This window comes from Micromonospora sp. ATCC 39149, from assembly GCF_000158815.1.
Taxonomy (GTDB): Bacteria; Actinomycetota; Actinomycetes; order Mycobacteriales; family Micromonosporaceae; genus Micromonospora.
In genome coordinates, this window is record NZ_GG657738.1 from 2,161,938 (window position 1) to 2,277,280 (window position 115,343).

Annotated in this window: 90 protein-coding genes, 1 tRNA gene and 3 pseudogenes (2 of these 94 cut by a window edge); 31 read left to right on the forward strand and 63 right to left on the reverse strand. The window is 71.7% G+C overall.

From position 1 onward, the window contains the following. A pseudogene (locus tag MCAG_RS08975) lies at positions 1-1,996 on the reverse strand (nitrate- and nitrite sensing domain-containing protein) (it extends 406 nt beyond the left edge of the window). A gap of 301 nt (positions 1,997-2,297) precedes the next feature. Here MCAG_RS08975 and MCAG_RS08980 point away from each other — a divergent pair. The 4 genes from MCAG_RS08980 (at position 2,298) to MCAG_RS08995 (ending at position 4,560) form a co-directional block, all read left to right on the forward strand. Then, entirely contained in the window at positions 2,298-2,984 is a 687-nt protein-coding gene (locus tag MCAG_RS08980; protein WP_232290117.1) for a hypothetical protein, read from the forward strand. 9 nt (positions 2,985-2,993) lie between these two features. After that, a complete protein-coding gene (locus MCAG_RS29615) occupies positions 2,994-3,809 on the forward strand; it encodes a hypothetical protein (protein ID WP_007072650.1) in 816 nt (271 codons plus the stop codon). Next, the gene (locus tag MCAG_RS34610; protein WP_007072651.1) at positions 3,718-3,993 is read left to right on the forward strand and encodes a hypothetical protein; all 276 of its coding nucleotides are present in this window, start codon (positions 3,718-3,720) and stop codon (positions 3,991-3,993) included. The genes MCAG_RS29615 and MCAG_RS34610 overlap by 92 nt, the downstream gene beginning before the upstream one ends. A gap of 198 nt (positions 3,994-4,191) precedes the next feature. Beyond that, on the forward strand, positions 4,192-4,560 hold the full coding sequence (locus MCAG_RS08995; RefSeq protein ID WP_007072652.1) for a hypothetical protein: 369 nt from the start codon (positions 4,192-4,194) through the stop codon (positions 4,558-4,560). Between the two features lie 160 nt (positions 4,561-4,720). On the opposite strand, the gene MCAG_RS09000 is transcribed toward MCAG_RS08995, so the two are convergent. After that, the gene (locus MCAG_RS09000) at positions 4,721-6,511 is read right to left on the reverse strand and encodes a glycoside hydrolase family 6 protein (protein WP_036372895.1); all 1,791 of its coding nucleotides are present in this window, start codon (positions 6,509-6,511) and stop codon (positions 4,721-4,723) included. A 589-nt stretch (positions 6,512-7,100) separates the two neighbouring features. Here MCAG_RS09000 and MCAG_RS09005 point away from each other — a divergent pair. Then, entirely contained in the window at positions 7,101-8,138 is a 1,038-nt protein-coding gene (locus tag MCAG_RS09005; protein WP_036376727.1) for a hypothetical protein, read from the forward strand. 1 nt (position 8,139) lies between these two features. Next, positions 8,140-8,847 carry a class F sortase gene (locus tag MCAG_RS09010; RefSeq protein WP_036372896.1) on the forward strand — a complete coding sequence of 236 codons (708 nt, stop codon included), beginning with the start codon at positions 8,140-8,142 and terminating at the stop codon, positions 8,845-8,847. A 102-nt stretch (positions 8,848-8,949) separates the two neighbouring features. Here MCAG_RS09010 and MCAG_RS09015 read toward each other — a convergent pair whose 3' ends face one another. Beyond that, the gene (locus MCAG_RS09015) at positions 8,950-14,007 is read right to left on the reverse strand and encodes an NAD-glutamate dehydrogenase (protein ID WP_036372898.1); all 5,058 of its coding nucleotides are present in this window, start codon (positions 14,005-14,007) and stop codon (positions 8,950-8,952) included. Positions 14,008-14,288: 281 nt separating this feature from the next. Between MCAG_RS09015 and MCAG_RS09020 the strand changes: the two genes are divergently transcribed. Then, positions 14,289-16,244, forward strand: coding sequence for a penicillin-binding transpeptidase domain-containing protein (locus MCAG_RS09020; RefSeq protein ID WP_036372900.1), 1,956 nt, complete (start codon positions 14,289-14,291; stop codon positions 16,242-16,244). 456 nt (positions 16,245-16,700) lie between these two features. On the opposite strand, the pseudogene MCAG_RS09025 reads toward MCAG_RS09020, so the two are convergent. From MCAG_RS09025 to MCAG_RS09045, 5 genes and pseudogenes are all read right to left on the reverse strand, one after another. Continuing rightward, a pseudogene (locus MCAG_RS09025) lies at positions 16,701-17,673 on the reverse strand (arginase family protein); the annotation flags it as partial. 64 nt (positions 17,674-17,737) lie between these two features. Then, positions 17,738-18,652 carry a tetratricopeptide repeat protein gene (locus MCAG_RS09030; RefSeq protein WP_007072659.1) on the reverse strand — a complete coding sequence of 305 codons (915 nt, stop codon included), beginning with the start codon at positions 18,650-18,652 and terminating at the stop codon, positions 17,738-17,740. A gap of 194 nt (positions 18,653-18,846) precedes the next feature. Further along, entirely contained in the window at positions 18,847-20,535 is a 1,689-nt protein-coding gene (locus tag MCAG_RS09035) for a methylmalonyl-CoA mutase (RefSeq protein WP_007072660.1), read from the reverse strand. A gap of 96 nt (positions 20,536-20,631) precedes the next feature. Next, on the reverse strand, positions 20,632-21,036 hold the full coding sequence (locus MCAG_RS09040) for an Asp23/Gls24 family envelope stress response protein (protein WP_036372902.1): 405 nt from the start codon (positions 21,034-21,036) through the stop codon (positions 20,632-20,634). Positions 21,037-21,088: 52 nt separating this feature from the next. Then, complete coding sequence (locus tag MCAG_RS09045; protein WP_036376732.1) at positions 21,089-21,505, reverse strand: VOC family protein; 417 nt, start codon at positions 21,503-21,505, stop codon at positions 21,089-21,091. Positions 21,506-21,608: 103 nt separating this feature from the next. On the opposite strand from MCAG_RS09045, the gene MCAG_RS09050 reads away from it, so the two are divergent. Further along, positions 21,609-22,190: a TetR/AcrR family transcriptional regulator gene (locus MCAG_RS09050; RefSeq protein ID WP_036372904.1), complete on the forward strand. Its 582-nt coding sequence runs from the start codon at positions 21,609-21,611 to the stop codon at positions 22,188-22,190. A gap of 128 nt (positions 22,191-22,318) precedes the next feature. On the opposite strand, the gene meaB is transcribed toward MCAG_RS09050, so the two are convergent. After that, positions 22,319-23,257 carry a methylmalonyl Co-A mutase-associated GTPase MeaB gene (gene meaB / locus MCAG_RS09055; protein ID WP_232290365.1) on the reverse strand — a complete coding sequence of 313 codons (939 nt, stop codon included), beginning with the start codon at positions 23,255-23,257 and terminating at the stop codon, positions 22,319-22,321. Between the two features lie 183 nt (positions 23,258-23,440). After that, a complete protein-coding gene (locus MCAG_RS09060) occupies positions 23,441-24,637 on the reverse strand; it encodes an acetyl-CoA C-acetyltransferase (RefSeq protein ID WP_007072665.1) in 1,197 nt (398 codons plus the stop codon). A gap of 80 nt (positions 24,638-24,717) precedes the next feature. On the opposite strand from MCAG_RS09060, the gene mce reads away from it, so the two are divergent. The 4 genes from mce (at position 24,718) to MCAG_RS09080 (ending at position 30,571) form a co-directional block, all read left to right on the forward strand. Then, positions 24,718-25,182 carry a methylmalonyl-CoA epimerase gene (mce, locus tag MCAG_RS09065; RefSeq protein WP_036376734.1) on the forward strand — a complete coding sequence of 155 codons (465 nt, stop codon included), beginning with the start codon at positions 24,718-24,720 and terminating at the stop codon, positions 25,180-25,182. A 488-nt stretch (positions 25,183-25,670) separates the two neighbouring features. Beyond that, positions 25,671-26,930, forward strand: a complete 1,260-nt coding sequence (locus MCAG_RS09070) for a hypothetical protein (RefSeq protein ID WP_007072667.1) — start codon at positions 25,671-25,673, stop codon at positions 26,928-26,930. 178 nt (positions 26,931-27,108) lie between these two features. Further along, a complete protein-coding gene (locus tag MCAG_RS09075) occupies positions 27,109-29,187 on the forward strand; it encodes a hypothetical protein (RefSeq protein ID WP_036372907.1) in 2,079 nt (692 codons plus the stop codon). A gap of 145 nt (positions 29,188-29,332) precedes the next feature. Then, entirely contained in the window at positions 29,333-30,571 is a 1,239-nt protein-coding gene (locus MCAG_RS09080; protein WP_007072669.1) for an AI-2E family transporter, read from the forward strand. Between the two features lie 18 nt (positions 30,572-30,589). Here MCAG_RS09080 and MCAG_RS09085 read toward each other — a convergent pair whose 3' ends face one another. The 5 genes from MCAG_RS09085 to MCAG_RS09105 all read right to left on the reverse strand — a co-directional run bounded on the left by MCAG_RS09085 (position 30,590) and on the right by MCAG_RS09105 (position 35,382). Then, positions 30,590-31,399 carry an alpha/beta hydrolase gene (locus tag MCAG_RS09085; RefSeq protein WP_007072670.1) on the reverse strand — a complete coding sequence of 270 codons (810 nt, stop codon included), beginning with the start codon at positions 31,397-31,399 and terminating at the stop codon, positions 30,590-30,592. A 66-nt stretch (positions 31,400-31,465) separates the two neighbouring features. Next, a complete protein-coding gene (locus MCAG_RS09090; protein WP_232290118.1) occupies positions 31,466-31,792 on the reverse strand; it encodes a hypothetical protein in 327 nt (108 codons plus the stop codon). 77 nt (positions 31,793-31,869) lie between these two features. Continuing rightward, positions 31,870-33,714, reverse strand: a complete 1,845-nt coding sequence (locus MCAG_RS09095) for a 3-hydroxyacyl-CoA dehydrogenase family protein (RefSeq protein WP_036372911.1) — start codon at positions 33,712-33,714, stop codon at positions 31,870-31,872. Positions 33,715-33,840: 126 nt separating this feature from the next. After that, positions 33,841-34,908 carry an alpha/beta fold hydrolase gene (locus tag MCAG_RS09100; RefSeq protein WP_007072673.1) on the reverse strand — a complete coding sequence of 356 codons (1,068 nt, stop codon included), beginning with the start codon at positions 34,906-34,908 and terminating at the stop codon, positions 33,841-33,843. A gap of 57 nt (positions 34,909-34,965) precedes the next feature. Next, the gene (locus MCAG_RS09105; RefSeq protein ID WP_007072674.1) at positions 34,966-35,382 is read right to left on the reverse strand and encodes an FHA domain-containing protein; all 417 of its coding nucleotides are present in this window, start codon (positions 35,380-35,382) and stop codon (positions 34,966-34,968) included. 224 nt (positions 35,383-35,606) lie between these two features. Between MCAG_RS09105 and MCAG_RS09110 the strand changes: the two genes are divergently transcribed. Continuing rightward, a complete protein-coding gene (locus MCAG_RS09110; protein ID WP_007072675.1) occupies positions 35,607-37,109 on the forward strand; it encodes an aldehyde dehydrogenase family protein in 1,503 nt (500 codons plus the stop codon). 22 nt (positions 37,110-37,131) lie between these two features. Here the strand turns inward: MCAG_RS09110 and nucS are convergent, their stop codons facing one another. Next, positions 37,132-37,791 (reverse strand): endonuclease NucS, encoded by a 660-nt coding sequence (gene nucS / locus MCAG_RS09115; RefSeq protein WP_007072676.1) that lies wholly within the window; start codon positions 37,789-37,791, stop codon positions 37,132-37,134. Positions 37,792-37,862: 71 nt separating this feature from the next. On the opposite strand from nucS, the gene MCAG_RS09120 reads away from it, so the two are divergent. After that, the gene (locus MCAG_RS09120; RefSeq protein ID WP_007072677.1) at positions 37,863-38,480 is read left to right on the forward strand and encodes a DUF4126 domain-containing protein; all 618 of its coding nucleotides are present in this window, start codon (positions 37,863-37,865) and stop codon (positions 38,478-38,480) included. Between the two features lie 71 nt (positions 38,481-38,551). On the opposite strand, the gene MCAG_RS09125 is transcribed toward MCAG_RS09120, so the two are convergent. Continuing rightward, positions 38,552-39,148 (reverse strand): hypothetical protein, encoded by a 597-nt coding sequence (locus MCAG_RS09125; RefSeq protein WP_007072678.1) that lies wholly within the window; start codon positions 39,146-39,148, stop codon positions 38,552-38,554. A 529-nt stretch (positions 39,149-39,677) separates the two neighbouring features. Here MCAG_RS09125 and MCAG_RS32355 point away from each other — a divergent pair. Together MCAG_RS32355 and MCAG_RS09135 are read left to right on the forward strand one after the other, a co-directional pair. Next, on the forward strand, positions 39,678-40,655 hold the full coding sequence (locus tag MCAG_RS32355; protein WP_232290119.1) for a polysaccharide deacetylase family protein: 978 nt from the start codon (positions 39,678-39,680) through the stop codon (positions 40,653-40,655). An 80-nt stretch (positions 40,656-40,735) separates the two neighbouring features. Further along, positions 40,736-41,032 carry a DUF1540 domain-containing protein gene (locus MCAG_RS09135; RefSeq protein WP_036372915.1) on the forward strand — a complete coding sequence of 99 codons (297 nt, stop codon included), beginning with the start codon at positions 40,736-40,738 and terminating at the stop codon, positions 41,030-41,032. A gap of 73 nt (positions 41,033-41,105) precedes the next feature. Here MCAG_RS09135 and MCAG_RS09140 read toward each other — a convergent pair whose 3' ends face one another. Next, the gene (locus tag MCAG_RS09140) at positions 41,106-43,109 is read right to left on the reverse strand and encodes a protein meaA (RefSeq protein ID WP_007072681.1); all 2,004 of its coding nucleotides are present in this window, start codon (positions 43,107-43,109) and stop codon (positions 41,106-41,108) included. A 151-nt stretch (positions 43,110-43,260) separates the two neighbouring features. Between MCAG_RS09140 and MCAG_RS09145 the strand changes: the two genes are divergently transcribed. From MCAG_RS09145 to MCAG_RS09155, 3 genes are all read left to right on the forward strand, one after another. After that, positions 43,261-44,166, forward strand: a complete 906-nt coding sequence (locus tag MCAG_RS09145; RefSeq protein WP_007072682.1) for an ABC transporter ATP-binding protein — start codon at positions 43,261-43,263, stop codon at positions 44,164-44,166. Next, on the forward strand, positions 44,163-45,011 hold the full coding sequence (locus MCAG_RS09150; protein ID WP_007072683.1) for an ABC transporter permease: 849 nt from the start codon (positions 44,163-44,165) through the stop codon (positions 45,009-45,011). The genes MCAG_RS09145 and MCAG_RS09150 overlap by 4 nt, the downstream gene beginning before the upstream one ends. A gap of 139 nt (positions 45,012-45,150) precedes the next feature. Beyond that, on the forward strand, positions 45,151-45,954 hold the full coding sequence (locus MCAG_RS09155; RefSeq protein WP_036372918.1) for an alpha/beta hydrolase family protein: 804 nt from the start codon (positions 45,151-45,153) through the stop codon (positions 45,952-45,954). A 99-nt stretch (positions 45,955-46,053) separates the two neighbouring features. Here the strand turns inward: MCAG_RS09155 and MCAG_RS09160 are convergent, their stop codons facing one another. Both MCAG_RS09160 and murA read right to left on the reverse strand, forming a co-directional pair. Next, a complete protein-coding gene (locus tag MCAG_RS09160) occupies positions 46,054-46,902 on the reverse strand; it encodes a 3-hydroxyacyl-CoA dehydrogenase family protein (protein WP_007072685.1) in 849 nt (282 codons plus the stop codon). A gap of 182 nt (positions 46,903-47,084) precedes the next feature. Then, entirely contained in the window at positions 47,085-48,521 is a 1,437-nt protein-coding gene (gene murA, locus MCAG_RS09165; protein WP_007072687.1) for a UDP-N-acetylglucosamine 1-carboxyvinyltransferase, read from the reverse strand. Between murA and MCAG_RS09170 the strand changes: the two genes are divergently transcribed. After that, the gene (locus tag MCAG_RS09170) at positions 48,520-49,092 is read left to right on the forward strand and encodes a cob(I)yrinic acid a,c-diamide adenosyltransferase (protein ID WP_007072686.1); all 573 of its coding nucleotides are present in this window, start codon (positions 48,520-48,522) and stop codon (positions 49,090-49,092) included. The genes murA and MCAG_RS09170 overlap by 2 nt on opposite strands. 453 nt (positions 49,093-49,545) lie before the next feature. On the opposite strand, the gene MCAG_RS09180 is transcribed toward MCAG_RS09170, so the two are convergent. From MCAG_RS09180 to glyA, 13 genes are all read right to left on the reverse strand, one after another. Further along, positions 49,546-50,001 carry a DUF2550 domain-containing protein gene (locus MCAG_RS09180; RefSeq protein WP_007072688.1) on the reverse strand — a complete coding sequence of 152 codons (456 nt, stop codon included), beginning with the start codon at positions 49,999-50,001 and terminating at the stop codon, positions 49,546-49,548. A gap of 12 nt (positions 50,002-50,013) precedes the next feature. Beyond that, positions 50,014-50,298 carry a F0F1 ATP synthase subunit epsilon gene (locus MCAG_RS09185; protein WP_007072689.1) on the reverse strand — a complete coding sequence of 95 codons (285 nt, stop codon included), beginning with the start codon at positions 50,296-50,298 and terminating at the stop codon, positions 50,014-50,016. Positions 50,299-50,400: 102 nt separating this feature from the next. Beyond that, positions 50,401-51,546, reverse strand: coding sequence for an LCP family protein (locus MCAG_RS09190; protein WP_036372921.1), 1,146 nt, complete (start codon positions 51,544-51,546; stop codon positions 50,401-50,403). Between the two features lie 213 nt (positions 51,547-51,759). Continuing rightward, positions 51,760-53,214 (reverse strand): F0F1 ATP synthase subunit beta, encoded by a 1,455-nt coding sequence (gene atpD / locus MCAG_RS09195; protein ID WP_036372923.1) that lies wholly within the window; start codon positions 53,212-53,214, stop codon positions 51,760-51,762. Continuing rightward, positions 53,214-54,143, reverse strand: a complete 930-nt coding sequence (locus MCAG_RS09200) for a F0F1 ATP synthase subunit gamma (RefSeq protein ID WP_007072692.1) — start codon at positions 54,141-54,143, stop codon at positions 53,214-53,216. Before MCAG_RS09200 ends, atpD begins: the two co-directional genes overlap by 1 nt. Positions 54,144-54,152: 9 nt before the next feature. Further along, a complete protein-coding gene (atpA, locus tag MCAG_RS09205; RefSeq protein ID WP_007072693.1) occupies positions 54,153-55,793 on the reverse strand; it encodes a F0F1 ATP synthase subunit alpha in 1,641 nt (546 codons plus the stop codon). Between the two features lie 102 nt (positions 55,794-55,895). Continuing rightward, entirely contained in the window at positions 55,896-56,717 is an 822-nt protein-coding gene (locus MCAG_RS09210) for a F0F1 ATP synthase subunit delta (protein WP_036372925.1), read from the reverse strand. Next, positions 56,717-57,256 carry a F0F1 ATP synthase subunit B gene (locus tag MCAG_RS09215; RefSeq protein ID WP_036372928.1) on the reverse strand — a complete coding sequence of 180 codons (540 nt, stop codon included), beginning with the start codon at positions 57,254-57,256 and terminating at the stop codon, positions 56,717-56,719. Before MCAG_RS09215 ends, MCAG_RS09210 begins: the two co-directional genes overlap by 1 nt. A 28-nt stretch (positions 57,257-57,284) precedes the next feature. Further along, positions 57,285-57,518, reverse strand: a complete 234-nt coding sequence (locus tag MCAG_RS09220; RefSeq protein ID WP_007072696.1) for an ATP synthase F0 subunit C — start codon at positions 57,516-57,518, stop codon at positions 57,285-57,287. 67 nt (positions 57,519-57,585) lie between these two features. Then, complete coding sequence (gene atpB, locus MCAG_RS09225; RefSeq protein ID WP_007072697.1) at positions 57,586-58,383, reverse strand: F0F1 ATP synthase subunit A; 798 nt, start codon at positions 58,381-58,383, stop codon at positions 57,586-57,588. Positions 58,384-58,394: 11 nt separating this feature from the next. Then, a complete protein-coding gene (locus MCAG_RS09230) occupies positions 58,395-58,631 on the reverse strand; it encodes an AtpZ/AtpI family protein (protein ID WP_007072698.1) in 237 nt (78 codons plus the stop codon). 182 nt (positions 58,632-58,813) lie between these two features. Continuing rightward, positions 58,814-59,245: a hypothetical protein gene (locus tag MCAG_RS09235; protein ID WP_007072699.1), complete on the reverse strand. Its 432-nt coding sequence runs from the start codon at positions 59,243-59,245 to the stop codon at positions 58,814-58,816. Beyond that, positions 59,238-60,527: a serine hydroxymethyltransferase gene (gene glyA, locus MCAG_RS09240; RefSeq protein ID WP_007072700.1), complete on the reverse strand. Its 1,290-nt coding sequence runs from the start codon at positions 60,525-60,527 to the stop codon at positions 59,238-59,240. Before glyA ends, MCAG_RS09235 begins: the two co-directional genes overlap by 8 nt. A gap of 35 nt (positions 60,528-60,562) precedes the next feature. Between glyA and MCAG_RS36185 the strand changes: the two are divergent. Next, positions 60,563-60,661 (forward strand): annotated as a pseudogene (locus MCAG_RS36185) (NmrA family transcriptional regulator); the annotation flags it as partial. A 54-nt stretch (positions 60,662-60,715) separates the two neighbouring features. Here MCAG_RS36185 and MCAG_RS09245 read toward each other — a convergent pair. The 4 genes from MCAG_RS09245 to prmC all read right to left on the reverse strand — a co-directional run bounded on the left by MCAG_RS09245 (position 60,716) and on the right by prmC (position 65,427). Next, positions 60,716-62,836, reverse strand: a complete 2,121-nt coding sequence (locus MCAG_RS09245) for a transglycosylase domain-containing protein (protein WP_007072701.1) — start codon at positions 62,834-62,836, stop codon at positions 60,716-60,718. A 291-nt stretch (positions 62,837-63,127) separates the two neighbouring features. Further along, positions 63,128-63,739 carry a low molecular weight phosphotyrosine protein phosphatase gene (locus tag MCAG_RS09250; protein ID WP_007072702.1) on the reverse strand — a complete coding sequence of 204 codons (612 nt, stop codon included), beginning with the start codon at positions 63,737-63,739 and terminating at the stop codon, positions 63,128-63,130. Next, positions 63,740-64,384: an L-threonylcarbamoyladenylate synthase gene (locus MCAG_RS09255; RefSeq protein ID WP_036376741.1), complete on the reverse strand. Its 645-nt coding sequence runs from the start codon at positions 64,382-64,384 to the stop codon at positions 63,740-63,742. It abuts the gene before it with no gap. After that, complete coding sequence (gene prmC / locus MCAG_RS09260; RefSeq protein ID WP_085986108.1) at positions 64,384-65,427, reverse strand: peptide chain release factor N(5)-glutamine methyltransferase; 1,044 nt, start codon at positions 65,425-65,427, stop codon at positions 64,384-64,386. The genes MCAG_RS09255 and prmC overlap by 1 nt, the downstream gene beginning before the upstream one ends. Positions 65,428-65,501: 74 nt before the next feature. Between prmC and MCAG_RS09265 the strand changes: the two genes are divergently transcribed. Then, positions 65,502-67,052, forward strand: a complete 1,551-nt coding sequence (locus tag MCAG_RS09265) for a diguanylate cyclase (protein ID WP_007072705.1) — start codon at positions 65,502-65,504, stop codon at positions 67,050-67,052. A 93-nt stretch (positions 67,053-67,145) separates the two neighbouring features. Here MCAG_RS09265 and prfA read toward each other — a convergent pair whose 3' ends face one another. The 11 genes from prfA to argS form a co-directional block, all read right to left on the reverse strand. Beyond that, complete coding sequence (gene prfA / locus MCAG_RS09270) at positions 67,146-68,234, reverse strand: peptide chain release factor 1 (protein WP_007072706.1); 1,089 nt, start codon at positions 68,232-68,234, stop codon at positions 67,146-67,148. Between the two features lie 113 nt (positions 68,235-68,347). Beyond that, entirely contained in the window at positions 68,348-68,572 is a 225-nt protein-coding gene (rpmE, locus tag MCAG_RS09275; RefSeq protein ID WP_007072707.1) for a 50S ribosomal protein L31, read from the reverse strand. A 346-nt stretch (positions 68,573-68,918) separates the two neighbouring features. Then, complete coding sequence (gene rho, locus MCAG_RS09280; protein ID WP_007072708.1) at positions 68,919-70,991, reverse strand: transcription termination factor Rho; 2,073 nt, start codon at positions 70,989-70,991, stop codon at positions 68,919-68,921. Positions 70,992-71,285: 294 nt separating this feature from the next. Then, positions 71,286-72,239 carry a homoserine kinase gene (thrB, locus tag MCAG_RS09285; RefSeq protein WP_369751310.1) on the reverse strand — a complete coding sequence of 318 codons (954 nt, stop codon included), beginning with the start codon at positions 72,237-72,239 and terminating at the stop codon, positions 71,286-71,288. A gap of 103 nt (positions 72,240-72,342) precedes the next feature. After that, entirely contained in the window at positions 72,343-73,584 is a 1,242-nt protein-coding gene (locus tag MCAG_RS09290; protein ID WP_007072710.1) for an MFS transporter, read from the reverse strand. Positions 73,585-73,649: 65 nt separating this feature from the next. Continuing rightward, positions 73,650-73,802: a polysaccharide deacetylase family protein gene (locus MCAG_RS30580; RefSeq protein WP_007072711.1), complete on the reverse strand. Its 153-nt coding sequence runs from the start codon at positions 73,800-73,802 to the stop codon at positions 73,650-73,652. A 157-nt stretch (positions 73,803-73,959) separates the two neighbouring features. Then, entirely contained in the window at positions 73,960-77,211 is a 3,252-nt protein-coding gene (locus MCAG_RS09295; protein WP_007072712.1) for an efflux RND transporter permease subunit, read from the reverse strand. Between the two features lie 149 nt (positions 77,212-77,360). Next, on the reverse strand, positions 77,361-78,410 hold the full coding sequence (gene thrC, locus MCAG_RS09300) for a threonine synthase (RefSeq protein WP_007072713.1): 1,050 nt from the start codon (positions 78,408-78,410) through the stop codon (positions 77,361-77,363). 175 nt (positions 78,411-78,585) lie between these two features. Continuing rightward, positions 78,586-79,893 carry a homoserine dehydrogenase gene (locus tag MCAG_RS09305; RefSeq protein ID WP_198141726.1) on the reverse strand — a complete coding sequence of 436 codons (1,308 nt, stop codon included), beginning with the start codon at positions 79,891-79,893 and terminating at the stop codon, positions 78,586-78,588. Positions 79,894-79,901: 8 nt separating this feature from the next. Continuing rightward, entirely contained in the window at positions 79,902-81,287 is a 1,386-nt protein-coding gene (lysA, locus tag MCAG_RS09310) for a diaminopimelate decarboxylase (protein WP_036372931.1), read from the reverse strand. Positions 81,288-81,383: 96 nt separating this feature from the next. Further along, the gene (argS, locus tag MCAG_RS09315) at positions 81,384-83,048 is read right to left on the reverse strand and encodes an arginine--tRNA ligase (RefSeq protein ID WP_007072716.1); all 1,665 of its coding nucleotides are present in this window, start codon (positions 83,046-83,048) and stop codon (positions 81,384-81,386) included. A 100-nt stretch (positions 83,049-83,148) separates the two neighbouring features. Between argS and MCAG_RS09320 the strand changes: the two genes are divergently transcribed. The 5 genes from MCAG_RS09320 (at position 83,149) to MCAG_RS09340 (ending at position 89,513) form a co-directional block, all read left to right on the forward strand. Further along, positions 83,149-83,961: a DUF3105 domain-containing protein gene (locus MCAG_RS09320; RefSeq protein WP_007072717.1), complete on the forward strand. Its 813-nt coding sequence runs from the start codon at positions 83,149-83,151 to the stop codon at positions 83,959-83,961. Positions 83,962-83,989: 28 nt separating this feature from the next. Next, positions 83,990-84,667 carry a DUF305 domain-containing protein gene (locus MCAG_RS09325; protein ID WP_007072718.1) on the forward strand — a complete coding sequence of 226 codons (678 nt, stop codon included), beginning with the start codon at positions 83,990-83,992 and terminating at the stop codon, positions 84,665-84,667. 192 nt (positions 84,668-84,859) lie between these two features. Next, on the forward strand, positions 84,860-85,552 hold the full coding sequence (locus tag MCAG_RS09330) for a winged helix-turn-helix domain-containing protein (RefSeq protein ID WP_007072719.1): 693 nt from the start codon (positions 84,860-84,862) through the stop codon (positions 85,550-85,552). 64 nt (positions 85,553-85,616) lie between these two features. Beyond that, positions 85,617-85,688 (forward strand) — tRNA-Arg (locus MCAG_RS09335). A gap of 900 nt (positions 85,689-86,588) precedes the next feature. After that, positions 86,589-89,513 (forward strand): LamG-like jellyroll fold domain-containing protein, encoded by a 2,925-nt coding sequence (locus MCAG_RS09340; RefSeq protein WP_083802419.1) that lies wholly within the window; start codon positions 86,589-86,591, stop codon positions 89,511-89,513. Between the two features lie 382 nt (positions 89,514-89,895). On the opposite strand, the gene MCAG_RS09345 is transcribed toward MCAG_RS09340, so the two are convergent. After that, positions 89,896-91,320, reverse strand: coding sequence for a condensation domain-containing protein (locus MCAG_RS09345; protein WP_083802232.1), 1,425 nt, complete (start codon positions 91,318-91,320; stop codon positions 89,896-89,898). 179 nt (positions 91,321-91,499) lie between these two features. Here MCAG_RS09345 and MCAG_RS09350 point away from each other — a divergent pair, with 179 nt between their 5' ends. Then, positions 91,500-92,240 (forward strand): hypothetical protein, encoded by a 741-nt coding sequence (locus MCAG_RS09350; RefSeq protein WP_007072722.1) that lies wholly within the window; start codon positions 91,500-91,502, stop codon positions 92,238-92,240. Here the strand turns inward: MCAG_RS09350 and MCAG_RS09355 are convergent. From MCAG_RS09355 to MCAG_RS09415, 13 genes are read right to left on the reverse strand one after another with little or no spacing between them, the layout of a single operon-like run. Continuing rightward, the gene (locus MCAG_RS09355; protein WP_007072723.1) at positions 92,230-93,690 is read right to left on the reverse strand and encodes an AMP-binding protein; all 1,461 of its coding nucleotides are present in this window, start codon (positions 93,688-93,690) and stop codon (positions 92,230-92,232) included. The genes MCAG_RS09350 and MCAG_RS09355 overlap by 11 nt on opposite strands. Further along, positions 93,668-94,936, reverse strand: coding sequence for an orn/DAP/Arg decarboxylase 2 (locus tag MCAG_RS09360; RefSeq protein ID WP_007072724.1), 1,269 nt, complete (start codon positions 94,934-94,936; stop codon positions 93,668-93,670). The genes MCAG_RS09355 and MCAG_RS09360 overlap by 23 nt, the downstream gene beginning before the upstream one ends. Continuing rightward, positions 94,929-95,846 carry a transglutaminase domain-containing protein gene (locus tag MCAG_RS09365; protein WP_157547966.1) on the reverse strand — a complete coding sequence of 306 codons (918 nt, stop codon included), beginning with the start codon at positions 95,844-95,846 and terminating at the stop codon, positions 94,929-94,931. Before MCAG_RS09365 ends, MCAG_RS09360 begins: the two co-directional genes overlap by 8 nt. 11 nt (positions 95,847-95,857) lie before the next feature. Beyond that, positions 95,858-96,112 carry an acyl carrier protein gene (locus MCAG_RS09370; RefSeq protein ID WP_198141527.1) on the reverse strand — a complete coding sequence of 85 codons (255 nt, stop codon included), beginning with the start codon at positions 96,110-96,112 and terminating at the stop codon, positions 95,858-95,860. Beyond that, positions 96,109-96,651: a 2'-5' RNA ligase family protein gene (locus MCAG_RS09375; RefSeq protein WP_007072726.1), complete on the reverse strand. Its 543-nt coding sequence runs from the start codon at positions 96,649-96,651 to the stop codon at positions 96,109-96,111. Before MCAG_RS09375 ends, MCAG_RS09370 begins: the two co-directional genes overlap by 4 nt. Further along, on the reverse strand, positions 96,630-100,235 hold the full coding sequence (locus MCAG_RS09380; RefSeq protein WP_050778167.1) for an ABC transporter ATP-binding protein: 3,606 nt from the start codon (positions 100,233-100,235) through the stop codon (positions 96,630-96,632). Before MCAG_RS09380 ends, MCAG_RS09375 begins: the two co-directional genes overlap by 22 nt. Beyond that, positions 100,235-100,465, reverse strand: coding sequence for a phosphopantetheine-binding protein (locus MCAG_RS09385; protein ID WP_036372940.1), 231 nt, complete (start codon positions 100,463-100,465; stop codon positions 100,235-100,237). Before MCAG_RS09385 ends, MCAG_RS09380 begins: the two co-directional genes overlap by 1 nt. Beyond that, positions 100,465-101,331, reverse strand: a complete 867-nt coding sequence (locus tag MCAG_RS09390; protein ID WP_036376752.1) for a phytanoyl-CoA dioxygenase family protein — start codon at positions 101,329-101,331, stop codon at positions 100,465-100,467. Before MCAG_RS09390 ends, MCAG_RS09385 begins: the two co-directional genes overlap by 1 nt. Next, entirely contained in the window at positions 101,328-102,851 is a 1,524-nt protein-coding gene (locus MCAG_RS09395; protein ID WP_007072729.1) for a condensation domain-containing protein, read from the reverse strand. Before MCAG_RS09395 ends, MCAG_RS09390 begins: the two co-directional genes overlap by 4 nt. Then, complete coding sequence (locus MCAG_RS09400) at positions 102,848-106,183, reverse strand: amino acid adenylation domain-containing protein (RefSeq protein ID WP_007072730.1); 3,336 nt, start codon at positions 106,181-106,183, stop codon at positions 102,848-102,850. Before MCAG_RS09400 ends, MCAG_RS09395 begins: the two co-directional genes overlap by 4 nt. 49 nt (positions 106,184-106,232) lie before the next feature. Then, positions 106,233-107,087: a phytanoyl-CoA dioxygenase family protein gene (locus tag MCAG_RS09405; protein WP_007072731.1), complete on the reverse strand. Its 855-nt coding sequence runs from the start codon at positions 107,085-107,087 to the stop codon at positions 106,233-106,235. Positions 107,088-107,114: 27 nt separating this feature from the next. Beyond that, entirely contained in the window at positions 107,115-108,860 is a 1,746-nt protein-coding gene (locus tag MCAG_RS09410) for a thiamine pyrophosphate-binding protein (RefSeq protein WP_050777919.1), read from the reverse strand. Between the two features lie 10 nt (positions 108,861-108,870). After that, positions 108,871-109,917 (reverse strand): LLM class flavin-dependent oxidoreductase, encoded by a 1,047-nt coding sequence (locus MCAG_RS09415; protein ID WP_198141529.1) that lies wholly within the window; start codon positions 109,915-109,917, stop codon positions 108,871-108,873. A gap of 252 nt (positions 109,918-110,169) precedes the next feature. On the opposite strand from MCAG_RS09415, the gene MCAG_RS09420 reads away from it, so the two are divergent. Next, positions 110,170-111,726 (forward strand): acyl-CoA ligase (AMP-forming), exosortase A system-associated, encoded by a 1,557-nt coding sequence (locus MCAG_RS09420; RefSeq protein WP_007072734.1) that lies wholly within the window; start codon positions 110,170-110,172, stop codon positions 111,724-111,726. Between the two features lie 14 nt (positions 111,727-111,740). Here the strand turns inward: MCAG_RS09420 and MCAG_RS31740 are convergent, their stop codons facing one another. Then, positions 111,741-113,210, reverse strand: a complete 1,470-nt coding sequence (locus MCAG_RS31740; protein WP_232290368.1) for a GMC oxidoreductase — start codon at positions 113,208-113,210, stop codon at positions 111,741-111,743. 43 nt (positions 113,211-113,253) lie between these two features. Between MCAG_RS31740 and MCAG_RS09430 the strand changes: the two genes are divergently transcribed. Both MCAG_RS09430 and MCAG_RS09435 read left to right on the forward strand, forming a co-directional pair. Then, positions 113,254-114,891 carry a condensation domain-containing protein gene (locus tag MCAG_RS09430; protein ID WP_036372949.1) on the forward strand — a complete coding sequence of 546 codons (1,638 nt, stop codon included), beginning with the start codon at positions 113,254-113,256 and terminating at the stop codon, positions 114,889-114,891. A gap of 9 nt (positions 114,892-114,900) precedes the next feature. Continuing rightward, positions 114,901-115,343 carry the beginning of an amino acid adenylation domain-containing protein gene (locus tag MCAG_RS09435; protein ID WP_007072736.1) on the forward strand. The gene runs 1,057 nt beyond the window's last position, so only the first 443 of its 1,500 coding nucleotides appear in the window; its start codon is at positions 114,901-114,903; its stop codon lies beyond the right edge, outside the window.

Here is a 115,343-nt window from a genome sequence, read left to right on the forward strand (position 1 = left end):
CGGGTGATCCGGGCCGACCGGGGTCGGGGCAACGCGTTGAGCCGGGTCACCTTCGCCATCCGCCGGGGGTCGGCCGGGTCCGACGCCCCCCGGACGTCGGCCGGACCGGGCGGCTCGCTGGTCACCAGGTCGTGCGGGATCAGCACCACGGCGGTGACCCCACGGTGGGCGGCCGGCCGTAGCTGCACCCGGATCCCGTGCCGGGCGGCGAGCCGGGCGACCACGAACAGCCCGAGTCGGGCACTGTCGGGCCGGGTCGAACTCCGGCGGCGTCGCCAGCCTGCGGTTGGCCTCCTCCAGCGCCGGGGGCAGCCATACCCAGCCCTTGATCGATGATCTCCATGGCGTACCCGTTGGGCAGGCTCTGCCCCCGCACCGCGACCCGCGTGTTGGGCGGGGAGAACGCGGTGGCGTTCTCGATCAGCTCGGCGAGCAGGTGGATGACGTCGCCCACGGCCCGGCCGACGGTGGCGGCGGGCTGCACGTCGGCGATGTCGACCCGGTCGTACGACTCCACCTCGGAGATGGCGCCCCGGACCAGGTCGACCATCGCGACCGGATTGCGCCAGCCCCGACCCGGCGCGGCCCCGGCGAGGATCACCAGGTCCTCGGCGTGCCGACGCAGTCGCGTGGCCAGGTGGTCCACCCGGAACAGCTCGGCCAGCTCGTCCGGGTCCTCGACGCGGCGTTCCATCCGGTCCAGCAGGGCGAGCTGCCGGTGCACCAGGCCCTGGCTGCGCCGGGCGATGTTCAGGAAGACCTCGTTGAGCCCACGGCGCAGGGTGACCTCGTCCACGGCGGAGCGGACGGCCGTCCGGCCCACCTCGGTGAAGGCACGCCCCACCTGACCGATCTCGTCCTGGCCGTACTCCAGCGGCGGGGCCTCCCCGGCTATGTCGATGTCCTCGCCACGGCGCAGCCGGGTGACCACGTCCGGCAACCGGTGCCCAGCCATGTCGAGGGCGGCGTCGCGCACGGCGGTGAGCCGCCGCGCCAGCGACCGGCCGACCCGCAGCGACACCAGCAGCGACGCCACGATGGCGGCGAGCCCGAGCACGCCGGCCACGCCGAGCCGGGCAAGGATGCCGACCGCCACCGGCACCGTCCGGTCGGCGATCGCGTCGGCCTGGGCCAACTCGAAGTCGCGCAGTCCCCGCTGGACCGCCTCCTGGCTGGCCTGCCAGGCCCGGGCGTCCACCTTCGGCGCCCGGACGGGATCGGCCCGCACCAGCTCGTCCTGGAGGGCACGCAGCCGGACGAACGCCTCGCTCTCGGCCAGCCGCTGGTAGGCCGTCCGGTCCGCCGCCGGCAGGTCGGCCGCCGCCGTGTCGGCCAGGAACCGCTGGTTGCCGATGGTCTGGACGAGCTGGGTGTGCTCGCCCTCGGCGAAACGCCCGGTGACCAGCACCCCGGCGAGCAGCGCGTCGGCCTGCCCGAGCAGTTCCCGGGACCGGCCGAGGGCGGTCAACGCCAGCGCCTGCCGGTTGAGGTCGTTGTCGGGCAGCGCGGCCATGGCGGCGAACGCCTGGAAGGCAGCGCCCACCATGCCGCTGTAGAGCCCGATCGCGCCCGTCCGGTCGACCTGGCGGCGGTCGATGAACCCCCGGCCGGCGGGCAGCGTGTCCAGCGCGCCGAGCAGCCGGTCGAGCCGGGCGTCGAGCAGATCGCCGGCGGCGTCGCGCAACCGTTCGCCGGAGACGCTGCGGCGCAGCTCGGCGATCGCGGAGTCGGTCCGCCGCCGCTGCTCCGTCAATTCCGGCAGCTCGCCGGTGCCGGCGAGCTGCACCACGGTCAGCCGGCGTTCCCGCTGCAACTCGGCGACGACCGTCTCCCCCGGCCGGCCGAAGTCGTAGAGCAGGGTGCCTGCGGAGAGCAGGTCCAGCGCCGGGCCGAAGGCGAGCGTGGTCGCGAAGATCCACAGCGCCAGCAGCGCGCTCACCGGCGCTACGACCAGGGCCGTCAACTTCGAGCGGATCGGCCAGTCGCGGGTGTTCATCAGACCTCGCCCGGAACGTGTGGCAGCGGGTGGCACCGGTGCCAGCCGGGCATCGCCGCCACGGCACCGGGGCACCGGCACGGGCGCCTTGGGCAGGATACGTAATCGTCGGCGGATGCGGTACCGGCCTCTCGCCCGGCGCGCTCGCCCCGGCACGCTCCGCTGTATCGGAGTCACGGCACATCCGGGGTCGAACCCCCCATCTGTCGCCCCGGCACCCAGCAGTCGCGCAGGAAAGTCCCCCGGATCGGGATTGGCGATCAGCGACCAGAGGGAATACCGGAGGGACGAAGGAGGAGCCATGTCGCCCACGCAGATAATCGTCATAGTTCTCGTCGTACTCGTGGTGGTCGCGGCCCTGGCCGTCGTCGGCCGGCAGGTCGCCCGCCGCCGCGCGCTGCGGTCCCGGTTCGGGCCCGAGTACGACCGGGTGGTCGCCGAGCGGGACAGCCGCGCGGACGCCGAGCGGGAGCTGCGGGACCGGGAACGCCGGCACGCGGAGCTGACGCTCACGCCCCTCACCCCGGACTCCCGGGCCCGGTACGCGGCGGCGTGGGAGGAACTCCAGGTCCGCTTCGTCGACTCCCCCGCCGAGACGGTGAGCGACGCGGACGAGTTGGTCGGCCGGCTCGTCGCAGAGCGCGGATACCCCACCGGGGACTTCTCCGACCAGATCGCCCACCTGTCCGTCGAGCACGCCCAGACGCTCTCGCACTACCGGGACGCCCACGAGATCCGGCTGCGCCACGAGCGCGGCGAGGCCGGCACCGAGGAGCTGCGCCAGGCGGTCGTCCACTACCGGGCGCTCTTCACCGACCTGCTCGGTGAGGACCCGGTGGGCAGCCGCGTTCCGGAGCAACGCCACCCGGAGCCCCACGTGGAGCAGCGTCACCCGGAGCCCCACCTGGAGCAGCGCCATCCCGACGGCGCGCCCCGGGAGCCGGAGGCGACGCCGGTCGACCGTCCGCACGACGTCACGAGCCGTTGAGGAGAGCAGATGCGCCAGGATCAGCAGCAGGTGAGCAGCGACCGCCCCGAGGCCGTCCGGTCCGCGCCGGTGCCGGTGCCGCCCCCGGAGGACGGGCCGACCGGCGACGCGGCGGCGCGCCGGGGCCGGGACACCGGGGGCCGCGCCGAGGTGCCCGAGGATGTGCTGGACGACCGGGGCACCTTCGACGACCCGACCATGGCCGACGAGCACAGCGGCCCCGACGCAAGGCGCCGGGAAGCCGACTCCGACGGCGTGCCCGAGTTCCACGAGCCGGCCCCACTGCCGACCGCGTTCGGGGCCACCACGGTCGGCGGCGCGGTCGCGGCGTCGGCGATGGCGAGCGGCCGGCCGGAGGACGAGCGCGATCCGCGCGGCGAGGACACCGTCCGGCCGGGCGACGGCGCGCCCGGCCGGACCGACGCGTTCGACGACGAGCGGGCCGACCCGACCGCTGCGGACCGGCTGCACGACCGGGCCCGGTGGGCGGCCGGCGACGAGCACACCGAGGTCCGCCACGCGGACGGCACCGGTTCCGACCGGGCCGACGGGCGGGGCGGGGCGGACCGCACCCAGCAGGACGCGGTGCTCGCCGGCGCCGCCGGGGTACGGGCCGACCCCGAGCCGAGCATGATCGACCCCCGACGCCACCACCCCGGACGCCCGCCACGCCGCACCCGACGCCCTGAATGCCGGCGCGGTCACGGCGGCGGCCCGGCCCACCACCGGCGCGGTGCCCGAGGACGCCGCCACCCTCTTCGAGCCGGGCATCGCCCAGGGCTTCCGGGACCGCTGGCGCGACGTCCAGCTGCGCTTCGTCGATGACCCCAGGGCCGCGGCCGGCCAGGCCGAGTCGCTGGTCGAGGAGGCGATCGAAGCGCTCGCCACCGCGCTCGCCGAGCAGAAGAACAAGCTGGGCGACTGGCAGCAGACCGGCGACGACACCGAACAGCTCCGAATCGCGGTACGCGGGTACCGCGACTTCCTGGACCGGGTGCTCGGCCGCTGACCATCCTTCCGACGCCTCTCCTCCGCGCGCCCCGGCCAGCCACGGGCGGGGCGCGCGCCGTCCGCAGGGGGACAACCTCATGGAAGCTCGGCATGTCCGGGGCCCTGTGGGGTACGTCGGGGGGATCAGCCGGCGGGGGCGACCTGGTCGGCCAGCACCACGCAGGCAGGACCTGGGCACACACAGGAGGGCAGCAGGATGACCGAGCGCGACCCGAACGCCTGGCGGCCGTTGGAGGAGAGTCCCGAGGTGGCGGCGGCGGTGGACGACGAGAGCACGGTGCCGCAGCTACGTACCGGTGGCGGGGCCGACCGGGACAACCCGTCCTTCGCCGGGCCGGGGGAGGCCGTGGAGGGAGTCGGGTCGACCGAGGACCTGCTCGGCGACCCGTACGGCGGGGGCACGGGCGCTGGCGGGGACAACATCCGCACCGGCGCGGAGCAGCCGTGGGACCCGGAGGACCTGGTGCTCGCCCGGGGCCAGGACCCGACGCCCGAGAACATCGAGCGGGCCCGCCGGGACCTGGCCGAGCAGGGGCGGGCGGCGGTGGAGAGGACCGTGCCCTGAGCCGCCCCGACCGGAGCAATCCCGGCACGCCGGCGGCCCGCTGACCGGCCCCGGACAGGCGGGGGCCCCTGGCCCGACCGGTGAACGGTCGGACCAGGGGCCGGGGAACCTGCCTTCGCGGTGCCTCACTCCCGCGTCGGCCGGTAGGCCTTCCGCCTGGTCAGGAGAGCGGCGGGTAGGCGTTCTGCATGAGCTGGGCGAACTGGGCCGGGAACCAGGCGCCCGAGATCGGGGCGTCCGGCAGGGCACCGCTCATGTTGTTGCCGTTGCGGGCGTTGCCACCGTAGGTCGGGTCGCACATCCGGTCGAAGCCCTTGCCCTCGTTGTTCGGGATCTCCTTGCTGGAGCCGTCCGACTCACCCGGGGGCTTCACCCAGACGTAGGCGTCGATGCCCGGCTCCGGGGCGGCCTTGGGACGCTCGCCGAGGCCCGCACCGGTCTGGTTGCACCAGTTGCCGGTGTGCAGCCGCCGGTCGACCCGGCCGCCGTTGACGTAGGTTTCCACGTTGGTCATCGGGCCGGGGCCGGTGGGCCGGGCGGAGCCGCCCCAGCCGTTGCGGGAGGTGTCGATCAGCATGCCGATGTTGCTGCTGAAGCCCTTGGAGATCAGCTCGTTGCGATACGCCTGGGCGAAGGAGAGCTCGTCGACGTAGTAGTTCCAGTCGACCCACTTGGACTGGCGGACGGTCTGGCCGTTCACCGTGTCGGTGACCTTGAAGTACGGCTCCTTGAGAGCCGAGTAGTTCGCGGTGTTCACGATGAAGCCGTGCACGTTGGCCGGGGTGCTGCCGGAGGCGCCGGCGGCCTCGCGCAGGATCGTCGCGCTCGGGCTGAAGTTGCTGTCCCAGCCCAGCCAGCCGTGGTGGCCGGCGTCGATGTAGTTGTAGACGTTGCCGATCGCGCCGAGCTTCGCCAGGGCGTAGCCCACGCCGTTGACGTACCCGCCGTTGGCCTTCATCGTGTCGCAGGTCGCGGTGCCGCCCGGCTTGTCCGAGGTGTTGGTCACCAGGTTCGGCAGCGAGTCGAGCTCGACGATGTTGATGATCCGCAGGCTGGCGTACTTCGGGTCGCCCTGGATCGCGGCGATCGGGTCGATGTACTCCGCCTTGTAGCGGGGCAGCTCGTCCGGGGCCAGCTCGCCGTTGGAGGCGAGGGCGGAGCAGTCGCGGCCGGGCAGGTTGTAGATGACGAACTGGATGTAGTTCGCGCCCTGGGCCAGCGCGGCGTTCAGGTGGTCACGCACGCCCATCGCCCCGTTGGAGCTGCTGTCCGGCGTGCCGTTGATCGCGGCGATCCGGTCGATCCAGACGGCGGTGGGGGTGTTCGACACCCGGTTGCCGCCCGCGACGGACTCGGCCTTGGCCTTCCACTCCGGGTTCACGTACCCCTTGGCGTTCCGGTACGGGTTGTCCACCTTCACGAGCAGCGACGAGCACGTGGTGAGCGGGGAGGTCGTCAGCGGAGGGGTGGTGGGCGGGGGGGTCGTCGGCGGGGGGGTGGTGGTCGGCGGCGTCGTGGGGGTGCCGCCGTTGCAGACCACGCCGTTCAGGGTGAACGAGGCGGGCTTCGGGTTGCTGCCGCTCCACGAGCCGTTGAAGCCGATGGTCACGCTGCCGCCGCTGGAGATCGAGCCGTTGTAGGACTCGTTCGCGGCGATCACGTTCTGCCCGCTCTGGCTCCACTTCGCCGACCAGCCCTGCACGACCCTCTGGCTGCTGTTCGGGAAGGTGAAGCCGAGGTTCCAGGACGACACGGCGTCCCCGATGTTCCTGATGGTGACGCTGCCGGTGAATCCGCCGGCCCAGTCGTTGGTGGTGTACGTGACGCTGCACTGGGTCGCGGCCTGGGCCGCGGTGACCGGGATGGTCACCAGACCACCGGCGACCAGGGCACCCGCACCGGTCAGCGCGAGTGCCCGGCGGCGGCCGGACAGTCTCTTCCTCATACTCATGCCACTGATCTCCTTGGGCGAGACCGGACTCGCGGCCCGGCGGTACGGCGCGCGACAGTCGGTGAGACGTCGACGGCGCCACGAGGGATTTCGGGGGTGCCCGACCCGGACGGGCAGTGTGGTGGTGGTGCGCGACCGGCACGTGAAGCGGCCGGTTCGGCGGCGGACGTCGTCCGGTGATACCGGTGCCCTCGACATCTACCTGTGCGGCGTGGCTCCCCGTACCGCGTGATGGAATTCTTGCATGGGAGCGCTTCCATGGCAATGGTTCGATACGACGCGTAGCGACGAACCGGGCGAGCGCCCTGGGTGAGCCCTCCGAGCGCTCCCGGCACGGACCGGGACGCCGCACACGAGCGCCCCTCCTCCCTCGAAAGGGTGCGGGACCCCCCGGCTGGTCGGCAACCCCGCCCGCCACCCGTTTCACGCGACAGAAGGCGTCAAACGCCCTTAAGCCATCTTCCGCGCGACCTGCCTGCAAACTGTAAAACACGAATCTTTCCCCTGATAGCTCGCGAACAGGGCTAACGTCGTGGGTAGCTCGGCTGACGTCGGGCTCAGGACGAAAAGGGATGGAGTGACGCAGGTCATGGCAAACAAGATGCTCGGGAAGGTCGTTGCGGGTGCCGCACTCGGCGGCGCGTCCCTGCTGGTGTTCACGCCGGGGATCGCGTTCGCGGACGGCCACCACGACGGCGAGGCCCACGACGGCAAGGTCTATGCCAAGCCGCACGTCGTCAAGCCCGGCGAGAAGGTTCAGCTCCTCGAGGTCTGCCCGGAGCCCCAGGAACATGCCTACGTCTGGTCCAAGGTGACCGGCAAGGTCGAGCTGCACCCGGCCGACGAGCAGGGCGAGCACGGCAACCAGGGCACGGAAGAGGGCTCCCAGGCCGAGAAGAAGGCCGGCGAGGAGAAGGCCGCCGAGGAGCACGGCAAGGCCAAGGAGGACGAGACGGCCAAGCCGAAGGAGGGCGAGAAGGCCGAGGGCGGCAAGGGCGGCGGCAACGCGGACGGCTCGTACGGCGAGGGGAGCGGCTACGAGTACGACCAGGGGGCCGAGAACGACTACGACCAGAACGGGTACGACAGCAACGGGTACGACAGCAACGGGTACGACAAGAACGACTACGACAAGAACGGCTACGACAGCAACGGGCACGACAAGAACGGCTACGACAGCAACGGGCACGACAAGAACGACTACGACAGCAACGGGCACGACAAGAACGGGTACGGCAACAACGGGTACGGCAACAACGGGTACGACAAGAACGGGTACGACAAGAAGTACGAGAAGCACCGGTCGGGCGAGGACTCCGGCTCACGCGCGGAGGAGGGGACCGGCTACCGCCAGGAGAAGTCCTGGGAGCACAAGAAGGACTTCGTCTACTACGGCGAGGCACACGTCGCCGAGGACGCCGCCCCAGGCCGCTACGAGCTGAAGGGCTCCTGCGGCGAGGGCGAGCTGGTCGTGCTCCCGCGCGGCCACGTCGAGGGTGGTGACGGCGGCGCGGCCGGCGGCACCGACCGCGGGTTGGCCACCACCGGGGCCGGCATGCTGGGCGCCGCGGCGCTCGGCGGCATCGTGCTGATGCGGCGGCGGCGGGCCAATGGGTCCCTCGCCTGACGTGACGGCGACACCAGCCGGCGGCCGCCACGGGAAACCGTGGCGCGCCGCCGGCGCGGCCGTCGTCGTCCTGCTCGCCATGGCGGGCGCCGGGATGGTGGGCGCCTCGATGCACACCGCTGCCACGCCCCACCCGCCCCAGCCGCTGCACCAGGGCGGCCGCGCTGGGGCTGGCGGGACGGTCGGCGGTCAGGGGGTTCTCGACGCCGACACGAAGGCGGCGGACGGGGGGCGGACGGCGACCGGCCTGGCCCGGGCCGCCCCGACCATCATCTCGATCCCCCGCATCAAGGTCGACGCCCCGATCATGACGCTGGGCACCAACCCGGACGGCACCGTCCAGGTCCCCCCGCTGGAGCAGGCCATGAACGCCGGTTGGTACTCGCCGGGCCCGAGCCCCGGCGAGATCGGCAACGCCGTCCTCGTCGGGCACGTCGACTCGGCGAAGATCGGCGGCCCGGCCGTCTTCTACTCCCTCGGCGCCCTCCAGCCCGGCGACACCATCGAGGTGGCCCGCGCCGACGGCGGGCGGGTCACCTTCACCGTGGACGACGTCCGGTCGTACCCGAAGACGGCCTTCCCCACCGAGCTGGTGTACGGCCCCAACGACCGGGCCGGCCTGCGGGTCGTCACGTGCGGCGGGCAGTTCGACCAGGCGGCGGGCAGCTACGTGGACAACGTCATCGTTTTCGCCACGATGACCGGCTGACCCGGGCGGGGACCGGTCGGACCCCGACCCCGCAGCGGTCCGCCCTCGGCGGCGCGTCGCGGGCCGGTCGGACATCCGACCGGCCCGCGACGCGTACCCGTGTCAGGCCGCCGACGTCCGCACCAGCGTGCGGATCTGGCGTAGCAGCACCGACAGCGCCGCGAGGTCCGCCCGCGACTCGTCGAACTCCCCCATCGCCCGCTGCGCCCGATGGATCGACGTCGCGTTGGACTGCTCCCACTGGCCCACCCGCTCCAGCGGCGGCAGCGAGTCCGGCGTGGAGCCGAGCACCTCCGCGGTGAGCGCGGCCAGCGCGGCGTACAGGTCGTAGCGCAGCGCCATCCGGGCCAGGGTCTGCCAGCGGTCCGCCCGGGGCAGCAGGGAGATCTTCGACAGCAGCGAGTCGACCCGGAACCGGTCGGAGAGCACGAAGTAGACCGAGGCCACCTCGCCGACGTCCCGCCCGCTGGTCGCCGCCGTCTCCACCACGTCCAGCAGCCCGAAGCTGTACATCAGCCGGGTCGCCTGCTCGGCCAGCCCGCGCGGCAGCCCACGCGAGGTCATCGCGTCGATGTGGGCGGCGATGGCCTCCCGCTCGCTGCCGTAGAAGAGGTTCTCCAGGCCGGGTAGCAGCCGGGCCACCCCGTCGCGCAGCCGGGCGATCTCCGCCGGCACGTCGATCGGCGAACGCCGGTTGGTCACCAACCAGCGCACCGCCCGGTCCAGCAGCCGCCGGGTGTCCAGGTAGACCGCCGTCTGCAACTCCGGGTCGACCCGGTTGTCCAGGGCCTCGACCGCGTCCCACAGCTCGCGCAGCCCGAACACCTCGCGGACCACCACGTACGCCCGGATCACGTCCGCCGCCGACGCCGCCGTCTCCTCCACGACCCGGAAGACGAACGTGATGCCGCCCCGGTTGATCGCCTCGTTCACCAGCACCGTGGTGACGATGTCGCGCCGCAGCCGGTGCTGACCCATCCGGTCGGCGAACCGCTTTCGCATCGGCGTCGGGAAGTAGTTGACCAGGACGTCGGTCGTCCACTCCTCGTCCGCGAGCCCCTCGGTCAGGATCTCCCGCTCCAGCACGATCTTCACGTACGCGAGCAGCACCGCGAACTCCGGCGCGGTCAGCCCGGTCTCGGTGCGGGCCGCCAGCTCCTCGTCCGGCGGCAACGCCTCCAGCGCCCGGTTCAGCGCGCCCGAGCGCTCCAGCTCGTTGATCATCCGCCGGTGCACCGGGAGCAGCGAGACGGCCTGGGCCTGTGAGTTGTTGATCGCGCGGGCCTGGTCGTAGTTGTCGCGCAGCACCAGCTCGGCGACCTCGTCCGTCATCCCGGCCAGCAGGTCGTCCCGCTCCGGCACGGTCAGGTCCCCGTCGGCGACCGCCGTGTTGAGCAGGATCTTGATGTTCACCTCGTGGTCGGAGCAGTCCACCCCGGCCGCGTTGTCGATGAAGTCGGTGTAGATCCGCCCGCCCGCCCGGGCGTACTCGATCCGGCCGAGCTGGGTGCAGCCCAGGTTGCCGCCCTCGCCCACCACCCGGCAGCGCAGGTTCCGGCCGTCGACCCGGATCGCGTCGTTGGACTTGTCGCCCACCTCCGCGTTGGTCTGGCTGGCCGCCTTCACGTACGTGCCGATGCCGCCGTTGAAGAACAGGTCCACCGGGGCGGTCAGGATCGCCTTCATCAGCTCCTGCGGCGAGAGCTGGGTGACCTCGTCGTCCAAGCCGAGCGCGGCGCGGACCTGCGGCGACACCGGCACCGACTTCGCGGTGCGCGGGTACACCCCGCCGCCGTCGGAGATCAGCTCGGCGGCGTAGTCCTCCCAGGACGACCGGGGCAGGTCGAACAGCCGTTTCCGCTCGGCGTACGAGGTGGCGGCGTCCGGGTCCGGGTCGAGAAAGATGTGCCGGTGGTCGAACGCGGCCACCAACCGGATGTGCTCGCTCAGCAGCATAGCGTTGCCGAACACGTCGCCGGACATGTCGCCGACCCCGACCACGGTGAAGTCCTGAGTCTGGGTGTCGTGCCCCAGCTCCCGGAAGTGCCGCTTCACCGACTCCCATGCGCCCCGGGCGGTGATGCCCATCTTCTTGTGGTCGTACCCGGCCGAGCCACCCGAGGCGAACGCGTCGCCGAGCCAGAACTGGTGCCCCGCCGAGATCTCGTTGGCGATGTCGGAGAACGTGGCCGTGCCCTTGTCCGCCGCCACCACCAGGTACGGGTCGTCCGGATCGTGGCGGACCACGTCCTGCGGCGGCACGATCTCACCGGCGACGATGTTGTCGGTGACGTCGAGCATCGCGCCCACGAACTCCTGGTAGCAGGCGACCGCCTCGTCCCGGTCCCCCGGCTTCTGCTTCAGCACGAAGCCGCCCTTCGCGCCCACCGGCACGATCACGGCGTTCTTCACCATCTGCGCCTTGACCAGGCCGAGCACCTCGGTCCGGAAGTCCTCCCGCCGGTCGGACCAGCGCAGCCCGCCCCGGGCCACCGGCCCGTACCGCAGGTGCACGCCCTCGAACCGGGGCGAGTAGACGAAGATCTCGAACCTCGGCCGCGGGGCCGGCAGGTCCGGGATGGCCTGCGGGTCCAGCTTGAACGCCACGTACGGCTTCGGCCGGCCACCGACCGGCTTGGCGTAGAAGCTGGTCCGCAGGGTGGCCTGGATCAGCGTCAGGTAGGACCGCAGGATGCGGTCCTGGTCGAGGCTGGCCACGTCGTCCAGCGCCGCCTTGATCGCTGTCACCAGCTCACCGCCGCGCTCGTGGCGCTGCTCGACCGTCGCCCCGCCGGGGGCGAACCGCGCCTCGAAGAGCTCCACCAGCAGCGCGGCGATCCTCGGGTACGCGATGAAGGTCTGCTCCATGTAGTCCTGGGAGAAGACCGCGCCGGTCTGCCGCAGGTACTTCGCGTACGCCCGCAGCACCACCACCTGCCGCCAGGTCAGCCCGCCGCGCAGCACCAGCTCGTTGAAGCCGTCCACCTCGGCCTCGCCCCGCCACGCCGCCGCGAAGGCGTTCTCCACGTGCGGGCGCACCTCGGCAAGCTCCTGGTGCCCCTCCGGCAGCCGCAGCCCGAAGTCGTACAGCCAGATCCGCCCGTCGACCCGTTCCACCTCGTACGGGTGCTCGTCGACGACCTTCACGCCGAGCGAGTGCAGCACCGGCAGCACGGCGGAGAGCATCATCGGCTCGCCGTACCGGTAGACCTTGAACCGGACGTCCATCGTCTCGTCGACGTCGGCGTCCCGGCCAATGCCGCCCACGCGCGGGGCGAGCTGCTTGCGGAACAGGTGCATCTCCAGTTGGCCGGGCTCCTCCAGCAGCTCCAGCTTCGCCAGGTCCTTCATCGCCTCGTACGGCGTGTGCCCGTCCTTGTAGCCCTCCGGGAACGCGTCGGCGTACCGGCTGAACAGGTGCTTGGCCTGCTCGTCGCCGAGCTTGCGCTCCAGCACGAGGCGGTAGTCGTCGTCCCACAGCCGGGTCGCGTCGGCCAGCTCCTCGGCGAGCAGGTCCGCGTCGATGTCCCCCGGCGGGCGGGTCGGGTCGGTGCGGACGATGAAGTGCACCCGGGCCAGCATCGACTCGGTGACCCGGGTGGTGTAGTCCACCCCGACGCCGTTCAGCTCGCGCAGCAGGATGTCCTGCATGCGCAGCCGGTTCTGCGTGGTGAACCGGTCCCGGGGCAGGTAGATCAGGCAGGAGATGAACCTCCCGTACGCGTCGCGGCGCAGGAAGACCCGTAGCTGCCGGCGGCCCGCCATGCGCAGCACGCCGATCACCGCGTGGTACAGGTCCTCGGTCTTGATCTGGAACAGCTCGTCGCGCGGGTACGTCTCCAGAATCTGCAACAGGTCCTTGCCGGAGTGGCTGCGCTGGCTCAGGCCGGAGCGGTCGAGCACCTCGGCCACCTTGCGGCGGACCACCGGCAGCCTTCGGACGCTCGTCCGGTACGCCGCCGTGGAGAACAGACCGAGGAAGCGCCGCTCGCCGACCACCTGACCGGCGTCGTCGAAGATCTTGAAGCCGATGTAGTCCAGGTAGGCCGACCGGTGCACGGTGGCCCGGGAGTTCGCCTTCGTGATGATCAGCAGGCGCTTCTCCAGCACCTTCTCGTGCGCCTCGGGCGTCATCGACGACAGCGCCCGCGCCTCCGGGGAGTCCGATCGCAGGATGCCCAGGCCCGTGCCGAGCACCGCCTCCAGCGCCGGCCCGTCCCCGCCGGGGGCGTCGACCAGCCGGTACTCCCGGTAGCCGAGGAAGGTGAAGTGGTCGTGGGCCAGCCAGCGCAGCAGCTCCACCGAGTCCGTGATGTCCTTCTCCGGCACCGGCGGACGGCTGTCCGAGGTCCGGGCGGCGGCCAGTTCGTCGGCCAGGGCCAGGGCCCGCTGGCGCATCTTCGGCCAGTCCTCGACGGCCTCCCGCACGTCGGTGAGCACCCGCTGCAACTCGCGGCGCAGCTTCTCCCGCTCGCCGGCGTCGCGGACCGGGTCGATCTCGATCCGCATCCAGCTCTCGACCAGGTCCCCGACGATCGAGTCGTCGGGCTCCACGTCGGCGGCGACCTCGACCAGGCGGCCGAGCGGCTCGCGGCGGACCACCAGCAGCGGGTGGACCAGCAGGTGCATGTCGAGGTGGTGGGCGTTGAGCAGGGCGGTCACCGAGTCGACCAGGAAGGGCATGTCGTCGGTGACGATCTCGATCACCGTGTGGTGCTGGTCGGCGTCCGGCTCGTGGATGCGCAGCTTCAGCTCGCCCGGCACCCGCTGCTCGGCGAGTTCGCGGTGGGCTCGGGCGGCGTCCAGCATCTCCTCGGGGGTGAACCCGATCAGCTCCTCGTCCGGCGCGAACCGCCAGAAGCGGCTGACCAGTGTCGCCGCGTCATGGTCGTCACCGGCGAGCGCGACGGCCTGGGCGACCAGGCGTTCGGCGTTCGGGACCGGCTCGTCGAGTTCGGCATCCTCGACGTCGTCGGCCAGCGCCTCCGCGGGCAGCCCGAGGTCGTAGAGGGTGTCGATGCTCGAACCGGTCATCCCGGTCACGCCTGTGTCGAGTCGGCCGAAGCCGTCCCCGTCGGTTGCCGAATCGAAACTGTCGTCCCGGCCGGTGTCAACCTGCCGGGGGTCGGGTCCCGGTTTGATCGCCGGACGCCGGTCCATCGGTGCCACTCCCCTCGACCCACCGCGTTGTGGGTCACTCTGCCGCCCAGCCTAGGCCCTGCCGATCGGTGCGTCCGATCGGACCTGTGCCCGGATGTACGGTTCGGGACGCTGGGTATTTCGCCCGCTGCAGATCCTGGTAGGCCGGCTGGGGAGTACCCGGCGCAGAAATTTCCTCACATCCCCGGGCACGTCTTCGCGCACGTGGCAGGCAGGGACGGTGCGCCGAGGGCGGCCGTACTACCGTGGCGGGCAGTCGGAGATCCGGAGGGACCGCCCGCATGCATCTGACACACCCGATCCACCGCGCCCGACGGCCGCTCGCCGCGCTCGCGGCCACCGTGCTGGCCGCCGCCGCGCTGGTCGGCTGCTCGTCCGATGACGGCCCGGAATCGACCGTCGACGCCTTTCTGTCCGGTTGGGGCAAGCGCGACCTCCAGGCCGTCGGTTTCGTCACCCCGGCCGGGCTGAAGGTTCCCGCCGCCGACGTGACGCGTCAGATCCGCGAACTCTCCGGCGAACTGGCCGACACCCCGCCGACGCTACGCCGCACCGGCGACCCGAAGGTCGACGCGAACATCGCGACCGCCGGGGTCCGGATAGCGTGGGCCCTGCCCGGCGGCATCCGCTGGGAGTACGACCGCCAGCTACGGCTCACCACGGGCGACGACGGGCGGTGGCGGGTGATCTGGGAGCCGCAGGTGGTGCACGAGCAGCTCACCGATGGCGACCGGCTCGCGTTGCGCCGCGACGCCGCGCCCCGCGCCGGGGTGCTCGACGGCGCGGGCAAGCCGATCGTGACGCCCCGCCCCGTGGTCCGCGTCGGGCTGCAACCGAGCGAGGTCACCGACGTCAAGGCGGTGTCTCGGCAGCTCGACGCCGCGTTCCGGGCGATCCGGCCGGCCATCACCCCACCGGTCGACCTCTCCGACCTGCCCAAACGCCTCGCCGACGCCGACCCCGGCGCGTTCGTCGAGGTGGTGACGCTGCGCGACGAGGCGTACCGGCAGATCCGTTCCCGCGTCTACGACCTGCCCGGCACCAAGTTCCGGGCCGAGAAGCTCGACCTGGCCCCGACGCGCGAGTTCGCCCGGGCGCTGCTCGGCTCGGTCGACCAGGCCCAGGCCGACGACCTGGCCGCCCACCCCGACCGGTACCGCCGGGGCGACCTCGTCGGCCACGGCGGCCTCCAGGGCCGGTACGACGAGCGGCTGCGCGGCGCACCCGGGCTCACCGTGATAAGCGAGCGACCGGGGCCGGACGGCACCCTCGTGCCGACCGGCACGGAACTGTTCCGGCAGGAGCCGAAGCCCGGCCAGGCGGTGCGGACCACCCTCGACGTGGCCACCCAGAACGCCGCCGACGCCGCGCTGCGCGGCGAGAAGCGCCGCTCCGCCCTGGTGGCGGTGCGGGTCAGCGACGGCGCGGTGCTGGCCGCCGCGAACGGCCCGGGTGCCGCCGGCGAGAACCTCGCGTTCACCGCCCAGGTGCCGCCCGGTTCGACGTTCAAGATGGTCAGTGCCCTCGGCCTGCTGGACCGGGGCGCGGTCACCCTGGCCGGCCCGGTCGCCTGCCCGAAGACGTTCACCGTGGACGGCAGGTCATTCAAGAACTCCGACAACTTCGCCCTCGGCACCGTCCCGTTCCGCACCGACTTCGCGAAGTCCTGCAACACGGCGTTCGCCGCGCTAGCCCCGAAGCTCGGCCCCGACGGCCTCGCCCAGACCGGCCGGGCGCTCGGCCTGGAGGCCGAGTGGGACCTCGGCGTGGACGCGTTCACCGGCAAGGTTTCCGCCAACGGCTCCCCCGCCGAGCAGGCCGCCGCCGCGTTCGGGCAGGGCACCACCGTGGTCAGCCCGCTGGCCATGGCCGCCGCCACCGCCGCCGTCGCCCGGGGCCGCTGGGAGCAGCCGAAGCTCGTCGCCGACCCGGCCCCGGCCAAGGCCGCGCCCGCCGGGCCGCAGCTCAAGCCGGAGTCGGTCGAGCCGCTGCGCACGATGATGCGCGAGGTGGTCACCGCCGGCACCGCCACCGCCCTCGCCGACGCCCCCGGCGGCCCCGTACACGGCAAGACCGGCACCGCCGAGTACGACGACAACCCCGCGCACACCCACGCATGGTTCGTCGGTTGGCAGGGCGACGTGGCGTTCGCGGTCTTCGTGGAGCAGGGCGGGTCGAGCGGGGCGAGCGCGGTCCCGATCAGCGAGCGCTTCCTGCGCGCTCTGGCCGCCAGCTGACCGCCGCCGGAATGGGATCGCACCGGGCTGCCATGTCGACGACATGGGGGCATCCCGCCGCTCGGATACCGCCATGTCCCCGACACGGCGGCGGCCAGCGGGGCCCGTCGGTCAGGCGATGCCGGCCGCGGGCCGTGGCGGGCCGCCGTCCTCGGGGGCCGGCGGGGCGTCGCCCGGGGCCGCCCCGGTGACCCTGCGCAACAGGCCCGGCCCGGCCGAAGCGGGCGGGCCCGACGGGCTCCAGCACCGGCGCGCCCCCGGCGGGGCCCGGCGGGGAGCCCCCGACGAGGTCGGAACCCTCCACCGGTCCAGCCGGTCCTCCCACCCCGTCCAGGGGCCCGTCCATGGTTTCGCCCACCCCAGCGGGGTCCTTCGGTGCCGCAGCCGCGACCAGGGGATCAGCCGCGACCTTGCTCGGGGCGGCGGATCGGGCGGGCATGCGGCGGGGCTCCGGTGCGGCCGGAAGCAGGCGAGGCTCCGAGGGGGCCGGGAGCAGGCGGGGCGGCACCGCGCTCGGGGCGGTCACCGGGGCCAGCCCGGCCACCACCGTGTTCACGATCTCGGCGGCGTACGCGCCGTCGGAGTCGTAGTCGGGGTCGAAGACGGTCAACTCCACGCCGAGGCAGTGCGGGGTGTCGACCAGGCCGGCGAGCAGGATCTCCAGCTCGGCGAAGGCGATGCCGCCCGGGTCCGGGGCGTCGACCGCCGGCATCACCGCCGGGTCGAGCACGTCCACGTCGACGTGCACCCAGTATCCGGCGCAGTCAGCCAGCTCCTCGTGGGCCCACTGGGCGGTGCGGGCCGCGCCCTCGGCGCGCAGCGCCGGCACCGGCCGGGTGGTGATCCCGGCGGCCTGGAGGTCGAGGCGGTACTCGTCCTGGGCCCGGATGCCGAGGACCACCACGTCGATGTCGCGGAAGTAGGGCCGCCGCCCCTCGATCGCGGCCAGGTCTGCCTGCCCCCGGCCGGTGACGAGGGCCAGGTCCTCCCCCGCCGCCGCGCCGACGTACGAGGCGTTGCCGGGGTGCCGGAAGTCGGAGTGGCCGTCGACGAACACCAGCCCGATCCGCCCGCCGACCGCCTCGCCGAGCCGGTGCATGGCCAGCGCCGAGCCGAGCAGGATCGAACAGTCCCCGCCGAGGACGAGCGGAAACTCCCCCCGGTCGATGATCGCCCCGATCCGGTCGGCCAGCGCCGCCGAGTACGCGGCGATCTCCGAGGCGTGGCAGACGCCGTCGCCGGGGCGCCAGTCGCCCGGGTCGTACCGGGGCGGGGTGAGGCAACCGGCGTCGCGCGCCCGCAATCGGGCGAGCAGGCCCTGGTCGCGCAGCGCTCCCGGCGCCTTGGCGCAGCCGGGGACCGCGGTGGGGGTGGGCGGGCGCAGCCCGAGGTTGGACGGCGCGTCGAGGACGGCGATCCGGCGCATCATTGGCTCCCGTCCTCGTGGTCGGGCGGGCCGGCGAACGCCGGCCCGCGCTGGCGTACGGCGGAACTCAGAACAGGGCGCTGGCCAGGGCCCGGCGGGCGGAGGCGACGGCGGGGTCGTCCTGACCGGCGACGGTGAACAGGCCGACCAGGTGCTGGCGTACCTTCTCCCGGTCCTCGCCGGCGGTGCGGCGGACCAGTCCGACCAGCCGGGCGTACGCCTGCTCGGCCATGCCGCTGAGCACCTCGATGTCGGCGGCGAGCAGCTGGGCCTCGACGTCGTCGGGGTTGGCCTCGGCGGCGGCGAGCGCCGCGCCCGGCTCGGCGCCGGCAACCCGGCGGGCCAGCCCGACCTGGGCCAGGCCGGCCTCGGCCGCGGCGTCCGCCGGCGACTCGGCCAGGATCTTCTTGTACGCCTGCTCGGCGGCATCCAGGTCGCCGCTCATCAGGGCGTCGTCGGCCGCGTCGAGGCGCGGGTCCTCCGGCTCGGCGACGCTGACCCCGCCGGCCTTGAGCACCGCGCCGATCCACTGTCGCAGCTGCGCCTCGGGGACCACCCCGGAGAACGCGTCGACGGGCCGGCCGCCGACCACGGCGTAGACGGTGGGGATCCCCTGCACCTGGAACATCTGAGCGATCCGGGGATTGTCCTGGACGTCGATGCGGGCGAGTGTCCACGCGCCACCGCCCTCGGCGGCCAGCCGCTCCAGGACCGGGGCGAACTGGTCGCTCTCCGGGTACCCGGCCGCGCCGAAGAAGACCACCACGGGCATGGCGGTGGACCGTTCGAGCACCTCGGCCTGGAGATTCGCCTCTGTCACGTCGACCACCGAGCTGCCGCCGGCAACGGCCGGCAGACTGGAGGACGGGCCGGCCTGGGCCGGTGTGTTGGTTCGGGCGGAGGCCGGTGCGGTGCCGCGCAGTGCGCTGAGGTCGACCGCGCCGCGGGTGAAGATCGACGAGGTGATCCGTGGGTCGCTCATGGTTGTCTAGTCTCGCACGTGTCCCGCCGAACTCAGATTAACCGCGACGGCGACAGTTGCGACTCTCACCCCTGCTCAACCCCGCTCCCACCCCACCCCGCCCGACACCCTCACCGCCACCCCTGCGCGCCCTGACCCCGGCCCCGCGCAGGGGTGCGGGCGGAAGGCGGGGCGGGGGTGAGGGTGGGGTGGGGCTAGAAGCGGGCGGGTTCGCGGTAGGTGCCCCATTCGGCGCGGAGGGCGTCGCAGATCTCGCCGAGGGTGGCCTCGGCGCGGACGGCGTCGAGCATGGCCGGGATCATGTTCTCCCCGGTGCGGCTGACCTCGACCATCCGGGCCACCCCCGCCCGAACCGCCGGCTCGTCGCGGGCCGCCTTGCGCTCGGCGAGCACCCGGCGCTGCTCCACCTCCACCTCGTGCGAGATGCGCAGGATCTCCAGGTTCTTGGCGATCGTGCCGGTGTGGCAGTTGACGCCGACGATCCTCTTGTCGCCCTTCTCGAGGGCCTGCTGGTAGACGAAGGCGGACTCGGCGATGTGGCCGGTGAACCAGCCGTCCTCGATGCCGCGCAGGAGGCCGGAGGTCATCGGTCCGATCTGGTGTGGACCGTCGCCGCCGAGCTGCCGGATCCGGGCGAAGATCTCCTCCGCCTCGGCCTCGATCTTGTCGGTGAGCGCCTCGACGTACCAGGAGCCGCCGAGCGGGTCGGCCACGTTCACCACGCCGGTCTCCTCCATCAACACCTGCTGGGTACGCAGGGCGATCTCGGCAGACTCGTCGGTGGGCAGCGCGAGGGTCTCGTCGAGGGCGTTGGTGTGCAGCGAGTTGGTCCCGCCGAGCACTGCGGCGAGCGCCTCGACGGCGGTGCGTACGACGTTGTTGACCGGCTGCTGGGCGGTCAGCGACACCCCTGCGGTCTGGGTGTGGAACCGTAGCCAGAGAGCCTTCTGGCTGGTGGCGCCGTAGACGTCGCGCAGCCACCGGGCCCAGATCCGGCGGGCGGCCCGGAACTTGGCGATCTCCTCGAAGAAGTCCACGTGGGAGTCGAAGAAGAAGCTCAACCCCGGGGCGAAGACGTTGACGTCCAGCCCACGCGACAGCCCCAGCTCGACGTAGCCGAACCCGTCGGCGAGGGTGTACGCCAGCTCCTGCGCGGCCGTCGCGCCGGCCTCCCTGATGTGGTACCCGGAGACGGACAGCGGCTTGTACCGGGGGATCTCGCGCGCGCAGTACTCCATCAGGTCGCCGATCAGGCGCAGGTGCGGCTCGGGGTCGAAGAGCCACTCCTTCTGCGCGATGTACTCCTTGAAGATGTCCGTCTGGAGGGTCCCGTCCAGGGTGGACGGGTCGGCACCCTGCCGCTCGGCGGCGACGAGGTACATGCAGAAGACCGGCACGGCCGGGCCGGAGATGGTCATCGAGGTGGTGACGCCGGCCAGGTCGATGCCGTCGAAGAGGACCTCCATGTCGGCGGCGCTGTCTACCGCGACGCCGCAGTGCCCGACCTCACCGAGCGACTGCGGGTCGTCGGAGTCCCGTCCCATGAGGGTGGGCATGTCGAAGGCGACGGAGAGGCCGCCGCCGCCGGCACCGAGGATCATCTTGTAGCGCTCGTTGGTCTGCCGGGCGTTGCCGAAGCCGGCGAACTGCCGGATGGTCCAGGTCCGCCCCCGGTAGCCGGTGGGGTGGAGGCCCCTGGTGTACGGGTACTCGCCCGGCCAGCCGATCCGCTCGAAGCCGGGGTACGCCATCCCCTCCGGGGGGCCGTACACCGGATCCACGGTCATCCCGGACAGGGTGGTGAAGTCCGCGTCCCGCTTGCGCGCGGCGTCGTAGCGGGCCTGCCAGCGGGCCCGTCCGGCAGCGATCTCGTCGGCGTCCATCCGCGGCGCTCCTCCTCGAGTCCTCGGCTGAGGATCCGAGTGTAGAACGCCGCCCTGAACGATCGCTAAGGAAGTTCGTACCCGCCGGTAACGAACTCAGGCCGGGGGCACCTCCATCGCCACGTCGTCCACCCGGATGTTGATCTCGTCGGCCCGCAGCCCGTACGCCTCGACCGCCGCCGAGACCGCCGCCCGCACGGCCTCGGTCACCTGCGGCACCGACTGCCCCGCCGAGATCACCAGCACCAGGTTGACCACGGCCGCGCCGTTGGTGACATGCGCCGAGCAGCCCCTTCGCGCGTCACCGACCTGGTCCAGACCGACCTTGTCGAGCACCGCGTTGAAGAACCGGGCCACGTCCCCGCCGAGCTCCACCACGCCGGGCACCGACCGGGCGGCGGCCACCGCGATCTTCTCCACCACCTCGTCGGAGACGTGCGTCGTCCCGCCCGCAACCGCGTCCGGCGTCACCCGCAGTTCCCGCGTCGCCTCGTCGCTCATGCTTTCTCCCACCACGTCACCCGCCCCACGGGCGTGAGGCGGTGCGAGCGTACTAGCGCTCGATGTACCGCTCGACATACTCCCCCGTCGGTTCGATCGGCGTGATGACGTCGACCAACACCCCGTTGGGGTCCGCCACGATGAAGTGCCGCTGCCCGAAGTCCTCACTACGCAGGTCCAGCTCGACCCGCAGCCCGCCCTCGACGACGAGCCGCCGCCACTGGGCATCCACATCGGGCACCTCGACGTTGAGCAGCAGCCCGTCCACCGGCTTGCGGTACCCGTTCGGGATCGTCGGATGAGTGTGGTCCAGAAGCCCGAGTTCGCACGGCACCGGCCCCGGGCGACGCAGGCTCACATACCAGTCCGCCTCGAAGGTGGTCTCAAAGCCGAACCAGTCGGCGTAGAACGCGTGTGACTCCTTCAGTCGGGTCGTGCAAATCACCGGATAGAAGCTGGTCAAGAGCATGGTCACTCCGTTCACATACCGTCGGTATGTGAACTACGATATTGGCGTACCATCGGTATGTCAATGTTGGCGCGGCGGGGCCGCAGGCGATGGGCAGGGACACATGCGTAGAGCGGAGCAGCGGGAGCAGACCCGGCACACGCTGGTGCGCGAGAGCCGGCGACTCTTCGCGACGCACGGGTACGGGGCGGTCGGCCTCGCCCAGATCGTCGCCGCCGCCGGCGTGACGAAAGGCGCGCTGTACCACCACTTCGCCGGCAAGGCCGACGTCTTCCGGGCGGTTCTGGAGCTGGTACAGCAGGAGGTCGCCGCGCAGGTCGTCGCGGCCGCCGAGGCGCAGCACGACCCCTGGGCGCGGCTGACGGCCGGCTGCCGGGCGTTCCTCACCGCGAGCACCGCCCCGCAGGTTCAGCGGATCATGCTGGTCGACGGGCCGGCGGTACTGGGCTGGGCCGACTGGCGCGCCCTCGACGAGGCGGCCTCGGCGCACCACCTCGCCGAGGCGCTCACCGACCTGATCGCCGCCGGGACGATCGCGGCGCAGCCGGTCACGCCGCTGGCCCACCTGCTCTCCGGCGCGATGAACGAGGCCGCGCTCTGGCTCGCCACGACGACCAGTCCGCACGCGCTGGAGCAGACCTGCACCGCACTCACCCGCCTGCTGGAAGGGCTCCGCATCCGCTGACCAACGCGGATCGGAGAGCGGACGTCGGGCGCACTCCGCGGACCGACAACGTGGCCAGGGCAGCGCCACCCTGTCGGCCCGCTCAGCCCGACGGTGTCCACACCGACGCGGCGCTTACCGCGCTGGACTCATCCGGTGCCGATCTGTGCCAGCAGCTTGTCGGCGGCGGCGTACGGGTCGAGCGCCCCCTCGGCCACCTTCGCGGCGAGCGCCGGCAGCTCCGTACCGTCGCGCAGCGAACCGATCCGGGCCCGCAGCACGCCCAGCGCGATCGCCTCGATCTCGGCGGCGGCCCGCGCCTGCCGGCGGCGGCGCAGCTCGTCGTGCTTCTCCAGCCAGTCGCGGTGCTTGTCGATCGCGGCGGCGATGTCGTCGATTCCCTCGCCACGCGCGGCGACCGACCGGACCACCTGCGGTCGCCACTCGCCCGGTCCGCGCTCACCGAGGGCGATCATGCCCTGGATGTCGCGGACGGTGGCGTCGGCGCCGTCCCGGTCGGCCTTGTTCACCACGAAGACGTCGGCGATCTCCAGGATCCCCGCCTTGACCGCCTGGATCGCGTCGCCCATGCCGGGGGCGAGCAGCACCAGCGTGGTGTCAGCCAGCGAGGCGACCTCCACCTCGGCCTGCCCCACACCGACGGTCTCCACCAGCACCACGTCGCAGCCGGCACCCTCCAGCACCCGCACCGCCTGCGGGGTCGCCGCCGACAGGCCGCCGAGGTGACCCCGGCTGGACATCGACCGGATGTAGACCCCCGGGTCGGTGGCGTGGTCCTGCATCCGGACCCGGTCACCGAGGATCGCCCCGCCGGTGAACGGGCTGGACGGGTCGACGGCCAGCACCCCGACCCGGTGCCCGCGTGAGCGCAGCGCCCGGACCAGCTCGTTGGTGGTGGTCGACTTGCCCACCCCGGGAGACCCGGTCAGCCCGACCACCTGGGCCTGACCCGCGTACGGGGCCAGCGCCGCCGCCACCCGGGGCAGCACCTCGTCGCCGGACTCGACCAGGGTGATCAGTCGGGCCACGGCGCGCGGGTCACCGGCGCGGGCCCGCTCCACGAGCATCGGCACGTCCCGGCTCCGGCGGACCGACGGCACGCCGGCGGCCGTGGCCCGCTCGACCGCTCCGCTCACGGTGCCACCTTCGTTCGCGACTGCGGGGCTCGCACACCCCGCTCACTCCTCACGCTCACGGTGCCATCTTCGTTCGCGACTGCGGGGCTCGCACACCCCGCTCACTCCTCACGCTCACGGCTGCTCGCCGGGGTTGGGGACGCGGATGATCAGGGCGTCGCCTTGGCCGCCGCCGCCGCAGAGCGCCGCCGCGCCGATGCCGCCGCCGCGCCGCTTGAGCTCCAGGGCGAGGGTGAGCACCAGCCGGGCCCCGGACATGCCGATCGGGTGCCCAAGTGCGATAGCGCCGCCGTTGACGTTCACCTTCTCGGCGCCGACCCCCAGGTCCCGCATGGACTGGATGCCCACCGCGGCGAACGCCTCGTTGATCTCGATGAGGTCGAGGTCCTCCACGCCCAGTCCGTCCTTGCGCAGGGCGTGGCTGATCGCGTTGGAGGGCTGCGAGTGCAGGGAATTGTCCGGGCCCGCCACGTTGCCGTGCGCGCCGATCTCGGCCAGCCAGGTCAGCCCCAGCTCCTTGGCCTTGGCCTTGGCCATCACGACGACGGCCGCGGCCCCGTCGGAGATCGGCGAGGCGCTGCCAGCGGTGATCGTGCCGTCGGAGGCGAACGCCGGGCGCAGCCGGCCCAGCGACTCGACGGTGGTGTCCGGGCGGATGCCCTCGTCCTCGCTGATCACCACCGGGTCGCCCTTGCGCTGCGGGATGGTCACCGGGACGATCTCGTCGGCGAAGTGGCCGTTCTTCTGCGCGGCGGCGGCCCGCTGGTGGCTGGCGGCGGCGAAGGCGTCCTGCTCGGTGCGGGTGATGCCGTGCCGCGCGCCGTGCCGCTCGGTGGACTCGCCCATCGAGCAACAGTCCCAGGCGTCCGTCAGCCCGTCGAGGGCCATGTGGTCGGAGATCGTGACGTCGCCGTACTTGTAGCCGACGCGCTGACCGCGCAGCAGGTGCGGGGCGTTGGTCATCGACTCCATGCCGCCGGCCACCACGATGTCGAACTCGCCGGCCCGGATCAGCTGGTCGGCCAGGGCGATCGCGTCCAGGCCGGAGAGGCAGACCTTGTTGATCGTCAGTGCCGGCACGGACATCGGGATGCCGGCCTCGACCGCGGCCTGCCGGGCCGGGATCTGCCCGGTGCCGGCCTGCAGGACCTGGCCCATGATGACGTACTGCACCTGATCGGGGGCCACCCCGGCGCGCTCCAGCGCGGCCTTGATCGCGACGCCGCCGAGCTTCGTGGCGGGCAGATCCTTGAGGTTGCCGAGCAAACGCCCCATCGGGGTCCGCGCGCCGCTGACGATCACCGAAGCCATGTGCCTGCCTCCGAGGGGGATGCCGAGCCGTAAAACTTAACGATTGTTCGGTTGCACGGGTGTTCGGTCAGACTAACGCCATGGCTGAGAACTCCCCCGCCGAGCCCGCTGCCGACTTCGTCACAGACATCGGCCTGCGCCGCATCGACCACGTCGGGATCGCCGTCGCCGACCTCGACGCCGCGATCGACTTCTACCAGCGCACGTTCGGGATGCGCTGTGTGCACACCGAGACCAACACCGAGCAGGGCGTCCGCGAGGCGATGCTGGCGGTCGGGCCGACCGTCGAGGGCGGCTGCGTGCAGTTGCTGGCCCCGCTGACCCCGGAGTCGACCATCGCCAAGTTCCTGGACCGCAACGGGCCCGGCGTGCAGCAGGTGGCGTACACGGTGGTCGACATCGACGCGGCGTGCGCGGCGCTGCGCGAGCGCGGACTACGGCTGCTCTACGAGACCCCCCGCCGGGGCACCGCGGACTCCCGGATCAACTTCGTCCACCCGAAGGACGCCGGCGGCGTCCTCGTCGAGCTGGTGCAGCCGAAGTGAGGAAAGGGCCCCTGTTGACGCATTCGGTAGAGCAGGGGCCCCTGCCAACCATCGGCCCGGGAGCGGCCCCGCCTTGCGTTCCTGGCACTCCGACGCCATCAACCGGTTTCCGTGACCACTGAGCGCCGCTAAGGCCGGCGGCGAGCCGTCCGGGGGATGCCCCACCGGGCATTGCGGCGGTGCGCATTGCCTTTCGACGCCGGCCGCCGGCCCCCTTTCGCGTGATACCGGTACGGGTCGACAGGGAAACCGGTACGGGTCGACAAACTGCCGCGGGGCGCGCCCGTGACCCCTTTTCCCGCTCGCCCGCCACCCGCCTCCCACGCGTCCGGCCACCCGTCGGGCGGACCGCCCGACCCACCCGGGAGCTGCCAAGATCGCCCGTCGATCCGGCCCGGCCGGCGGCGACCTGTTGACCATGTAAACCGGACACGAAAGCGTCGCACCGCTCTTGCGAAGCACCCCGGGGGGTCTGCGAGTATGTCCCAATGCCCCAGCAGCAGTCCTCCCCTCTTGCGTTCTTCGATAACGCGAACTCGCAGCCAGATTTCACCGTTGGCCTGCGCGGATACAACGTCGGGCAGGTCGATGACTTCATCGGTCGGCTGACCGCCGCGCTGACCCAGTCCGAGCAGGCCCGCGCCGAGGCCGAGCAGCGGATGAACGACGCCCAGCGTCGGCTCCGCCAGGCCGAGCAGCGCCAGAGCGCGCTGGAACAGAAGCTCGCCGAGACCAACAAGCAGCTCGAGGAGAACAGCCGGCCGACCCTCTCCGGCCTGGGCACCCGCGTCGAGCAGATTCTGCGGCTGGCCGAGGAGCAGGCCAACGACCACCGCAACGAGGCCAAGCGCGACTCCGAGGGCATCCTCTCCGCGGCGCGCCTGGAGGCGCGCGAGATCACCGACAAGGCCCGCGCCGAGGCCGCCGCGATGAAGGCCACCGCCGAGCGCGAGGCCGGCAGCGTCCGCACCGCCGCCGAGCGGGAGGCCGCCGAGGTGCGTGTGCAGGCCCGCCGGGAGGCGGACACCCTGCGCGCCGACGCCGAGCGGGAGACCAAGCAGCTGCGCACGGTCACCGCGCACGAGGTCGCCGAGCTGAAGTCGACGGTCGAGCGCGAGGTCGCCACCCTGCGCGCCACCGCCGAGCGGGAGATCACCCAGCAGCGGGCGAAGGCGGCGCGGGAGGCCGAGGAGAAGCGCGCCGAGGCGACCAAGCTGCTCACCGACGCCCGCGACAAGCGCGACAAGGACCTCCAGGCCCTGGAGCTCCAGCTCGCCGAGCGGCGCGAGAAGGCCGAGCGCGAGGAGTCCGAGCGGCACGCCGCCCAGGTCGCCCAGACCCAGAAGCTGGTCGGCGAGGCCGAGCAGCGCGCCCGGGCCGCCCAGGAGCGGGCCAAGGAGATCGAGCAGCGCGCCGAGGCCCGCCGCGTCGAGTCCGAGCGCACCGCCAACGACACGGTCGAGAAGGCCAAGGCGCTGTCCGAGAAGACCCTCAACGAGGCCAAGGCCGAGGCGAAGCGGCTGCTCACCGAGGCCCGCACCGAGGCCGACCTGACCACGCAGGCCGCCCGCCGCGAGGTCGAGGACCTCACCCGGCAGAAGGACGCCGTCACCTCGCAGCTCGGCCAGATGCTCTCCGGCCTCGCCGGCATCGTCCCGGGCGTGCCGTCGGCTCCGGCGCAGGCCACGCCGGAGCCCGCCAAGGCGGACAGCAAGAACGAGCGGGTGACCGCGGAGTCCGCCGGCTGACCGACCGCACGGCCGGGGGCATGGACACGGCGCGGGGTGACACCGGGTGACCGGTGCGGCCCCGCGCCGTCTGCGTTTTCGACGCCCGGGCACGGGTGCCGGCGGCGGCAGTGAAGTAGCTCCCATCCGGGGCGTCCGTATCGCCCCAGCCGAGCCGGATGCGTGTGAGGATGGGGGCATGTCGCACGGCGAGGAACTGTTCGCTCTCGGTGGGGATGTGACTACGGAGCCCAGCTTCGAGTCCGCCCTGCGGGGGTACGAGAAACGACAGGTCGACCGGTACGTCGCTCGCGCGGAGCACGAGATCGCGACACTGGCGGCCGAGCGTGAACAGGCGTACACACAGATCCACAAGCTCGCCGGGCAGGTCGAGGTGCTGCAACGCGACCTCGCCCAGGTCCGCAAGCAGGTCGGCGTGGTGGACCGGGCCTCGTTCCGGCACCTCGGCCCCCGGGTCGAGCAGATCCTCACCCTCGCCGAGGAACAGGCCGACGACATCCTGATCGCCGCGAACGAGGAGATCGAGGCGCGGCGGGCCGCTGCGGAGCACATCGTCGCCGAGGCCAAGGAGCAGGCCGCCCAGGCGCTCAAGGACTTCGAGATCGCCCTCGCCGCCCGTCGGGCCGAGGAGGAGCGGCACAGCGCCGCCCGGCGCGCCGAGGCGGACGCCACGCTCAAGGCGGCCAAGGACGAGTCCGCGCAGCTCCGCACAGCCGCCAGGGACGAGTCCGCGCGGCTGCGCAAGGCCGCCCAGGAGGCCCTGGAGAAGGCACAGCAGGAGGCCACCCAGCTCCGGGACGCCGCGAAGGAGATCCACACCCGGGCCCAGCAGGAGGCGACCAAGCTGCGCGAGGCGGCCAAGGAGGCCCTCGCCAAGGCGCAGCAGGAGGCCACCCAGCTCCGCGAGGCGGCCAAGGAGGTGCATGCCAAGGCGCAGCAGGAGGCGAAGCGGCTCACCGACAACGCCACCGAGGCCGGCCGCGCCACCCACGCCAAGGCGTTGCAGGAGGCCAAGCGGATCACCGACGACGCCGAGGGCGCGGCGAAGGCCACCCGCGACCGAGCCCGGCAGGAGGCCGAGCGGCTCACCGCCCAGGCCACCGAGGCCAGCAAGCGCCAGCGGGCCGACACCGAGGCGTACGTGCAGCGGATGCGCACCGAGACCGAGGCGTACGTGCAGCAGGCCCGTGCCCAGACGCAGCAGGAGCTGGGCGCCTGGCGGGCCGGCGTGGAGCAGGAGGTCAACGGCCGACGGGAGGCCGCCGAGCGGGAGCTGGCCCAGCGCAAGGAAACCGCCGAGCGGGAGTACGCCCAGCGCCGCGACGAGCTGGAGCAGCAGCACACCGCCCGGCAGAGCGAGCTGGAGCAGCAGTACACCGCCCGGCGGGCCGAGATCGAGGACGCCGCCGCGGAGATCCGGCGCGCCGCCGAGCAGGACGCCCTCACGATGCGCCGGCAGGCCGAGGAGGAGGCGGCCGAGTTGCTGGGCCGGGCCGAGAGCGACGCGGCCGACAAGCGACGCAGGGCCGACGAGCACGTCGCGGCCTCCCGCCGCCAGTTCGAGGAGTACGCGGCCACCACGCAGCAGCACCTGGCCACCACCCAGCAGCACCTCGCGGCGACCCAGCAGGAGGTGGCCGCCGGCCGCCAGCAGCTCGCCCAGGTAATGCTGGATATCGCCCAGGCCCAGCAGGAGCTGGCCGACCTGCGGCAGGCGACCTGGCAGTCCCGCCAGGAGTCGGACGAGCTCCAGCAGCAACTGCTCGACCTGCGGCAGCAGCTGGCCGGTGCGCGCCTGTCGACCGCCGCTGCCGCCCCGGTCAAGCCGAGCACCACCACGCCGGTCAAGACCACCGCCCCGGCCGAGCCGACCACCACCACGCCGGTCAAGACCACCGCCCCGGCCAAGCCGACCACCGCCACGCCGGCCAAGGCGACCGCCCCGGCCGCCGAGCCAGGGCCCACCGCCACGCCGGTCAAGACCACCGCCGAGGCGGGGACGGCGAAGGCCACGCCCATCGGCGACGCCCCGGCGAGGATCCGGCCCGTGGCCGAGCCGGTCACCACGGTTAACGGCGGCGCGGCGAGCGCCGGGGTGGACGGCGAGCCGACGGTGGCCGCCGTACCCGGCGAGGGTGGCCGGGGGGCGATCCCCACGAAGATCACCAGCACCGGCGAAAACCGCAAACGGCCGACCAAGCCGACCACCGACGAGCGCAGCGCCAAGCCGAGCAAGGTTTCCGTCGAGTCCGAGTGAGACCGGGGTCGGGTCCGAGCCAGGCCAGGGTGGCCGGGCCGGTCGGCCGCCAACTACCCTCCCGGCAGGACCCGCGACCGGCCAGGGCCGCGGGACGGCTGACGGCTCTCCGGGCGCACCCCGCCGGAGGGCGGAGGAGGTCTCGGTGGCGCACGACGGGCGGGGCGACGACGGCCGGACGGACCGTACCGACCCGGGCGGCCTGCCCACCGACCGCTTCCACCCGGGCGGCGCACCCGACGACACCCCGCCGGGCGACGCGCAGGCGGAAACCGTCCCGGCGGATCTCGGGGACCCGAGCGACTTCGACCCGCCTGGCGCGGTCGCCGCCGGCTCCGGCCGGTTCGGCATGCCGGGGCGGCCCCTGCGTCGCAGCAGCTTCCTCGTCGGCTTCACCGGCGCGCTCGGCGTGCTGCTGGCGTACGCCGTCTTCCTCGGCGTGCGCAACTCGGCCGGGATCCTGGTGCTGGTGGTCATCGCGCTCTTCCTGGCCGTGGGGCTCAACCCGGCGGTGGTCCGGCTGCGCTCGTGGGGCCTGCCGAACGGGCTGGCCGTCACGGCGGTGACGCTGACCGTGCTGCTGCTGATCGTCGGCGGGCTGGTGGCGCTGGTCCCGCCGGTGGTCACCCAGTCGGGGCAGTTCGTCGAGCAGCTACCCAGCTACGTCGAGGAGTTGCGTCGCAACAAGGCCGTCAACGACTTCGTCGTGCGGTACGACGTGATGGACAAGGTCAAGGCCGCGGCGGACGCCGACACGATCGGGCGGGCGCTGGGCGGGGTGCTCGGCGGGGCCCAGCTCATCTTCGGCACGGTCTTCCGGGCGCTCACCGTGCTGGTGCTGACGATCTACTTCCTCGCGTACTTCGACCGGCTGCGCCGCGTCGGGTACGCGCTGGTCCCCCGCTCCCGCCGGCGGCGGGTGCGGCTCATCGGGGACGAGATCCTGGCGAAGGTCGGCGCGTACATGGTGGGCGCGCTGGGCATCGCCGTGCTGGCCGGGGTGACCACCTTCGTGTTCGCGCTGGTCGTCGGGTTGCCGTACCCGTTCGCGCTGGCCGTGGTGGTCGCGGTGGCCGACCTGATCCCGCAGATCGGTGCCACCCTCGGCGCGGTGGTGGTGAGCCTGGTCGGCTTCGCCACCGACCTACCGGTGGGGATCGCCTGCGTCGCGTTCTTCGTGGTCTACCAGCAGGTGGAGAACTATCTGATCTACCCGAAGGTGATGCGCCGCTCGGTCGAGGTCAACGAGGTGGCCGCCCTGCTCGCCGCGCTGCTCGGGGTGTCGCTGATGGGCGTGGTCGGCGCGCTGATCGCGATCCCGACGGTGGCCGCCCTCCAGCTGATCCTGCGCGAGGTGGTGCTGCCCCGCCAGGACCGGCGCTGACGAGCATCCGGAACGGGTTCAGTCGGCGCTCGCGGCGCTCGGACCCGGCACCGGGACGTCGGCGAAGGAGGCGACGGTCCGGTCGGCGTACGCGCTGACGTCGCCGGTCTCCATCGGGCCGTCCCAGGTGCGCGGCAGGGGCAGCGGGACTGCCGGGTTGACCCGGTGGACGATCTCGTCGAGCACGGTCTCGGCGTCGCCCACCCACAGGTGCTTCGCGCCGGGCATCCCGACCACCTCGGCCTGCGGCACCGCGGCGAAGCGTTGCCGGGCCTCCTCCGGGCGCAGGTAGTCGTCGAACTCGGGCACCAGGGCGGTCAGCGGCTTGCCCGTCTCCGCCCAGTGGGCGAGGTCCTCGGGCGTGGAGAAGCGCAGCGGCGGGGAGAGCAGGATCGCGCCGGCCACCGCCGGGTCGCAGCCGTACCTCAGGGTCAGGTCGGTGCCGAACGACCAACCGACGAGCCAGACGTTCGGCAGCTCGGCGAACTCGGCGTACTCGATGGCGGCGGCCACGTCGAAGCGCTCGCCGACCGCGTTGTCGAACGCGCCCTCGCTGGTGCCCCGCACGCTGCTGGTGCCGCGCGTGTTGAACCGGAGAACGGCCAAATCCGCCAGCGCCGGCAGCCGCCAGGCGGCCTTGCGGAAGACGTGGCTGTCCATCATCCCGCCGTGGGTCGGCAGCGGGTGCAGGCAGATCAGCGTGCCGGCCGGGTCCCGGTCGACCGGGCGGGCCAGCTCACCGACGAGGCGCAGGCCGTCGGCGGTGTGCAGCTCGATGTCCTCGCGGTGCCCGGGCAGGATCGAGGACGCGCGGATCGGTGTGCTCACCGTCCCAGTCTCGCGCGTCGCCGCCGGTGCCGCCCGCCCGGGCGGAAACAGGGTGATCCAGATCGCTCAGCCGTAGCGGGGGGCGCCGCGGCCGCGCTGGATTCCCGGGCCGCGCCGGTCCCGCGCCCGCCAGCAGCCGCTGTGCCAGTGCCGGCGGTCGGTGAGGTCGCCCCGGTCGTCGGCCGGCCAGGCCACCAGGTGCGCCACCCCGGGGCGGATCTCCTGGTCGCAGCCGGGGCAGCGGTACGTCTTGACCGACGCTCCGCCGCTGATCCCGCGCACCTGCCAGTCGCCGTCGCGCCACTGCTGCACCGTGGGCACCCCGTGGCGGGCCCGGTCGGCGTCCAGGTGGGCGTGCTCGTCCTGACGGGGACGGTTGCGACGGGGGCTCACGACTACCAAGCGTACGGTCAGCCGCAGGCCGTGGCCTGGTGAGGTGCGCGGCGTGCCGGGCTCCTGCGCGGCCCCGCTCAGCGGCGGGTGTGGTCGCGGAAGCCGCGCCCGGTCTTGCGGCCCAGGTACCCGGCGGTGACGAGGTGCTCCAGCAGCGGTGCCGGGGCGAAGCCGGGCTCGCGCAGCTCCAGGTACAGCTCGCGCTGGATGGCCAGCGCGACGTCGAGGCCGACCTCGTCGAGCAGCTCGAACGGGCCCATCGGGTAGCCGCAGCCGAGCTTCATCGCGTGGTCGATGTCGTCGGCCGTGGCGTAGCTCGCCTCCAGCATCCTCACCGCGTCGTTCAGGTACGGGAAGAGCAGCGCGTTGACCACGAAACCGGCCCGGTCGCCGCAGATCACGCTGGTCTTGCCGAGCGCCGCGCAGACGGCGCGGGCGGTGGCGCTGGTCTCCTCGGAGGTGCGGATGGTCCGCACGATCTCCACCAGCGGCATCACCGGCGCCGGGTTGAAGAAGTGCAGCCCGACCACGTCGGCCGGCCGCTGGGTGGCCATCGCGAGGTCGATCACCGGCAGCGACGAGGTGGTGGTGGCGAGCACGACGCCCGGCTTGCAGATCTCGTCGAGGCTGGCGAAGAGGGCCTTCTTGACGCTGCGCTCCTCGACCACGGCCTCGACGACCAGGTCGACCTCGGCCAGGTGGTCGAGGGTCGCCGACCAGGTGACCCGGCCGAGCGCGGCGTCCCGGTCGGCCTCGCCGATCCTGCCCCGCACGACGCCCTTGTTCAGGGAGGTCTTCACCGCCTCGCAGACCTTCGCGGACTTCTCCGCGCCCCGGGCCACCGAGATCACCTCGTACCCGGCGGTGGCGAAGACCTCGATGATCCCGGTGGCCATCGGGCCGGAACCGACGACACCGACCCGGGTCGCGCCTGCGGGGCTCGCAAGCTCACTCCTCGCGCTCCCGACACCGACCCTGCCGACGGCGCGGGCGCCGTCACCGGCCGCCGGCCGCGTCTCGCCCGGGGTCAGCTCGTCCGGTACGACCTTCGGCGAGCCCGGCCGCTCGTAGGTGTAGAAGCCCCGGCCGGACTTGCGGCCGAGCAGGCCGGCGGTGACCATCTGCCTGATCAGCGGCGCCGGGGCGTGTCGGCGGTCCCGCCCGCCGTGCCGGTACATGGTGTCCAGGATCTCAGCCGCGGTGTCGAGGCCGATCAGGTCCATCAGGGCGAGCGGGCCCATCGGCAGGCCGCAGCCGAGCTTCATGGCGGCGTCGATGTCCTCGCGGGTGGCGTACCGGGACTCGAACATGCCGACCGCGTGGTTCAGGTAGCCGAAGAGCAGCGCGTTGGCGATGAAGCCGGCCCGGTCGCTGATGGTGACGTCGACCTTGCCGAGCCGGGCGCACAGCGCCTCGACGTCGGCGACCACGTCTGCGGAGGTGACCACCGTGCGGACCACCTCGACCAGCTTCATCACCGGGGCGGGGTTGAAGAAGTGGATGCCGATGACCTGGCTGGGCCGGCCGGTGGCAACGGAGATCTCGGTGACCGACAGCGACGAGGTGTTGGTGGCGAGGATCGCCTCGGGCTTACAGACCTGGTCCAGCTTGGCGAAGAGCCGCTGCTTGAGGTCGAGGTGCTCGGGGACCGCCTCGATCACCAGGTCGACCGAGTGCAGCGCGTCCAGCCCGACCTGGAAGTCGACTCGGGCCAGCAGGGCGTCCCGGTCGGCCTCGGCGAGCTTGCCCCGGGCGACGGCCCGGTCGGTCGAGCCGGTGAGGGTAACCTTGCCGCGTTCGAGGGCGGCTGCGGAGATCTCCACCGCGACCACGTCGATGCCGTTGCGCGCGAAGACCTCCACGATGCCGGCACCCATGGTGCCCAGCCCCACAACGCCCACGCTGGTGAACTCGCGCGCCACGACCGGCCTCCCCAATGCTCCGCGGAACCGCGTGCCCGATGCGCCGCGGGACCGCATGAACGGTCACTAAGGTTATGCGCGCGAGTCTGCCACGTGCCGGCCCGCCGTCGAGACGCGGTGGGTATGTCACCGGGCCTGTTCGGTCAGGGCCAGCAGCTCGGCGACGAACTCCGCCGGCCGCTCCAGGTGCGGGCTGTGCCCGCAGCCCGGGAGCACGACCTCCCGGTACGTCCCGCCAGCCGCAGCGTACCGGTCGAGCACCGCCCGGGTCTGCCCGACCATCGGCTGGGGCGGGCAGTCCCGCTCCCCCGGCCAGCCCGGCACCGCCCCGAGCGACCCGAGGTACGCCAGGTCAAACAGCGAGGTGTCCGAGACGATCACGTCGGCGTCGCCGCGTACCCAGGTGATCGGGGGTTTGCCGGCGACGGCGACCAACTCGTCGGCGATACGGAAGTGGGCCGGGGCGAGTGCGTTGAGCACCCCGCTGCCGCCTGCGGCGGTGCCCGGCCAGTGCGGCGACGCGACCGCCGTGCCGGGGTAGTTGCCGTCCCCGGTCGCGGTCGACAGGAGGCTGTCCAGCAGCAGTTCCTCGTCGTCGCCGAGCGACGCCGGGTCCGCCACGTACGCGGTCCGCAGCACGTTGCGGGGGCTGGCCGGAGCGTCCGCGCCCCGGTCGCCGGCGATCAGCCGGGCCACGAAGTCGGCGTTCGCGGTGCCGCCGCCGGTGCCCGCGAAGTCGGGTGTGGTCGGGGTGCCGTCGAGGTCCCGGGTGCCGCCGAAGCCGTACGGGGAGACGGGCGCGGAGAGCAGCACCCCGGCCACCCGGTCGGGGCGGTCGACCAGCAGCCGCATCGCCACGCCCCCGCCGAGGGAGTGCCCGACCACCACCGGCCGCGCGCCGGGGCCGAAGATCCCCTGGGCGTCGAGCAGGGCGGCGACGTCGTCCGCGAAGTCCCGCAGCCCCCGGGTGGCGTCCACTCCGACGGTGTCGGTGTCGCCGTACCCGCGCAGGTCCGGGGCGACCACCCGGAGGGTGTCGGGCAGCCGCCGCAGCAGCGGCTCCCAGAACGCCGAGGACGAGCAGTTGCCGTGCACCAGCAGCACGGGCCGGCCGTCGGGCGGCCCGGCCACCCGGACCCGCTGGACGATCCCGTTGCCCCGCACGGTGCGCTGCGTGCTCTCCATCCGCGGCATGCTGCCACGCCGGGCCGGTTGGCTCCATGTGGTCGGCCCACATGAAGTGAGAGGGCGTCAGATGTGGGCGGCCGTCGGGGCGGCGACGGGCAGCGGCAGGGTGGGCCGGCGGTCCCGGCGTTGCGGCCCGAGCCGCAGCCCCACCGGGTCGGTCCGGGCCAGGCCCGGGTCGAAGAAGCGCAGCTCGGTGCGGCCCAGCCGGATCACGTCCCCGTCGGAGAGCAGCTCCGGCACCTCGATCCGGCGGTCGTTCAGCCAGGTGCCGTTGGTCGAGCCCAGGTCCTCCAGCCACACCCCGTCGCCGGTCAGCCGTACGCTGGCGTGCCGGCGACTCAGGTGCGGGTCGTCGACGCTGACCTGCGCGGTGGGCGCGCGGCCGATCACCTGGGGCGTGGCGCTGAGCCGAAAGCTCGCCCCACGCATCGGTCCACCCGCCACCGTCAGCAGCGGCATCAGTTCCGGGAAATCCTCCATGGACGGTCAGCCTCCAGCCACCGGTATCCGGCGTCAGCCTGCCATCACCCGGTAATGATCCCCACCACCGCCCGGTCACCTCCCGGCCCCCGGGCGGTCAACTCCCGTTAGCCGGTTCGGCTTTCGGCGCAGCGCACCAGGGCCGTCGGCCGCCCTGTCGGGAACCGGTCATCCGGCCCACCGATCACCTACCGACGAGTAGCTTCGGGGTCTAGACTTCCGCCATGACGGCTGTGCATGTCCCGGGTACCCCGATCGTCTCCGAGGGGCGGCTGGTGTCCACCAGCCCCGCCACTGGAACGGAGGTGGGTCGGCTGCCGGTTTCCGCCGAGGCCGACGTCGCGCGGGTGGTCGACCGGGCCCGCGAGGCAGCCGGGTGGTGGGCGGGGCTCGGCTTCGCCGGCCGCCGGGGCCGGCTGCTGCGCTGGCGGGGCGTCCTCGCCCGGCGGATCGAGGAGCTGGCCGAGCTGATGCACGCCGAGGGCGGCAAGCCCGTTCCGGACGCGATCGTCGAGGTCCTCACCGCGATCGAGCACATCGACTGGGCCGCCCGCAACGCCGGCCGGGTGCTCGGCCCGCGCCGGGTGCGCTCCCGGCTCGTCCTGGCCGAGTTCTCCGGCCACCTCGAATACCAGCCGTACGGGGTGGTCGGCGTCATCGGCCCGTGGAACTATCCCATCTTCACCCCGGTCGGCTCCAGCGCGTACGCGCTCGCAGCCGGCAACACCGTCGTGCTGAAGCCCAGCGAGTACACCCCGGTCGTCGGCCAGTGGCTGGTCGACAGCCTCGCCGAGGTGGTGCCCGAGCAGCCTGTCTTCACCGCCGTGCACGGCCTCGGCGACGTCGGCGCGGCCCTGTGTCGCTCCGGGGTCGACAAGCTGGCCTTCACCGGCTCGACGGTCACCGCCAAGAAGGTGATGGCCGCCTGCGCCGAGACGCTCACCCCGGTCCTGCTGGAGGCCGGCGGCAAGGACGCGATGATCGTCGACAGCGACGCCGACCTGGACGCCGCCGCCGAGGCGTGCGTCTGGGGCGGGCTCACCAACGCCGGCCAGACCTGCATCGGTATCGAGCGGGTGTACGCCGTCGAGCCCGTCTTCGACGCGTTCGTCGGCAAGGTCGTGGAGCGGGCAAGCCGGCTGACCGTCGGCGCCGACGGGGCCGACATCGGCCCGATCACCATGCCCGGTCAGCTCGACGTGATCCGCCGGCATATCGACGACGCGCTGGCCCGGGGCGGGCAGGCGGTCCTCGGCGGCACCGACGCGGTGCAGCCGCCGTACGTGCGTCCCACCATCCTGGTGGACGTGCCGGAGGACTCGCTCGCCGTCCGGGAGGAGACCTTCGGCCCGACGCTGACGATCAACCGGGTCCGCGACGCCGACGAGGCGGTCGCCCGCGCCAACGCGCTCCCGTACGGCCTGGGGGGTTCGGTCTTCGGCCGGCGGCGGGCGGTGGCCATCGCGCGGCGGCTGCGCTCGGGGATGGCCGCGGTGAACTCCACCCTGACCTTCGCGGGGATGTCCACCCTGCCGTTCGGCGGGGTCGGCGAGTCCGGCTTCGGCCGGATCCACGGCGAGGACGGGCTGCGCGAGTTCGGCCGGCCCAAGGCGATCACCCGCCGCCGGGCCCGGTCGCTGCTGCCGGCGACGACCTTCGAGCGCACCCCCGCCGACGTCGCCCGCCTGGTCAAGGTCACCAAGCTGCTGTACGGCCGGCGGCGCTGACCCGGCCCCGTCGTGCGGGCGGTCAGAACAGGGTCAGCTCGTCGCGCTCGATGCCGCGCAGCTTGTCGTAGTCGACCACCACGCACCGGATGCCCCGGTCCGTGGCCAGGACCCGGGCCTGCGGCTTGATCTCCTGGGCGGCGAAGACGCCGGTGACCGGGGCGAGCAGGGGATCACGGTTCATCAGTTCGAGGTAGCGGGTGAGCTGCTCCACCCCGTCGATCTCGCCCCGCCGCTTCACCTCGACGGCGACGGCACCGGAGTTGGCGTCCCGGCAGAGCAGGTCCACCGGCCCGATCGCCGTCATGTACTCCCGGCGGACCAGGGTGTACCCCTCGCCCAGCGCCGCCGGGTTGGCCGCCAGCAACTCCTGGAGATGCGCCTCGACGCCGTCCTTGCGCAGGCCGGGATCGACGCCCAGCTCGTACGAGGTGTCCTGGAAGACCTCCTCCAGGGTGATCCGCAGCTCCTCGCCGGCCTTGTTGACCACCCGCCACACGCCGGGGGCCTCCTCCAGCCGACAGGGTGGGCTCATCCAGTTCAACGGCTTGTACGCCCGGTCGTCGGCGTGGATTGACACCGACCCGTCCGCCTTCACCATCAACAGGCGTGTGGCCAGCGGCAGGTGAGCCGAGAGCCGTCCGACGTAGTCCACCGAGCACTTCGCAATTACCAGCCGCACCCGACGAGGGTAGCGGAGACCCCGGCGTTCGCCGTCGAGCGGCACTGGCGTGCCGGTGCCATGCTGAGACGGTGTTCGAAGTGCTCACGGGTACCGGGCTTGCCGCGTCGGCCGGCCTGAACGCCTACATACCCCTGCTGACCATGGGACTGCTGGCCCGCTACACCGACCTGATCGACCTGCCCAGCGGCTGGCAGTGGCTCGGCAACGGCTGGGTCGTCGCCATCCTCGCGGTGCTGCTCACCGTCGAGGTCGTCGCCGACAAGGTGCCGGTGCTCGACCACGTCAACGACGTCGTCCAGACCGTGGTCCGACCGACCGCCGGCGGCCTCGCCTTCGGCGCCGGCTCCACCTCCGAGACGGTCACCGTGAGCGACCCCAGCAGCTTCTTCTCGTCCAACGACTGGGTGCCGGTGGTTACCGGCGTGCTCATCGCCTTGGGCGTGCACCTGCTCAAGTCCGCCGCCCGCCCCGTGATCAACGCGACCACCGCCGGCTTCGGCGCCCCGGTCGCCAGCACCGCCGAGGACGCCACCAGCGTCGTCGTGTCCCTGGCCGCGATCATCCTGCCGGTGCTGGTGCTGGCTTTCCTGCTCGGCCTGGTCGCGTTCACCGTCTGGTTCCTGCGCCGCCGCAGGGACCGCCGCCGCGAACGCCAGGCCGCCCGCACCGCCGGCTACCGCGTCTGACGGGTACGCCCGCCCCGCAAACACCACCGGCCGGGCCCCCGAAACGGGGCCCGGCCGGTGGTGGTGTGGGGTCAGCTGTTCCAGTGCTGGGCGACGAGGTCGGCGGCCTGCTGTTCCCATTGGGCGTATGCGTCGGGGTAGGCCGAGACCTGGACGGTCTGGGCGGCGTCGGTCAGGGGCATGTTCTGCCAGCCGTCGACCTGTCGCAGGCCCTTGAGGAACGCGGTGGTGGCGTATTCGGGGTTGGTGATCTGTTCGGGGGTGCCCCAGCCGCTGGAGGGGCGTTGCTGGAACAGGCCGAGGGAGTCGTGGTCGTTGCGGTCGCCGAGGTGGCCGAGGTTCTCCAGCTTCGATTCCTGCAGGGCGGTGGCGATGGAGATCACGGCGGCTCGTTCGTCGAGGCCGGTCTTCTTCGTGGCGGCGATGATGGCCTTGACGTTGGCGGTCTGTTCGGTGTTGAGGTTGATGTGGGACTGGGTGCCCTGTACGCCGTGGGGGATGAGTTTGGTGGTGTCCACGGTGTTTGCCTTGTCGGTCTGGATGGCGGCGACGGGGCGGGTGTCGGCGGTGGTGGTGTCGGTGTGGTGCAGGGGGCCGGCGGCGAGGCCACCGGCGAAGGCGAGGCCGGCGATGCCGAGGATGCTGTTGCGCAGGATCGTCGTGTTCATGGGGGTGACTCCAATCGGGGGTCGACACCTACCTGGGGGGGTGGGTGTGTGCACCACGTCGAGGCGCCCGAGAAAGAAAAAGGGGGGACGGCGCACAGGTGAACGGCGCCCGGTCGAGATGTAACGACCGACGGCCGGCCCGCATTCCAGTCGAGCCCGTTGCGGCGGCTCCAGCCACCCGCCCCGAGGCCCAGCCATGCTGGCGACCACGGGGGATGCTCGGGGGCCCGTCGATCTGCTCGATCGTCTGTCAGGTGTAACGCCCCCGCCCCCGCCGCGATTCCGCCCCCGGGGTGCCGGCGGTCACCACCACCCACCCCACCAAACCGGACAATCCACCCACAAGGTCAGTTGATCGACTCGGTGTCGGGGATATGGGGGCATCCCGGGTGCCGGATGCCCCCATATCCCCGACGCGGCGCATCCGGCCCTCGACATGGGCGCATCCGGCCGAAACCGGCGGGACGGGGCGGTCTCACGAGCGGGACAGGGGCAGCCGCGCGGGCACCCGCCGAGAGATCATCTCCCGGTGCCCGCAAAGAACTCTCGCGTCCCCCTGATGGCGACGCTCGCCGCCCTGGCCGGCGTCGCGATCCTCCTCGCCGCCCCCGCACCTCCGGGCGAGCCCGGTCGCACCGCCATCGCCCGGGTGTCCCCGGCGATGCCCCCCACCGCCGGGGAGGACCGGACGCCCAACCCGACTCCGCCCACGCCCCCATCCGCGCGGCCCGAGGACCCGGTTCGGCCCGACCAGGGCGAACGGCTCAACCCGCCCAGCACCGGGTCCCCGGCTGCGACGGTCCCGGGAGCGAGCCGCCCCGACCGGCGGCCCCCGGTGGTCGACCACGGCCCGCGCACCGGCGACCTGGTGGCGCTGACCTTCGACGCGGACATGACGGACGCGATGCGGTACCAGCTACGCAGCGGTGCGGTGCGGTCGTACGCGAACCTGGCGATCGTCGACCTGCTGGAGCGCGAGCGGGTGCCGGCCACCTTCTTCCTGACCGGCAAGTGGGTCGAGGAGTACCCCGAGGTGACCCGTCGGCTGGCCGCCAACCCACGCTTCGAGCTGGCCAACCACACGTACGGCCACCTCGCCTTCACCGCCGACTGCTACCACCTGCCGACCATTCCCCGGCAGCGGATGGCCGCCGACGTGGCCCGGACGTTCGACGTGATCGCCCCGTACGGCGGCCGGCAGACCCGGTACTTCCGCTTCCCCGGGCTGTGCCACGACGGCGCGGCACTGGCCGCACTCGCCCCGCTGGGCGTCACCGTCGTGGACGGGGACGTCATCAGCGGCGACCCGTTCGCGAAGTCCTGGCGGCCGGTCGTCGACGCGGTGCTGTCCCGGGTACGCCCCGGCTCGATCGTCGTCCTGCACGTCACCGAGGCCAACGCTCCCATGACCGACGAGGCGCTGCCGCACATCCTGGCCGGGCTGGCCGCCCAGGGCCTGAGGCCGGCACCGCTCTCCGAGGTGCTGGGCGCCACGCCGGCCGGCTGACCGAAACAACCGATCACTCACACTAAATCCGACAAAAGCCTAATATCGGAAGAAGTCTGCGAGAACCAGAGGAGGTCGCCATGACTACGGCGATGGAGATGCCCCGCGTCCAGGAATGCGTGGTCACGGCCTGCGCCTACAACCACACCAGCGACTGCCACGCGTTCGCCATCACGATCGGCAGCGCCGACCACGCGCACTGCCACACGTTCGTCGAGATGCCGATCCGGGGTGGCATCGAGGACATGATCGCCCAGGTCGGTGCCTGTCAGCGCTCGGACTGTCGGCACAACTCCGATCTGGAGTGTCACGCCCCGGCGATCCGCGTCGGCCCGGACAACGACATGGCCGACTGCATGACCTACTCCAGCCGCTGACGCGGCGTTGCGCGTTGGCGGCTGTTAGCAGGGGCCCCTTGTACAACAGAATGCGTTAACAAGGGGCCCCTGCTTACAAGCCGTTGGCGTGGCGGACGACGGTGACCAGGTCGTCGACGATGCCGGTGAGGGCGAAGTCCTTCGGCGTGAAGACGCGGGCCACGCCGGCCGCCCGCAGCGCGTCGGCGTCGGCGGCCGGGATGATGCCGCCGACCACCACCGGCAGGTCGCCCCGCCCGGCGGCGCGCAGCCCGTCCAGCACGGCCGGCACCGCCGCCAGATGCGAGCCGGACAGCACGGAGAGCCCGACCAGATCGACGTCCTCCTCCACGGCGGCGGCGACGATCTGACCGGCGGTGAGTCGGATGCCCTGGTAGATCACCTCGAAGCCGGCGTCGCGGGCGCGTACCGCGATCTGCTCGGCGCCGTTGGAGTGCCCGTCCAGGCCGGGCTTGCCGACCAGCAGTCGCAGCCGGCCACTGCCCAGCTCCCGGGCCGTCGCGGCGACCCGCTCCCGTACGGCGGCGAGGGTCGCGTCGCCGCCCGCCCCGGCACCGCCGGTCAGCCCGGTCGGCGCCCGGTACTCCCCGAAGACCCGCCGCAGCGCGCCGGCCCACTCGCCGGTGGTCACCCCGACCCGCACGCACTCCAGCGTTGCCGGCATAAGGTTCGCGGTGGTCGCGGCGTCCGCGCGCAGCCGCCTCAGTGCCGCGTCGACGGCCGCGCCGTCACGCCCGGCCCGCCATCCGCGTACGGCGGCCACGGCCGCCGCCTCCACCGCCGGGTCGACCTGCTCGATGGACTCCGCGCCGGCCGCGGTCAGCGGCGACGGCTCGGTCTCGGTGAACCGGTTGACGCCCACCACCGTGTCCGCGCCGGACTCCACCCGGCGGCGACGCTCGGTCAGCGAGGCGACCAGCGCGCTCTTGAGGTACCCGGACTCGACGGCGGCCACCACGCCGCCCATCCCCAGGACCTTGTCCAGCTCCACCCGGGCCCCGGTGACGACCTCGTCGACCAGCGCGGTCATCACGTGCGAGCCGGCGAACAGGTCGGGATACTCCAGCAGGTCCGACTCGTACGCGAGGACCTGCTGCATCCGCAGCGACCACTGCTGGTCCCAGGGTCGGGGCAGGCCGAGCGCCTCGTTCCAGGCCGGCAGTTGCACGGCGCGGGCGCGGGCGTCGCGGGACAGGGTGACGCCGAGCATCTCCAGCACGATGCGCTGGATGTTGTTCTCCGGCTGGGCCTCGGTCAGCCCGAGCGAGTTGACCTGCACCCCGTACCGGAAGCGGCGCTGCCTGCGGTCGGTCACGCCGTACCGCTCGCGGGTGATCTCGTCCCAGAGCGCGCCGAACGCCCGCATCTTGGCGATCTCCTCGACGAACCGCACACCGGCGTTGACGAAGAACGAGATCCGGGCGACCACGTCGCCCATCCGCTCGGCGGGCACCTGACCGGAGTCGCGTACCGCGTCGAGCACGGCGACGGCGGTGGCGAGGGCGAAACCGACCTCCTGCACCGGCGTCGCCCCGGCCTCCTGGAGGTGGTACGAGCAGATGTTCACCGGGTTCCACCGCGGCATCTCAAGCAGCGTGTACGCGACTACGTCGGCGGTGAGCCGAAGTGACGCCGCCGGCGGGAAGATGTACGTCCCCCGGGACAGGTACTCCTTGATGATGTCGTTCTGCGTGGTACCGGCGCAGCGGGCCAGCTCGGCACCCTGCTCCGCGCAGACGCCACGGTAGAGGGCGAGCAGCCACATGGCCGGCGCGTTGATCGTCATGGACGTGTTCATGTCGGCGAGTGGAATGCCGTCGAAGAGGGCCCGCATGTCGCCGAGGTGGGCCACCGGCACCCCGACCCGGCCGACCTCGCCGGCGGCCAGCTCGTGGTCGGGGTCGTACCCGGTCTGGGTGGGCAGGTCGAAGGCGACCGACAGGCCGGTCTGCCCCTTGGTCAGGTTGCGGCGGAAGAGGGCGTTGCTCGCGGCGGCCGAGGAGTGCCCGGCGTATGTCCGCATCACCCACGGGCGGTCGCGCTCGGACAGCCGGCCGGAGGAAGCCTTCTCATCCATGGCCGGAGTTTAAGTTACCGCTCAGTAGAACGAGCTGTGGAAAACCACACAGGTCCATGTCGTGGACGGCGGGGCGCAGAGCACGCGGCGTGGCCGTGACCACCACACCCCGGCCGTCCGCCGGCCCCGCCCAGGTCGCACACTTGACGGCATGGATGACGAGCTGGCGATCTCCGTCCGGGGGCTGCGCAAGGCGTACGGCGACAACGTCGCGGTGGCAGGCGTGGACCTCGACGTCCGCCGCGGCGAGGTGTTCGCGCTGCTCGGCCCGAACGGCGCGGGCAAGACCACCACGGTGGAGATCCTGGAGGGCTACCGGCGGCGCGACGCCGGCGAGGTCCGGGTGCTGGGCAGCGACCCCGAGCTTGCCTTCGGGTCGCGACTGCGGGGTTCGCAGGCTCGCTCCTCGCGCGCCCCAGGGCACCCCGCCCGCGACTGGCGCTCCCGGATCGGCATCGTGCTCCAGGGCACCGGCGAGTTCGACGAGCTGACCGTCATCGAGGTGGTCCGCCACTTCTCGGGCTTCTATCCCGACGCCGACGACCCGGCGAAGGTCGTCGAGCGGGTCGGCCTGGGCGCGAAGGCGAAGGCCCGCACCCACACCCTCTCCGGCGGGCAGAAGCGCCGCCTCGACGTGGCCCTCGGCATCGTCGGCCGCCCCGAGCTGCTCTTCCTCGACGAGCCGACCACCGGCTTCGACCCGGAGGCGCGCCGCGAGTTCTGGGAGCTGATCCGGGACCTGGCCGCCGCCGGCACCACCATCGTGCTGACCACCCACTACCTCGACGAGGCCGAGTCGCTCGCCGACCGGGTCGGGGTGATCGCCGCAGGTCGGGTGATCGAGGTCGCCCCGCCGAAGCTGCTGGGCAACCGCCAGGACGCGCTCGCGACGGTTTCCTGGCGTACCCCCGAGGGGGCGCTGGAGAGCGCGGAGAGCGCGGCGCCGACGGCGCTGGTCGCGGAGCTGGCCGCGCGCTACGGCGGCGAGGTCCCCGGCCTCACGGTGACCCGGCCGACCCTGGAAGACGTCTACCTGCGGATGATCGGACACCCATGACGACCACGACGGATCAGGCACCCCCGGCCACCGCCGCCGCACCGGCCCGGCGGCCGGGCGCGGGCACGCTCGCCCTGCGCCAGGGCCGGCTGGAGATCACCCAGTTCCTGCGCAGCCGGGAGTCCGTCGTGTTCACGATGGGCTTCCCGATCATCATGATCCTGATCTTCGCGGCGATCTTCAACGACGAGATCGCCCCCGGGGTGAGCTTCACGCAATATTTCATCACCGGCATGATCGCGACCGGCCTGATGACGGTCAGCTTCCAGAACCTGGGCATCTGGATCCCGATCGAGCGGGACCGGGGGGTGCTCAAGCGGTACCGGGGCACGCCGATGCCGAAGTGGGTGTGGTTCGCCGGCAAGGTGATCGTGGTGGTGGCGATCGGCGTCGCCGAGACCGCCCTGCTGCTCGCCGTCTCGGTCGCCCTGTTCGACCTGAAGCTGCCCGGCACGGCCGGGAAGTGGTTCACCTTCGGCTGGGTGTCCGTCCTCGGGGTCACCGCGTGCACCCTGTGCGGCATCGCGATCTCGTCGCTGGCCCGTACGGCGCGCAGCGGATCGGCCGTGGTCACCCCGGTCGCCCTGGTGCTCCAGTTCATCTCCGGGGTGTTCTTCGTCTTCACCAACCTACCGTCCTGGATGCAGCAGGTGGCGGCACTCTTCCCGCTGAAGTGGATGTGCCAGGGGCTGCGGGCGGTGTTCCTGCCGGAGAGCTTCGGCGCCCGGGAACCGGGCGGCTCGTTCGAGCTGGGCCGGGTCGCCCTCGTCCTCGCCCTGTGGTGCGTGATCGGCCTGGTGCTCTGCCTGACCACCTTCCGCTGGACCACCAAGCGCGACGGCTGAGGTGCAAGGAAGGGCCCCCTGTTAACGCATACGGTAGAGAGGGGTTCCCCTCTCACCGGCGCTGTCGCGGGCGGGGCTCGGACGGAGGGCTCGCACGCGCGGGGCGGCCGATGTGGGGCAAAGCTGGGAGACTGTGCCGATGGTGGCGCGACCGACGCGGCGGGCGTTGCTGCTGGCGGGTGCCGGCGCGGCGACGCTTTCCGTGGGCGGTGGCTTCGCGGCCCGAGAGCTGACCCGTCCGCGCCCCGGGCCGGCCCCCGAACTGCCCGACGCCCCGGCCGGCGACGAGCGGCTGGTCCGGCGGGAATCGGCGGCCCGGGGCCGTGCCGTCGACTTTTGGACGGCCGTGCCGGCGGGGCACGGCGACGGGCGGGGGCTGCCGGTCTGCCTGGTGCTGCACGGCGCGTCGGCAACCCCGCGCGACTACGCGCGCTTCGGGCTGGCCCGGTTCCTCACCGACGCGACGCGCCGGGGCACGCCCCCGTTCGTCCTCGCCGGCGCGACCGGCGGCCGGCTCTCCTGGCGGCCCTCAGGGGCCGACGACCCGCAGCGGATGGTGCGCGAGGAGCTGCCTGCCTGGTGTGCCGAGCGCGGCTTCGACGCCGGCCGCGTCGCCGCCTGGGGCTGGTCGATGGGTGGCTTCGGGGCACTGCTGCTCGCCGAGACCTTCCCCGGCTGGCTGCGCGCGGTGGCCGCGTTCTCCCCGGCCGTACGCGGCGGGGACGCGGTCCTCACCGGCGTGGCACGGCTGCGCGGCACGCCGGTAGGGCTCTGGTGCGGCCGGCAGGACGGCCTGCTGAGCAAGGTCCGGGCACTGGCCCGCGCGCTGCCCGAGCCCCCGGTGCGCGCCGAGTACGCCGACGGCCGGCACGACTTCACCTACTGGGGCAGGGTCATCCCGGACGCCTTCGCCCTGCTGGGCTCGGCCCTCGCCCGTCCCTGACGCCACCGGCGGGAGGACGACGGCCGGCGGGCACAGGAGAGCGGCGAAAGGACGACGGCCGGCCCCGCGGGCGAACACGCGCCCGCGGGGCCGCACCCGTCAGTACGTGTAGAAGCCCTTGCCCGTCTTGCGCCCCAGGTCGCCTGCGGTGACCATGCGCTGGAGCAGCTCCGGCGGGAAGAACTTCTCGTCGGCGGTGTCGGTGTAGATGTTCCTCGAGGCGTGCATGAGCACGTCGACGCCGGTCAGGTCGGTGGTCGCCAGCGGGCCCATCGCGTGGCCGAAGCCGAGCCTGCAGGCGGTGTCCAGGTCCTCGGCCGACACGACGCCGGACTCGACGAGCTTGACCGCCTCGACGACCAGCGCGGCGATCAGCCGGGTGGTGACGAAGCCGGCGATGTCCCGATTCACCACGACGACGGTCTTGCCGATGCCCTCGGCGAACGCCTTAGCGGTGGCCAGGACCTCGTCGCTGGTCTTGTAGCCCCGGACCAGCTCGCACAGCTTCATCATCGGCACCGGCGAGAAGAAGTGCGTGCCGACGACCGACTCGGGGCGCTCGGTCACGGCGGCGATCTGGGTGACCGGAATGGCCGAGGTGTTGGTGGCGAGCACCGCGTCGGCCTTGCAGATCTCATCCAGGGCCCGGAAGACCTCGTGCTTGATCTCCAGCCGCTCGAAGACCGCCTCGATGACGATGTCCGCGTCGGCCACCGCCTCAAGGTCGGTGGTCGGGGTGATCCGGCCCAACGTGGCCTCCACCTCGCCGGGTTCGATCTTGCCCTTCTCGGCGAACTTCTCCAGCGACTTCCGGATGCCGGCCAGTCCGCGCCCGGTGGCCGCGTCGTCCAGGTCCCGCAGCGTCACCTGCCATCCCGCCTGCGCCGCCACCTGGGCGATGCCCGAGCCCATCAGCCCGGCCCCGACGACCGCGAGTCGACCCGCCATCTGCTTCTCCCTCGCCTGCTTGGTTGTCTCTCAGCACCCTACTGGCGATACTGAACGACAACTAAGCCGACCGCCGGGCCGGCGGCGGCAACGGGCCACGCCGGACACAGGGCCACGCCCGCGCTGCACTCAGGCCCCGCCGGACGACACGGGGCCACGCGCCACGCGAGGCCCGCCCGTGCTCAGATCTCCAGCGCCGGTTCCTCCGGTACGCTGACCCGCTCGACCCGCACCCCGAGCGCCCGCAGGTCGGCGACGAAGTCCGGGTAGCCGCGATCGACGTGGTGCACGTGGGAGACCTCGGTGACCCCGTCCGCGCAGAGGCCGGCGATGATCAGCCCGGCGCCGGCCCGGATGTCGGTGGCCCGTACGGGCGCGCCCGAGAGCCGGTCCCGGCCCCGGACCACGGCGTGGTGGCCGTCGGTCTTGATGTCCGCGCCCAGCCGCAACATCTCGTTGGCGAACATGAACCGGCCGTCGAAGATGTTCTCGGTGATCAGGGACGCGCCGTCGCTCACCGCGGCGAGCCCGATCGCCATCGGCAGCAGGTCGGTGGCGAAGCCCGGGTAGGGCAGGGTTACCACGTCGACGGACGTGGGCCGGTCTTCCATGCGTACCCGGAAGGCGTCGCCCCGGGTCTCTATCAGCCCGCCGACGCAGACCAGCTTGTCCAGCGCGACCTCCAGGAAGCCCGGGTCGATGCCGGTCACGGTGACGTCCCCCCGGGTCATCGCGGCGGCGAACGCCCAGGTCCCGGCTACGATCCGGTCCCCCACCGTGGCGTGCCGCACCGGCCGCAGCTCGGGCACCCCGTCGATGTGCAGGGTGGAGGTGCCCTCCCCCTCGATCCGGGCACCCATCCGGATCAGCATCGAGCAGAGGTCGACGATCTCCGGCTCCCGGGCCGCGTTGTCGATCACCGTCGTGCCCTGGGCCAGCACGGCGGCCATCACCAGGTTCTCGGTCGCCCCGACGCTGGGGAAGTCCAGGACAATGTCCGCGCCGTGCAGGCCGTCCGGGGCGGCGGCGATGACGAAGCCGTGCGCGCCGGAGATGTCGGCGCCCATCCGGGTCAGCCCGGCGATGTGCATGTCCAGCCCTCGGGAACCGATGGCGTCCCCGCCGGGGTGGGCCACCCGGACGTACCCCCGACGGGCCAGCAGCGGGCCCAGCACGCAGATGGACGCGCGCAGCCGGCGGACCAGGTCGTAGTCGGCCTCCGCGCCGGGCTGCTCGGGCACGTCGATGGTGACCGACCGGGACCGGGCCACCCCGCCCCGGGCCACCATCGGGTCGACCGGGTCGTCGGCGTCGAAGCGGACGACGCAGCCCAGCCGGCGCAGCACCTCGCCCATGATGGCGATGTCGGTGATGCGCGGGACGTTCGTGATCACGCTGAGCCCGGGGGCGAGCAGCGCGGCGGCCATCAGCTTGAGGGCCGAGTTCTTCGCCCCGACCACGTGCACGGTCCCGGCGAGGCGGGCGTCACCGGCGACGCGGATGACGTCGACGTCGCTGACCGCCGGGGCGCCGGCCTCGCCGGGACCGAGCCCGGCAGGGCGCGCCGGCTCCGGTCGGGCGGGGTTGGTCAGGTCCGGTATCCGTAGGCTGTGCGTCATGGCCGTCCACCTCACGCGCATCTACACCAAGGCCGGCGACGCCGGCATGACCAGGCTTAGCAACAACGAGCAGGTGCCGAAGACCGACCCACGGATCGCCGCGTACGCGGACGTGGACGAGTGCAACGCCGCGCTCGGCGTCGCGCTCGCCCTCGGGCAGCTCGACGACGGACTGCGGGCGGTGCTGGGGTCGATCCAGAACGACATGTTCGACGTGGGGGCCGACCTGTCCACCCCCGTGGAGCCGGACCCGAAGTACCCGCCGCTGCGGATCACCGAGGAGTACGTAGAACGACTGGAGGGATGGTGCGACGAGTACAACGCACGCCTGAGCAAGCTTGACTCCTTCATCCTCCCCGGCGGCACCGCCGGAGCGGCACTGCTGCACGTGGCACGGACGATCGCCCGGCGGGCCGAGCGGGCGGCGTGGACGCTGGTCGCGCACGACCCCGACCGGACCAGCACCCTCCCGGCAAAGTATCTCAACCGGCTCTCCGATCTGCTCTTTATCCTGTCAAGAACGGCAAATCCGGCGGGCGATGTGCTGTGGGTCCCGGGCGGCCGGCGCTGAGCGTCCCCGTCGGGACCCTGCACCACGTCGAGGTCTGGGGGCCGAAGCTGGCCGGGGTCGTCCGCTGCTGGGGCTGCCTGCTGGGCGAGCGGAGCTGGCAGCCGTTCCAGGACTGGTCCGCCGGCCGATCCTGGAACGGCTCGGCCCGACGCACCTCGCGCCGAAGGAGTCCCCGGCGTTGACCGGGCGAAACCACGACCGGCTCGCCCCACCCGCTCCCGCTCCCGCTCCCGCTGATCTTGCAGTTGCGGCCCCAGGAGAGGGCCTTCTATCCCGTTATGCCCGGGCCACAAGTGCAAGATCGCGGGGATGGGTGGAGGCGCGGCGGGGCGGCAGCACCGCGCCAGCGTAAAGGGGTGGTGAAGTGTCGGGCGCGGTGGTGACTGCCCATGGCGCCGCCCGGTGCGCTGACGCCCTTGGCGGTCCGGCCCCTCCCGGCGGGGGCTTCCGGGGTCAGGCGGCGGGCCAGTTCTGGGAGGCCAGACGCGGCGAGGCCGCCCCGGGCGGGGCGGCCTCCAGCCAGGACAGGAAGCCCGTGACGGTGGAGCGGGCCATGGCGATCTCCACCGGGGCGTGCCGGCTGGTACAGCGCAGGATCACCCAGTCGGCGGGCATCGAGAGGCGCTCCTGCCCCTCGGGCAGCCGACGCCGCTCCACGACCAGGGTCTTACGGGAGAGCACCCGCTTGGGGCGCAGGGCGAAGCTGAACATCCGGTACCACCGGAGTTCGTCGCCGGCGAACCGGCCGAAACCGGGCGACCAGCCTCGACCGTCGAGCATCGTGGTCACCCGGACGCTGAGCCGGATGATCCCGCCGCTGCGCGTGACCAGCGCCCGCCGGAGGAAGAGGATTAACAGGGCCACGAACACCGCGGCGACGCCGATTCCGATCCCTTCCACGATCTCCATCGGCGGATCGGCTCAGCGGCTCTGTGCTGCGGAGGCCGGGGTGGCGCTCTCGGCCAGTACGGTGACGCCCTCGCTGCTCACCGAGAGGAAGCCGCCGGCCACCTCGTACGAGATCTGCTCGCCACCGGGCAGCTTGATCCGGACCTGGCCGGGCTCGGCGAGCTGCCCCAGCAGGGGCGCGTGCCCCGGCAGCACACCCAGCTCACCCTCGGTCGTGCGGGCGACGACCATCTCGGCCTCGCCGGACCAGACTTTCTCCTCGACGGCTACGAGCTCGACGTGAAGCTGCTGTGCCACGCTGTCTCCTTGCTGCGGCGGCGGATTGCCGCAAGTCTAGTCGCGCCCGTCGTGGGCTCCCAACGCGGGTGGCGTAAGCTGCGCCACCCGCGCCCGGGAGCCCTACTTCGTCTTGTTCCGGAAGTCCGGATGCTCCAGCAGGAAGGCGTCGAGCTGCTCCTTCTCCAGAGCGGTGAAGAAGTCCTCGGCCTCGGGCCGCAACCGCTCGCCCCGGTACGCCGACCCGGTGCCGATGTTCTCCCCCGGCAGCTTGATCAGCTCGACGTTGTCGGAGCGGATGCCCTTGAGTGCGATCGCGAAGTCGACCACGCTGTTGCCCCGGCCGTTGAAGATCAGCGACTGCCCGGCGGCCCGGATCACCCTGTCCAGCTTGATCGGGTTGGTCACCACGTCGGCGCTGAACGCCTGGTTGACCATCGCCTTGATGAACTGCTGCTGGTGCCGCTGCCGGCCGTAGTCGGCGTCCGGGACGCCGTTCTTCGGGTACCGCTGGCGGACGTAGTCCAGCGCCTGCCAGCCGCTGAGGTGCTGGTTGCCCTTCTTGTAGACCGCCTGAGGGCCGATGTAACCCTCGCCGTACGGGTTGCCCTTGCGGTGCACCCCGCTCGGCTCGCGGTGCTCGGAGCGCACCTCGCGCTCGATGTACATGTCGACGCCGCCCATCGCGTCGACGATCTTCTGGAAGCCGGTGAAGTTGATGATCGCGCCCGCGTCGAAGCGGTCGATCCCGGTCACCTGCTGCACGGTCTTGGCCAGCAGCTCGAAGCCCCGGGCGGCGTCCGGGTTCTGCCCGGGGACCCGGCTGCCGTACGCCATGGCGGCGTTGAGCTTGTCGGTGCCGCCGCCGAACTCGGCCTTGCTGAACCTCGGGATCTCGACCCGCAGGTCCCGGGGCAACGAGAAGAGGTACGCCCGGTCCAGCTCGGCCGGCACGTGCAGCACCATGACCGAGTCGGCCAGCGGCGGGGTCTTCGCGTCGCGCGGGTCGATGCCGACCAGCAGGATGTTGAGCGGCCCCTTGATGTCGCTCTTGCGCTCCTGGGCGCCGGCGGCCTGGTCGCCGAACAGGTCGCCCTTGCCCACCGCGCCCTCGTACCGGGCCATCAGTGCCTCGTAGCCGACCAGCACCGCGCCGCTGAGCAGCATGAGCACGGCCCCGAAGACCGTGCACACCCGCGACCAGCGGGGCACCCGCGACCACGCCGACGGTTTCTTCCTGCCGCCCTTGCCGGCCTTACCCACGAGCATCTCCGTTCGTCACGCCCACGACTAGGAGACGGGCGTATGCAGCCGAAAAGTTGCAACGATGTTCACTCGTCCGGGGGACGGCGTGAATCGACGGTACCTCGCGTTCGACGAAGCCGCCGATCAGCAACCGGACAGCGGAGATCATAGAGCCTGTAGATGAACGAGGACCGCCCCGGTTGTTACCAGGACGGCCCTCGACAGTGTGACGCAAATCTAGCTCTTCATCAGCTCCGCGGCCTTGCGCTCCAGGTCCTCCAGACCACCGCACATGAAGAAGGCCTGCTCGGGGAAGTGGTCGTACTCCCCCTCGCTGATCTTCTTGAACGCCTCGATGGTCTCGGCGATCGGAACCGTCGAACCCGGCACGCCGGTGAACTGCTCGGCGGCGTAGGTGTTCTGCGACAGGAAGCGCTCGATCCGCCGCGCGCGCTGCACGGTGATCTTGTCTTCCTCGGAGAGCTCCTCGATGCCGAGGATGGCGATGATGTCCTGCAGGTCCTTGTACTTCTGCAGGATCCGCTTGACCTCGGTGGCCACCGCGAAGTGCTCGGCGCCGACGAACTCCGGGGCGAGGATCCGGGACGAGGACGCCAGCGGGTCCACGGCCGGGTAGATGCCCTTGTCGGAGATCGACCGCTCCAGGTTGGTGGTCGCGTCGAGGTGGGCGAACGTGGTGGCCGGGGCGGGGTCGGTGTAGTCGTCCGCCGGCACGTAGATCGCCTGCAGCGAGGTGATGGCCTGGCCCCGGACGGAGGTGATCCGCTCCTGGAGCTCGCCCATCTCGTCGGCCAGGGTCGGCTGGTAACCCACGGCGCTCGGCATCCGGCCGAGCAGGGTGGACACCTCGGAACCGGCCTGGGTGAAGCGGAAGATGTTGTCGATGAAGAGCAGCACCTCCTGCTTCTTGACGTCGCGGAAGTACTCCGCCATGGTCAGCGCGGACAGGGCGACCCGCAGCCGGGTGCCCGGCGGCTCGTCCATCTGGCCGTAGACCAGCGCGGTCTTGTCGATGACGCCGGACTCGGTCATTTCGGCGATGAGGTCGTTGCCCTCGCGGGTGCGCTCCCCCACGCCGGCGAAGACCGACGTACCACCGAAGTTCCGGGCCACCCGGGTGATCATCTCCTGGATGAGCACCGTCTTGCCCACGCCCGCGCCGCCGAACAGACCGATCTTGCCACCCTTGACGTACGGGGCGAGCAGGTCGATGACCTTGATGCCGGTCTCCAGCATCTCGGTCTTCGGCTCCAGGTCCGCGAAGGCCGGGGCCTTGCGGTGGATGCCCCAGTGGTCGTCCGGGCTCAGCGTCTCGCCCTCGGTGAGATTGAGGCACTCGCCGATGGCGTTGAAGACGTGGCCCTTGACCGTGTCGCCCACCGGCACGGTGATCGGCGAACCGGTGTCGCGCACCTCGGCACCGCGCACCAGGCCGTCGGTCGGCTGCATCGAGATGGCGCGGATCAGGTTGTCGCCCAGGTGCTGAGCGACCTCCAGGGTCAGCGTCTTCTCGCCGCCGGAGAGGCTCACGTCGACGTTGAGGGCGTTGAACAGGGCCGGCATGGCGTCGCGCGGGAACTCGGCGTCGACGACCGGGCCGATGACCCGGACCACGCGACCGGTGGCCGTCTTGGTCTCTGCTGGTCCACCAGCAACTGCGGATACAGTCATCACACTTCACTTCCCGACGCGGCGAGCGCGTTCGCGCCGCCGACGATCTCGCTGATCTCCTGGGTGATCCCGGCCTGGCGGGCCGAGTTCATCTCACGCGTGTACTTCTCGATCATCTCTTCGGCGTTGTCGGTGGCGCTCTTCATCGCCCGCCGCCGGGACGCCGACTCGCTCGCCGCCGACTCCAGCAACGCCGCGTAGATCCGCGTGTTGATGTACTTCGGCAGCAGCGCGTCGAGCAGCGCCTCCGCCTCCGGCTCGAACTCGTACGCCGGGAGCAGACCCTCGGACTTGGGCCGGTCCTCGACCTGCATCGGGCCGATGACCTTCGCGACCGGGGTCTGGGTCATCAGGGAGTGGAACTCGGTGTAGACGATGTGCAGCTCGTCGATCCCGAGCACCCCGTCCGGCCCGGCGGAGCCGTCCACGTCGTCCGCGCCGGCGGTGAACGCCTTGATCAGCGTCTCACCCACCTCGCGGGCGTTGGCGAACGTCGGTTGCTCCGAGAAGCCCGTCCAGTTCGCCTCGATCGGCCAGTCCCGGAACCGGTAGAACCCGACGCCCTTGCGGCCGATGACGTAGAGCACCGGCTCCTTGTCCTCGGCGCGCAGCCGGGCGATCAGCGACTGCGCGGTCTTGATCGCGTTGGAGCTGTAACCGCCGGCCAGGCCCCGGTCGGCGGTTACCAGCAGGACGCCCGCCCGCCGCACCCGCTCGCGCGGGGTGAGCAGCGGGTGGTCGATCCGGGCGTTGGACGCCAGCGCGGTGAGCACGCCGGTGATGGCCTGGGCGTACGGCAGGGACGCCTGCACCCGGGCCTGGGCCTTGGCGATCCGGCTCGTCGCCACGAGCTCCATCGCCTTGGTGATCTTCTTCATCCCCTTCGCCGAGCGAATCCGTTGACGAAGAACGCGTACCTGGGCCGCCATGAGTCAGCCCTACTGCTTCTCGGCGTTGTCGCGGTAGCGGGTCACCGTCTCGCGGCTCTCTTCGCCCTCCAGCGGGGCTGCCGGGGCCTCGTTGATCCGGGGCTCGTCCTCCTTGCCGAGGAACATCTGCTTGAAGCTCGCGATGGCCTCGTCGAGAGAGGAGATCACGTCGTCGTTCCACTTGTTGTCGGCGATCGCCGCGAGGGTGCCCTCGTGCTTGTGCCGCAGGTACTGGAGGAACTCGGACTCGAACCGGCGCACCTCGCCGACGGGGACGTCGTCGAGCTTGCCCTCGGTTCCGGCCCAGACGGAGACGACCTGCTCCTGCACCGGGAAGGGCGAGTAGTTCGGCTGCTTGAGCAGCTCGACCAGGCGGGAACCGCGCTCCAACTGGGCGCGGGAGGCCTTGTCCAGGTCGGAGGCGAAGGCGGCGAACGCCTCCAGCTCGCGGTACTGGGCCAGGTTGAGCCGCAGCGAGCCGGCGACCTTCTTCATCGGCTTCACCTGGGCGGCGCCGCCGACCCGGGAAACCGAGGTGCCGACGTTGATGGCCGGCCGGACGCCCTGGTTGAACAGGTCCGTCTCCAGGAAGATCTGGCCGTCGGTGATGGAGATGACGTTGGTCGGGATGAAGGCCGAGATGTCGTTGGCCTTCGTCTCGATGATCGGCAGGCCGGTCATCGAGCCGCCGCCCAGCGCGTCGGAGAGCTTCGCGCAGCGCTCCAGCAGCCGGGAGTGCAGGTAGAAGACGTCACCCGGGTACGCCTCGCGGCCCGGCGGGCGGCGCAGCAGCAGCGACACGGCCCGGTACGCCTCCGCCTGCTTGCTCAGGTCGTCGAAGACGATCAGGACGTGCTTGCCGCCGTACATCCAGTGCTGGCCGATGGACGAGCCGGTGTAGGGCGCCAGGTACTTGAAGCCGGCCGGGTCGGACGCCGGGGAGGCCACGATGGTGGTGTACTCCATCGCTCCCGCGTCCTCCAGGATGCCCTTGATCGAGGCGATCGTGGAGGCCTTCTGGCCGATGGCGACGTAGATGCAGCGAACCTGCTTCTTCGGGTCGCCGGAGCGCCAGTTGTCCCGCTGGTTGAGGATGGTGTCCAGGGCGACCGTGGTCTTGCCGGTCTTCCGGTCACCGATGATGAGCTGCCGCTGGCCCCGGCCGATCGGGGTCATGGCGTCGACCGCCTTGATACCGGTCTGCAGCGGCTCGTCGACGGACTGCCGGGCCATCACGTTCGGGGCCTGCAGCTCCAGCTCGCGGAAGCCCTCGTTGGCGATGTCACCGAGGCCGTCGATCGGCTGGCCGAGCGCGTTGACCACGCGGCCGAGGAAGGCGTCACCGACCGGCACGGAGAGCACCCGGCCGGTGCGCTTGACGCGCTGGCCCTCTTCGAGCTTGGCGGAGTCACCGAGAACGACGACGCCGATCTCCCGGACGTCGAGGTTCAGCGCCACGCCGAGCGTGCCGTCCTCGAACTCCAGGAGCTCGTTGGTCATGGTCGAGGGCAGGCCCTCGACGTGGGCGATACCGTCGCCGGTGTCGGCGACGGTGCCGACCTCCTCGCGGGAGACGTCGGGCGAGTAGGAGGAGACGTAGCGCTCCAGGGCGCCGCGGATCTCCTCCGTCGAGATGGTCAGCTCGGCCATCCTCTGCTTCCTTAAGTATCAGGGGCCCGGGATACCTAGTACCGACCGGTCCGAATGGCGTCTGTCAATCCAGGCGTTTCGCGTGTGCCAGCGGGATGCCGGTCAGCGCTTCGCGAGCGCGTTGCGGGTCTCGTTGAGGCGGCGCAGGACGGTGCCGTCGTACAGGTCGGACCCGACCCGGACGCTGACGCCGCCGAGGACCGAGGGGTCCACCATCTGCTTGACGGAGACCTCCCGACCGTACATCGCGGACAGGCGGGCACCGAGCCGCTGCTCGTCCTCGTCGCTCAACGGGGCCGCCACGGTCACGTACGCGACCCTCCGGTCCCGCCGGTCGGCGGTCAGCTCGACCAGCCGGGTGAGCGAGCCGGTGAAGGAACGCCCACCGAACCCGTTCAACGCCACCTCGACGAGGCGGACGGTGACCGGGCGGGCCTTGCTGGCGAGCAGCTCGCGGGCCAGCTCGACCCGCCGCTCGGCCGGGCCGACCGGGTCGGACAGCGCCGCCGACAGCGCGGGCTGGCCGGCGACCACCTGGCCGAAGCGGAACAGCTCGTCCTCGACCTCGCCCAGGTCGCCGGAGGCTTCGGCGCTGGCCAGCAGCGCCTCCACGCCGAGGCGCTCGGCGCCGTCGAGCAGCTCCGACGGTGCCGACCACCGGCCGGAGACGAGTTCGGTGAGCAGGTCGAGCCCATCCGCGCCGACCTTGCCCCGGAGCATGTCCCCGAGCAGCCCGGCGCGGTCCGCGCCCGAGCGGGCCGGGTCGGACAGCGCCCGACGCAGCCGCGGCTCACGCCGCAGCAGGCCGGCGACGGCGAGCAGGTCGTCGGCGGTGGCGGCCACCGCCGACGGCTCCGCACCCCGCGCGTACGCCGCCAGGCGCTCGGTCGCGGCCCGGTACGACTCCCGGCTGGCGGCCTGCATCAGCGGGCCCCCGTGCTCTCGAGGTCGCTGAGGAAGCGGTCGACGGTGCCCTTGCGGCGGGCCTCGTCCGCCAGCGACTCGCCGACGATCTTGCTGGCCAGGTCGACCGCGATCGTGCCGACCTCCGTGCGCAGCTCACGCACGATGGTGGCCCGCTCGGCGGCGAGCTGCTCCTTGCCGGCCGCGATGATCCGGTCGGACTCCTCCCGCGCCTTGGCGAGGATGTCCTGCCGGATGCCCTCCGCGTCGGCCCGGGCGTCGTCCCGGATCTTCGCGGCGTCGGTGCGCGCCTCGGCGAGCTGCGCGCGGTACTGCTCAAGGAGCTGGTTGGCCTCGGCCTGGGCGGCCTCGGCGCGCTTGATGCCACCCTCGATCGCGTCGACCCGGGCCTGGAACGTCTGCTCCATGCGCGGAAAGACGAACTTCATCAGCACGATGCAGAGCAGGACGAAGGCGATGCCACCGACCACGATCTCCTGCCAGATCGGGATGATCGGGTTGTGGGTCGACTCACCACCCTCTGCGGCGAGCAGGTACATGGGAAACCTCCCGGTCGAAGGGCGGGATTTAGAGGTTGCCCTGCCAGATGAAGCCGAAGGCGATACCGAGCAGCGCGAGCGCCTCGATGACGGCGAAGCCGATCCAGACGTACGGCAGGGTCATCCGGGACGACTCCGGCTGGCGGGCGGTCGACTGGATGTAGGCGGCGAAGACCAGGCCGACACCGATGCCCGGGCCGATGGCCGCGAGACCGTAGCCGATGGCGGCGGTGCTGCCCTCTACCGCGGCGATGATGTCCATTAGTGGATTCCTCCTGGTTATCACGCGTGACTCTCACGCGGGACGACAACGGGTGGTGCGAGATGGATCAGTGCTCGTCGGCGAGCGCGCCCTGCACGTAGCTGGCGGTGAGCACCGTGAAGACGTATGCCTGCAGGCAGATGACCAGGAACTCGAGGAAGGTGAGAGCGATGGTCATCACCCAGGACAGCACCGAGACCGGGGCCAGCCAGGCGTTGGCGCTGAGCATCGCGAACCCGCCGAGCGTGAAGACCAGCAGGAGCATGTGGCCGGCGAACATGTTCGCGAAGAGACGGACGGCCAGCGAGAACGGCCGGACCAGGAAGGTCGAGAAGAACTCGATCGGGATCAGCAGCGGCAGGATGTACCACGGCGCCGGCGGGATCAGGGAGTTCTTGACGAACTTGCCGAACCCGTGGTGCCGGATGCCCACCCAGATGAACATCACGTAGCTGATCACGGCGAGGAAGGCCGGGAAGGCGATGTGCGAGTTCGGCGAGATCTGGAACAGCGGGACGATCGCGAAGAAGTTCGTCAGCAGGATGAAGCAGAACAGCGTCGTGAAGTACGGCGCGAACCGCACCCCCGCGTGCCCGATCATCTCGACGGCGATGTTGTTGCGCACGAAGCCGTAGATGGACTCGGCGAGCCACTGCTTCTTCGTCGGCACCAGCTGCGGCTTCCGGTAGGTCGCCAGGAAGAAGATGATCAGGACGCCGACGGCGATCCAGACCATGGCCGTAATCTTGGTGAACCAGTAGGAGTCGTGCGCACCCCAGGGCAGGATGCTGGGCAGGTAAAAGTCCTCCACGCTGGGTGGGAATGCCGCCTGGCCCGCTGCCAGGACGTTCGCCTGTCCGAACACCGCGTCCCTTCCTAAGTAGGCGTGCCGAGTCGGCGGACGACCAGGATGATCCCCCCGGCCATGCCGAGCACGACGCCGATCCCGGTGGCGATGCCACCGGTGTCGAGCCACTGGTCGACCAGCCAGCCGACGAAACCCCAGACGAGCATGCCCCCGATCAGGTACGAGAGCGCGGTCCAACCCTGGCCGGCACCGGTCGGAGTGTCGTCCGGGCCGCCGCTGGGTCGGGGGGTTTGGTCACCAGCCATGACGGGGCGAACGATATCAGTCGGGAAAACGAGGCTGTGCCTCACCCCCCGCACAACCGTCGTTGTGTGGGCCTCTGGCGGGCGCGTCGTCTGTGGGCACGCTACTCCCCTTGCACCACAGAATGAATGACCGGTGTCGGACACAATCGCGCGTCGTACCGAAAAGTGGGACGCAGGAGCCCTCAGCCCTTGGCCCGGCGCGCGTACACCGTGCTGAGCCACCAGATGTGCGCGCCGGTCCAGACCACCACGCCGACGGCGATGCCGATGCAGAGCGGGACCATCGCCGACCATCCCGTCGAGGCGACCGCCATCAGCACGCCACCCAGGAGGGTGAACTTCGCGACGTACAGGCCGACCCCGAACGGGAGCACGAGCTGCGGGTTGCGCGCATCCGCCCAGGCCAGGACCACGGTGGTGAGGACGTAGCTGGCCACGGTCACGGCCACCCCGGCCGCCACGCCCAGCGCCGCGTCCGCCCCGCCGAGGACGCCGCCCACCACCGCGCCCAGGGCCGCCACGGCGGCGGAGGCGGCCAGCAGCACCGGCAGGTGGCGCAGCCGCCAGCCCCGGTCGTCGGTCGCCCGCGCCGCGTCCACCACGGGCTCAGCCACGGGGGTACGCCGGGAAGGCGGCGACCAGCTCGGCCGCGTCGGCGGCGACCCGGGTGAGGGTGTCGACGCCGCCCGCCGCGGCGGGATCAGCGCGAACCGCGCGGGCGATCAGGGCCGCGACAAGGCGCATCTCCTCCTCGCCCATGCCCTGCGTGGTGACGCTCGGCGTGCCCACCCGGATGCCCGAGGCGACCATGGGCGGCTGCGGGTCGTACGGGATCGCGTTCTTGTTCAGGGTGATGGCCGCGGCGTCGCAGCGCGCCTCGGCCTCGGCCCCGGTCACCCCGGCCGCGCGCAGGTCGAGCAGGGCGAGGTGGGTGTCGGTGCCGCCGGAGACCGGCCGCATCCCCTCGGCGGCGAGCCCGGCGGCGAGCGCGCGGGCGTTGGCCACCACCTGCGCGGCGTACGCCCGGAACTCGGGCTGGGCGGCCTCGCGCAGGGCCACCGCCTTGGCCGCGACGGCGTGCATCAGCGGCCCGCCCTGGGTGAACGGGAAGACCGCCTTGTCGATCCGCTGAGCCAGCGACTCCCGGCACAGGATCATGCCGCCGCGCGGGCCGCGCAGCACCTTGTGCGTGGTGGCGCAGACGACGTCGGCGTACGGCACCGGCGACGGTACGGCCCGACCGGCGACCAGCCCGATGAAGTGCGCGGCGTCCACCATCAGGTACGCGCCCACCTCGTCGGCGATTTCCCGGAACCGGGCGAAGTCGATCAGCCGGGGATACGCCGTCGCCCCACAGATGATCATCTTGGGACGGTGGGCCCGGGCGAGATCACGCACCTCGTCGTAGTCGATCAGCTCGGTGTCCTTGCGGACCCGGTAGCCGACCGTGCCGTACCACTTGCCGGAGAAGTTCACCCGACTGCCGTGGGTCAGGTGCCCGCCGTGCGGCAGGTCCATCGCCAGCACCGTGTCCCCCGGCTGCACCAACGCGGCGTACGCGGCGAGGTTGGCGTTCGCCCCGGAGTGCGGCTGGAGGTTGGCGTGCTCGGCGTCGAACAGCTCCTTCGCGCGGGCGATGCCGATCTCCTCCGCCCGGTCCACCTCGGCGCAGCCGCCGTAGTAGCGCCGGCCCGGGTACCCCTCGGCGTACTTGTTGGTCAGCGTCGAGCCGAGCGCGGCCAGCACCGCCGGGGAGGTCAGGTTCTCGCTGGCGATCAGTTGCAGGCCGCCGCGCAGCCGGTCCAGCTCGCCGAGCACCACCCCGGCGATCTCCGGATCGATGGTGCTGAGCTGCTCGAAGTCCGGCCCCCAGAAGGTGCTCCTCGCGTTCTCCACAGCGAAGGAGTCTACGGAGCCGCACACCGGGGGCCGTGAGATGCCTCGTCACCGGCGCGACCGGGTACACCGGCGGGCGACCCGCGCCCCGGCTGCTGGCCGAGGGGCGCCAGGTGCGCTGCCTGGCGGCCACGCCTACCGGAGGTGGTGTTCCCGTTGCACGCGATCGCCTTCGGCGGGCAGGCGGTTCAGTTGCCGGAGCGGGGGGCCGTGGCGCGCAGGGCCACCGACTCGCTGGGTGGGACGAAGTCGCGTACCGGCTGGTCCCGGAGGCCGTCGTAGAGGGTGCGGCCGACCAGGTCGACCAGCTCGGCCTGGACCGCCAGGCCGACCGCGTCCCGGGGATCGTCCGGGTTCGCCGCGATCGAGGCGACGGCAAGCTGCGGAGTGAAGGCGACCACGGTTTCCGTGCCGTTCCCCTCCGAGCTGCCGGTCTTGCCGGCCACCGGCCGGCCCAGCCGGCCGCGCAGGTCCTGGGCGGTGCCGTCGGAGCAGCCGCCGTACATCGACTGGTCGCCGACCGGGCACCGGGCCGCGTCGGCCGCGCCCCGGGCCACGTCCGTGTCGAGCACCTGCCGGCAGTCCGGGTGCCCGGCGGCGACCTCCCGCCCGGCGGCGTCGAGGATCCGCACCACCGGCGTGGGCGCGCACCACAGCCCCTCCGCCGCCACCGCCGCGTACGCCCCGGCGAGGTCGAGCGGGGTGGTGGCGGCGACGCCCAGCGTGAACGGGCCCCACTCCCGCGCGCCGTACCTGGCCAACCGGGCGTCGGACTCGGCGCGCAGCCGGATGCCGAGCCGCTCGGCCATCTCCACCACCCGGTCCGCGCCGACCCGCTCGGTCAGCCAGGCGAAGTACGTGTTGACCGAGCGGCCGAACGCGTCCCACATGGTCCGGTAGCCGTCCATCGCGATCGGGTCGGAGTTGACCGGGCACCAGCGGCCACGGCATTCGGCGGGGCCGCCGGTCACCGGGAAGCGGGTGACGATGCGGGGCGGGGCGTCGAAGAGGGTGCCCAGCGGCAGTCCCGCCTCCAGCGCGGCGAGCACCGCGAAGATCTTGAACGTCGACCCGGCCTGGTACCCGTGGATGGTTCCGCCCCCAGCGACGAGCTGGTTGACGGTGTTCGGGCGGTTGCGCCAGCCCGGCGGGTTCTCCTCGACGCTGTAGTTCCGGTTCACCGCGAGGGCGAGCACCCGCCCCGTGCCCGGTTGCACCACGGCCGTAGGCGCGGTGCGCGGGTCGTCGACGTCGTAGATCCGCAAGACCTGCTCGGCGGCGGTCCGCTGCACCGCCGGGTCGAGCGACGTGACGATCCGGAAGCCGCCCCGGCGCAGGGTGCGCTGCCGCTCGTCGGCGGTGGCGCCGAACGCCTGCTGCTCGCTCCACCACCGGGTGAACCAGTCGCAGAAGAAGCCCCAGTCGTTGTGCTCCTGCGGGACCGCCGTGCAGTCGTTCGGCGTCGCGCTGGGCTTCAGGGCGAGCGGCTCGGCCTTCGCCACCGCGGCCACGTCGGGCGCGACCTGGCCGGTTTCGACCAGCCGGTCCAGCACGTACGTCCGGCGGGCCAGCGCCGCGTCGGCGTCGCCGTTGATCGGGTCGTCGGTGTGCGGCGAGCGCACCAGCCCGGCCAGCAGGGCCGACTCGGCCAGGGTGAGCTGCGCCGGCAGCTTGGAGAAGTACCGCTTGCTGGCCGCACCCACCCCGTACGCGCCCGCGCCGAAGTAGGCGATGTTGAGGTAGCCGGCGAGGATCTGGTCCTTGCTCATCTCGCGCTCCAGCGCCAGGGCGTACCGCATCTCCTTGATTTTGCGGCTGAGGGTGACCTCGGTGGCCTTGGCCCGCTCCTCCTCGGTCAGCCCAGGGTCGCTGGCGAGCACGTTGCGCACGTACTGCATGGTCAGGGTCGACGCGCCCTGCCGGGGCGCGCCGTCGCGCCGGTTGGCGGTGAACGCCCGGACCACGCCCCGCACGTCCACGCCCGGGTGCTCGTAGAAGCGGACGTCCTCGGCGGCGACCACGGCCTGACGCATCGCCGGCGCCACCTGGGCCAGCGGCACGTCGACCCGGTCCTCGGTGTAGAAGGACGTGATCAGAGTGCGGCCGTCGTTGGCGTAGAGGGTGGACCGTTGCGCCGTCGGCGGCGTGAGCAGCGACGCCGGCAGGTCCGACCACGGCTCGGTGATTCCCCGGATGCCGATCCCGAAGACCAGGGCGGCCGGCAGTGCGGCCACCGCGAGCGCCAGCCCGGCGAGCACGCCGGCGATCACGATGGTCATCAGCTTGTTGAGACGACAGGCCCGGATCATCAGCTCTCCCCGCAGGAGCCGGTCAGGTGCGGACCCGTTCAGAATGACCCGGGCGGCAGCGCACCCGGCCGGTTTTCCCCAAAGGGGGACGAATTTCGCGAGAAAGACACGCGACGCGCCGGAGCCGCCGTGCCGAAGCCACCGCGCCGCGCCCTCGCCGAAGCCGCAGCGCCGTCAGGGCAGGACGGCAGCGCCCCGTCAGGGGGCAGGACAAGCATCGCCCTGTCAGGGCTGGGCAGCATCGCTGTCAGGGCTGGGCAGCAGCGCTGTCAGGGCTGGGCAGCAGCGCTGTCAGGGCAGCAGGGCGGCGGCCAGGGGGTGGACGGTCTCCTCGATCTCGTCGGCGACCCGGCTGAAGCACTGGTCGCCGCGCCCCCACGGGTCGTCGAGGTCGTCGGTGTGCAGCGGGGCCGCGCCCTGCCGGGCGGCGTGCGCGGCGGCCACCAGGGCCACGCCCCGGGCGTACACGGCGTCCCCCGTGGCGTCGGCCGGGGGCAGCCCGGCGGCGTCGACCGCCGCCAGCAGCCGGCCGAACTCACCGAGCACGAACGTGCGGGGCGCGGCGTCGGGGCGTAGCGCCACCACGTACTCCTGCTGGTCGGCGGTGGCGGTGAGCACCAGGTCCGCCGCGTCGATGAGGTCGGAGCGCAGCTTGCGGGCGGCGAAGCCGTCCACGTCGCCGCCCCGGGACACCACCTGACGGGCCGCCGGCGGGTTCATCTCCTCGCCCGCGTGCCAGCCGCCGGTGCCTGCGCTGTGGCTGTGCAGCAGCCCGTCCGCGCCGATCGGGTCGATGCCGCGCCGCGTCAGCCGCTCGCGGACGGCCAGCGCCAGCAGCCGCTCCGCCATCGGTGAGCGGCAGATGTTTCCCATGCAGACGTGCAGGACGGTGAACGGCGGCACTCAGCCCACCTGGCTCTCGACGATGTCCGGCACGACGTCCCGCAGCTTCTCGACCGGGATCGCCCCGGCGCGCAGCAGCCTCGGCACCTCGCCGGTGAGGTCGACGATGGTGCTCGGCACCGGATCGGGACACGGCCCGGCCTCCAGGTACGCCCGGACGGTGTACCCGAGCTGCTCCCGGGCCGCCTCGGCGGTCACCGCCGCCGGCTGGCCGACCTTGTTGGCCGACGCCACCGCCATCGGGCCGGTCTCCCGCAGCACCTCCAGGGCCACCGGGTGCAGCGGCATCCGGACCGCGACGGTGCCGCTGTCGTCGCCGAGGTCCCACGACAGGCTCGGCGAGTGCTCCACCACGATCGTGAGCGCGCCCGGCCAGAACGCCTCGACCAGGTCGCGGGCCGACCGGGGCAGCGTGAAGACCAGGCCGTCGAGGGTGTGGCGGGACCCGATCAGCACCGGGGGCGCCTGCCGGGTTCCGCCCTTGGCATCCGAGAGCGCCTTCACCGCGTACGGGGTGAAGGCGTCCGCGCCGATCCCGTAGACCGTGTCCGTCGGCAGGACGACCAGCTCGCCGTTCTTGACCGCCTCGATGGCAGCGGCGATGCCGCGGTCCCGGTCGGCGAGCGACCGACAGTCGTAGAGCATCACGAGGAGCCAGTCTGCCACGCCCCGGCCCGGTCGGTGTCCTCGGCGTGAACGGGTCCCACAGGTCCGGATCCGCCCGCCGCCCCCGGCGTGCGGCAGGATGCCGGAGATCGGCGGCGGGCGGTCGCGAACCGGGGCCGTCCGGCCAGGTCCCGGTGCTCCACGATCTCCTCGTACCGGCCGTCGGCGGCCAGTAGCGCGGGCACCGCCGCGCCGTGGGTGTCGTCGTGCTCGACACCGAGCACCCCGCCGGGGCGGAGTAGCTGTGCGGCGCGGGCCAGCACCGGCCGGATCACGTCCAGCCCGTCCGCACCGCCGAAGACCGCCTCGTCCGGGTCGTGCGCCGCCACCTCCGGGGGCACCTGGACGGCCCGCGGCACGTACGGCGGGTTGCACAGCAACACGTCCACCCGCCCGACCAGCTCGCCGAGCAGGCCCGGATCGGTGACGTCGGCGGCCACCACCTCGACCGGCCGGTCCCCTGCGGCGGCCCGGTCGGCCGCGTTACGGCGCAGCCACGCCAGCGCCGCCGGGGACCGCTCCACGGCCACCACCCGGGCGGCGGGTGCCTCCTGGGCCACCGCGAGGGCGATCGCTCCCGACCCGCTGCACAAATCGACGACCAGCGGCCCACCGGTCGCCCCCTGGCCGCCCCCAGCCGTGGGATCGCAGGCCCGCAGCCGGGCCTGGTCTACGCCCCAGCCGGCGAGCAGCTCGGTCTCCGGCCGGGGCACGAAGACGCCCGGACCGACCGCCAGCTCCAGGTGCCGGAAGGCGGCTTTGCCGGTGAGGTGTTGCAGCGGCTCCCGGGCCACCCGGCGGGCGACCAGGGCGTCGTACCGCTCGAGCTGGTCGGGGCTGAGGCGGTCGGCCAGCGCCAGCCGCCCCCGGGGCACGCCCAGCACGTGGGCGGCGAGCAGCTCGGCCTCGACGCGAGGCGACTCGATCCCCGCCGTGGCGAGAAGGCGGGCGGCGCGGGCCACCGCCACCGTGGGCTGACGGCGTTCTGACCCTTCGGACGGGTGTTGCGGACGGGAGGTCACGACATAATCATGAAGCGTCGCGGGCCGCGCCATGAGTTGGTGCGTCCCTCCGCACACCGACAGGGAGGTCGCGCGTGGGGTGGCTCAACCGGGTCAACGACCAGGTTGACGTCCTGACACGGGCTCGCGCGCTTCAGGAGGTTAGTCGCTCCGCCGAGTCGTGCCTCCTGCTCGACGGGGTGATCCGCAGCACCGGCGACCCGTACGCCCGGGCCGACGCGCTCGTGCAGCGCCTGTCCGCGTTGATCAATCTCGGGCGCACCGCCGAGTACACCCGGGCCATCGAGGAGGCGTCCGCCGCCGTGCGGGACCTCGCCGAGCCGTACCTGCACGGGCACCTCAACGCGCTGGCCGCGCTCGCCGCTCACCATCAGGGGGCGCTCGACCGGTGCGTCACCCACCTGGTGAAGGCGGCCCGGGCGCTGGGGGCGGTCGAGGACCCGGACCGGGACACCGCCTGGGGCTGGCACGACCTCGCGATGGCCTACTCCTACCTGAGCTTCCACGGGTACGCGCTCGGCGCCATCGAGCGCGCCCGCCAGCTCGGGCTGGCCGCCGGCATCCCCGAGGAGACCTTCGCCGCGCCCGGCATCCGGCTGCGCAACGCGGTCGCCCTCGACCACAACGGCGACAGCGACGGCTGCCTGCGGGTGCTCCGGGACGTCGCCGCCGACCTGGGCCGGTTCCTGCGCGGCGGGCGGGCCGACGAGCTGCGCCCGAGCAGCCTGGCCGCGTACGGCTACGCTGCCGCCCGCCGGGCCGCCCTCGGCGACCAGGTGGAGACCGCCACCGACGCCGACCCGAACCGGCTGCTCGGCCACGGCGCGGACAGCGCCCGGGCCCGGGACATGCGCCAGCTCGGCCAGGTGTGCCTGGCCATCGCGGCCGGCAACCCGATCGAGGCGATCACCCGGCTCGACACCGCCCGGGTCTCCAACGAGACGCTCGGCGCGGCCGAGCGGGCCCGGCTGCGCAGCATCGCGTACGGCCGGGCCGGCGACCACGCGGCGGCCCACCGGGCCGACCGGCACGCGTTCCGGCTCGCCGCGCAGCGCAACGACCGGCTGCGGGACGTCTACATCGACGGCATCGCCGCCCGGATCGACCACGAGGAGATGCGGCGGGAGGCTGCCCGGTTCGAGGGCGAGGCGCTCACCGACCCGCTGACCGGCCTGCCCAACCGTCGCCGGCTGGAGCGCTACATCGCGGCCGTGGTGGCCGGGGGCGAGCGGGTGGTCATCGGGGTCTGCGACCTGGACGGCTTCAAGGCGGTCAACACCCGCCACGGCCACCACTCCGGCGACCTGGTTCTCCAGCGCATCGCCGGGGTGATCAACCGGGTCATGCGCCGGGGCGACTTCGTGGCCCGCTACGGCGGCGACGAGTTCGTGGTGGTGCTCTCCGGGGCGGGAATGACCGAGGCGGCCGAGGTGGCCCGCCGCATCGAGGCGGCAGTGCGCACCGAGGACTGGGAGGCCCTGGTGCCCGGCACCCCGGTCGGGGTGACCATAGGCTTCGCCGAGGTCAGGGCCAGCGGCCCTGGCCTGCGCGACGCGCTCGGCGCGGCGTTCGAGACCGCCGACCGGGAGATGCTGGCCGCCAAGAACCGCTCCCGCGCCTCCTGAAGCCAGGGGGCCACCTCCGGTGCGGTAACGGCCGGTCGGCCCCTGCCCACCTCTACCTCAGGTGCGGTAGCCGCAGATCGGCCCGGCCCCGCCTCAGCGGCGGGTCAGCTCCGTGTCGCCGGCCAGTCGGGCGGCGCGATCGGCGTCGGCCAGGGCGTCCAGCACACCGTCCAGCTCGCCGGCGAGGGCCAGGTCGAGGTTGTACGCCGTGTAGCCGATCCGGTGGTCGGTGATCCGGTTCTGCGGGAAGTTGTACGTGCGGATGCGCTCCGAGCGGTCCACGGTACGCACCTGCGCCTTGCGGGCGTCCGAGGCGGCGGCGTCGGCCTGCTCCTGGGCGGCGGCCAGCAGCCGGGCCCGCAGGATGCGCATCGCCTGCTCGCGGTTCTGTAGCTGAGACTTCTCGTTCTGGCAGGAGACGACGATCCCGGTCGGCACGTGGGTGATCCGCACCGCCGAGTCGGTGGTGTTCACGGACTGCCCGCCCGGCCCGGACGAGCGGAACACGTCGATCCGCAGGTCGTTCGGGTCGACGCTCACGTCGACGTCCTCGGCCTCGGGCAGCACCAGCACGCCGGCGGCGCTGGTGTGGATGCGTCCCTGCGACTCGGTGACCGGGACGCGCTGCACCCGGTGCACCCCGCCCTCCCACTTGAGTCGCGACCACACACCGTTGCCGCCCTCCGGGACGCCCTTGGTCTTGATCGCCAGCGAGACGTCCTTGACCCCGCCCAGGTCGGAGTCCTGCGCGTCGATGACCTCGGTGAGCCAGCCGCGACGTTCGGCGTACCGGGTGTACATCCGCAGCAGGTCCCCGGCGAACAGGGCGGACTCCTCGCCGCCCTCGCCGGCCTTGATCTCGACGATCACGTCCTTGGCGTCGTGCGGGTCGCGCGGGATCAGCAGCTCGGCGAGGCGTTCCTCCAGTGCGGGCAGCCCGGCGGCGATGGACTCCGTCTCGGCGGCGAAGGACGGGTCCTCGGCGGCCAGTTCCCGCGCCGCGGCCAGGTCGGCGCGGGCCTGCTCCAGCTCGGCAGCCGCCTTGTGCAGTGGCGACAGCTCCGCGTAGCGGCGTCCGACCCGACGGGCGGCGTTCTGGTCCGCGTGGATCGCCGGGTCCGCGAGGCGCTTCTCCAGCTCGGCGTACTCGTCGAGGAGGGCCGCCAACCGCTCACTGCTCATGCTCGGGGTGCTCCTTCGACGACGGGGGCCGACCGGCGACAACCGGACGTGCGGGGCAATACGGACAGCGCCCGCGCCCGGCAGGAAGCCGGACGCGGGCGCCGAACGTGGAGCTACTTGGCCTTCTTGGCCTGAACCTTGGCGTACTTCTGCTGGAACTTGGCGACCCGGCCGGCCGTGTCGAGAACGCGCTGCTTACCGGTGTAGAACGGGTGGCAGGCGCTGCAGGTCTCGACGTGGATGGAACCGCCCTTGGCGGTGCTGCGGGTCGTGAAGGTGCTGCCGCAGGAGCAGCTGACCGCGGTGGTCGTGTACTCCGGGTGGATGTTGGGCTTCATGTCGCCTCGGTCCTCTCGCTTGGTGGTCGCCGGGTCGCCGTGCGGCCCCGACGCGTGGCGCGCGTCGGGCTCGGGCGTGAACCGGAACCGGTGGCCGATTGACCAGTGTGCCATGGGCATGAGCCGACCCCCCAGGCGGGCCGCACAGCAGGTCCGGCTTCGTCAACGTGCCTGTCCCCTCCCGCATTCCCACGACGCAAGGAAGGGCACCTTCTCAACGCCTCCGGGACCCTTCTCACGTCTCCCGAGCGCCGGGCGGTCGCGAGCAGCTCGTTGGGCACAGGGCGCGTACCGTGCGGAAGGGCACGGTCGCCAGCGACCGTGCCCTTCGGCGCGTACTACCGAATCACTCCCCCGGTGTGGACTTGGCGATCTGCATCAGGAACTCGATGTTGGTGCGGGACTGCTTGAGCCGGTCCAGCAGCAGGTCCAGCGCCGCCTGCGAGTCCAGCGAGTGCAGGACCTTACGGAGCTTGTGGATGATGGCCAGTTCCTCCGGCGCGAGCAGGATCTCCTCCTTACGCGTGCCGGACGGGTGGATGTCGATGGCCGGGAAGGTGCGCTTGTCGGCGATCTTCCGGTCCAGCTTCAGCTCCGCGTTGCCGGTGCCCTTGAACTCCTCGAAGATGACCGTGTCCGCCATGGAACCGGTCTCCACCAGCGCGGTGGCGAGGATGGTCAGCGAACCGCCGTTCTCGATGTTGCGGGCCGCACCCAGGAAACGCTTCGGCGGGTAGAGCGCGGTGGAGTCGATACCACCCGACATGATCCGGCCGGAGGCCGGCGCCGCCAGGTTGTACGACCGACCGAGCCGGGTCACCGAGTCGAGCAGCACGACCACGTCGTGCCCCAGCTCGACCAGCCGCTTCGCCCGCTCGATCGCCAACTCCGCCACCGTCGTGTGGTCCTGCGGCGGACGGTCGAACGTGGCCGCGATGACCTCGCCCTTCACCGACCGCTGCATGTCGGTGACCTCTTCGGGCCGCTCGTCCACCAGCACCACCATCAGGTGGCACTCCGGGTTGTTGTGCGTGATGGCGTTCGCGATCGCCTGGAGCACCATCGTCTTGCCTGCCTTCGGCGGCGAGACGATCAGCGCCCGCTGGCCCTTGCCGATCGGCATGACCAGGTCGATGACCCGCGTCGTCAGGATGTGCGGCTCGGTCTCCAGCCGCAGCCGCTCCTGCGGGTACAGCGGGGTCAGCTTGTAGAACTCCGGCCGCCGCCGCGCCTCGTCCGGCTCCATCCCGTTGATGGTGTCGAGCCGCACCAGTGGGTTGTACTTGTCCCGCCGCTGCTCGCCGTCCCGGGCCGTCCGCACCGCACCGGTGATCGCGTCACCGCGGCGCAGGCCGTACCTCTTGATCTGGGACATCGAGACGTAGACGTCGTTCGGGCCGGCCAGGTAGCCGGTGGTCCGGACGAAGGCGTAGTTGTCGAGCACGTCGATGATGCCGGCGACCGGGACGAGGACGTCGTCCTCGCTCACCTGCGGCTCGCGACCGCCGCCAGCGCCCGCGCCGTCGCCTTCGCCACGCTCGCCCCGGCCCCGACGGCGGTCCCGGAAGCGGCTGCGCCGGCCCCGCCGGCCGCCGTTCTCGTCGTCGTCGTCACCGCCGTTGTCCCGCTCGGCGCGCTGACCCCGGTCGTTACGGTCGCCGCGGTCGCCGCGGTCGACCCGCTCGTTGCGGTCACCACGCTCGGCCCGGTCACCGCGCTCGGTGCGCTCGGCCCGGTCGTTGCGCTCGACCCGCTCACCCCGGTCGGTGCGGTCACCGCGCTCGTTGCGGTCACCGCGCTCGGCCCGGTCACCGCGGTCGGTGCGCTCGGCCCGGTCACCGCGGTCGGCCCGCTCGCCGCGCTCCGTGCGCTCGGCCTGGTCCCGGCCGCCCCGGCCCTCGCCGCGTTCCCGGCGCCCGTCAACCCGCTCGGCGGGCTCCGGGGCGGTCACGCTCGGGGGCTCCTCGGCCCGGCTCTCGGCCGGCCGGGACTCCGCCTCGGCGGGCCGGGACTCGGCCACAGCAGCGGTCCGGCTACGCCGGGTCCGGGTCCGGCCCTCGGCCGGGGCGGCAGCCGGCTCGGCCGGCGCCCGGTTCTGGTCGGCGCTCGACGGGGCCTGGGAGACCTCGGCGCGCACCTCCTCGCGGGCGGGAGCGGCGGCGGCCGCCGCGACCTCGGCCCGCGGTCGAGGGGTCCCGGCGGCGGCGCCGCCCTGCCGCTCGGAAATCGCGCTGATCAGCTCGCCCTTGCGCATGCGAGCCGTACCGGAGATGCCGAGCGACGCGGCCAGGCTCTGGAGCTCCGGCAGCAGCATCGCCGACAGGCCGGTGCCGCTACGCCGACGACGGGTGGGGGCAGCGGCGGTGGCATCGCCAGCGACGTTGGAAACATCCGACGTCACGTCGGTGGTGTCGCTCAATGGATTCCTTCCCTCGATAGGCCGGGACTGCCCGGAGTCGACAGCAGATGGCCGGGCGGCCTCGGTGCACCCGCCTCGCATGACGCGTCGCGGGAGACTGTGACACAGCAGCCGGCCGGTTTCCCGACCCACCAACCTCGGTGAGCAGGTCTCGTCGTCTGCGGCGACCTGCGGAAACTGCGGTGCGGCGTGGGCCTTAGGCAGGGGTGACGGGCTGACCGCCGAGAGCTTCGGGGGTGCGCCGACCCGCAGGAGGATCGCATGCTTCGCGGCTGTGCTAAGTCTAGAGCGTAATCAACTCTTCCGACCTGCGGCAACAGGGTCCCGCTCGGCGTGTTCAAGTCTACCCCGTGCGACCCGCGCTCCGCGCCTGTCTATACCCAACGGCCAGACCTGCCAACCTGCCCCTGGCGCGAAATATTCCGGGGGCTCGGTCAGCGCCAGCACGGTCGGGCCGGCCCCACTGACCACCGCCGCCACACCGGCCGCACGGAGCGCGCCGACCAGGGCGGACGAGTCCGGCATCCCGGCGGCGCGGTAGTCCTGGTGCAGCCGGTCGACCGTGGCGGGCAGCAGCAGCGCCGGCTCGGCGGTCAGGGCGTGCACCAGCAGCGCCGCCCGGCCGGCGTTGAGCGCGGCGTCGCCGTGCGGGACGGCCGCCGGCAACGCGGCCCGGGCCTCGGCGGTCAGCCCGCGCTCGGCGGGCACGAAGACGATCGGGCGCACCCCGTCGGCCACGGCCAGCGACACCGCCCGGGCGTCGGCCGGCTCCGTCCAGGCGATCGTGAAGCCGCCGAGCAGGCAGGGCGCGACGTTGTCGGGGTGCCCCTCGATCTGGGCCGCCAGCCGCAGCGCGCCCGCGTCGTCCAGCCGGGCCACGCCGTCGACGACCAGGGCCCGGGCCAGCAGCACGCCGGCCACGATGGCCGCCGACGAGGAGCCCAGCCCCCGGGCCTGGGGGATCCGGTTGACGCACTCCACCGCGAGGCCCGACGGCTGACCACCCAGCGCGTCGAAGGCGGCCCGCATGGCCCGGACGACCAGGTGCGCCTCGTCGTCGGGCAGCTCACCCGCGCCCTGCCCGGTCACCGTCACCCGGACGCCGTCGGGCACCACCTCGGCGGCCACGTCGTCGTGCAGGCCGAGTGCCAGACCCAGCGCGTCGAACCCCGGCCCGAGGTTGGCGCTGGTGGCGGGGACCCGGACCTTCACCGGCCCGGACACGAATGTCGTCGGCACGCCGCTCATGCTAGGCCGCCGGGCCGCCACCGTGCCGGCCCGCCCGGCCCGTGGGACGTGACCGCCTTCGCTAACCTGACGCGCGACGGGTCCGAACGAGGGGGGCTCCCCCTCACGCCCCCGTCGGGGTGGACTCGGCGACCGGGTCGGACAGCGACAGCCGCCGGGTGGCGATCCGCCAGCCGAGCGCGTAGACCAGCGTCACCAGGCCGCAGCCGGCCAGCACCACCCGCTCGTCAACCAGGTCCACCACCCCGGCCACCACGAGCTGGCTCACCGAGATGGCGAGCGTGGCCAACATCATGTCGGTGGCGAAGACCCGGCCGCGCAGCCGGTCCGGCACCTCGCCCTGAAGGGCGAAGTTCGACATCACCCAGTTGCTCCCGCCGGCGAAGTGCGCCACGAACACCAGCGCCAGCACCAGCGGGAACCAGTCCACCACCGAGGTGCCCAGGTAGGCCAGGCCGTACAGGGACATCGACAGCGCCAGGCCGGGCAGCAGCCAGGCCCGGTTGGTCAGCACCCGCCGCATCAGGATCGGGCCGACCAGGGCACCCGCGCCGCGTACCGCGAAGAGCAGGCCCGCGCCGATCGCGCCCACCCCGTACACGCCGGCGAGCAGGGGGAAGACGGTCAGCACGCCGTTGCCCAGGCCGACCGCCGACTTCACCGTGACCAGGCCGAGCACCCGGGGGCGGTGCCCGATGTAGCCGAGCGCCTCCCGGATCGCCGCCCAGGTGCGCTGCGCCGGCGCGTCGGCCGCGCGGGGGGCCTGCAACGGGCGGCGGATCAGCGCGGCCAGCCCCGCCGCCAGCGTCAGGCCGCCCGCAGCCACCCAGAAGCAGGCGTACGGGCCGGCGGCGGCGCTGAGCACGCCGCCCAGCGACGCGCCGACCACGGTCATGGTGCCCCAGGCCGAGCCGGCGACCGCGTTGCCGGCGGCCAGCTCCTGCGGGTCGAGGACGTTGGGTAGGGCCGCCTGGGCGGCCGGCGAGTAGAACGCCTTCGCCACCGCCATCACGGCGATCGCCACCATCGCCAGCCACGCCGTCCCCGGGCCGCGGACACCGAGCAGCAGCAGGGCCCCGAGCAGCGCGGCGGCGTTGGCCGCCATCATGATCTTCTTACGGTCGAACCGGTCCGCGACCGTCCCCGTGTACGGCAGCAGCAGCGCCACCACGCCGGTGTCCAGGGCGAGCACCAGGGCACCCCAGACCCCGCTGCCGGTCAGCTTCGGCAGCAGGACGAGCAGCGGCACCATGACGAACCAGTCCGCGCCGAAGACCACCAGCTCGGCCAGGAAGAGGTTGCGGAAGCTGCGGTTGCGGACCAGGACCGAGAGGGTGGGCGACACGTCCGGGAACCCTACCTTCCGGGCTGCGGCGTGCCTGCCTGCCGCAGCAGCTCGCTCGGCGAGCGCTACCCGGCCAGGAAGAACCGTGCCGGCACGGCGTACCGGTCCAGGGTGTCGAGCACCGTCGGGGTCCACTGTGGGCGTGGGCCGTCGTCGAAGGTGAGCGCCACCAGCCGCTGCGCGGTCCGCCGCCCCCACCGGCCAGCGCCGTCCGCCATGGCCCGATCCCCGCCGAACAGCGGGTCACCCCCAGCGACCCGGCACCGTCAGTATGCGGCATTCGACTCATCGTGCCTGGTCGGACAGGCGACGCAGCCGTACGCCGAACGCCCCCGCCGGAGGATGACCCGGCGGGGGCGTTCGTGGTCGTGGCGGCTACTCGGCCGGCGGCAGCGGCGACTGCCGGCTCTTCGGCAGGCGTAGCACCTCGAACTGGTCGGTGCCGTCCACCAGGGCCGCCGACGGCGTGGGCCGGGCGGGGGCGGCCGGCTCGGCGGCGGGGACGGGCTCGCCGGCCGGCGGCGTACCGCCGTCGCCAATGGACTCCGCCGCTGGAGCGCCCCGGCGGCGGAGCCGGCGGGCCCGCAGCGACTCCTTGGTGTTCTCGACCATCGTGTACAGGGTCGGAACCAGGATCAGGGTGAGCAGGGTGGAGCTGAGCAGGCCACCGATCACCACGATCGCCAGCGGCTTGGAGATGAAGCCGCCCTCCCCGGTCAGGCCGAACGCCATCGGCAGCAGCGCGAAGATCGTCGCGACGGCGGTCATCAGGATCGGACGCAGCCGGCGTCGGCCGCCCTCGACAACCGCCTCGTTGACCCCCATGCCCTGCGCCCGGTACTGGTTGATCAGGTCCAGCAGCACGATCGCGTTGGTCACCACGATGCCGACCAGCATCAGCACGCCGATCAGCGCCGGCACGCCCAGCGGGGTGCCGGTGGCCAGCAGCAGGCCGATCGCGCCGGTCGCCGCGAACGGAACCGAGATCAACAGGATCAGCGCCTGGGTCAGGCTGCGGAACGTCGCCACCATGATCAGGAACACGATCGCGATGGCCGCGAGCACGGCCAGCCCCAGGTCGGCGAACGCCTCGCTCTGGTCGGCGCTGACGCCGCCGATGCTCATCGTCGCGCCGGGAACGTCGATGGCGTCCAGCTTCTTCTGGAGCTCCTTGGTGGTCGCGCCGAGGTTGCTGCCGGTCGCCGTGCCGGTGACCGTGACGCTGCGCTCCCCGTCGATGCGGGTCACCTGCTGCGGCCCCTCGGCCTGGGTGATGTCGGCGATGTCGTCCAGCTTCACCGGGCCGACGCGCAGCGCCCGCAGCTCCTCCACCGTCAGCGGCGGCTGCGCGCCGGAGCGCAGCACCACGTCCTGCTGGCCGTCGTCGAGGGTGACCTGCCCCAGCGGGGTGCCCCGGTACACCTGGGCGACGAGCTGCCCGACGGCCGCCTCGGTGAGTCCCGCCCGCGCCGCGGCCAGCCGGTCCACGGTCACGTCCACCCGCGGCACCCGCTCGGCCAGGGTGGTCGAGACGTCCTCGACGTCGGCCGTGGCGGCCATGGCGGCCCGCGCCTGCTCGGCCGCCTGGGCCAGCACCTCGGAGTCGGCCGCCTGCACGACGACCTCCAGTTGGTTGGTCGACCCGCCCCCGTCGGCCCCGCCGAAGCTCACCTCGCCGACGGCGGCGCCGAGGGAGTCGAACTCGCGGCGCAGGGCCTCCTTCACCTCGGCCACGTCGGTCTCGCCGTCGAGCGTGACGGAGAAGGTGGCGGCGTTGTTGCCGCCGCCGCCCGCCCAGGGCTGGTCGTTGCCCCCGGCGCTCACCTGGTACGTCTCGACGCCGTCGGCCCGGTCCAGCACCGCCTCGACCCGGCGGGCCGCCTGGTCGGTGGCGACCAGCCCGCTGCCGGCCGGAAGCTGCTGAGTGATGGTCAGGGTGTCCTGGCCGGAGTCGTCCAGGAAGTTGGTCTTGAGCGTGCTGGACAGGAGCAGCGTGCCGAGCAGCACCAGCAGCCCCAGCCCGGAAGTGATCCAGCGGGTCCGCCGGCTGCCGGTGGCGAACCCGATCACCGGCAGGTATGCCCGCTGCAACGGGCTGCGCAGCTCCTTCTCCTCGGCGACCCGGCGCTCGGCCTCGTCGTCCGCCCCGCCCCGCTTCGACTTCAAGAACCAGTACGCCAGCACGGGGATCACCGTGAGCGAGACCAGCAGCGAGGCGAGCAGGGCCACCGTCACGGTGATCGCGAACGGCGCGAAGAGCTGCCCGACGAAGCCGCCGACCAGCGCGATCGGGGCGAAGACGGCGACCGTGGTCAGCGTCGACGCGGTCACCGCACCGGCCACCTCGCGGACCGCGGTGAGGATCGCCGCCCGCTTCGGCTCGCCGTACTCCAGGTGGCGTTTGATGTTCTCCAGCACCACGATCGAGTCGTCGACCACCCGGCCGACCGCGATGGTCAGCGCGCCGAGGGTGAGCAGGTTGAGCGAGTAGTCGCCGATCCAGAGCGCGATGAGCGCCACCAGCACCGAAAGCGGGATGGACACGGCGGTGACCACGGTCGAGCGCACCGACAGCAGGAAGACCAGGATGACCACGACCGCCATGACCAGACCCAGCAGGCCCTCGGTGGTGAGGCTCTCGATGGACTTCTCCACGAACGGGGCCTGGTCGAACACGACGGTCAGCTCAGCGCCGGAGGCCGAACGCAGGTCGGCGAGGCGTTCGCGGATCTCGTGGGAGATCTCGACGGTGTTGCCGTCCGGTGCGGCCGTGACGGCGATGCCGAGGCTGTCCCGGCCGTTGGTGCGGGTGAAAGAGGTGGCCGGGGCGAGCTGCTGTGCCACGGTCGCCACGTCGCCGAGCTTCACCGGGGCGGCCTTCGGCGCGGTCGGGACCAGCACGATGCCCTTGAGGTCGTCGAGGGAGCGGATCGGCGTACCCACTCCGACGATGAGCGCCCGCGACCCGTCGCTGACCGCGCCGGCCGGCACGGCGACGCCGTTGGTCTTCAGGGCGGTGCCGATCGCGGTCGGCGCGAGCTTCGCGGCGGCCAGCTTCGCCGGGTCCGGGGTGACCGTGACGACCTGGTCGCGGGTGCCGGTCACGACGACGGTGCGGACCCCGTCGATCGCCTCCAGCTCCGGTACGACGGCGTCGCGCAGCCGCTCGGCCAGCACCCGCTCGTCGCCGCCGCCGGACGCGGCGAGCACCACGGCCGGAAGGTCGTCGGTGGTGCCGGTCAGGACCTGCGGGTCGACGCTTTCGGGGAGCTGGCTGTCGATCCGGTTCAGCGCGGTCTCCATCTTGTTGACCACGTTGTCCAGGTCGGTGCCGAACGTGAACTCCACCTGAACTGTGGACGAGCCCTCGCGGGAGGTGGAGGTGACCTTCTCCAGCCCGGGGATGCCCTGGAGGCTGTTCTCGATCGGCTCGGTGACCTGCGACTCGACGATCTCGGGCGCGGCGCCGGGGTAGACCGCCACGACGAACGCGCCCGGGAACTCCAGCGACGGCAGGAGTTGCTGCTTCAACGACGGGACGGCGAACAGACCGAACAGCGTCGTGACCACCGCGATGAGGGCGACCAGCCCTCGGTTGGCGAGGCTGAATCTGGCGAGCAGCGACATCAGCGTAGCTCACTCCTGGAAGAGGAAGGCGGGACAGCTCGTTAGCGAAGAGTGTGCCCGATCCGATCTCTCCCGCCGGGGCCAGGGTCGCGCCGACCCACCGGGTGACGTGTCGCGTCCGTCGCCGCGCGGCCCGGCGGCCGGCGGGCTCAGGCCAGGTCGAGGGAGCGGGCGGCGGCGAGGGCGTCGTTGCCGATGGTGATCGGGGCGGGGGCCGTGGAGATCGCCCACTCCGGGTCCTTCAGGCCGTGGCCGGTGACCGTGCAGACGACCGTCGAGCCGGCCGGCACCCGGCCGGCGGCGGCCTGCTGGAGCAGCCCGGCGACGCTGGCCGCGCTGCCCAGCTCCACGAAGGCGCCGACCTCGCGGGCCAGCAGCCGGTACGCGGCCAGGATCTCCCGGTCGCTGACGGCGGCGATCAGGCCGCCGGAGGCGTCCCGGGCGTCGACGGCCTTCGTCCAGCTCGCCGGGTTGCCGATCCGGATCGCGGTGGCGATGGTCGACGGCTCGTGCACCACCTGACCGGTGACGATCGGGGCGGCCCCGGCCGCCTGGAAGCCGTACATCTTCGGGGCCTTCGTGGCGTTGCCGTCGCGCAGGTCCTCGGAGTAACCCATCCAGTACGCGGAGATGTTGCCGGCGTTGCCGACCGGCAGGCAGTGGATGTCGGGCGCGTCGCCGAGCGCCTCGACGATCTCGAACGCGGCCGTCTTCTGCCCGTGCAGCCGGTCGGGGTTGACCGAGTTGACCAGCGCGACGGGGTAGTCCTGGGCCAGCTTGGCGGCCAGCGCCAGGCAGTCGTCGAAGTTGCCGGTGACCTGGAGCAGCCGTGCGCCGTGCACCAGCGCCTGGGCCAGCTTGCCGAGGGCGATCTTGCCCTGTGGCACCAGCACGGCGCAGGTGATCCCGGCGCGGGCCGCGTACGCCGCGGCGGAGGCGCTGGTGTTGCCGGTCGAGGCACAGATGATCGCCTTGTCGCCGTGCTCGACGGCCTTGGAAACCGCCAGCGTCATGCCCCGGTCCTTGAACGAGCCGGTCGGGTTGGCGCCCTCGACCTTGAGGTAGACGTCGCAGCTGAGCCGGGCGGAGAGCACCGGCGCGGGCAGCAGCGGGGTGTTCCCCTCGTGCAGGGTGACGACCGGAGTGGCGTCGGTGACCGGCAGCCGGTCCCGGAACGTCTCGATCAGACCCCGCCACATGTCGCTCTCCTCGCCTCTACCGCCCCGCCGACCCGGGGCATCCCCCAGCGTGGACCAGCCTCGCCGACCCGCGCACGCCACACCCGTGCATAACCACCAGGCGAGACGCGAAGGTGCCTCGCCGCCCGCCGTGTCATCAGGCGAGACGCCCGCGACCTGCCGCCCGGCGGCGCGGTCAGGCCCCGCCCTCGACCCGCAGCACGCTCGCCACCGACCGCACGATGTCCAGCCCGCGCAGCTCCCCCACGGTGGCGGCGAGCGCGGCGTCGCGCGCCACATGGGTGACGATGACCAGCTCGGCGTCGCCGGCCCCGGCCGGGCCGTCCGCCGAGCCCTGCCGGACGGTGGCGATGGACACGTCGTGCCGGGCGAACACCCCGGCCACCGCCGCGAGCACGCCGGGACGGTCGGCCACGTCGAGGCTGATGTGGTACCGCGTCAGGGCCTCCCCCATCGGCCGCACCGCCAGGTCCGCGTACGCCGACTCGCTGGGCGCGCGCACCCCGGCGAGCCGGTTGCGGGCCACCGCCACCACGTCGCCGAGCACCGCGCTGGCGGTCGGCGCGCCGCCCGCGCCCCGACCGTAGAACATGAGCTGCCCGGCCGCCTCGGCCTCCACGAAGACCGCGTTGAACGCGTCACCGACGCTGGCCAGCGGGTGGCTCCGGGGGATCATCGCCGGGTGCACCCGGACGCTGACCGTCTCCTTGCCGGCGGCGTCGCGGCCCCGGGCGGCGATGCAGAGCAGCTTGATCGTGCAGCCCATCCCCTTGGCGCTGGCGACGTCGGCGGCGGTGACCTCGGTGATCCCCTCGCGGTGCACGTCGGCGGCGGTGACCCGGGTGTGGAACGCCAGCGAGGCGAGGATGGCCGCCTTGGCCGCGGCGTCGAAGCCCTCCACGTCGGCCGTCGGGTCGGCCTCCGCGTAGCCCAGCTCGGTGGCCTCCTCCAGCGCCTCGGCGAAGCCGGCGCCGGTGGCGTCCATGGCCGACAGGATGAAGTTGGTGGTGCCGTTGACGATGCCGGTGACCCGGTTGACCCGGTCGCCGTGCAGCGAGTCGCGCAGCGGGCGCAGCAGCGGGATGGCCCCGGCGACCGACGCCTCGTAGTAGAGGTCCGCACCGCCCTCGGCAGCCGCGTCGTGCAGGGCCGCGCCGTCCTCGGCGAGCAGCGCCTTGTTGGCGGTGACCACGCTCTTGCCCGCCCGCAGCGCCTCGACGAGCCAGCCCCGGGCCGGCTCGATCCCGCCGACGACCTCCACCACCACGTCGACGTCGTCCCGCTTGATCAGGCCGAGCGGGTCGGTGGTGAACAGCGCCTCGTCGACCGGCAGGCCGCCCCGGGCTCGACCGAGCCGGCGCACGGCGATCCCGGCGATCTCCAGGGGGGCGCCGATCCGGGCCGCGAGGTCGGCCGACTGCTCGTGCAGCAGCCGCACCACCTCGCTGCCGACCGTTCCGCAGCCGAGCAGCGCCAAGCGCACAGGTGAGGTCATCCAACGTCCAATGCGAGCAGGTCCTCTTCCGTCTCCCGCCGGACGATCAGTCGCGCCTGGCCGTCGCACACCGCCACCACCGCAGGACGGGGCACGTGGTTGTAGTTGCTGGCCATGCTCCGGCAGTAGGCACCCGTCCCGGGCACCGCGACAAGATCTCCGGCCTGCACGTCAGCGGGCAGAAATTCATCCTTCACCACGATGTCCCCGGACTCACAGTGCTTTCCCACCACGCGGGCGAGCAGCGGCTCGGCCGCCGAGGCCCGGGAGGCCAGCGTCGCCGAGTACGAGGCGTCGTACAGCGCGGTGCGGATGTTGTCGCTCATCCCCCCGTCCACGCTCACGTACGTCCGGATGCCGTCGACGTTCTTGACCGTGCCGACCTCGTAGAGCGTGAACACCGCCGGGCCGACGATGGCCCGGCCCGGCTCGATGGACAGGCGCGGCACGGCCAGCCGCTCGGCGGCGCACTCCCCGTCGACGATCTTGCGCAGCCGCTTGGCCAGGTCCTGCGGGGCGGCCGGGTCGTCCTGGGTGGTGTACGCAATGCCGAACCCGCCGCCCAGGTCCAGCTCGGGCAGCTCGACGCCCCGGGCGTCACGGATCTGCGCCTGCAGGGCGATCACCCGCCGGGCGGAGACCTCGAAGCCGCTGGCGTCGAAGATCTGCGAGCCGATGTGCGAGTGCAGCCCGAGCAGGTCGAGCACGCCCTCGTCGATGACCTTGAACGCGGCTGCCGCCGCCGCCCCGCCGGCCAGGGAGAAGCCGAACTTCTGGTCCTCGTGGGCGGTGGCGATGAACTCGTGGGTGTGCGCCTCCACGCCGACGGTGACCCGGATCAGCACGCCGGGACGGACCCCGCGCTCGCGGGCCAGCGCGGTGAGCCGGTCGATCTCGGTGAACGAGTCGAGGACGATCCGCCCCACCCCCGCGTCCAGCGCCCGGGTCAGCTCGGCCACCGACTTGTTGTTGCCGTGGAAGCCGATCCGCTCCGCCGGCATCCCGGCCGACAGCGCGGTGGCCAGCTCGCCGCCGGTGCAGACGTCGAGGAACATGCCCTCCTCGGCGATCATCCGCACCACGGCCCGGCACAGGAACGCCTTGCCCGCGTAGTAGACGTCGGCGTCCGGGAAGGCGGCCCGGAAGTCCCGGCAGCGCGAGCGGAGGTCGTCCTCGTCGAGGACGTACACCGGGGTGCCGAACTCGGCCGCGATCTCGCGGACGCCGAGCCCGCCGACGGCGAGCGCGCCATCGACGGCCCGGGTCACCGTACGCGGCCAGAGCGACGGCACCAGGGCGTTGACGTCGACCGGGGGATGCAGCCACGCCGGCCCCCGGCTGCCGATCTCGCCGTGCAACGCGCCGGCCTCGTGTGCCCGCATCAGCTCTCCCCACTTCGCGCCTGCGAAACCCGCAAGCTCACTCCCCGCGCTCGCACGCGATCACGTCCCTCTCTGGCACCCCGGGCTCGCATGCGATCACATCCTCTCGGGCGCGGAGACGCCGAGCAGGCACAGCCCGTTGGCGATCACCGTGCGGGTGGCGTCGTTGAGCCAGAGCCGGGCCCGGTGCAGGTCGGTGACCTCCTCGTCGCCGCGCGGCAGGATCCGGCAGTTGTCGTAGAACCGGTGGTACGCCCCGGCCAGTTCCTCCAGGTACCGGGCCACCCGGTGCGGCTCGCGCAGCTCGGCGGCGGTGGCGACCACGGCGGGGAACTCGGCGAGCGCCTTGAGCAGGTCGTTCTCCTTGTCGTGGGCGAGCAGCTCGGGACGGAACGCCTCGGCGTCGCCCCGGATCAGCCCCACCTCGGCGGCGTTGCGGCCCACGCTGGCGGTGCGGGCCGCCACGTACTGCACGTAGTAGACCGGGTTGTCCCGGGTGGCCCGGGTCCACAGCTCCACGTCGATGTCGATCGGCGAGTCGCTGGAGTAGCGGGCCAGCGCGTACCGGGAGGCGTCCACGCCGATCGCGTCGACCAGGTCCTCCAGGGTGACCACGGTGCCGGCCCGCTTGCTCATCCGCACCGGCTGCCCGTCGCGGAGCAGGTTGACGAGCTGGCCGATCAGGATCTCCAGGGTCACGGCCGGGTCGTCGCCGAAGCAGGCCGCCATGGCCTTCATCCGGCCGATGTACCCGTGGTGGTCGGCGCCCAGCATGATCACCACGCGGTCGAAGCCGCGCTCGCGCTTGTCGAGGTAGTACGCGCAGTCCGCCGCGAAGTACGTCCACTCGCCGTTGGACTTGCGCAGCACCCGGTCCTTGTCGTCGCCGAAGTCCGTGGTGCGCAGCCAGGTGGCCCCGTCGGTGTCGAAGACGTGGCCCTGCTCGCGCAGCCGGGCCAGGGCCTGGTCCAGCTCGCCCCGGTCGTGCAGGTCCTTCTCGTTGAAGTAGGTGTCGAACTCCACCCCGAAGTCACGCAGCGAGGACTTGATCTCGGAGAACATCAGCGCCACGCCCTCGACCCGGAACACCTCCTGGGCGGCGTCGTCGGCCAGCTCCAACACGTCGGGCCGGCGGGTGCGGACCTCGGTGGCGATCTCCGCGATGTACGCACCGCCGTAGCCGTCCTCCGGGGCGGGCTCGCCCTTCGCGGCGGCGAGCAGGGACCGGGCGAACCGGTCGATCTGGGAGCCGGCGTCGTTGAAATAGTATTCCGTGCCGACGTCCGCGCCGGTGGCGCGCAGCAGCCGGCTCAGCGCGTCGCCGACGGCGGCCCAGCGGACCCCGCCGATGTGCACCGGGCCGGTCGGGTTGGCCGAGACGAACTCCAGGTTGATCTTCTGGCCGGCGAGGGCCGTGCTGCGGCCGTACGCCGGGCCGGCCTCGACGATCGAGCGGGCGAGCTGGCCGGCGGCGGCGGCGTCGAGTCGGATGTTGAGGAAGCCCGGGCCGGCGATCTCCACGGACTTGATCCCGGCGGCCCGGCCGAGCTGCTCGGCCAGCGCCGTGGCCAGCTCCCGCGGGGGCACGCCCACCTTCTTGCTCAGCTGGAGGGCGAGCGTCGAGGCGTAGTCGCCGTGCTCGGGATTGCGCGGTCGCTCGACGGTAGTGCGCCCCGGAAGCGCGGAGCTGTCCAGGCCCCGGTCGGTGAAGACTGCGTGGGCTGCGGAGAGGACGACCTCGGCCAGTTCTGCGGGAGTCACCGAACCATGTTATCGGGGGTAGACTCGGTCACTCGGCGGCGACCCTGCGCGTGAAATCCGACCCGCCACCCACTCTGACCGACCGACCTGACGAGGCACGATGAGCATCAGCACCCCGGGCGGCCCGGAACGCCGTCCGACCGTGGTCACCACCGGCAAGAAGCCGGCGGCGGGCCGGCCGGCGCCCGGCGCCAAGGCCGGGGCCGGCAAGTCGACCGGCGACGCCCCACGCCCCGCCGCGGGCGGCAAGGGCAAGGGCCCCCGCAAGCCGGTCGCCCCAGTGAAGGTGAGCCAGGGCCGCTCGTGGGGCCCGATCGCGCTGTTCACCGCGGTCGGCGTGCTCGCCGTCGGCATCATCGGCTTCGGCGCCTGGGCGACGTTCCAGGGCTCGAAGCCGTGGGAGGACCGGGCCGCCGACATCAGCGGCATCGTCAACTTCCGCAAGTCGGACCCGGAGCTGGTCAAGGGCAGCAACCACCAGCCGGGCTCGGTCAAGTACGCGCAGTCCCCGCCGGTGGCCGGCCCGCACAACGCCACCTGGCAGAACTGCATGGGCGACGTCTACGACGCCCCGATCGCCAACGAGCACGCGGTGCACAGCCTGGAGCACGGCGCGGTGTGGATCACCTACCGCCCCGACCTTCCGGCCGACCAGGTGGCCAAGCTCAAGGAGCGGGTCCAGGGCCAGGAGAAGCTGATGCTCAGCCCGTTCGAGGGGCAGGACAAGCCGATCTCCCTCCAGGCGTGGGGGTACCAGCTCAAGGTCGACAACGCCGACGACAGCCGGATCGACGAGTTCATCAAGACGCTGCGGGTGAACGCCTCGATCGAGGGCCCGACGGCGCTGTGCAGCGGCGGCATCACGGCCACCGGCACCACGCCGCGTGACGGTGCCCCGATGCCGACCCAGTGATCCAGGACAGGCAAGGACGAGGACGGCGATGACCGCAACCGCGACGACGGAACCCGACATGGCCGAGGCCCCGACGGCCAAGGACAACGGCGGGACCACCGCGCGCGGGCGTTTCGGCACGCTGGCCGTTGCCGCCGCCGTCGTGGTCGGTCTCCTCCTGGGGTACGCGGGCGGCCTGCTCACGCCGGGGCTCACCCGCCCCGGCGATGCCTCGGCGGAGGCGGGCTTCGCCCGGGACATGACCACCCACCACGCCCAGGCGGTGCAGATGGGGCTGATCGCGTTCCAGCAGGGCACCGACGCCGAGGTGGTCAGCATCGGTGGCGACATCGCCACCGGCCAGCAGGGCGAAATCGGCACCATGCAGGCGTGGCTGCGCTCCTGGGGCCTCGACCCCACCGGTTCGCAGCCCCGGATGGCGTGGATGCCCGACGGCACGGCGTCGATCAAGAACGGCCTGATGCCGGGGATGGCCACGCCGGAGCAGATGGCGAAGCTGCGGGACACCCCCCGGGGCCGGGAGAAGGACGTCCTCTTCCTGGAGCTGATGATCCAGCACCACCTGGGCGGCGTCCACATGATCGACGGCATCCTCGACGCCAGCGACGATCCCGAGGTCGTGCGGGTGGCCCAGACGATGAAGAACACGCAACAGACCGACCTGACCAACCTCACGGCCGCGCGCGACCGGCTCGCCAAGGGCTGACCGCCGGGCCGCAGCACCGGAAGGCCCGCGCCCCGCCGACCCCGGCGGTGGCACGGGCCTTTCCCGTGTCCGCTCCCGTATCCACCGACGAAACCGTGTCCGTTTAGAAGCAATCCGACCCTTTCACGGGCTTGAGAGACTTTTCTACCTACATATCGTGACCAGTTGCGATTCGGGCTCGTTGCGCAGGACGTGGGGGTTGCACTCAGAGACGCACGGCGGTCGGTCACCAGCTGGTGCCGACGCCACACCATCGGCGGTGACGGGACGGTGGCAGCCGTCCGTCGCGGACAGCGGCAGGGCGAGCCGGGAACGCTCAGCCGCGAACAGGAGCTGGAGCTGATCGACGTCCTGCGCGGCGTCCACCCCGACGAGCTCGGCCTGGACGAGGAGCTGTGGACGCGGCAGAGCCTCACCACGCTCGTCCAGCGCCGCTTCGACCCACGGGCGGACGTCGGCGCGGTCGGGGCGTACCTGCGGGCCTGGGGGTTGGGGCCGCGCGAGCCGCGCGAGCGCGCCTGCGGGCTCTGCGTCGGCGCGGTCGAGCGCTGGGTACGCCTGCAGTACCCGGCGATCACCCGGGCCGCCCAGGAGCACCTCGCCGAGGTCTACTGGCTCGGCCGGGTGCGGCTGCGCGGGACGATGCCGGCGGCCGACGTGATCTCCGCGGTGTCGTCCCGGGGCCGGGTCCGCTTTATGATCACCACGCCGTCGGTCGACCCGCCGCTGCCCCGCGACTTCGTGCTGCGGCTCAGCGGGGCCGAGGAGAACCCGGTACACATCATCGTCGACGGCTCCTGGCCGAAGAACGAGTGGCCGCGCCGGCTGCCCCGGCGGATCGCACTGCACCCGCTGCCGAGCTGCGGGCGGGCGATCGCGGCCTGACCCGCCGGCCGGATACCGATTCGGCGATCGGTGGGGACGTTTGCTAGTCTTCTCCCGTCGCTGAGCCCCCGTAGCTCAGGGGATAGAGCACCGCCCTCCGGAGGCGGGGGCGCAGGTTCGAATCCTGCCGGGGGCACTCTTGCTAGGGAATCTTTGACCAGCACGAAAAGGCCGCCGACCAGGGCAAACCCGGTCAGCGGCCTTCATCGTTTGTCCGGCCGTCAACGGCCCTTGGCGGGCGTCTGTGCCAAATACGTGCCGAAGTTTCGGCGCTGGTCAGTCGTGATCAAGCACTCTCTCGATGCGACTGGAGTGCCGACCCAGGTGGACCCCCTGGACCCGCCGCTGGCGGCTCAACTATCCAGGCCAGCGGCATCGGCGAAGGGCCCGCAGAGCTGACCGTGCCGCTGGCGCCGACCCAGTTCGACGGCTAGTGGCAGGTTGCCCGCCGTGGAGTTGTTCCCTGCGGTCGTATCGGGTTTGCCAGGCTCCAACTTGCTCAGCGTGGTGACATCCGCTGGTCATGACCCGATCGACCAGGTTCCAGACACGATCACCACATCGTCGATCAGTTCCCATGTTCGACGGAACCTGCCGGTTGCACCTATTCGCACTATCTTCGGCTAAATTCCGAATTTATCGATGAATCCAGAAGGCGTCGGTGTGCGCGGACCCGATGTGCTCGATATCCCGCGATCCCCGCCGCCGTGAGTACACGATCTGCACCGCCCGCGCTCCGGACGCCGTCTTCACCGTCGGCACATAGGTCACATCCGACACGATAGAACCCGTAGCGCGTGCCTACCGACACAACACCCCAGGTCACAGCACCACAGACCCCAGAATCAGCCAACCGTGAGCCAAGTCGGGACGGGCCCTTGACGGGGGCGGGTGTGACAGTTAACACTCTCGCAACCACTGCGTTACGGACGCGAGGCCCGGTCCGGTGGCGGCTGCGGGGCGGCAGCCAGAGACGGCGCACGCCGGCGCGGTGCTTCAATCCTCCGCTTAGCGAAGAGGCGATATGTTCCCGAAGATGTTAACGTTAACAAAGATTCGGTGCGGCGGCCGCCGTCCCCTGACCGGCGAGAACGTGCCGCGCCGGCGTCGTGACGCCGGTCGCGGCGCCACCCTTGCCCTTGCCCTCGCCCTCGTCGCCAGCGGGCTGGTCGCCACCGCACCGGCGCAGGCGGCGGACGTCACCAACGGCCTCCTGCTGCGTTACAAGCTCGACGAGACCTCCGGCACCGTCGCCGTCGACTCCTCCGGCAACGGCCGAAACGGTACGGTCAACGGCGCCGCCACGTGGGGCGGCACCGAGGGCCTGACCTTCGACGGCAGCAGCACGTACATCCAGGCGCCGAACAACATCATGGCGGGATTGAACTCGATCAGCGTCGCGTTCAACGTCTTCGTCGACACCACCCAGGCCACGCCGTACTTCCTGTACGGGTTCGGCAACGTCAGCGGGACCCGGGGCAACGGCTACCTCTTCACCACCGGCGACGAGTTCCGCACCGCGATCTCGAACTCGTACTGGGTGGGTGAGCAGAACACCCGGCCCTCGCCCGCCCGCAACCTGGCCCGCGGCGTGTGGAAGCACGTCACGTACACCCAGACCGGCAGCACCGGCATCCTGTACGAGGACGGCGTGGAGGTCGGCCGCAACACCTCCGTGACGCTCACCCCCGGCTCCATCGGCAACGGCACCACCACCGCCGACTACATCGGCCGCTCGCTGTACTCGGCCGACAAGCTCTTCAAGGGCAAGATGCGCGACTTCCGCGTCTACAACCGGGCCCTGACCGCGGCCGAGGTGGCGCAGGTCGCCCAGTCCGCCGACCAGAGGACCGCCGACGCCGCCGCGGCGGCGCTCGTCGTCCGCAACATCAACGACGTACGCGGAAACCTGACCCTGCCCACCACCGGCGCCGACGGCACCACGGTGAGCTGGTCGTCGAGCAACCCGCAGGTCATCACCACCACCGGCGAGGTCAACCGGCCGGCCACCGGCGCGGCGAGCGCCACGGTGACGTTGACCGCGACGGTGACGAAGAACGCGGCGATCTCCACCCGGACCTTCACCGCGACGGTGCCCCCGCTGCCCGCCGCCGAGCCGTTGAGGGGCTACCTGTTCAGCTACTTCGCCCCGAGCGAGCAGGTCTACTTCGGGCTCAGCGAGGGCAACGACCCGCTCAACTACCGGCAGTTGAACAACGGCAACCCGGTGCTGACCACTAACATCGGCACAAAGGGCGCCCGGGACCCATACATCGTCCGCTCGCCGGAGGGCGACAAGTTCTACCAGATCGCCACCGACCTGAAGATCATTGGCGGCGTGAGCTGGGACGCCTCGCAGCGCACCGGCAGCAAGTCGATCCTCGTGTGGGAGTCGACCGACCTGGTGAACTGGAGCCCGCCCCGGCTGGTGAAGATCTCGCCGGACACCGCGGGCAACACCTGGGCACCGGAGGCGTACTGGGACGACACGATCGGTGCCTACGTGGTCATCTGGGCCTCGAAGATCTACGCCGAGAGCGACCCGAACCACACCGCGAACACCTACAACAAGATGCTGTACGCGACCACCCGCGACTTCTACACCTTCAGCGAGCCGAAGATCTGGGTGGACCCGGGCTACTCGGTGATCGACTCGACCGTGCTCAAGCACAACGGCAGCTACTACCGGTTCACCAAGGACGAGCGCAACAACACCTCGTCCACGCCGTGCAGCAAGTTCATCATCGAGCAGAAGTCGACCACGCTGCGCAACCTGAGCTGGGACTTCGTCAAGGACTGCATCGGCAAGGACTCGATCAAGGCGGGCGAGGGGCCACTGGTGTTCAAGTCCAACACCGAGGACAAGTGGTACCTGTTCATCGACGAGTTCGTCGACCGGGGCTACGTCCCGTTCGAGTCGACCGACCCCACCTCCGGGAACTGGACGATGTCGACCAACTACTCGATGCCCGGCAAACCGCGTCACGGCACCGTGCTGCCGGTTACGGCGGCCGAATACAACCGCCTGCTCAACGCGTACCAGCCGAACCAGGCGGCGGTGAGCGCGCAGAACGTCTCGGCGGCCACCGGGGTCAACCAGGCGCCGGTCCTGCCGGCCACGGTCCCGGCGACCTTCGTCGACGGCTCGACCGGCGCGAACCAGGTGACCTGGGACGCGGTGCCGGCCTCGGCGTACGCGCAGGTCGGCACGTTCACCGTGCAGGGCACCCTGATCGGCAACGCCAACCTGCGGGTCACCGCGACGGTGACCGTGCAGTCCCAGCCGGTGTCGCACCTGTTGCTGCACTACAAGTTCGACGAGAGCAGCGGCACCGTGGTCCAGGACTCCTCGGGGCGCGGGTTCAACGGCACGTACAACCGGACCCCGGCGTGGGGGACCGGCGTGCAGGGCGGTTCGTTCAAGATGGCCGGCGGCGCGAGCAACTCCACCACGGCGCCGTACGTCACCATCCCCAGCGGCGTCCTCAACGGAGTCGGCAGCACCACCGTGTCGTACTGGGTGAAGTGGAACGCCTCGACCACGATCAACCAGTGGATCTGCGCACTGGGATCGGACACCACGCGCTACCTTTTCACCACGCCGCGTAACAACGCCGGGCTGCTGCGCACGGCGGTCACCACTGACGGCAATCGGGGCGAGTACTCCCTGGTGCACAACGCGGCGTTGCCGGGTGGCAGTTGGCAGCACGTCGCGGTGACCATCGACGCGGTCAGCAGGACCATGACGGTGTATCTCAACGGCACCGCGATCGCCACGGCGACCGGGATCGGCATCCAGGGGGCTGATCTGTTCGACCCGACGAAGGGCTTCAGCGGCTACATCGGCAAGTCGCTGTACCCGGCGGACCCGTACTTCTCCGGCGAGGTCGACAACTTGCGGATCTACCGGACAGCCCTGTCGGCGTCCGAGATCGCCGCACTGACCGCCGGCAACAGCTGAGCGGAGGCCCCCTGTCGGGCGGCGGCCCGGCACCGCAAGCACCGGTGCCGGGCCGCACAGCGACGGGCGGATCTTGGACTGTTCGGCCGGACAGCTGCTACCTGTCGGGCGATCGTTCCCATGTTCGACGGGATCTGCCGAGGGCACCACCGATCACCAGCACGAAAAGGCCCTGACCAGGCGAAACCCGGTCAGGGGCCTTCACCGTGTGTCCGGCCGTCAGCGGCCCGTGGCGGGTGTCTGCGCCGAGTGGTGCCGACGTTTCGGCACGGGTCAGTCGTGGCCAAGGGCGCGCTCGATGCGCCGCCGCAGCGCCTCGTCACCCCGTCAAGGCACCTGGCGCAGCCAGGCCGTGAGCCTCAGCCCGGGCAGGCCGCCGTGATCACCTACATCTAGAGCGTGCCACGATCCGCTCCACTCCCGCCTGACCCAGCCCCTCCTCGCGCAGCGCCGCGATCAGCAACGGGTCGAGGCTGTCGAGGAGAGCTGACACGTCGCGCCGAGGGATGGCGCTGGTGTCGGCGCGGAGGGTGAGGCGCGCGACGCCGGACCCCAGATCCGCCAGGACACCCAGCTTGACGTTGTAGCTTTCGAAGCCCTCGTTCCAGGTGACGCTGGTCTCCTCGGTCAGGTCGAGGATCGCCCGGTGGGCGCGTCCGTCGGCCTGCGGCACCGCTGGCTTGTCGCCCCAGGCCCGGACGTTGAGATAGCTGGACATCTCGAAGCGGCCTCCCCGCTCCCGCGCCACCTCGGCCTGCAGGTCGCGGTAGCGCGGAATGTCGTACAGACCGTGGCGCTGTGCGATCAGGGATGCCTGGGCGGTGGAGCGCACGATGTTCTCGAAGCGGCGCCCCGCCACGTCCACACACACGGCACCCATCTCGACCAGGGGGCCGACCAGACCCTGCAACCTCCGCGCGTGCCGATTGCTGACGATGACGGGCAGGCCGACGCTCGCCGTGCCGGACCAGGCACCGATGAGCGCGATGACGGCCGCCATCAGCACGATGGGAGGCGAGCAACGGCCGTACCGACGCGACAACAGGTGGATGGCGGCGAAGGACGCCCTCGACGACACCCTGCCCTCGCAGTAGCGAGGTGTGTCGGGTGGCGCGCTCGGCCGCGAGAAGAGCGTCGCGGGGAACCGGTGCATCTGCTTCCGCCAGTACTGAAGCGAGCGGTCGCACACCCGCCTGCCCATCTCGCCGGCCTCGAACTCCGCCTGATCGACGGGCTGCCAGTCACGGGAACCGCGACGGATCGGTTCGCCCGGATTGGTGAGCCCCAGTTCGTATCGCAACTCCGTGCGCAGGAGTGCGGCGGACCACATGTCGGCAACGATGTGGCTCATCCGCAACGACACCAGCCGAGCCGCGCCCTCTTCGGCGAGGATCACGGCGCGGAACGGCAGATCCCGCACTGCGAAGTCGAGCTGGGACATCTCGGCAGCGACCAGCGCAGCCGCGGTCTGGTCGAACCGGGAGACCGTCCACACCTCCACGGGGAGCGTTCCCGAGGTGAGCACCTTCTGCCGCAACCCCATCGGGGCCTCCCCGTCCTCGACGAATACAGTGCGCAGGGCCTCGAAACGGTTGACCAGGGCGCCAACCGCCCGTGCCGCGTGCTCCGGCCGCATCCCGATTTCCCCGGCGATCGGCTGCACGATGTCGATGCACATGTGCCGGCCGTCGGGCAGATTCGACAATGCGTCCCAGACCCACTGCTGCCCCCAGCTCAGCTGGGTCGTGACGGATCGCTCGCCGACAAAGTCCAACGGATACGGCCGACGTTCGACGGCTTCGTTCATACCTCTGCCCCCTTTGCGCCCACGAGCGCCCGCACCTGGCCGGGCCACCTCACCTGCACCACGAACTTCGGGAGACCGGATTTGTATAGTCGCGATCGCGGGCGCAGAACCGGGATGACTTGCGTCTGCCCTTTCCCGCGCATACCAAGACGTCCGATCACCGCTGATAAGATCGACGAATGTTCACCCCGGACAGCCGCGAGAACGTACGCCATCAGCTTGTCGAGCGCGCACAGGGCGATTCCAGGATCACCGCTGCGGCCCTGACCGGCTCGGCGGCTCGCAAGGCCGAGGACCAGTGGTCCGACATCGACCTGTTCCTCGGGGTGACCGGCGGGGCGACCACGCAGGTCCTGAGCGACTGGACCACCTACCTGTACGACGAACTCGGCGCGGTTCATCACTTCGACCTGCTCGCGGGGCCAGCCACCTACCGCGCGTTCCTGCTCGGTGATCTTCTTGAGGTGGACCTCGGCTTCACGCCGGCAAGTGCCTTCGGCCCGGTGGGCGACGGTGCGTTCGAGGTACTCTTCGGCCAGGCCGTGGGCCGCAAGCCGGCGGTCACCGACACCGACCACCTCGCCGGCCGCTGCTGGCATCACGTGCTGCACGCACACGTCTGCATCCAGCGCTCCACGCCATGGCAGGCGGAATACTGGATCAGCGCGCTGCGCGACAACACGCTGACGCTGATCTCGCATCGGCTCGGTCATCCGGGCGACTTCCTCAAGGGCGCCGACCAACTCCCGGCCGAGGCGACCTCGTCGCTGCGCGAGGCACTGGTCCGCGGCCTGGACGCCGCCGAGTTGTCCCGGGCGCTGAGGTCGGCGACCCACGCGTTCGTGGCCGAGTTGCGCCACCACGACTCCCGCCTGGCAGCCGTGCTGGGGCCACGCCTGATCGACGTCGTCACCGGCTGACCTCGGCTTCCAGACGTCCTCGGTCGACCTTGCCGTTCGCGTTGAGCGGCAGGCTCGGCAACCACACGAACCGGGCCGGAACCATGTGCGGCGGCAGTCTCTCGCTCAGCGCCCGTCGGAGCGCGGACGTGGCATCGGGTGCGCCGGTGTAGGCGGCGCAGAGCGTGCGCTGATCGCGCTCCACGACGACGACCGCGTCCTCGACCGTCGCCTGCCCACGCAGCAACGCCTCGATCTCGCCCGGCTCGACCCGGCGCCCGCCGAGTTGCACCTGCCGGTCGAGGCGGCCCAGGTGCACCAGTTCGCCGTGTTCCCACCGGACCCGGTCGCCCGTGCGGTACCAGTGCTCGGCGGTCAGGGCCGCCGGAGGCCCGAGGAAGCGGCCGGCGTTGTGCGCGGCGTCCAGGTATCCGCCGAAGCGCTGCGGCCCCCGCACACACAGCTCACCCTCCTCGGCGGCCCGGCCGTCCGCGCCCAGGACGAGCCCGTCGAGGTGGCGGTAGACCTGCCCGATGGGCACCGTGCCGTTGCTGGTCGTGGGCCAGTCGGCCGGATCGGCCGGTAACCGGTAGAACGTGCAGCCGACGGTCAGCTCGGTCGGGCCGTACACGTTGTCGATCGAGCTGTTCGGCGCGGCCGACTGCCAGGCTTCGGCGTGCTGCCAGGTCAACTGGTCGCCGATGAACGTGGACTGGCGCAGGCCGGGCATGGCACCCGGCTGCAACGTCCCGCGACCACGGGCGACGCTCACTGCGATCGGCACCGAGCACCAGTGGCTGAGGCGACGCTCGCGGACGTAACGCACCGGGGCGACGAGTTCCGAGCCGACCGGGACGACCAGAGCGGCGCCCGTGCCCCACGCGGCGAAGATGTCCAGCACGGACACGTCCCACGTGAGTTCCACGGTATGGGACAGACGGCTGTCGGCGGTCACCTCGTACCGTCCGATGTCGTGCTGGAGGAAGGCCACTGCATTGCGGTGGGTGACCGGCACGCCCTTGGGTGTGCCGGTGGAGCCGGACGTGAACAGGATCAGGGCGACGGTGTCCGGCTCGGGGCCGCCGCTGCGCACCCCGGGTCTCGCGGTGGACAGGTCGAGCTGAGTCGCACCCGAGCCGTCGAGGTTGTGCGTACCGTTCTCCTCCGCGAGCACGAGGCGGACTCCAGCCGACCGGATCATCTTGTGGAGCCGCTTCGGCGGGTCTCGCGGGTCCAGCGGCACGACCGGGGCACCGGCCCGGAGGGCCGCCAGGTAGGCGGCATAGCTGAACGGCGACCTGGTCACGAACAGCCCGACCGGCACCCCGGGCTCGATGCCGCCCTGGATGGTGCCGGACAGTTCCCACAGCTCGCGGTAGGTCACCACCGTCGTGGCGAAGTCGAGCGCCACCCGTCCAGGATGGTCGCGCACCGTGCGCGCGACGAGCTCAACCAGCGTGGCCGCGGTCATCGGGCCCCCCTTCACCGAAGGTCGCGTGGACGTGGCGCAACTCGGGGCGGCTGCTCGCGACCACCCGGCCGCCGGAGAGCAGCACCTCGGCGGGCATCGGGCGGCTGAGGAATCCGACCAGGCTGGCGGACAGCCCGTACGCGCCGACATTGGGAATGGCGAGGACCGTGCCGGAACGGGCCTCCGGCAGGGGCACGTCGCGGCCGAGCACGTCGAGCGGCGTGCAGCTCGGCCCGGCCAGGTCCACGCGGGTCACGTCGCTCGCGGTCTCCGCCGAGCCCACCGGCAGCGCCCGCATCGGCAGCAGCCGGCCCAGTCCCGTCATCCCGCCGAGGACGTTGATTCCGGCGTCCAGCACGGCGTACGTTCTTCCCCGCGTGTGTTTGACGTCGACGACAGTGGTCAGCAGTGTGCCGCACTCGGCGACCAGGTATCTGCCGGATTCGAACATCACCTCCGGGCGACCGGCGCGCCAGCCCGGGAAGGCGGCGTCCAGCCGCGTCTCCGCCTCCGCGCGCAGCCGCTGGTAGACGGGTCTGGATCCGGGTGCGGCGTACGGGGCACTGAACCCGCCGCCGAGGTCGACCACAGCGGGATCGAGCCGGCAGACCCGGGCGAGTTCGGCCGCCGTGTCGACGGCCGCGCGCAGTTCGTCGAGTAGCTGGTCCTCACCGCGCGCGTTGGTGATCGGGAACAGATGCAGACCGGTCACGCGCACGCGATCGGGCACCCGGTCCGGTGACCACTCGGTGGCCAGGGTCCCGGCGTCGATGCCGAACTGCGAGGCGGTACCGGTCATGCGCAGTCCCGATCCGCCGGCGGCACCTGGCCCGTTGACCCGCAGCAACGCCGTCAGATCGGCATCCTGCCCTGCCGCCGCCCGCCCGAGACGCTGCAGTTCCGAGAACGACTCGACCGAGAAGGCACGAACCCCGGCGGCGACCGCCTCTTCCAGTTCGGCGGGCGTCTTGGCGGGACCGGTGTAGAGCAGGTCCCCGCCGCCAGCGCCCGCCAGGAGCGCCGCGGCGAGTTCTCCCGCCGAGCTGACCTCCAGCCGGCAACCGGCCAGCCGCAACCGCCTGGCGATCACGGGATGCGGGTTGGCCTTCATCGAGTACAGCAGCGTCGACGGCGTGGGCAACGCCGCTCGCAGGTCGGCGTGCGCCTGGTCGATCCGGTCCAGATCGTAGACGTAGAGCGGGCTGCCGTACGCGGTGACGAGCGCCTCCCTGACCCGCTCATCCATGACGGGTGATCAATGAGACCGGCGCCGGACGGCCGCCGTGCCGGACCAGCGCCTCGACGCCCTCGCCCAGCTTCCAGTGGCTGCCGTGCGGCGACCGGCACGGTGGCCAGGCGGCCGGGTCCAGGACGCCCCACCGGGCCAGGACGGCCAGCGAGAGCGGGTCCGCGACCAGCCACTCGCCACCGACATCGAGTTCCGCCCAGGCATGAGTGTTGGAGAAGGGCTGGGTCAGCAGTATCCCGAATGCCATCCGGGCCGACACGCCGTAGGAGGCGGCCCGTTCGACCAGGAATCGGGCACCGGACTGGCAGTCGGCCAGTTTCGCGTCACGGAGGAAACCCGGGTCGTCGGCGAGCGCGTGCGGCAGCCGCGCGAAGTGCACGTCGTCCAGCTCCGCCAGCAGCTCGCGGTGAGCGCCGGTGAACTGGCTGACCCGACCGCCAGGCAGCTCCACCGTCAGGCGGCAGTGAGCTGCGCTCATCGGCGTGAACCGCGTGACGCGGTTGTTGCTGGCCAGCGAGGGTGCCAGCGTGAAGCCGCAGTCCCCGTCATGCCCGGGCGCGGGGCAGCGAGCGTGCAGATCGACCGTGCGGCGCACCACCGTCTCCCTCGCGCCGGCCTCGAGTGCTGCGCCCATCAGCATGATGGCGCTGCGCTGCGGCGAGGGCAGCCCGAGCTCCTCACAGGCATTGCGCAGGTCATTGGTGTAGAAGGTCGGTTCCGTGCCGTCGGTGCCGTGCGGGAAGCCGAGGGCGAGCAGCCGGTCGAGCAGTTCGTCGGGCATCCGGTGGAGCCGGCGGGCGCTCTCCCGGGACTCGGTGAAGGTGCGGTACCGGTCGGGAATCCGCCGGGCTCGCGCGACGACGATCGCCAGCGCCTCGTCGGTCGGGACGACGTCGACGGAAGCCATGTCGGCCGGAATCACGCCGAACCCAGGTGCCGCCGGACCACATGCCACAGGTCGCCGGGGGTGGCGAAGATATCGCCCAGCAACGCCTCGTCGGGGATGACCACCTCGTACGTGGCCTCGATCTCCGCGAGTAGCTGCACCGCCGCCAGCGAATCCAGCCCCGCCGCCATCAGGTCGGTTTCCGGTGTGAGTTGCCCGTCGTCGAGCAGCGGCACGGTCCGCCGAAGGATCTGCTCGAAGCCGGGGTCCAGGATGTCGTCGGTCATGCGGGTGTCGTCCCTTCAACCCCGCCCAGGACGAAGCTCGCCATCGTCCTGGACTTGCCGGGCTCATACCAGTTGAGGCAGGCCACCGCTGCGGTGCACCGCGCCGGAAACGTCAGCTCCACCTCGTCCACGTCGCCGACGCGTGGCGCCCATGCGTAGTCGAGGGTCACGTGCGGCAGCGGCGGCGGGCCGGGGCTGCCATACGGCGGATAGCCGGGGTACGCCTGCCACAGCGTCTCGGTGAGGGCGCGAAACGGCTCTGCGGGCTCCGGCTTCAGGTAGACCGTGCCGTCCTCGAACGTGTGTTGGGCACCGTCGACACTGAACGCGAACGGTCCGGTCCCGGCGAAGATGTCCTGCAGCCGGTCCAACAGCTCGGGACCGACCAGCTCGGCGGAGACGAACGGACCGAGCACGGTGACGTGAGCATGGACGGATTCCGGGTCGGCGAAGACGAACTCGGGCAGGGCACGCCGCATCCGTGGGCGGACCAGAGGCTCCAGCTCCGGCACCGGTATCACGATCGCTGAGTGGGCCATGCGGACTCCAGGAGGTCGGTCTCGATCGGATCGATGTCGGCAAATTGGCCGGTGGCGGCCTGCGCCGCCCAGAGGCGTGCATAGTGACCGTCCGCCGCGAGCAGATCGTCGTGCCGGCCAGTCTCGACGACCCGGCCGGCGTCCAGGACGACGATCCGGTCGGCGCGGGCCGCAGTGGCGAGCCGGTGCGCGATCACCACGGTGATACGGCCGCGACCAAGGCGTGCCATGGCGTCGAGCACGGCGGCCTCCGCGGCGGGGTCGAGCGCTGCCGTCGCCTCGTCGAGCAGCAATACATCCGGCTGCACCAACTCGGCGCGGGCCAGAGCGAGCAGTTGACGCTGCCCAGCCGACAGAGCCTGACCGCGCGTGCCGGTGGGATGCGCGTAGCCACCTGGCAGGCTGGCGATCACGGCATGGGCCGCCACCCGGCGTGCGGCGGCCTCGACCTCGGCCTCGGATGCGGCCGGACGTCCGTACGCGATGGCGTCCCGCACGGTCCCGGCCGACAGGTAGGGATCCTGCGCGACGATGCCGAGCCGCCGCCGATGTCCGGCCAGGTCGAGCTGCCGCAGGTCCACGCCGTCGACGAGGACGGCGCCCACGGTGGGGTCGTAGAAGCGGGCGATCAGTTTGACGAGGCTGGACTTTCCCGATCCGGTGCGGCCGACCAGCGCAACGGTTTCGTTCACCCGAAGCGCGAGTTCCACGTCGGCCAGCGCGGGCCGGTCCGCGCCGGGATAGGTGAAGCCGACCCCGCACAGCCGGATCTCGGCGGCGGGTCGTCGCGGCGGCAGCGCACCCGGCGCCCTCGGGGGGCGCACCGGTGCGCGCAGCAACGCGCGGAGTTGCGCGAAGCCCACCGCGGCCTGCCGATAGCGGTCCAGCACCTGCGAGAGGTCCTGGATCGGCGCGAAGACCAGATCGATGTAGAGGAAGAACGCCACCAGCACACCCGCGCTCAGGTCGCCGCTCGCCAGCCGGGCCGCCCCAACGACCAGCACGGCCACCCGGGCAAGGTCGCTGAGCAGGCCCGTGAACTGCAGATAGACGCTGACCAGCAGGTGGGCGCGCAGCCGTGAGTCTCGGTAGCCGCGCGACGCCGTGACATAGCGATCGCGCAGATCGCCGACCCGGCCGAACGCCTGCGCCACGCGCAGGCCGGCGATCACCTCGTGCAACGTGGCGTTCAGTGCCCCCACCTGACGCCTGGCCTCACCGTACGCGGGCATCGCGATCGCCCGGAACAGCCACGTCGCGAGCGCGGCGGCCAACAGCGCGACGACCGGCACCAGCGCCAGGCCGGCGTCGATGGTCAGCAGCGCGCCCAGGACCGTCACCAGCATCGCCGTGCTGACCAGCGCGACCGGCACACCGGCACGCAGGAAGTCGGCCAGCGCGTCGACGTCGGTGGTCATCCGGGTCAGCAACTGCCCGGTCGGCTCACGGTCGTAGAAGTCGAGTCCGAGCCGCTGCAAGTGGGCAAACGCCCGGACGCGCAGGAGCAGGAGCAGGCGCTCACCAGCGCTCGCTGCCGCGGTCGCACCGCCCCTGGCCGCCGCCCAGTTCACGCCGGCCACCACCAGCACCAGCAGCGCGACGGCGAGCAGCGCGGGACGGGAGCCGGCCAGCATCCCCTGGTCCACCCCTTCGCGGACCAGGGCGGGAATCGCCGTACGGGCTCCGATGTCGAGGAGGATCAGGACGAACGCCACGGCCAGCAACAGGCGTACGGGACGGACCAGGTCGGTCAGGGTGAGCGAGGGCGTGTCGTGCGCGAACGACGTGTCGACAGTCGCGGCATAGCGGTCTGCGATCTCGGATCGAGTGCCCTCCCCGGATTCCTGTGGACCGGGCGCGCGGCTGTCGTCGGCGGCGAAGACGGACCGGAAGGCCGCGCAGCGGCTCTCGACCTCCGCGAGCGGCCCGCAGTCCACGACGCGTCCCTCGTCGAGGACGACGACCCGGTCGGCCATCTCCAGCGTGGCGCGCCGACGGGCGATGAGGATCGTGGTCCGCGACGCTCTGCGGAGCCCGGCGCGAACGCGCTGCTCGGTCGCCACGTCCAGCGCGGACATGGCGTCGTCGAGGATCAGCAGGGACGGCCCGGGAAGGATCGCCCGGGCGATCGCGACCCGTTGGCGCTGCCCGCCCGACAGGCGCCCACCGCGCTCGCCGACAGGTGTGTCGTACCCCTTCGGCAGCCCGGCCACGAAGCCGGCCGCCGCGGCGTCGGCCGCCGCCTGGACCTGCTGCATCCCCGCGCCGGGCAGCCCGAACGCGATGTTCGCGAACACCGTGTCGTCGAACAGGAAGTCGTCCTCGAACACCAGGCCGAGCCGGGACCGCAGCCTCGCCGATCGGACCCGGGAGAGATCCACGCCGCCCACCAGAACTGCCCCGGCAGCCGGCCGATAGAACCGGGCGAGCAGTCCCAGCAGGGTGGACTTGCCGGAGCCGGCCGCGCCGACCACGGCCACGGTCTCCCCTGCCTCGACACGCAGCGACAGCCCCCTGAGCACCGGCGGGTCGTCGCCGTAGCCGAACCACACGTCGCGGAACTCCACGCTCAGCGGGCCGGGCGGCAGCGGGACAGACTCGTCGGGATCGCCGGTCTCCGGGGCGACGTCGATGACCGCGAAAACCCGCTCGGTGGCGGCCCTGGCCTGTTGCGCCACGGTGAGCAGCGGGGTCAGGCCGCGCAGCGGGGAGACCACCTGGTTCAGATAGACGCAGAACGCGAGGAAGGTCCCGATGCTCAGCCGACCCGACATCACCAGGAAACCGCCGAGGAGCAGCAGCGCACCCTGCCAGAGAAGCGGCACGGCCTGCAGCGCCGATGCGTAGCGGCTCTGCAGCCGGGCCACCGCCATCCGTGCGGAGTAGAGCTCCCGGCACTGCTCCTCAAGCTCCGCCAGCTCGCGCGCCTCCTGGGCGAACCCTTTCACGATGACGACGCCGGACACCGCGGCCTCGACCCGGCCGGTGATCTCAGCGGCGCGCTGCTGCGCCGCCGAGGCCACCGGAAACAGACGCCCCGGTGCCCGGTGCGCCATCAACCACAACGCCGGCACCATGGCCACCGCGAACAGGGTCAGCCAGGGCGACAAGACCGCCATCGCGGCGAAGACCAGGAGAAACAGCAGACCGTCGCCCACGAGAACTGGCAGCGCCGCGATCGCCCCCTGCACCAGAGCCAGGTCGGCGACCGTACGGCTGACGACCTGCCCCGTGTTCAGGCGGTCCTGCCCCGGGCCGTCCAGGGCGGCGAGCGCGTCGAACGCGTCCGTACGCAGTTCGTGTGTCACGTCCAGGGCGATCCGACCGGCGCAGTACGTGCTCACCAGGGTGATCGCGTACCGCAGGAGGGCGAACGCCACGAGCAGCCCGGCCCACCATCCGACGCCCGGGCTGTCGATCCCCGCGAACAAGTCGTCCACTGCCGTACGTAGGACCAACGGCGTCGCCACGGCGACCACCTGCGCGAGGATCACGCCGACCAGCAGCGCCGCCAGCGGACGCCGGTGCCGCAGGCAGTACCGCGCGAGCCGGAACCGCCATGATCGGTGTTCCTGTTGTGGCATCAGGCCGCACACGCCTTGCACAACTCGTCGAACGTACAGGTCAGTAGCGTTTCCAGGGGTGGCCGCAACCCCCAGGTGAGCTCGATCCGGTTGGCGAGCATGGTGGCGATCAGCGAGTTGCCGCCGACTTCGAGCAGCCGGTCCTGTGGACGGATCTCGTCCACGTCGAGCAACTCCTGCCACATCTCGCCGAGCGTGCTTCGGACATCGGCGGCGGCATCTTCGCTCATCACGCCTCCCCATCCCAGAGCACGGGGCAGATCTCGGGATCGGAGTAGTCCGGATTGCCCGCCTCGTCGGTACGGCACAACACGTCGTTGAAATGGGACAGCCGGTTTCCCTTCTCGTCCGTGTTCGGCACGTAACGATTCGTGTGGTCCTGCATGTGCACGGCGAGCGCGATCCGCGGACGGTCTGCGGCGTTGCGCCGGCTGCCGTGGATGGTGCGGCAATGGTGGAAGCTGACCTGGCCGAGCCGCAGCAGCAGGGAGACGGGCTCCAAGCTGCCGCCAGGTCGCCGTATCCGCTTCTCGATCTCCCGGTGGTCGGTTTCGTGGAAGAACTCCAGGTGGTCGTTGCCGTCCCAGCGGTGGCTGCCGTCCAACACCTGCATCGGCGCCAGGTCCTCGTCGACGTCCTGGAAGGCAATCCAGGCGGTGATCAGTTCGCGGGAGGAGCAGGTCTTCCAGTACGCGATGTCGGTGTGCCAGCCGACGTTGCTGTGCTCCGGTGACAGCCCGGGTGGCTTGTAGATCAGCTGGTCGTGGAAGAGACGAACGGTGGGGGTGCGGGCGAGGGTGGCTGCGGTCGCTGCGACCAGCGGGTGGTGGACCAGGCGGCGTAGCTCCTCGACTTGCAGCGAGACGTAGTCGTTCTGCCGCAGCACGTTGCCGCGGCTTTCGTTCCAGTCGGTGCCCAGCTCGACGAGCAGGTGGGCGTCCCGTTCGCCGCTGTAGTACCGGTCGATGCCGAAGCGGGCTTCCTCGATCTCCTCCGGCGTGAGCAGCGGTGGCGAGATCCACCACCCGTGCTCCTGGTAGAACCGGACGTCGTCCTCGCTGGGCAGCAACGCGGCCTGGGCGTCGGTGAGCATCATGGCGACCTCCTCTCGTACGCCGGGGACCACGCCCCGACAGGGCTGAGTACCTCGACCGGCGCCAGCTCGGTCACAGGACGGAGGGTGGGTTCTCCGGGTTCCCGCCGCAACGCGTTCGGCAGCGGTTCGCCGAACAGGACGTCGTATCTGCTCACCGGTGTTTCCGGACTGTCGCAGAGATCGATCAGGATCTCCTGGTAGACCTGCAGGGCCTGAGCCACGACGCCGTCGCCGAGCGCGTCCGGCGGGTAGAGGGCGGACAGGGTCAGGGCGCCGTTCACCTCGCGGACGAAGAACGTCAGCCGCGCGGGCGTGGCCGCCGGCACGCCGGCGGTCTCATCGTCGAGATAGAGACCGGTGACGTCACACCCCGTGAGCCGCAGCGCGTCCATCGGATAGCGATCCATGAGGAACATCGCCTCCGGCACCGCTGCTCCGGCCCAGCCCAATTCGACGCCGAGCCGGTCGAGCAGCGCCGGAAACGGAAGCCGCTGATGGTCGAGCACGGCCAGCATGGTCGCGGAGGTGCGCAGGAGACACTCGGCGAGCGACGGGTCGCCGCGCAGGTCGGTGCTGGTCAACAGCGGGTTGTAGTGGGCACCCAGAACTGTCGCGCTGGACGCGGTAGGCCGATTCGCGGCCAGCGTGCCGACGATCAGCTCGGTCGCTCCGGTCCAGCTCAGCAGCAGCGCCTTGAACGCGGCGAGCAGCAGGACGAACGGGGACACCACCGCGTCGCGGGCCACCCCCCGGATCTGGCTCACCAGGTCGGCGGGCAACGCGACGACCTGCCGGCTCAGGTGTGTTCCGGTGCCGTCGTCGGCCGTGCGGGGAAGACCGCAGCGCGGGCTCGCGGTACGTAGGCGGGCCCGCCACCACTCCGTCTCCTGATCGGCGGCGGCGCTCGCGAGCCAGTCCCACTGGTCCCGCGCCTGCTCGGCGCAGCTGATCAGCGGCCGCTCCGGCGCCGGGTCCCGGCCGTCGAGCCGGGCCGCGTAGCTACCGCTCAACGCGAGACCCAGGGTGTGCAGCGACCATCCGTCGGCAGCGATGTGGTGAAGCGTCAGCAGCAGTACGTGCGTCGGCCCGCCTGCGGGCACGTCGCCGTCATCGCCGGGGCTGACCAGCAGCAGCGCCACCCGGATCGGCACCTCGGTGGCGAGATCGAAACCCCGGCGCCGCTGTTCGTCAGCCATCCGGGCGGCCTCGGGCAGCCCGGACACGGTCCTAGGCGAAAGATCGAGGCACGCGGTGGCCGCACCCCGTTCCACCACCATGGCCACGGGTTCCCCGGCCACAGTCGGGTAGAGGGTCCGCAGCGGCTCGTGCACCTGGATGAGGTCGTCGAACGCCCCGGCCAGCGCGGCCACGTCCAGCGGGCCGGTCACCAGCAGCGCGTAGCTCAGATTCAGCGCGGCGGGCACCCGGCTACAGCGGTCCAGTACCCAGATCTCCCGCTGCGCGGAGGTGAGCTGCCCGGACCGGTCGGTCCGGGCAGGGCCTGCGGCGTGCCGGGTCACGGCCGTACCGCGTAGAGGAAGTGCACCGGGGTGCCCGCGTGCAACGGGTCCTGCTCCGTGGTGACCCGGTAGCCGTGCCCGGTCAGTAGCGCGGCGATGCTGGCGACCCGGTTGTCCAGGTCGTGCGCCTCGACCACGATCTGCCCGATGCGGTCCCAGTCCGCCGCGGCGATGCCGTCGAGCACCTCGAGCTCCGCCTTCTGCACATCGATCTTGAGCAGGTCGACGTGCTCCACCCCGGTCTCCGCCAGCGCCTGGCTGAGCGTTCGCCGGGACACGGTGAACGTGGTCGCCCGCAGCCGCTCGTCGAGGTACTCGCCGGAGCCCGCCAGCATGCCGCTGGCTTCGTCGGCGAGGCGCGACAGGTTCGACAGGATGCCGGAGAGCAGGCGGCGCTCCTGGGCGTCGTCGGGATGGAACGAGGACATGCCGGTGAGGTTGGGATAGAACGTCAGCTCCGCGGTGTCCGCCCGAGCGCCGAGCCCGTACGGGAAGATCTGCACGTTGGGCAGCTTCTCGGTGTTGCCGCGCAGCGCCTCGAACAAGGGCGGACACGGCTCGAACGCGTACACCCGGGAAGTGGGGGAACGGTCGAGGGCGTAGCGGGTGAAGAGTCCGATGTGTGCGCCGACGTCGAAGATCACGCCGTCGTCGGGGTAGCGGATGCCGCCCCGGTCGTACGTGCGGTGCTCGAACACGTCGCGGTAGAGGTAGCGGGACTCCGCAGGTTGCAAACAGAGGACGGTGCGATTGTCGGGCAGGGTCAGCGTGCGCAGTTGTGGGACGGTGACCGGCTGCTCCGCGACAGCCGGCGCGGTGGACCCTGTCGGCTGGACCGCGCGGGCCGCCCGCTGACCGTCGACCTCGCGTGCGACCGCCGCCACGGTCGTGCCGCGCAGCAGGTTGCGCAACGGAAGCGTCACCGAGAACCGCTCGTTGATCTGGGCCACCACCTGGATTCCGACCAGCGAGTGCCCGCCCAGATCGATGAAGTTGTCGTCGCGGGCAACCGGGCGACCCAGCGCCGCCGACCAGATCTGCGCGATCACTTCCTCGGTCTCGCCGAGCGCGGACTCGCCGCCTGCGGTCAGCGCCGCCTCGGGCGGCGGCGGCAGGGCCCTGCGGTCGACCTTGCCGGTCGAGGTGAGCGGCAGCGACGTCGTGTGCACGATCGCCGTGGTCGCGGGGACCATGTGGTCCGGGATGCGTTCCAGCAGCATCTGGCGGATGCGGGACGGCGTGGGCTCGCCTTCGGATTCGGTGATCACATGGGCCACCAGTTGCCGGCCCAGGCCCTGCGAATGATGCACGGTGGCAGCGGCGCGCCGAATCCCGGGTATGCGCAGCAGGTTCGCCTCCACCTCGCCGAGTTCGATCCGGTATCCACGGATCTTGACCTGGTCGTCCTGCCGTCCGAGGAATTCGATCGTTCCGTCGGCCAGGAACCGGCCCCGGTCGCCGGTGCGGTAGATGCGGCCGTGGGGCAGGAACGGGTCCTCCGTGAAGCGTTCCGCCGTGGCTTCTTCGTGGAGGTATCCGCGAGCCGGCGCGACGCCACCGATGTAGATCTCGCCCGGCACACCGGCCGGGACCGGTGATCCCCACGGATCGAGCAGGTAGATGCGGACGTTGGCGATCGGCCGGCCGATCGGTGGCGTCTCCGGCCACCGCGTGCTCGACTCCTCCAACCGGTACGCGGTCGCCACATGGGTCTCGGTGGGGCCGTACTGGTTGTCCAGTTGGCAGTCGAGCCGGTGGAAGAGTCGCCGCACCGGCATGGATATCTGTAGCTGTTCGCCGGCGACGATGACCTCGCGCAGCGTGGGCAGGTTGAACTGGGCCGTGTTGGCGGTGACCGCTAGCTGGTCCAGGCTCACCGGGGGCAGGAACGCCCGGGCGATCCGGTGACGCTCGATGAAGCCGGGCAACTGCGAGACATCGTCGCGGACATCGTCCGGGGTCACCACGAGGCTGCCGCCGAAGCCGAGGGTGGAGAAGATCTCCTGGAAGGAGACGTCGAAGCCGATCGACGTGCGCTGCATGGTGCGCCGGCCAGCCGGATCCTCACCCCGGTCGCGCTGCCAGGTCACGAGGTTGACCAGCGTCCGGTGGGTCATCGCGACGCCCTTGGGCCGGCCTGTGGATCCCGAGGTGAACATGACGTAGGCGAGGTCGTCGCCGTCGACCCGGACCTGCGGCGCGGTGTCCGGCTGCCGGTCGATCGCGGCACCGGCGCGGTCAAGTTCGATGAGTTCGGGGCCCGGCCTGGGGATCAGGTCGCCGAGCGTGGACTGGGTGACCATCAGGTCCATTTCGGCGTCTTCGATGACCATCTTGTTCCGCGCCGCGGGGAAGGTGGCCACCACGGGGACCACGGCCGCGCCGGATTTCAGGATTGCCAGGACCGCGACGAGCAGGTCGACCGAGGCGGCTACGCAGAGTCCGACGCACGAACCCGGGCCTGCGCCGCGTTCGGTCAGGTAGTGGGCCAGGCGGTTGGCGCGCGCGTCGAGCTCCCGATAGGTCAGGGTGCTGTCGTCGAGCACGACCGCCTCGGCGTCGGGGTACCGCCGTACCGCCTCGGCGACCAGGTCGGTCAGGGCACGCGCGTCGGCGGCCGAGACCGGCCCGCCGCTCCAGACATCAATGATCTGCTGACGTTCCCCGTCACCCAGATAGTCGATGTCGCGCATCGCGCCGGCGGTCCGCGACGCGGTCGCCAGGAACCGCAGCAGGTGCCGGCCGAACCGGACGACCGTCTCCTCCTCCTGCACGACGGCGTTGTATTCCAGGCGCAGCGCCGCCCCGGTGACGGTCACCGAGACGTCGTGCCGTGTGTCCGCCGGTGCCTCGGCCTGCGTGCCGGCGTTCAGCAGCACAGCGAACCACGGGTTACGGTTGGTGACGCCGTCCAGGCCGAGTTCACCGGTCAGGGCGTCCAGGGACCGCGTGTGAGCGCACGTCTCGGCCAGCGCCGCGGATGCGTTGCCCAGGACGGTGTCGAACGAGTCGTCCGGGCCCACCGGCACCGCCACGGGCAGCGCGGTGCCGTCGATGACACAGCCGATCACGATCGTCTGCGGTTCGGCGGACCCGCTGTAGCGGAACAGCACCGCGGCGATCGTCGCGAGCCAGGTGGCCCGGATCTGTTGGGTGTCGCCGGCATCGACGCTATCCACGGCAAGCGGCAGTTCCACCTGGAGGCTACGGCGGCGGTAGATCTTCGAACGGCGGCGGAACAGCGGCGGTCCGGCCTCCCGCACCGCGCTTCGGAGCCGGTCGGTCCACCGGGTCAGATCGTGCTGGGCAGTGAGGTTATCGGTCTGCGTCACTGAGCTTCCCCCCTGGGGTTAAGGCCGGTCCGGAACGTGGCGCGATGGCCTAGGGCCGGGGCCAGAGCACTGGGCAGATGGCGGGGTCCGAGTAGTCGGGAGCGCCTTGGGCGTCCTGTCTGCAGAGCAGGTCGTTGAGGTGCACGGTGCGCCGCCCAGACTCCTCGACGTGGGCGACGTACCGGTTGCCTTCGTCCTGGAAGTGCAACGCCAGCGCAAGCCGGTCACGGTCGGCGCTGCGGTTGGGTTCGCTGCCGTGGATCAGGCGGCAGTGGTGGAAGCTGACCTGGCCGCGTTTCAGGCGAAGCTGTACCCGTTGGGCTGGTGAGCCGCCGAAGGACTGCTCCAGCTTGCCCATGTCGTGCTCGTTGAACGTCCTCATCCACTCGGTGTCGGTCCGCCGGTGGCTGCCGTCCATGAAGGAGAGAGCTCCGGTCTCGCCGTCGCAGTCCTGGAACGGGATCCAGGCGGTGAGCATGTTGCGCGACGAGCAGGTCTTCCAGTACGCGGCGTCGACGTGCCACCCGACGACGGAGTCGACCAGATCCAACCCCGGCGGCTTGCAGATGAGCTGGTCGTGAAACAGCCGGATGGTCCGGGATCCGGACAGCACAGCCGCCGTCTGGGCGATGACGGGCAGTTCGAGCAGTTGGCGGAGGTCGTCGTTCTGCAACGACACGTAGTCATTGAGACGCACGATGTTGCCGTGCTCCGGCCGCCAATCGAGATATCCGCCATTGATCAGCATGGGATGGTCGCGCTCGCCCGCGTAGTGCCGCTCGGCACCGAGCGCGGCGGTGTCCAGCACGTCGTCCGGAATGATCTTCGGCGAGACCCACCAGCCGTGTTCCTGGTAGAACGCCACGTCCTCCGCCGTCGGCAGGTAGGTGCGGGTGTCGGACACGATCTGTCCTTTCGTGCTCGGTTGTGGTCACGACGCGGCCTGCCGGCCCGGTTGCGACCGCATGACTGTCAGTGAGGCGCCGAACGGCACATTGGGATAGACGTTGAGTTCCGTCGGGATCCGTACATGCAGCAGCGCCGGCGCGGTCTCGTCGCGCCACAGCCAGCTGAGCGCGTCGGCCACCTCCTCCGGCTCGGAGACCGACCGGCTGTCGATGCCGTACGCCTGGGCCACGCGCGCGAAGTCCGGTGCGTCATAGCCCTGGACCGTGGTCGGGTAGCGCCCCTCGAACGCCTCCTCCTGGAGCTGGCGGACGGATCCGTGGGCTCCGTTGTCGACGATGACCAGCTTGATCGGCAGCCGACCGCGGGCGACGGTCTGCAACTCCTGGATGTTGAACTGGAAGGCGCCGTCACCTACCACCACCACCACGGGGCGGCGCGCGTGGCAGGCCACACCGATGGCCGCCGGGAACGCCCATCCACACGGTCCGAGCCCGAGAGCGGGTAACAGCCGCTGCCCCTGCGCGGGTCTGAGCGACTGGCAGGCCCACCAGAGGTGCTGACCGGCATCGATCACGAACGCCGCCGCCGGGAGTGAGGCCGCGGACAACTGCCGCATCAGCACATTCGGGTTGATTCCGGCGTGCCCGGTGAGTTCCTCGGTGTCCGGCCATTCGGCCCGCATCCGGTCGATGTGGGTACGCCAGTCTTCGTGTTCCGGGAAGACCCGCCCGTCGGACGCCGCCAACCCCGCGTCGATGAAGCTGCGCAGATCGGCGACGATCGCACGAACGCCCCGTACCCGGCGCATCTCTCCGGGATCGCAGTCGACCTGGACGACCCTGCGGCCCCGGCCCCATGCCGCGACGTCGGCGCCCAGGGTGCCGAAATCGAGCCGAGCGCCGAGCGTCAGCACGAAGTCGGCCTCCGAGACGGCCAGGTTGACCCAACGGTTGCCGTACATCCCGATCATGCCGAGCCGCAGCGGGTCTTCGGCGGGGAGCACGTCCAGCGCGGTCACGGACGCGGCCACCGGCGCGCCGAGACGCCGCAGCAGGTGTCGTGCGGCGTCGGCGGCACGGGCAGCCTGCACACCGCCCCCGATCAGGACCAGCGGCCGCGCCGCCGAGGCCAGCTCATCGAGCACCTCGGTGATCGTGTCCCGGTCCACGGCCGCCGGCACGGTCGCGGCGGCGCGGCGCGGCGCGGCCTCCGGCGGGACGCTCATGGTCTGCACGTCGGACGGAAGTTCGACCAGAACCGGTCCAGGACGGCCCTCGACGGCCAGTCGCATCGCCCGGTCGAGCAGTTCCGGGACCTCGTCACCGGAGCGTGCCCGCCAGGCCGCCTTGGTGACCGGCACGGCCATGGCGACGACGTCACACTCCTGGAAGCCGTACTGCCGGACCGGCCGCTCGCCCTTGAGGAGATAGCTCTGCACCTGGCCGGTGACGAAGACGGCGGGAACCGAGTCCAGGTACGCGCTCGCGATGGCGGTCAGCATGTTCGTGGCACCGGGGCCGGCGGTGGCGAACGCGACGCCGGGTGTGCCGGCGAAACGGCCCACCCCGTCGGCCGCGAAGGCCACAGCCTGCTCGTGGTGCATGGTGACCAGATCGATGTCACCACGCTGGTGGATTGCGTCCAGAATCGGTGCGATCATTCCGCCGGGAAGAGTGAACACCTGGGAGATGTCGTTCGCCGAAAGCCACTGCCCCACATATTCGCTGACGCTCTTCTTCCCGTCGCTGCGCGCTGGAAGCTCTATCACGACACTCCACCTAGAACGTGTTCTCGGTCGGCCAGCTCTTGAGTTCGGGTAGACAGTTTTCGACAAAGTACCGCATGTTCCGGACTCCATCCTCCTCGGGCATGCCATGGAAAATGGTGAGAACACCCTGCAGGTCGAGCGCTTTGTGGAACTCGTCAAAACGGCGTAGCACATCGTCGGGCGTGCCGTACACGACGGAGGCCGGGGGTAGATCCAGGTCCTGCTCCGGCGAGTCCCGCATGGCTCGGTAGAACTCGTAGCTCTTCATGGCACCGAATTCAGGGGCGCTCATGCCGTAATGGCGGACCGCGAGGCGATGGCTGGCCTGGTGGTATTTCTTGGCGAGTTCCAGGGCCCGGTCACGACTGGGGTCCACCACGACGTTGGCCGACAGCAGTGGCCGCGGCGCCGATCCGCCGTTGACCTGGGCCCAGGTCTGCCGATGCCGGTCGACGTCCTGCGCGATCAACTCCAGCGGCTTGACGACGATATGCATCGAGCCGAGGCCGAGCCGGGCCACCAACGGTGCCGACTCGGGCGAGACCGAGGCGCTGAAAACCCTTCCCGAGAACGAACGGAACGGGCGGGGCCGCAGTTCGCGGCGGGGCTGCCGAGTGATCTCGCCGCCTTCGACAACCCCGGTGCCAAGCGCTGCGAGCAGAAGCGCGGCGCACTCCTCGAAGCGGGCGCGGGACTCCTCGATCGGCACCCGCAGGCCCTCGAACTCCTCCTTGGAGAGGCCGCGGCCGATTCCGACGACGACCCGCCCACCGCTGAGATGGTCGGCGAGGAGGACCTGTTCCGCCAGGCGCAGCGGGTCGTGCCACGGCAGCACGAGCACGGCGGTGCCCAGCCGAATGGTGCTGGTACGACCGGCGAGGTGGGACAGCAGTTGCATCGGATCGGCGATCAAGCCGTAGTCACTGAAGTGGTGCTCGGTGACCCACACCGAGTCGAAGCCATTGGATTCAGCCTCTACACAAACCGCTATCTCCTTGCGCAGAAACACGTCATCGGGAATTTTTCCCAAATTCTGGAAAGCCGCTTCGAATCCCACGTGCACAGGGGTGCACCTCACCTGATCAAGGCCATAAGGCAATGGGTCACACATCGGCATGGATCATTCTTATCCGAGACTAGCCACCACCCGGCAAGCCGTCAAGCGTTTGACAACTCTCTATAAGTTCGTAGGATATCGACATGATCACACCCCGCCCTGCCAGGCGCTTTTAAGATCATTCCGCCCCACCCTGATGTCAGGTTGATCATCAATCACTGATTCAACCACACCAATGATAGGCATACATGCATGAATATCGATCATGATTGCCGACCTAGGGTGGGTCCCAGTTCCCGCACGGACCACCTGGCCGACCGGGGCGCCGACGGACATCCGGCGTTGAGCCACCGCACGGAGACCATCAGCTACGCGGCCCTACGACAGCGCGTCGACCGGGCCGCCGACGGCCTGCGCCGCCGGGGAATCGGCCGGGGTGACCGCGTGCTGGTCTACGCGGACAAGCGGATCGAGACGGTGGTCGCGATGCTTGCCGTGGCGGCGACAGGCGGCGTGTTCGTGCCGGTGAATCCGCAGTTCAAGAAACGCCAGCTAGCGCATGTGATCGGTGACTGCGCGCCGCGTGCGCTCGTCACCGTGGCCGAGCGCCTGGCGACCGTCCGGGCGGCGGGCGGCGACCGCGTCGAGCACCTGCTGACACTCGACGGTCTCGCGGCCGAGGCGGCGTTCAGCACCGGCGGGGCCACCACGGCGACGGTCGACGCCGGGACGGTCGAGACCGACCCCGCGGCGATCTTCTACACCTCCGGCAGTACCGGGCCCCCCAAGGGTGTCGTCGTCTCGCACCGGAACCTGATCGCCGGCGCCGAGAGCGTCGCGGGATATCTGGCACACCGCGCCGACGACGTGATCCTGTCGGTTCTGCCGCTCAGCTTCGACGCCGGCTTCAGCCAGGTCACCACGGCTCTCGCCGCGGGCGCCCACCTGGTCCTCGCCACCTACCTACGGCCCGGGCAGGTGGCGTCGCTGTGCGCCCGACACCGGGTCACCGGACTGACCTGCGTGCCGCCGATGTGGCGCGAACTCGCGGCCGTCGAGTGGCCGGCCGAGGCCGCCGCGAGCCTGCGCTATTTCGCCAGCACCGGCGGCGCGATGCCGCGAACCACGCTGAACGGCCTGCGCCGGCGGTTCCCCCGAGCGAAGCCCTTTCTCATGTACGGGCTGACCGAGGCGTTCCGCTCGACGTACCTGGACCCCGCCGAGGTGGACCTACGGCCGGGGTCGATCGGAAAGGCCATCCCGAACGCCGACGTACGCGTGCTACGGCCCGACGGCACCGAGTGCGAGCCCGGCGAACGCGGCGAGTTGGTCCACCGCGGGGCCACGGTGGCTTTGGGCTACTGGAACAGCCCGGAAGCAACCGCCCAACGCTTCCGCCCGGTGCAGCCGGGCAACCCCGGCCTACGGGAGGAGGTCGCGGTCTGGTCGGGTGACCTGGCGTACCGCGACGAGGACGGGTTTCTCTACTTCCTGGGGCGGACCGATGAGATGATCAAAACCTCGGGATACCGAGTCAGCCCGACCGAGGTGGAGTCGGCGGCACTCGCCACAGGTCTGGCAACCGAGGCGGTCGCGTTCGGCGCCGAGGACGAAAAGCTGGGCCAGCGGATCGTACTCGTCGTGACCTCACCATGCGACACCGCACGGCTCACCGAGGCGCTCCGTGAAACGCTGCCCAGCTACCAGCTCCCCAGGACCACTGTGGTCGTGCCCGAGCTACCGCGCTCCCCCAACGGCAAGTACGACCGGGTCGCCCTGCGCCGTACGATCCTCGAAGCTCCGGCATGAGCGATCGCTCGGGCTCATCCGCCGACGATCCGCCTGGCCGTTCGCACCGCGAGCGCGCAGGCCGCCAGAGTGGGATTGGTCGCGCCCGCCGTGCGCAGCAGCCCGGTGCCGGCGAGGTAGAGATTGTCGAATCCCCAGACCTGACCGTGGTCGTCGACGACACTCTGCGCATCGCCCGGCAAGCCCATACGGGTGGTACCCAGCAGATGCATGGAGCTGCCGGGGCTGAGCATCTGAGGCGAGCGTCCCGGCAGGAACGGGCCCAAGAACGCGCCGACGTCACCCAGATCCGCCAGCGCGGCCCGCAGCCGGTCGCGGTCACCATCGCTCAGGCGGTACTCGAACGTCGGCTGCGGCAGGCCCAGCGCGTCGGTCCCGCCCGCGCCGAAGGCAACCCTGTTCTCGAAGCGCGAATCCATGATCGCGTACCAGTAGAGCGAGAGGATCAATCGCTCGTCGAGCCGCCCCTCCAGCGCCTGCGCGTCGTAGCCGTCGCACACGAGCAACGAGTGGAACGGCCGGCTGGCAGTCACCGGGATGACGACACAGGGGTCCGGCCCCGCCGCGTCCCGGTCGGCGCCGAGCGACACCGGGTCGAGCACCACCTGGGCATAGGCCAGCGGATGTTCGGCCAGGTACCGTCCCAGCGGCGACGCGGCGCCGCGCCCGATCCCCGAGGCCCACAGCAGCGCCGGCGTCCGGACGGCACCGGCAGCCACCAGGAAGGAGTCGGCCCTCACCACGCCGGTGCTCCGGGTGTCGAGGTCGACGACCCGCGCCCCGGTGACGCGACCGGAGGCGAGCTCCAAGCCGGTCACCGCGCGGTTGTCCAAGAGCCGGATGCGGGCTCGCGCCGACTCGGAGGCGATGTCGGCCAGTACCTCGGCGGGCCCGGTCCAACGCACGGTGCGGGGCTCGCCCGGCCTCAGCCGCGCCGCCAGCGGCGCCGGACGCGGCGCTGTCACCTCCGCCAACCGGCCCATCAGGTAGTCCTGCCGGGCCGAGCCGGCCGTCGCCTCGAACCCGACGCCGAGCAGCCGCTCGGCCTCTTCGTAGGAGCGATCCCAGGACTCCGCCGGGATGCCCCCCCACTGCTCGATCAACGGGTGCAGTCGCGGCGACACGCAGTTCCACAACACGCCCATGCCGCCGTGGACGCTGGTGAGCCGGGCGCCGACCATGTTGCTCCGCCCCGGTTGCTGGGGGTTGATGCCGTTGCCCGCAGGCATCGGCGGCGCCGCGGGACGCGGGGCGAACCCCTCGGCGCGGCGCACCGACGCGGGCCGCAGGCACGACCGGACCAGGTCGAAGTGGAAGGCCCGGTCGGCGCGGCACGACGGCAGGTTCCGCAGGTGCGTGCCCGGCTCATCGGCCAACCCGGTGCCGCCTTCGATCAGCACCACGTCGACGCCAGCCTCGGCGAGACAACGAGCCGCAACGGCACCGACGATGCCCGCCCCGACGATCGCCACCACTGCACTCATCGTCACACATATATTCCTAGCCCCACCGAGAGGTATTCGTGTCATGACACGCGGGTCCCAATCCGACGCTGCCCACGTTCACACCCCACCGCTGTCCGCCGGGCAGCAGAGCCTCTGGTTCCTCGACCGCCTGCACCACGGCAGCGCCGAGTACCACATTCCGGAGGCGTATCGACTGACCGGGGCGCTCGACGAGCCGGCTCTGGAGCAGGCGATCGACGCGCTGGTACGTCGGCACGAGATGTTGCGGACCTGGTATCGCGTGGTGGACGGCCGCCCGGTGCAGGGGACCTCGCCGCACACCCACCTGCCGTCGTCCATCGAGGACATCAGCGGGCTGCCGCCGGTGCTGCGCGAGCAGCGGGTGTCCAACGCGCTGCTCGGTGAGTGGTATCAGCCGTTCGACCTCGGATCCGGCGCGATGCTGCGCTACCGCCTGCTGCGGCTCGGGCCGCAGGAGCACGTCCTCGTTCTCACGGTTCACCACATCGCCTCGGACGGCTGGTCCCAGGCCGTCCTACGGGACGAGTTGTCCAAGCTCTACGCCGCCTTCCACGCCGGTCGTCCTGACCCCCTCCCGCCGCTCGCAACCAGGTACTCGGACTACGTGCGCTACCAGGCCGACCGGAACACCGACTCGGTCGCGTACTGGGTCCGGCAGCTCGCCGGTCTGCCCGACGTGCTCACCCTGCCGACCGACCGGCCCCGGACGGCCCGCGTCACGACGCCGGGCGGGGTGATCCGCACCCCACTGCCCGGTGAGGTCACCACACGACTGAAGGAGCTTGGTGCCCGCGACGGCACGACGCTCTACATGACCCTCCTCGCGCTCTATGCGGCGCTGCTAGCCCGGCACAGCGGTCAGGACGACATCGCGATCGGCACCCCGGTCGCCGACCGGCCCCGGGTCGAGTTCGAGAGGCTGGTCGGCTTCCTGGTCAACACCCTGGTGATCAGGGTCGGCGTACGGGCGGGCGAGGCGTACCGCGATCTCGTGGCGCGGGTCCGACGCACGGTGCTCGACGCCCAGCGGCACCGCGACGCGCCGTTCGAGCGGGTGGTGGACGCGGTCTCACCGCCGCGGCGGGTGGACGTCACTCCGCTGTTCCAGGTCATGTTCGCGCTGCAGGCGGTTTCCGACCAGCCGCTGTCGCTGGCCGGTCTGCGGGTCGACGCGCTGGAGATCCCCGGGGTCCGCGCCCGCTTCGACCTGGAGCTGCATGTCTGGGAGAGCCCGACGACGACCACGCTGGTCTGGGTCTACGACGACACCCTGTTCGACCGCGAACGCATCGAACACCTTGCTGCCGACTACCTGGGCATGGCAGCCCGGTACGCCGAGCAACCAATGAGCACGGTCGCGGCTCCGCTGCCCGTGCGGGCTCCCGCGCACGCGCCCGCCGCCGCAGCGTCAGCCGTCGCCCCGGCCCAGCCCGAAGCTCCCACAGCCGGTCCGGCGGAGATCCAGCAGGTCGTCGGCCAGCTCTTCGGCGAGGTGCTCGGGCTGGCCGAGGTCGGTCCGGACGACAATTTCTTCGCCTTGGGCGGCCACTCCCTGACGGCGCTCAGCCTGGCCGAGAAGCTCAAGAAGACGCTGGGCGTGGAGGTCGACGTACGGGAGGTCTTCGCCGCGCCCACCGTCGCTGAGATGAGTGCCCTGCTGTCCCGGCGCCCCGGCTGACCGCGAACCATGCCGAACGCCTTCAGCAACCTCTGGGAACTGTTTCGCGGCGTCGCGGGCCGTGTGCCACACGCCACCGCCCTGGTCGACGAGGACCGAACGCTCACCTACGACCAGACGCTGCGCCGGTGCGTCGAGGTGGCGGCGGCCCTGCGGACCGCCGGGATCGTCGCCGGCCAGGCCGTGCTGGTCAGCACCGACCACACGATCCAGGGCGTCCTCGCCCTGCTCTCGACGTACGCGGCCGGCGCCGTGCCGGTCCCGGTCGACCCGGACGCGCCCGCGCCGCGGTTGCGCCGCACGCTGGAACTCTGCGGTGCCGGGGTCGCGCTGGTGGACGAGACCGGCCAGGCGGCGTTGCAACAGCTCGGCGTGCCCCTGGTCCGGGTGGACACCGCCACCGCCCCGACCGAGGCTGCCGTCGCCGCCAGTTCGACCGCCGCGTCGCCGGC

What these genes read in the sequence shown, in the direction of transcription:
- MCAG_RS09340 (WP_083802419.1), top strand. Translation starts at nt 86,589, where the DNA reads ATGTTAACGTTAACAAAGATTCGGTGCGGCGGCCGCCGTCCCCTGACC.
- MCAG_RS09390 (WP_036376752.1), bottom strand. Translation starts at nt 101,331, where the DNA reads ATGATGCTCACCGACGCCCAGGCCGCGTTGCTGCCCAGCGAGGACGAC.
- atpA (WP_007072693.1), bottom strand. Translation starts at nt 55,793, where the DNA reads ATGGCCGAGCTGACCATCTCGACGGAGGAGATCCGCGGCGCCCTGGAG.
- MCAG_RS09295 (WP_007072712.1), bottom strand. Translation starts at nt 77,211, where the DNA reads ATGTCGCTGCTCGCCAGATTCAGCCTCGCCAACCGAGGGCTGGTCGCC.
- MCAG_RS09155 (WP_036372918.1), top strand. Translation starts at nt 45,151, where the DNA reads ATGGTGGCGCGACCGACGCGGCGGGCGTTGCTGCTGGCGGGTGCCGGC.
- MCAG_RS09200 (WP_007072692.1), bottom strand. Translation starts at nt 54,143, where the DNA reads ATGGCGGCCCAGGTACGCGTTCTTCGTCAACGGATTCGCTCGGCGAAG.
- MCAG_RS09035 (WP_007072660.1), bottom strand. Translation starts at nt 20,535, where the DNA reads ATGGACGCCGACGAGATCGCTGCCGGACGGGCCCGCTGGCAGGCCCGC.
- MCAG_RS09030 (WP_007072659.1), bottom strand. Translation starts at nt 18,652, where the DNA reads ATGAGCGACCCACGGATCACCTCGTCGATCTTCACCCGCGGCGCGGTC.
- MCAG_RS09125 (WP_007072678.1), bottom strand. Translation starts at nt 39,148, where the DNA reads ATGAACACGACGATCCTGCGCAACAGCATCCTCGGCATCGCCGGCCTC.
- MCAG_RS09360 (WP_007072724.1), bottom strand. Translation starts at nt 94,936, where the DNA reads ATGGATGAGCGGGTCAGGGAGGCGCTCGTCACCGCGTACGGCAGCCCG.
- MCAG_RS09380 (WP_050778167.1), bottom strand. Translation starts at nt 100,235, where the DNA reads ATGCCACAACAGGAACACCGATCATGGCGGTTCCGGCTCGCGCGGTAC.
- MCAG_RS09385 (WP_036372940.1), bottom strand. Translation starts at nt 100,465, where the DNA reads ATGAGCGAAGATGCCGCCGCCGATGTCCGAAGCACGCTCGGCGAGATG.
- MCAG_RS09210 (WP_036372925.1), bottom strand. Translation starts at nt 56,717, where the DNA reads ATGCAGGCCGCCAGCCGGGAGTCGTACCGGGCCGCGACCGAGCGCCTG.
- prfA (WP_007072706.1), bottom strand. Translation starts at nt 68,234, where the DNA reads ATGAGCAGTGAGCGGTTGGCGGCCCTCCTCGACGAGTACGCCGAGCTG.
- MCAG_RS09000 (WP_036372895.1), bottom strand. Translation starts at nt 6,511, where the DNA reads ATGAGTATGAGGAAGAGACTGTCCGGCCGCCGCCGGGCACTCGCGCTG.
- MCAG_RS09160 (WP_007072685.1), bottom strand. Translation starts at nt 46,902, where the DNA reads ATGGCGGGTCGACTCGCGGTCGTCGGGGCCGGGCTGATGGGCTCGGGC.
- MCAG_RS09150 (WP_007072683.1), top strand. Translation starts at nt 44,163, where the DNA reads ATGACGACCACGACGGATCAGGCACCCCCGGCCACCGCCGCCGCACCG.
- MCAG_RS08980 (WP_232290117.1), top strand. Translation starts at nt 2,298, where the DNA reads ATGTCGCCCACGCAGATAATCGTCATAGTTCTCGTCGTACTCGTGGTG.
- MCAG_RS09020 (WP_036372900.1), top strand. Translation starts at nt 14,289, where the DNA reads ATGCATCTGACACACCCGATCCACCGCGCCCGACGGCCGCTCGCCGCG.
- MCAG_RS09345 (WP_083802232.1), bottom strand. Translation starts at nt 91,320, where the DNA reads ATGAACGAAGCCGTCGAACGTCGGCCGTATCCGTTGGACTTTGTCGGC.
- MCAG_RS09375 (WP_007072726.1), bottom strand. Translation starts at nt 96,651, where the DNA reads ATGGCCCACTCAGCGATCGTGATACCGGTGCCGGAGCTGGAGCCTCTG.
- lysA (WP_036372931.1), bottom strand. Translation starts at nt 81,287, where the DNA reads ATGCGGGCACACGAGGCCGGCGCGTTGCACGGCGAGATCGGCAGCCGG.
- MCAG_RS09145 (WP_007072682.1), top strand. Translation starts at nt 43,261, where the DNA reads ATGGATGACGAGCTGGCGATCTCCGTCCGGGGGCTGCGCAAGGCGTAC.
- MCAG_RS09365 (WP_157547966.1), bottom strand. Translation starts at nt 95,846, where the DNA reads ATGGCTTCCGTCGACGTCGTCCCGACCGACGAGGCGCTGGCGATCGTC.
- MCAG_RS09355 (WP_007072723.1), bottom strand. Translation starts at nt 93,690, where the DNA reads ATGACCGCGGCCACGCTGGTTGAGCTCGTCGCGCGCACGGTGCGCGAC.
- MCAG_RS31740 (WP_232290368.1), bottom strand. Translation starts at nt 113,210, where the DNA reads ATGAGTGCAGTGGTGGCGATCGTCGGGGCGGGCATCGTCGGTGCCGTT.
- MCAG_RS09180 (WP_007072688.1), bottom strand. Translation starts at nt 50,001, where the DNA reads ATGGAGATCGTGGAAGGGATCGGAATCGGCGTCGCCGCGGTGTTCGTG.
- MCAG_RS09220 (WP_007072696.1), bottom strand. Translation starts at nt 57,518, where the DNA reads ATGGACATCATCGCCGCGGTAGAGGGCAGCACCGCCGCCATCGGCTAC.
- MCAG_RS09015 (WP_036372898.1), bottom strand. Translation starts at nt 14,007, where the DNA reads ATGGACCGGCGTCCGGCGATCAAACCGGGACCCGACCCCCGGCAGGTT.
- mce (WP_036376734.1), top strand. Translation starts at nt 24,718, where the DNA reads ATGGCTGAGAACTCCCCCGCCGAGCCCGCTGCCGACTTCGTCACAGAC.
- meaB (WP_232290365.1), bottom strand. Translation starts at nt 23,257, where the DNA reads ATGCTCGTGGAGCGGGCCCGCGCCGGTGACCCGCGCGCCGTGGCCCGA.
- MCAG_RS09040 (WP_036372902.1), bottom strand. Translation starts at nt 21,036, where the DNA reads ATGAGCGACGAGGCGACGCGGGAACTGCGGGTGACGCCGGACGCGGTT.
- MCAG_RS09075 (WP_036372907.1), top strand. Translation starts at nt 27,109, where the DNA reads ATGTCGCACGGCGAGGAACTGTTCGCTCTCGGTGGGGATGTGACTACG.
- MCAG_RS09060 (WP_007072665.1), bottom strand. Translation starts at nt 24,637, where the DNA reads ATGGCTTCGGTGATCGTCAGCGGCGCGCGGACCCCGATGGGGCGTTTG.
- murA (WP_007072687.1), bottom strand. Translation starts at nt 48,521, where the DNA reads ATGACGCACAGCCTACGGATACCGGACCTGACCAACCCCGCCCGACCG.
- thrC (WP_007072713.1), bottom strand. Translation starts at nt 78,410, where the DNA reads ATGTGGCGGGGTCTGATCGAGACGTTCCGGGACCGGCTGCCGGTCACC.
- MCAG_RS09105 (WP_007072674.1), bottom strand. Translation starts at nt 35,382, where the DNA reads ATGGAGGATTTCCCGGAACTGATGCCGCTGCTGACGGTGGCGGGTGGA.
- MCAG_RS09100 (WP_007072673.1), bottom strand. Translation starts at nt 34,908, where the DNA reads ATGCCGCGGATGGAGAGCACGCAGCGCACCGTGCGGGGCAACGGGATC.
- rpmE (WP_007072707.1), bottom strand. Translation starts at nt 68,572, where the DNA reads ATGAAGCCCAACATCCACCCGGAGTACACGACCACCGCGGTCAGCTGC.
- MCAG_RS09420 (WP_007072734.1), top strand. Translation starts at nt 110,170, where the DNA reads ATGAATATCGATCATGATTGCCGACCTAGGGTGGGTCCCAGTTCCCGC.
- MCAG_RS08995 (WP_007072652.1), top strand. Translation starts at nt 4,192, where the DNA reads ATGACCGAGCGCGACCCGAACGCCTGGCGGCCGTTGGAGGAGAGTCCC.
- MCAG_RS09045 (WP_036376732.1), bottom strand. Translation starts at nt 21,505, where the DNA reads ATGCTCTTGACCAGCTTCTATCCGGTGATTTGCACGACCCGACTGAAG.
- thrB (WP_369751310.1), bottom strand. Translation starts at nt 72,239, where the DNA reads ATGAGCGGCGTGCCGACGACATTCGTGTCCGGGCCGGTGAAGGTCCGG.
- MCAG_RS09320 (WP_007072717.1), top strand. Translation starts at nt 83,149, where the DNA reads ATGAGCATCAGCACCCCGGGCGGCCCGGAACGCCGTCCGACCGTGGTC.
- MCAG_RS09135 (WP_036372915.1), top strand. Translation starts at nt 40,736, where the DNA reads ATGACTACGGCGATGGAGATGCCCCGCGTCCAGGAATGCGTGGTCACG.
- MCAG_RS09325 (WP_007072718.1), top strand. Translation starts at nt 83,990, where the DNA reads ATGACCGCAACCGCGACGACGGAACCCGACATGGCCGAGGCCCCGACG.
- MCAG_RS09230 (WP_007072698.1), bottom strand. Translation starts at nt 58,631, where the DNA reads ATGGCTGGTGACCAAACCCCCCGACCCAGCGGCGGCCCGGACGACACT.
- MCAG_RS29615 (WP_007072650.1), top strand. Translation starts at nt 2,994, where the DNA reads ATGCGCCAGGATCAGCAGCAGGTGAGCAGCGACCGCCCCGAGGCCGTC.
- MCAG_RS09070 (WP_007072667.1), top strand. Translation starts at nt 25,671, where the DNA reads ATGCCCCAGCAGCAGTCCTCCCCTCTTGCGTTCTTCGATAACGCGAAC.
- MCAG_RS30580 (WP_007072711.1), bottom strand. Translation starts at nt 73,802, where the DNA reads ATGGCGGACGGCGCTGGCCGGTGGGGGCGGCGGACCGCGCAGCGGCTG.
- MCAG_RS09190 (WP_036372921.1), bottom strand. Translation starts at nt 51,546, where the DNA reads ATGCTCGTGGGTAAGGCCGGCAAGGGCGGCAGGAAGAAACCGTCGGCG.
- MCAG_RS09255 (WP_036376741.1), bottom strand. Translation starts at nt 64,384, where the DNA reads ATGCTCTACGACTGTCGGTCGCTCGCCGACCGGGACCGCGGCATCGCC.
- MCAG_RS09370 (WP_198141527.1), bottom strand. Translation starts at nt 96,112, where the DNA reads ATGACCGACGACATCCTGGACCCCGGCTTCGAGCAGATCCTTCGGCGG.
- MCAG_RS09215 (WP_036372928.1), bottom strand. Translation starts at nt 57,256, where the DNA reads ATGTACCTGCTCGCCGCAGAGGGTGGTGAGTCGACCCACAACCCGATC.
- MCAG_RS09170 (WP_007072686.1), top strand. Translation starts at nt 48,520, where the DNA reads ATGGCCGTCCACCTCACGCGCATCTACACCAAGGCCGGCGACGCCGGC.
- MCAG_RS09245 (WP_007072701.1), bottom strand. Translation starts at nt 62,836, where the DNA reads ATGATCCGGGCCTGTCGTCTCAACAAGCTGATGACCATCGTGATCGCC.
- MCAG_RS09110 (WP_007072675.1), top strand. Translation starts at nt 35,607, where the DNA reads ATGACGGCTGTGCATGTCCCGGGTACCCCGATCGTCTCCGAGGGGCGG.
- MCAG_RS09140 (WP_007072681.1), bottom strand. Translation starts at nt 43,109, where the DNA reads ATGGATGAGAAGGCTTCCTCCGGCCGGCTGTCCGAGCGCGACCGCCCG.
- atpD (WP_036372923.1), bottom strand. Translation starts at nt 53,214, where the DNA reads ATGACTGTATCCGCAGTTGCTGGTGGACCAGCAGAGACCAAGACGGCC.
- MCAG_RS09050 (WP_036372904.1), top strand. Translation starts at nt 21,609, where the DNA reads ATGCGTAGAGCGGAGCAGCGGGAGCAGACCCGGCACACGCTGGTGCGC.
- MCAG_RS09350 (WP_007072722.1), top strand. Translation starts at nt 91,500, where the DNA reads ATGTTCACCCCGGACAGCCGCGAGAACGTACGCCATCAGCTTGTCGAG.
- MCAG_RS09430 (WP_036372949.1), top strand. Translation starts at nt 113,254, where the DNA reads ATGACACGCGGGTCCCAATCCGACGCTGCCCACGTTCACACCCCACCG.
- MCAG_RS09005 (WP_036376727.1), top strand. Translation starts at nt 7,101, where the DNA reads ATGGCAAACAAGATGCTCGGGAAGGTCGTTGCGGGTGCCGCACTCGGC.